Here is a 112104-nt window from a genome sequence, read left to right on the forward strand (position 1 = left end):
ACCGAGCCGGGCCATCCACACGCTGTCGGTGCTGGACCAGGCGGTGGCCACCTCGGGTGGCTACGGCACCCGGCTGGACGACGCAGGCCGCTACACCCACCTGATCAACGCCCGTACCGGTCGCACCGCCCCCGCTTATGAAAGCGTCACGGTGGTGGCTCCCACGGCCACCCAGGGTGATGCCTTGTCCACCGCACTGGCGCTGATTCCCAGCACCGATGTGTCAGCGCGGCTGGCCCTGTTGCGCACCCAACCGGGCTGCCGTGCCATCTGCATCAATGACGCTGGCCAGGTCAGTGAGTTGTCATGAACACGCGCACCCAAGCCGATGAAGCCTTGATCAAGGGCCTGGCCCGTGTGGTCGGGGTGCAGGGTGACCAGGTCTGGCTGGCCACCGAGGCGCCAGCGGCCTGTGGCAGCTGCGCCACCCAAAGTGCCTGTGGCAGCGGCAAGGCCAAACGCGGCGCCAGCTGGTGTGTGCCGCGCGACCTGGGGCCAGGCCAGCCCCTGCTGGCCTTGGGTGAGCAGGTGTTGGTAGGCGTGGATCGCGCTGCGTTGACTCGCGCCTCCCTCACCGCCTATGCCCTGCCTCTGGTCACGATGCTGGTCGCCGCCAGCGCCCTGCAGACGGCAGGCGACGCGGTAGCGGCGGTCGCCGCGCTGGCAGGTTTGTTGGCGGGGGCGGCAGCAGCCCGCGTACTGGCGCGACGTTGGCGTGAGGCGCTGGTGCCGGTGGTGCTGGGGCGCGCCAGCAATGCATCGGGTTCCTCATGCCCATCGTCCAGCGCCGAGCCCCTGCGCCAGGTGGCCATTCCCGTGATTGAGCGGCGGAGCCTGTGATGCATGACTTTTTACTCGTGTTGCTGAGCACCGCCATTGTCAACAACGTGGTGCTGGCCAAGTTTTTGGGCCTGTGCCCGTTCATGGGCACGTCCTCACGCATTGACACCGCGATTGGCATGGGGCTGGCCACCACCTTTGTGCTGACCTTGTCGACCGGTTTTGTCTGGGTGGCCGAGGCGATGCTGCTGGCGCCGCTGGACTTGCCCTTTCTGCGCACCATGACCTTCATCCTGGTGATTGCGGCGGTGGTGCAGTTCACCGAGATGGTGATCCGGCGCATCTCACCGCCGCTGTACGAGGCGCTGGGCGTCTACCTGCCGCTGATCACCACCAACTGCGCGGTGCTGGGCATTGCGCTGCTGACGATCCAGGCCGGTCACGGCTTTGTCGCCAGTCTGCTGCGTGGTTTTGGTGCGGCCTCGGGTTTTGGTCTGGTGCTGGTGATTTTTGCCGGCCTGCGTGAACGCCTGGCCCTGGCCGAGGTGCCCAAGGCTTTTGAGGGGGCGCCGATTGGTTTCATCACCGCCGGGGTTTTGTCGCTGGCGTTCATGGGTTTTGCCGGACTGGGAGGCCACTGATGGACGCGACCGCACTCAGCCATGCCGCGCAGGCGGTGGGCGCCATCGGTGTGCTCGGCACGGTTCTGGGCGTGATTCTGGGCGTGGCCTCACGTTATTTGTCGACACCGGTGGATGACCGCGCCGAGGCGGTGGCCGCGCTGCTGCCAGGCTCCAACTGTGCCCAATGTGGTTTTGCCGGGTGCAAACAGGCCGCCGCTGCCATGGTGGACGGCCGCGCCGCCCCCAGTGCTTGCCCACCCGGTGGCGCCTCCACCGCACAACGTGTGGCCGACCTGCTGGGTGTGCGGCTGGTGATGGATGGCTCAGAAGAGGCCTTGCCCACAGTCGCCTGGGTGGAAGAAGCGCGTTGTATTGGTTGCACCCGCTGCATCCGCAAGTGTGGTTCTGACGCGATTGTGGGGGCTGCCAAACAGATGCACACGGTGCTGCCCGAGGCCTGCTACGCCTGCGGCCTGTGTGTGGCCGAGTGCCCGACCCAGGCGATTGTGATGAAACCGGTGCTGCCCACCCTGGCCACCTGGCATTGGCCCAAACCCAAGCCAAAAACGGCCGTAGCCACCCCTTTGACAACCGAATAACGAGGACGTTTCAGCATGTGGTCTTTTCGTGTTCGTGGCGGAGTCAAGCTGCAGTACCACAAGGAACTGTCCAGCGAAAAAGCGGTGGTGCCCATGCCGCTGCCGCGCAGGCTCTACCTACCGCTGCAGCAACACATTGGCGCCCCTGCCCTGCCCGTGGTGGTCGTGGGTGACACCGTGCTCAAGGGCCAGTTGATAGCCAAGGCGGCGCCGGGTTTGTCGGCGCCGGTGCATGCCTCCAGCTCCGGCACGGTGGTCGCCATTGAAGAGTATGTGGCACCGCACCCGTCGGGTTTGCGGCAAAAGACCATCATCATTGCCACCGACGGGCAAGACCGCTGGGCCGAACTGCCCAAACCCATCACCGACGATTTTCCGCTGGGTGTGACACCCAGCGAACTCAACAGCCGCGTGGCAGCCGCTGGTATTGTGGGCATGGGTGGTGCGGCTTTCCCGTCTGCAGTGAAGCTTGACTTGAAGAGTCGTTACCAGCTCGACACCCTGCTGATCAACGGGGCCGAGTGTGAACCCTACCTGACCTGTGATGACCGCCTGATGCGCGAAGAGGCTGCCGCTGTGATCGACGGTGTGCGTATCCTGGCCTATGCGCTGGAGGTGCAGTCGGTGGTGTTTGCGATTGAGCGCAACAAACCACAGGCCTTGGCCGCCATCCGCGAGGCAGCCCGGGTAGAGCCCTGGATCAAGGTGATGGCCCTGCCGACACGTTTCCCGATGGGCTCCGAGCGCCACCTGGTGCTGGCCTGCACCGGGCGCGAAACACCCTCACGCAAACTCACCGCCGACATTGGTGTGGTGGTGCACAACGTGGCCACCGCACGCGCCGTGGCGCGCACCGTGCGCAGCGGTGAACCCCTGATCAGCCGGGTGGTGACGGTGTCTGGGCGCGGCATCCGCGAGCCGGCCAACATCAATGTGCCCTTGGGGACACTGGTGGAAGACCTGCTGGTGTTCTGTGGCGGCCTGCACCCAGTACCTCACAAACTCATTGGGGGTGGCCCGATGATGGGTGCGTCCCTGCCCTCGGTGCAGGTGCCGGTGGTCAAGGGCACCAGCGGTGTGCTGGCGCTCACCGCCGACGAGGTCAACGACGGGGCCGAGTCGCCCTGCATCCGCTGTGGCAGTTGTGTCTCGGCTTGCCCCTGCGGGCTGGTGCCACTGGAGATGGCGCAGTTGGTGCGCCGTGGCGACCTGCAAGGGGCACAAGCCATCGGCCTGCAGGACTGTGTGAGCTGCGGATCCTGCTCCTTCATCTGCCCCTCCCACATCCCGCTGTCGCATTACTTCAACTTCGCCAAAGGTCAGTTGGGTGCGCTGGACCGCGACTCAAGGCGGCAGGACCGCATCCGATCCCTGATCCAGGCGCGCAACGAACGCGCGACACGCGAGGCCGAAGCCAAAAAGGCCGCAGCCGCTGCCCGCAAAGCCGCGAAAGCTGCCGCCGCAGCCGCCAGCGCCGCCGCGCCGGTCGACACACCTGCCAGCCAGCTGGAGGAATCCACATGATCACCATGGCCACACGGGCTGGGCCCTTCACCCACACCGTCAACAGCATCAGCCGCACCATGCTGTGGGTGATGGCGGCACTGCTGCCAGCCACCGCCTACGGCTTGTGGCTGTTTGGCTGGCCTGCCATTTTTTTGTTTGTCATCACCCTGGCCACGGCCTTGGCGGCAGAGGCGCTGATGTTGAAGCTGCTGGGCCAGCCGGTGCGCGCCCGGCTGGCGGACGGCTCGGCCCTGCTGACCGGCTGGTTGCTGGCCCTGAGTTTGCCGCCCTGGGCGCCGTGGTGGATCGGGTTTCTGGGCGCGCTGGTGGCGATAGTGCTGGGCAAACACCTGTTTGGCGGTTTGGGCCAAAACATGTTCAACCCCGCGATGGTGGCGCGCATCGTGTTATTGATTTCATTCCCGGTGCAGCTCACGGTGTGGGTGGCACCGGCCCCCTTGGGCAGCGCCAACGCGCCCTCCTTCAGCCAGGCCCTGACCTATGTGGCAGGCCACAGCACTCTGCCGGAGCACATGAGTGCAGCCACCTCGCTGGGTGTTCTCAAAACCGAACATTCACGCGGCATCTCTGTGGCCAAGACCACTGAGCAGCTGCCGCCCCCTGAGCAGCTGGCCATTGGCCGCGAACCGGGGTCGATGGGCGAAACCTCGGCTGGCCTGCTGCTGGCAGGCGGGCTGTTGCTGCTGGCCTTACGCATCATCTCCTGGCATATCCCGCTGGCGATGCTGGGCACCCTGGCCACGCTGGCGCTGGTCTCCAACGCGCTGGACCCCAGCCGCTTTGCTGCGATGCCGATCCACCTGCTGTCGGGGGCCACTTTGCTGGGCGCCTTTTTCATCGCCACCGACTACGTGACATCGCCGGTGTCACGCAGCGGGCAGCTGTTGTTTGGTGCGGGCATTGGTGCCCTGACCTGGGTGATCCGCTCACTCGGGGCGTATCCGGAAGGGGTGGCCTTTGCGGTGGTGCTGATGAATGCGATGGTGCCGCTGATTGACCGAGGCTTTCGCCCGCGCGTGTTTGGCCGCAGTCGGCGTGGCCAGTCGCTGGACACCAAAAAACCCAAGATACCCCTATGAATGCCACCGATCACACCGCTTCACCGGCTCTGCCGGGCTCCTTGTCTGAGCGTGTGGCTAGGCTCCTGGAGCTTGGCGGCGCCAAACACGCCGTCGTGCTGGGGGGCTTCTCGCTGGCAGCGACCCTGCTGCTGACGGTGGCCTACAGCCTGACCAAGGCACCCATCGAACAAAGTGCGCTGGAAGACCTGCGCCACTCGCTGGAGCAGGTGATTCCGGCCAGCATCCACGACAACAACCCGGCAGGCGACACCTTGGAGCTGCTGGTGGATGGTGCACCGATCCTGGTGTACCGGGCGCGCCAAGCCCAACAGATCGCAGGGGTCGCGTTCGAGACCCGCACCACCGGATACAGCGGCGAGATCCGCTTGCTGCTGGGCATTGACAAAAACGGCCAACTGCTGGGTGTGCGGGTGCTGCACCACACGGAGACGCCCGGTCTGGGTGACAAGATTGAAGTGACCCGCACCGACTGGATCACCCGCTTCACCGGGCGCTCCTTGAGCGACCCGCCCGAAGAAAAATGGGCCGTGAAAAAAGACGGCGGCCCGTTTGACCAGTTTGCCGGGGCCACCATCACCCCGCGTGCGGTGGTCAACGGTGTGCGCGACGGGCTGCGGCTGTTTGCTGCGCACCGTGACGAGTTGCTTCAGGAGGCCCAACCATGAGTCAAGTTCGTGACATCATCTCTGACGGTGTGTGGCGCAACAATGTGGTGTTCAGCCAGATGTTGTCGCTGTGCCCCACGCTGGCGGTGACCTCGGCCGCCACCCAGGGGCTGGGCATGGGGGTGGCCACCATGGCGGTGCTGATCGCCTCCAACGCGCTGGTGGCCCTGTTACGCGGCCTGATCACCGAAGAGGTGCGTATCCCCGCCTTTGTGCTGATCATTGCCACCCTGGTGACGATTGTGGACCTGGTCATGAACGCCTGGCTGCATGAGTTGCACAAGGTGCTGGGCCTGTTCATCCCGCTGATTGTGGTGAACTGCCTGATCCTGGGGCGCGCCGAATCCTTTGCCAGCAAAAACAGCGTGGCCTTGTCGGCATTGGATGGGCTGGCCATGGGCGCGGGTTTTACCTTGGCGCTGACCATGATGGGTGCAATACGCGAGATCGGTGGCAGCGGCACGGTGTTCTCAGGTGCCGCCAACTTGTTGGGGCCAGCCATGGGGGTGTTGGAGACTCGCCTGTACCCGGGCGACGGCGCGCTGGTGATGATCCTGCCTGCTGGCGGCTTCATTGTGCTGGGGCTGATGATTGCCGCCAAACGCACACTGGACGCACGCAAAAAGGCGCCACGACCACTGCCCGCGCCGTTGGATGACACCACCAGCCTGGCTGCCGCATCATGAAGGTCAGTGTGACCTACGCCTTGCCGGACCGGCAAACCTGGCTGGAGATCGAGGTGCCCGAACACGCTACCGTGCGCGAGGCCATTGAACTCAGCGGCATCACCCGCAGCTTTCCATCGCTGGACCTCAGCACCCAGAAAGTGGGCATCTTCAGCAAAACCGTGTCGCTCGAGGCGCGGCTGGAGCCCGGCCAGCGCGTGGAGATCTACCGCCCGATCACCGCCGACCCAGCAGCTTTGCGGGGCAACGCCGAGGATGACGAGTAAGCCCCTGTCGACACAACAACCGTTGCCGCAAGTTTTAAGTCAAATTGGCCTGTAGCCCTTATATCAAAAGGTCTAACAGCTATTTAATTCAAAGCATCCTGAGCGAACCCAGCGGCGCCAGGACTGCGCCCACCCACCGGGTTGGCGGACCACACCACCCACGACAAACCAAACCTGGCCCCGGTCAGCGCTAACATACAAGCCCGCTGTCCCAGCCCTCCCGCCAGCTGACAGCCACGGGGTGGCGGCCATTTTCTAGACCATTCAAAGAGAGTTTGTATGCAATACCGTCCCCTTGGCCGCACCGGCTGGAACATCTCGACTGTGAGCTTCGGCGCCTGGGCCATTGGTGGCACCTGGGGTGATGTGGATGACGACGAGTCCATGGACGCGCTGCACTCTGCGCTGGACCTGGGGGTGAACTTCTTTGACAGTGCCGACGTGTACGGTGATGGCCGCAGCGAGCGCCTGCTGGCGCAATTACGACGCGAACGCAGCGAGCCCTTTTATGTGGCGACCAAAGCCGGGCGACGCCTGGACCCGCATGTGGCCTCCGGCTACAACCGGGCCAATCTGAACGCGTTTGTCGAGCGCAGCCTGGTCAACCTCAACACCGAAGCGATTGACCTGCTGCAACTGCACTGCCCGCCCACCGAGGTGTTTTACATGCCCGAGGTCTTCGGCGTGCTGGATGACCTGGTCAAGGCGGGCAAACTGCGCCACTACGGCGTGAGTGTCGAGAAGGTGGAGGAGGCGCTCAAGGCCATCGAGTTCCCTGGCGTGCAAAGTGTGCAGATCATCTACAACCTGTTTCGCCAGCGCCCAGCCGAACTGCTGTTTGAACAGACGCAGAAACGCGGCGTGGGCATCCTGGCGCGGCTGCCCCTGTCGTCGGGCCTGCTCAGCGGCAAGATGAGTGCACAAACCAGCTTTGCGTCCGATGACCACCGCCTGTTCAACCGCGAAGGTGCCGCGTTTGACCGAGGTGAGACCTTTTCCGGGCTGGATTTCAATGTGGGCCTGCAGGCAGTCGAGGCCATGCGGCCACTGGTGCCAGAGGGTCAGAGCATGGCCCAGATGGCCTTGCGCTGGATCCAGATGAACCCGGCGGTGACGTGTTCGATTCCCGGTGGCAAACGCGCCAGCCAGGTGGGCGACAACGTGGCAGCAGCCGACCTGCCGCCCTTGACGGAGGCCACAATGAAGGCTCTGGCCGACATCTACAGCCACTACGCCAAGCCGCTGGTGCACCAGCGCTGGTAAACCGGCGGATACCCGCCTGAGGGGGCCTGAGCCACCCTCATCTGGCCACACCCCCCTGGGTGAAGGGCCGATCTGCTGCTGCGCGATGTTCACAGCAACATCCGTCAAAAATCGCCCATCTGCACGCTTCAGCCACAAGCGGGTTTACCCCAATGCGAATTTACATATTGATATTGGCCAAATCTCTATCACTTGATATCCCCCCCAGACGGGCTGCGCGGACGTACCATGAGAACCCCAAAATGAGGGACAGCATGGGTCACCGAGTACGGGCGGTGCCTCAAGTTCTATTTCCCGTTCAATCCAATTGTTATGGAGAAACCATGAAAAATAATCGGCGTTCCCTGCTTGCCACCCTGGTAGCAGCCAGCTTTGTGGTGATGGCCCCCATGAGCGCATTTGCTGAAAAGAAGATTGTGCTGGGCTTCAGCCAGATTGGTGCGGAAAGTGAATGGCGTACCGCCAACACCAACTCCATCAAGGAAACAGCGGCCAAAGAAGGCATTGACCTGAAATTCTCTGACGCACAGCAAAAGCAGGAAAACCAGATCAAGGCCCTGCGCTCCTTCATCGCCCAAAAAGTGGACGTGATCGCCTTTGCACCCGTGGTGGAATCGGGCTGGGACACCGTGCTCAAAGAAATCAAGGCAGCCAAGATTCCCGTCATCTTGACCGACCGCTCGGTCGACTCCAAAGACACCTCTTTGTATGTGACCTTCATGGGTTCTGACTTCACCGAAGAAGGTCGCAAAGCTGGCCGCTGGCTGGTGGAAAAAGTGAAGAACACCAAGGGTGATGTCAACGTGGTTGAGTTGCAAGGCACCGTGGGTTCGGGCCCGGCCATCGACCGCAAGAAAGGTTTTGAAGAAATCATCAAGGCCGAGCCTCGCATCAAGATCATCCGCTCACAAACCGGTGACTTCACCCGCGCCAAGGGCAAGGAAGTCATGGAAGCATTCCTGAAAGCAGAAGGCAAGAAGATCAATGTGCTCTACGCGCACAACGATGACATGGCCATTGGCGCCATCCAGGCGATTGAAGAAGCCGGTCTGAAACCGTCCAAAGACATCACCATCATCTCGGTGGATGCGGTCAAGGGCGCTTTTGAAGCCATGATGGCAGGCAAACTCGACGTGACGGTGGAATGCAGCCCCTTGCTCGGGCCACAGCTGATGTCGGCGGTCAAAGACCTGATGGCTGGCAAGACCCTGCCACGTCGCATCGTGACGGTGGAAGGCATCTTCCCGATGGAAGTGGCAGCCAAAGAGTTCCCGAATCGGAAATACTGATTGGTCGTTGTGATCACAGCGGTGCGCAGCAGGTGCTGCGCATCCGTTTGTAGACGAGCCGCCCAGGCGATTTGTCTGGCATGAGGTAACGGGATGAGCAACACAAACAGCACCAAGCCAACTTCGGGTCGAGGCAGTTCTGCTCCGGTACTGGAGCTCAATGGAATCAACAAACAATTTGGCGCGGTCCAGGCACTACAGAATGTCAAACTGAGGCTTTATGCGGGCGAGATCCATGCGCTGATGGGGCAAAACGGCGCCGGCAAATCCACCCTGATCAAGGTGCTGACCGGGGTCTACCCGGCCGACAGCGGCGAGATCCGTTTGCGCGGCCAGCCCATTCGCCCCACGTCCACGCTGCACGCGCAGCACTTGGGCATCAGCACGGTTTACCAGGAAGTCAACCTCTGCACCAACCTCTCGGTGGCGGAGAATATTTTTGCCGGACGTTATCCGCGTCGCGGCGCTTTAGGGGGTTGGTCCATCGACTGGGCACGTATGCAGCAAGAAGCCACAGCGCTGCTGCAGCGGCTCAATCTGGACATTGATGTGACCCAGCCGCTGTCGAGTTTTTCGGTGGCGGTGCAGCAGATGGTGGCAATTGCCCGGGGCCTGAGCATTTCGGCCCAGGTGTTGGTCCTCGATGAACCCACCTCCAGCCTGGACGACGACGAGGTGGAGCGCCTGTTTGTGGTGCTGCGCCAGCTGCGTGACCAGGGCATGGCGATTGTGTTCGTCACCCATTTTCTGGGGCAGATGTACGCGTTGTGTGACCACATCACGGTGTTGCGCAACGGTGAACTGGTGGGGGAATACGCTGCCGAAGAACTGGGACAGGGCGCGCTGATTGCCGCCATGATCGGACACGAGCTCGACGCCAGCCTGGGCGCCACACCCGCCGACCAGGCTGGCACAGCGCCTGCCGCAGACTGGCTCACCACACGCGGGCTGGCACGCGCTGGCAGTGTCAAACCCATGGATTTGAGTGTGCGCCCGGGTGAGGTGGTGGGCATCGGCGGCTTGCTGGGCTCCGGGCGTACCGAGCTGGCGCGCCTGTTGTTCGGGCTGGATCGCAGCGACGCAGGAGAGATCACGCTCAGTGGTCAGACGGTGCACATGGACTCACCGTCGACCGCCATCAAGCTCGGTTTGGGCCTGTGCCCGGAAGACCGCAAGGCCGAGGGCATCATCGCCGAACTCTCGGTGCGTGAAAACATTGCGCTGGCGCTGCAGGCCCGTCAAGGCCTGTGGCCGTTCATCAGCCGTGCCCGCCAGACCGAGATGGCGCAGCACTATGTCAAAGCGCTGGGCATCAAGACCTCGGACGTTGACACCCCGATTGGCCAGCTCTCTGGCGGCAACCAGCAAAAAGCCGTGTTGGCGCGCTGGCTGGCCACGCAGCCCAAGCTGCTGATTCTGGACGAACCCACACGCGGCATTGACATTGCCGCCAAACAAGAAATCATGAACGAGATATTGACCTTGGCCAAACAGGGTATGGCGGTGTTGTTTATTTCCTCGGAAATGTCCGAGGTGGTGCGGGTGGCAGACCGCATTGTGGTCATGCGTGACCACGCCAAGGTCGGTGAGTTGCCCGCAGGCAGCAGCGACCATGCGGTCTACGCCCTAATTGCGGAGCACGCATGAGCACCTCTTCTTCTGAACCCCTCTTCAAGCGCCTGCTGTCGCATTCCCTGTTCTGGCCGCTGGTCACACTGGCCCTGATCCTGGTGGTCAACGCCAGTCTGAACCAGGGTTTTTGGGTGTTGCAGTGGCGTGACGGCCACCTCTACGGCAGCCTGATCGACATCCTGAACCGCTCTGCCCCGCTGATGCTGGTGGCGCTGGGCATGACGCTGGTGATTGCCACACGTGGCATCGACATCTCGGTCGGTGCGGTGGTGGCTATCAGTGCCTCCGTCGCCGCCCTCATGATTGGCGGCACCCTGGTCATCAACAACGGTGTGCCCACCCATGTGAGCCGTTTCCCGATGCCGCTGGCGATTGTGTGTGCTTTGCTGGTGGCGCTGTTTTGTGGGCTGTGGAACGGTGTACTGGTGGCCAAGATTGGCCTGCAGCCGATCATTGCCACACTGATCCTGATGGTGGCCGGGCGTGGTATTGCGCAGCTGGCCACCGGCGGGCAAATCGTCACCGTGTATTACGCGCCGTATTTCTACATTGGCAACGGTTTCCTGTGGGGGCTGCCGTTTGCCTTGTTCATTGCCGGGGGCACCTTTCTGGCAGTGCATCTGCTGGTGACCCGCACCGCCCTGGGCCTATTCATCCAGGCCATTGGCATCAACCCGGCGGCAGCGCGGCTGGCGGGTGTGCGTGAGCGGCTCATCACCGTTTGTGTCTACGCCTTTTGCGGGCTGACCGCCGGCATTGCCGGGCTGATCATCAGCTCCAACGTCAAGAGTGCCGACGGCAACAATGCGGGCAACCTGATGGAACTCGACGCCATTCTGGCGGTGACGCTGGGCGGCACCCTGCTCAGCGGGGGCCGTTTCAACCTGGCGGGCACGATGGTTGGTGCGCTGATCATCCAGACATTGACCTCGACCATTTATTCGATAGGTGTGCCCCCCGAGATCAATCTGGTGGTCAAAGCGGTGGTGGTGTTTGTGGTGATGCTGTTGCAGTCCGCAGATTTCCGGCGAACGGTACATGGCTGGGTGGTGCGACCCGCAGCGACCGGGGGTGCCGTATGAAGCTCAACGCCAAATACCTGCCACTGGTGGCGACCGTGTCCCTGTTTGTGGCGATGGCCACCTTTGGCTCGGTGTCCTACAACGGATTTTTCTCGGCCCAGGTGTTTCTGAACCTGCTGATCGACAACGCGTTTCTGGTGATTGTGGCGGTGGGCATGACCTTTGTCATCCTGACCGGCGGCATTGACCTGTCGGTAGGCTCGGTGGTGGCCCTGAGCACCATGGTGCTGGCCGAGCTGGTGGAGCACCAGCACTGGAACCTAGGGCTGGCCATTCCGCTGGTCTTGCTGATGGGCACCGGTCTGGGGGCGTTCATGGGCTGGCTGATCCAGCGTTTCAGGCTACAGCCGTTCATCGTGACCCTGGCGGGCATGTTTCTGGCACGTGGCCTGTGTTACGTGATCAGCATCGACTCGATCAGCATCACCGACGAGACCTACACCGCGCTGGCGCAAACACGGGTGCCTCTGTGGCCGGACGCGGCGGTGTCGCTGAGCGCCATTTTGGCGGTGCTGGTGCTGCTGGCGGCCATCTTTATGGCGCATGCGACCGAGTTTGGCCGCACCGTCTACGCCATTGGTGGCAGTGAGCAGTCGGCCATGCTGATGGGCTTGCCGGTGGCACGCACCACGGTGCTGGTCTACAGCTTGAGCGGTTTTTGCTCGGCCCTCGGTGGAGTGGTGTTCACTTTCTACATGCTGTCGGGTTATGGCCTGCACGCAATTGGCCTGGAGCTGGATGCGATTGCGGCGGTGGTGATTGGTGGCACGCTGCTCAGCGGGGGTGTGGGATATGTGGTGGGCACCCTGTTTGGGGTGCTCGCGCTGGGCCTGATCCAGACCCTGATCATGTTTGACGGCTCACTGAGCTCCTGGTGGACCCGCATCGTGATTGGCGCCTTGCTGCTGGTGTTCTGTGTGCTGCAGCGGGTGTTTGAGGTCAGAAAAAAATAGCACGCCCAAGTGCCAAAAGTGCCTCATACCCTTATGAAATGAGGGCGAGGAGCTATGACTATTGAATCCAAAAGATGGCTGGATGTTGGTTTGCCAAAACGCAGCCCTGTGGGTGACTTGCACTGAGCTTGGGCGCCCGGGGTTGTTGTGGCGTCCGCTTGACAATGGTGATGCCGTGTTGATGTCCTTGAACGCTCCCACGCCTCATTGCCCGCCTTGAGGGCGGCGTTGTTGTGGCCCAGGCTGGCGGGTTTTGGCGCAGGCTTGTCCGTCAACTTTTTGCTGGGTACCAAGGCCTTGGGTGCGCTGACGAACGGACTTGGTCGACTGGATCAACGTCAATCCAGGTATGTCACCCACCCAACCCAAATGGCCAAAGGCCAAGAACGCTGCGACAAAGCGGCCGCTGAGTCTTGCGGTAGCGAACATGTTTAGGCCCCCGGAACCGCTCTGTGTGCCTGCGCTTGATGTGTTGACAACCACGACACCCGTGCCTGACGCCTCAGACTTTCCCGAAGGCCAGGAGGACCCGGCGCAGTCTGCCGAGTTGGAGCGACAACAAGACGCCTAGCCACGACACACCCCGCCCACGCCCCAAGGAGAACCCATGCCCAAGAATCCCTGGAGCGCCAAGCGCCAGCGCCAGTACACCCAGATCAAGGACAGCCTGCTGGCACATGGCCGCAGCGAGTCATTGGCTGAGGAAATTGCCGCGCGCACCGTCAACAAAGAGCGGGCCCAACACGGCGAGTCCACCGAGGCCAGCGCCTCGTCGATCAAAGACATGTCGGCCAGCCGACGCGGTGGGCTGCGTTCACACCAAGGGCCGGGTGGCCGCACGCTGCTGCAGCTTCGCAACGAGGCGCGCCAACGTGGCCTTGTCGGACGCTCCAAAATGAACAAGGCCCAACTGGAAGCCGCGTTGTCTTGAGGCGGGCGATGTGCCTTGGGGTATGCCCCGATCGATCTAGGGGTTTGGGCATAAAAATAGCTTCAAGCCCTTATCCATAAAGGGCTGATAGCTATCATTATCAAAACACGCCCACAAGACTCAGGATGGCGGGCGGGGGCGCCTCCCCCTCCCCCGCCCCCTCCCCCTTACCTACACCGTCAAACCGTCGACGCTGTCTCGGTGAAGCGCCATTCCAGGTGCAGCGTCAGGCTCTCACCCTTGTGCAACACCTTCAAACCCGGCAGCCCAGGCATGTGAAAGGCGTCAATCGGGTGGGTGACTGGCTCAAAACAGAACGCCGATATGACGGGTGAGCGGTACAACAAACACATGCCGTCATTTTGGCCCCGGCCCAGGATGCTGGGCTCGCGCATGGTCAGCGCCAGCTGCTGCTCTGGCCAATTTATGCGGGCTTCACCCGACCAGCCGGTGTAGGCGTTGTCGATCAACGAGCCATGGACATCCATGCCTGCACGCGGGTCCCAGCTTGGCGGAAATTGGGTGGTGTGTTGGGTTGGCAGGCAATCAGGCCTGCTAAGCCAAACCCCTTGCACCTGCGTCGTCAGCCGGGTACCGACCGGGCGCGGAAAAAACGGGTGTTGACCCAGGCCGTACGGCAAGGGTGTTTCGCCGGTGTGGGTGACCGTCAGCGTCTGGTCCATGCCACCGTCGATCAGCACAAAACGCTGCAGCGCCCGGTAGTTGTAGGGGTTGCCGTCAAACGCCTGTGACTCCAGTGTCATCTCCAGCATGTTGTCTTTTGGCTGGTGCAACGCCCAGGGCTGCAACCAGCCGTCGCCATGGATCGGATAGGGCTCGCCAGCCCGGTTGGGGGCCATCGGGTGATGCACACCGTCAAACTCGAAACCACCCGCGCTGATGCGGTTGGACCAAGGCACCAGCGGAAATGAGGCCAGGGTGTAACCAGTGGATGGGGTGTTCGGTGGTGTGCATGGTGGATCACGATCTCAAAAAGGACAGCCCGACCCAAGCCACCAGGGCCGAGTCAGGCACAGGGTCTGTTCATTTTCTTTTCATTCAAGATGCTAACAATTGATCAATCACACCTGGGATCAATTATTTAGTGTCTAACATACACAAATTGCAATACTTGCCTGTTGATACAGGAACCGACATGTCGACTAAGAAGAGAGCTTTGGCCGTTTACCCCAGTCTTCAAGGGCAGCGTGTGTTTGTCACGGGTGGGGCGACATCGGTTGGTGCCGCCATCGTGGGTGCTTTTGCCGAACAAGGTGCACAGGTGGCGTTTGTGGACATCGCCGACGCCCAAAGTGCCGAACTGGCGGCCAACATCGAGGCCCAGGGCTGGGGGCGCGTCTGGTGGCGCAGTTGTGATGTCAGCGATGTGGTGGCCTTACAGGCAACCTTGGCCCAGGCCCAGCAAGAACTGGGCGACTTTTCCATCCTGGTCAACAACGTCGCCAGTGACGACCGCCACACGCTTGAATCGGTCACACCCGACTACTGGGACGAGCGCATGGCGGTGAACCAGCGCCCGGCGTTTTTTGCCATCCAGGCGCTGGTGCCCGGCATGCGCCGCCTGGGCGGCGGTTCGATCATCAACCTGGGCTCCACTGGCTGGCAGGAAAAAAGTGGTGTCTATCCCTGTTATGCCGTTGCCAAATCGTCGATGAATGGGCTGACCCGGGGTTTGGCTGAGACCTTGGGTGCGGATCGCATCCGCATCAATACGCTGTCGCCGGGCTGGGTCATGACCCAGCGCCAGCTGTCCAAATGGCTCAATGAGGAAGACATCAACACCATCCGCCGAAGCCAATGCCTGCCTGACATGATTCAGGCCAGCGATGTGGCACGTATGGCGCTGTTTCTGGCCTCGGACGACGCGGCGATGTGCACCGCACAGGAGTTCAAGGTGGACGCGGGCTGGAACTAGTCGGCCACCGGCGCAAACTGTTTGCCATACACCGCCTGCGCCGAGGTTTTCAAGGCGGACAACAGCACCTGCGCCGCCGGTGACAAGGGTTTGTCGCGCCGGGTGATGAAACCAAAGGGCTCCAGCTCACACGGCAAATCCACCGGCAGGATGCGCAGCAAACCGTGGTCGGCGTAATAGCGCGCCACATCGGTCGCCATGATGCTGACCATGTCGCTGTCTTGCATCATTTTGGTCAAAAACAGCAAGGAGCTGGTTTCGATCCGGTTGCTCAGCTGCTGCAGGTCCAGCTCCTGAAACATCAGGTCAAATTTGTGGCGCATGACGCTGCCAACCGGTGGCACGATCCAGCCATAAGCCAACAAGTCGGGAAACAGCAACGGTGTTGTGCCAAACAGCGGATGACCAGGTCGGGCCACCGCGCAGACCGGCTCATCGGCAATCGATTCGTAACGCAGGTCGTCGGTGTCATGCTCTTCGGACAAGCGGCCAATCATCACATCCAGCGTGCCACGGTACAGCTGCTCCAGCAGCACATTGCTCGACTCAATCTGGATCGTGATACGCAGGTGGGGATGGGCTTGCTTCACGGCGGCAATCGTCGGGGGCAGCAATACCACTCCCGGCGCGGTGATGGCCCCGAGGTTGACTTGCCCAAACTGGCCATGTTTGGCGGCCTGCAACTCGTCGTTGGCCTGGTTCAGGCTGTTCAGGGCCGCTCGGGCATGGCGGATCATGGTCTCGCCATACCAGGTCGGGCGCATGCCGCGTGGCAGGCGCTCAAACAACTGCACCCCCAGCACATCCTCCAGGTCCTTGAGCAGTTTGGAGGCCGCCGGCTGAGTCATGCTGAGCACCTGTGAGGCACGGTGGATATTGCCTTCTTCGGCCAGCGCCACGATCAGCAGCAGCTGCCGGGTTTTCAAGCGTGCACGGATCAGCCAATGGGTGTAATTTGTCATATCAGGGTTTCTACCAATCCGCTTTTAGATATCGGAATAAGCACAAAATATATTGGAATATATCCAGCATTGTCCCTATGATCCGAGCCATCCGAGCCGTCTGGCGAGGACATGACAACAAATAGTCGATCACCCTACAGGAGTCTTATTTTGAAAGCTCGCAGAACAACTTTAAAAGCACTGGCCATCGCTTTGGCACTGGGTTTGGGCGTTGCAGCACCGCTGGCACAAGCCCAGGACAAGGGAACCGTTGGTATCGCCATGCCGACAAAGAGCTCAACTCGATGGATCAACGACGGCAACAGCATGGTGGCCGCCTTGCAAGCCAAGGGGTACAAGACTGACTTGCAATACGGTGACGACGACATCCCGAACCAGTTGGCACAGATCGAAAACATGATCACCAAAGGGGTGAAGGTGCTGGTGATTGCTGCGATTGACGGCACCACCTTGTCCAATGCGCTGCAAAAAGCGGCCGACAAAGGCGTCAAGGTCCTGTCCTATGACCGTCTGATTGTGGGTAGCAAGAACGTGGATTACTACGCCACCTTCGACAACTTCCAAGTCGGTGTCCTGCAAGCTCAGTCATTGGAAAAAGCTTTGGGGTTGAAAGAAGGCAAGGGCCCGTTCAACATCGAGCTGTTCGGCGGCTCGGCTGACGACAACAACGCCTACTTCTTCTATGACGGCGCCATGTCCGTGCTGCAACCGTACATCGACAAAGGCAAGCTGGTGGTGCAGAGCAAACAAGCCGGCATGAACAAGGTCTCAACGCTACGCTGGGACGGTGCCACTGCCCAGGCACGCATGGAAAACCTGCTGAGCGCCTATTACGGCAAGGCCAAACTGCATGCGGTGTTGTCACCTTATGACGGTATCAGCATCGGGATTTTGTCGGCACTCAAAGGTGTGGGTTATGGCAGTGGCGGTCAAGCCATGCCTTTTGTCAGCGGCCAGGATGCTGAAGTGCCGTCCGTCAAGTCCATCATCCGTGGTGAACAGTACTCCACCGTGTTCAAGGACACCCGTGAGTTGGCCAAGGTTGCGGCAGGCATGGTCGATTCCATGCTGAGTGGCAAAAAGGTCGAGATCAACGATACCAAGACCTACAACAACAAGGTCAAGGTGGTGCCTTCTTACCTGTTGAAACCAGTCAGTGTTGACAAGTCCAATTACAAGGAAGTTTTGGTCGGCAGTGGTTACATCAAAGAAGAACAACTCAAGTAGTTGACTTGGCTAGGGTAGAAGGCCCTGTGCAGACAAGCGCAGGGCCTTTTTCATTTTCAGAGGCAATATGGCTGATCCGATTCTTGAAATGCGCGGGATCCACAAAGCGTTCCGCGGCGTACGTGCGTTAAGTGATGTGAATTTAACGGTCCAAGCTGGCCAGATCCACGCCATCGTGGGTGAAAACGGGGCTGGTAAATCAACACTGATGAAGGTTCTCAGTGGGGTGTACCCATACGGCGAATACGAAGGCAACATCCGGTTCCAGAACCAGGACTGCCAGTTCCGCGGCATTGCCGACAGTGAGCACCGCGGCATCATCATCATTCACCAGGAGTTGGCACTGGTGCCGCTGCTGTCGATTGCTGAAAACATCTTTCTGGGCAACGAGCCAGCGCGCCACGGCATCATTGACTGGAACCAGGCCTATGTCAAAACACAGGCCTTGTTGGCCAAGGTCGGGCTCAAAGAGTCGCCCAATACCTTGATCACTAACATTGGTGTGGGCAAACAACAGCTGGTTGAAATCGCCAAGGCTTTGTCCAAAGAAGTCAAACTGCTGATACTGGACGAACCCACAGCGAGCTTGAACGAGACCGACAGTGACGCGCTGCTGGAACTGTTGCTGGAACTCAAACGCCAGGGCATCGCCTGCATCCTGATCTCACACAAACTCAACGAAGTGTCCAAGGTGGCCGACGCCATCACCATCCTGCGTGATGGCACCACGGTGGCATCACTGGACGCCCAAGGCACCAAGATCAGTGAAGACCTGGTGATCAAACACATGGTGGGTCGCGAGATGGCGGACCGTTATCCCAAACGTGTGCCACATATCGGTGACACCGTGTTTGAGATCAAAAACTGGCACGTCCACCATGAAGAACATGCCGACCGCGAAGTCATCAAGGGTGTCGACCTGCATGTGCGCAAAGGCGAAATTGTTGGCATTGCGGGCCTGATGGGTGCCGGGCGCACCGAGCTGGCGATGAGTGTGTTTGGCCGCACCTACGGTCGCAACATCACTGGCGAAGTGTTGATGCATGGCAAGCCGATTGACACCAGCACCGTGCAAAAAGCCATCAACTCTGGGCTGGCCTACGTCACCGAAGACCGCAAGGGTTACGGACTGGTGCTGGAAGAAACCATCGCCTGGAACACCACACTGGCCAATCTCGACGCGGTATCCAAACACTCGGTCATCGACGAGGGCGAGGAATACAGTGTGGCCGAGGACTACCGGAAAAAGCTCAACATCCGCAGCCCCAATGTGTTTGCCAACACCGTCAACCTGTCGGGTGGCAACCAGCAAAAGGTGGTGCTGAGCAAATGGCTGTTTTCAGACCCGCAAGTGCTGATTCTGGATGAGCCCACGCGTGGCATCGATGTGGGTGCTAAATATGAGATTTACACCATCATTGCGCAGTTAGCCGAGCAAGGAAAATGCGTTCTGATGATCTCATCGGAAATGCCCGAGTTGTTGGGCATGTGTGACCGAATCTGTGTGCTAAACGAGGGCGCTTTTGTGGCGGAATTCACCGCCGCCGAAGCGTCTCAGGAAAAAATTATGCGTTCTATTGTGACCTCAGGAGCAAATTGACATGGCGACCGTCTCTTCAAAAGCCACCCCACCCGCAGCGGCCTCCCCAGGCTTGGGTTTCTTGAAAAACAACCTGCGCGAGTATGGTCTGCTGATGTCGTTGGTGGCCATCATGGGGTTCTTCCAGGTGATGACCAATGGCACCCTGTTCCAGCCCCTGAATCTGACCAACCTGATTCTGCAAAACAGCTACATCATCGTGATGGCCCTGGGCATGTTGCTGGTCATTGTGGCTGGCCACATCGACCTGTCGGTGGGCTCAGTCTGCGGTTTTGTCGGTGCTGTCGCCGCCGTTTTGATGGTGGAATACAACCTCAACTTTGCGCTGACCGCCCTAATCTGCCTGGTGCTTGGTGGCGTGATTGGTGCCGCGCAAGGTTACTGGGTGGCTTTTTACAAGATACCCGCCTTCATCGTGACGCTGGCGGGCATGCTGGTGTTTCGGGGTCTCACCTTGGTGGTCCTGGGTGGCTCGTCAGTCGGTCCTTTTCCACCCGAGTTCCAGTTGCTCAGCACCGGTTTTATTCCAGACCCGTTTGGGGGTGAAAGCCTGAAAGTCCTGTCGCTGGTGCTCGGCTTGGCCATGGCCTTGATCTTGTTGTTGGCCAAAGTGAAAGACCGTGCCGCCCGTGCCAAACACGGCATGGACAACGAACCCTATGTCTTTTTCCTGTTCAAAAATCTGGCGTTTGCCGCCATGATTGCCGCGTTCAGCTACCTGCTGTCGTCTTACCGTGGTTTGCCCAATGTGCTGATCGTGATGCTGGTACTGATGCTGGTGTATGACTTTGTCACCTCCAAGACCACCGTGGGCCGTCGCGTTTATGCTCTCGGTGGCAATGAAAAGGCAGCGCGTCTGTCCGGCATCAACACCGAGCGCCTGACCTTCTACACCTTCATCAACATGGGCGTGCTGGCGGCCTTGGCCGGTTTGATCTTTGCCGCTCGGCTCAACACCGCCACACCCAAAGCAGGCCTCGGCTTTGAGCTGGATGTGATTGCCGCTTGCTTTATCGGTGGCGCCTCCGCGTCGGGTGGTGTTGGCAAGGTATTGGGTGCGGTGATTGGTGCGTTCATCATGGGTGTCATGAACAACGGCATGTCCATCATGGGGATTGGCATCGACTGGCAACAGGTCATCAAAGGCTTGGTCTTGCTGGCAGCGGTGTGTGTCGACGTTTACAACAAGAAAAAATAACCTGATGGCGGACAACACGGTATTGCAACTGCTAGGGCGTCGGCTGCGGCTGGCCGTGATCGGTGGCGGACCGGGCTCTTTTATCGGAGCCATGCACCGCCAGGCAGCGCGGCTGGATGACCGTTTTGAGCTGGTCGCCTGCGCCCTGTCCTCTGACCCTGAGCGCGCCCGCAGCGCCGGGCTGTCCATCGGCATGGCGCCCGAGCGCAGTTACCCCAGTGGCCAGGCCCTGATCGAGTCCGAGGCACAGCGCCCTGATGGTGCCGAGGTGGTGGCCATCATGACCCCCAACGACAGCCACTTTGTGTTGGCCATGTTGGCGTTGGACCACGGCATGGATGTGATCTGCGACAAACCCATGACCAACACGCAGGCAGAGGCACAGGCGCTTCACCAGAAGGTCCAAGACACCGGACTGGTGTTTTGTCTGACCCACAACTACACCGGTTATCCGATGGTGCGCCAGGCCCGGGCCATGGTGCAGGACGGCCAGTTGGGCGAGATCCGGCTGGTGCAGGTCGAGTACGTCCAAGGGGGTCGCGCCAAGGCAGGACCAGGCCGACGCGCCTGGAAAGACGACCCAACGCGAGGTGGCCCCTCTCTGGTGCTGGCCGACATCGGCACCCACGCCCACAACCTGCTGCGATTCATGACCCTGCTGGAGGTAGCGCAGGTGGCGGCCGAGGTCGGCAGCATCGTGCCGGATCGCCTGACCCACGACTACGCGGGCGCGATGCTGCGTCTGAGCAACGGGGCACGCGGCAGTTTTTGGGTGACCCAGGCGGCGGCAGGTGTGGAAAACGGTCTGCGTATCCGTATCAGCGGCGCTTTGGGTAGCCTGGAGTGGCAACAAGAGCACCCACAAGTGCTGCACTTCAAACCACTGGATGCGCCAGCACAGATACGTACACCCAATGGCCCTGGCACCCTGCCGCTGGCCGCGCGAGCCTCACGCATCGTGGCCGGGCATCCCGAAGGTTTTCACGAAGCCTTTGCCAACCTGTACACCGACGCGGCCGATACGATCGCCGCGCGCCGCTGTCATCAGGCGGTGGACCCGCTGTCCACACATTTCCCCAACGCCAGTGACGGTCTGCAAGGTCTGCGCTTTGTCACCGCCGCGCTGGTCTCCAGCCAGCAACAAGGTACCTGGACAGCCGTTGAAGGTACAACTGACCATGTTTGACCCCAGTGACCATTCCCATCGTCGTTACAACCCCCTGACCGGTCAATGGGTGCTCGTCTCGCCACACCGTGCCAAGCGCCCCTGGCAAGGCCAGCAGGAATCACCGGATCGCAGTGAACGACCCAGCCATGACCCGCAGTGTTATTTGTGTGCCGGCAACCTGCGGGTGACCGGTGAGCGCAACCCTGACTACCAGCACACCTTCGTCTTCACCAACGATTTTGCGGCCATGATGGCGGACACGCCCGAGGCTGAAGCTTCGAAAGACGAGCTGTTCCAGATCAAAAGTGCCCGGGGCACCAGCCGGGTGATCTGTTTCTCGCCCGACCACAGCCTGTCCTTGCCAGAGTTGGCTTTGCCCGCCATCGGTCAGGTCATCCAAACATGGATCTCCGAGACCACGGAGCTAGGGCAAACCTACCCAGGCATCCAGATCTTCGAGAACAAGGGTGCCATGATGGGCTGCTCCAACCCGCACCCACATGGTCAGATCTGGGCCACCAGTTACATCCCCAGCGAAGTGCATCAGGAAGACCTGCACCAGCGAGCCTACTTCAGCGAACACCAGCGCCCCCTGCTGCTCGACTATGCCGAACGCGAGGCGGCCAGTGGCCAGCGTGTGGTCGTCCAGACGGCGCATTGGCTGGCGGTGGTGCCGTTCTGGGCCACCTGGCCTTTCGAGATTTTGCTGTTGCCACGCTTTGCCGTGCAGCGCATCACCCAACTTGACGCTATACAGCAGGCTGATCTGGCGCTGGCATTAAAAAAACTGACCAGCCGTTATGACAACCTGTTCCAGTGTTCCTTCCCCTACTCGATGGGCTGGCATGGCGCCCCGTTTGACGGTCGCAGCACCGAAGGCTGGCAGTTGCACGCCCATTTTTACCCCCCTCTGCTGCGCTCAGCCAGTGTGCGCAAGTTCATGGTGGGGTTTGAGATGCTGGCCGAAGCGCAGCGTGACCTCACGCCAGAACAGGCCGCTGATCGCTTACGCGCGGTCTCTGACCTGCATTACCGCGAATCATCCACATGTCCCAAGCTTTGAAACACGTCGCCACTGAGGCTTTTGAAGCCGCGTTTGGCAGCCCACCGCAACACTGGGTGCAAGCCCCCGGGCGGGTCAACCTGATTGGTGAACACACCGACTACAACGACGGTTTTGTCCTGCCCTGCGCCATCAACTTTGGCACGCTGATCGCCGCCAGCGCACGCGCTGACGCCGTCGTGCGGGTGGTGGCGGCCGACTACGGCGGCGAAGTCGACAGCTTCCGCCTTGACCAGCCCATCCTGCCTTTGGCTGAGGGCGCTTGGCCCAATTACGTACGCGGGGTGGTCAAGTACCTGCTTGAAACTGACTTGCCGCTGAAAGGTGCCGATTTGGCACTCGCTGGCAATGTGCCGCAGGGTGCTGGCTTGTCGTCCTCCGCATCGCTGGAAGTGGCGGTGGCTCAGGCTTTCAAAACCCTGCAGGGGCTCAGTGAGCTCAGTCCTACCGACATGGCCTTGATTGCCCAACGCGCCGAAAACCGGTTTGTTGGCTGCAACTGCGGCATCATGGACCAACTGGTATCAGCACGCGGGGAAGCCGGTAGCGCCCTGCTGATCGACTGCCGCTCCCTTGCCACACAGGCGGTGCCGATGCCTGCTGATGTGGCGGTGATGATTGTGCATTCCCGGGTGCGCCGCGGGCTGGTTGGCAGTGAGTACAACACCCGGCGCCTGCAGTGTGAAGCGGCGGCCAAACACTACGGCGTCAAGGCCTTGCGTGATCTGGACCTGGCCCGGCTGGAGACTGAGGCGAGGGATTTGGATGCCATCGTGCTGCGCCGTGCCCGGCACATCGTCACCGAAAACCAGCGCACGCTCGACGCCGCAGTGGCTTTGGCAGTGGGTGATTTACGTCAGATGGGGCAACTCATGGCGGCCTCCCATGTCTCGATGCGTGACGACTTCGAAATCACTGCGCCCGCGGTCGACCAGTTGGTGGACATCCTTCAGACCGCCATTGGCCCGGTGGGTGGCGCCCGCATGACCGGCGGCGGCTTTGGCGGCTGTGCGGTGGCACTGATGCCATCAAGCCATGTCGAAGCGGTCCGCCAAGCCGTGGCAGAGCAGTACCGATCACCCACTGGCGAAGCGGGTACCGTCTACGTCTGCCAGGCCTCACAAGGCGCCGGCTCACTGAGCTGAGCCCATCCAACGACTCGCTCCCTGCGGGTTTGCGGCATGTGTTTATTGGTATCAATAGTCTCCTAATCTCTATTGGATCAATATACCCCCCATGGCTATCATGCCCTCACTCTTTGGCCTTTGATCGGTTGCATGTGCCGCTGATCCCAGGCCAAAGAGCTGTTTTTCTGTGATCGGACACCCTGGCCTGCGCACCGCTTGGCCAGGTCTGTTGTCCCCTCACGGTTCATGCTTGTTTCAATTCCTGGATGTTTTATGAGCTCTTATGCATTGGGTCTGGATTACGGCAGTGATTCGGTCAGGGCGCTGTTGGTGAATGCGCAAACCGGCGAAGAAGTGGCGAGTGCCGTGGTGTACTACCCACGCTGGAGCCAAGGCCTGTTTTGCGCGCCCGCCAAAGACCAGTTTCGCCAGCACCCGCTGGACTACACCGACAGCTTGGTGGAAGCCGTGCAGGCCCTGTGGCAAAAAGCCCCGGCGGGTGCTGCCCAGCAGGTGGTGGGCCTGAGTTTTGACACCACCGGCTCGACCCCAATTGCCTTGAACCGCGACGGTGTGGCACTGGCCTTGCTGCCTGAATTCGCCACCAATCCCAACGCGATGTTTGTCCTGTGGAAAGACCACACCGCCGTCAAAGAGGCGCAGCAAATCACCGCAGCCGCTCACCAGGCACCGGAAAACTACCTGAAGTTTGAGGGTGGCATTTATTCCTCGGAGTGGTACTGGGCCAAAGCCTTGCACGTGATGCGCGCTGACCCGGCGGTGGCCAAAGCTGCTTATATGTGGGTCGAACACTGCGACTGGATATCGGCTGTGCTGACCGGCACCACCCACCCCGACACACTGCGCATGGGCCGCTGCGCCACCGGGCACAAGCTGATGTGGCATGCCAGTTGGGGGGGTTACCCACCCGATGCCTTCTTTGCCGGTATCGACCCGCTGCTGAGCGGTCTGCGTGACCGGCTACCGGTCGAGACCTTCACCGCTGACCAATTGTGCGGCCGACTCACCGCAGAATGGGCTGAGAAACTGGGCCTGCCCGTGGGCACAGCGGTCGGTTTTGGCGCTTTTGATTGCCACATGGGCGCAGTGGCCGCCAACGTCAAACCGGGCGTGTTGACCAAAATCATGGGCACCTCCACTTGCGACATCACCGTGGCCAGCTACGCCGACATCGGTAACAAAACAGTGCGTGGTATCTGTGGCCAGGTGGACGGCTCGGTGATGCCCGGCCTGGTGGGGCTGGAGGCGGGGCAATCCGCCTTTGGCGATTTGTATGCCTGGTTTCGCAACCTGGTCAACTGGCCCACGGCCAACCTGCTGCAGCGTAGCACCCTGATCGACGAGGCCACCAAGCACAAGCTGATCCAGGAGATTGAGGACCACACCTTGGCGGCACTGGGAGTTGAAGCGGCCAAACTCGCGGTCGGAGAAACTGGTATCACCGCGTTGGACTGGGTCAATGGCCGCCGCACGCCCGATGCCGACCAGACCGTGGCCATGGCCCTCACCGGCCTGAAGATGGGCAGCCAGGCACCGCAGGTGTTTCGCGCACTGGTGGAAGCCACCGCCTTTGGGGCTCGCGCGATCATCGAACGCTTCAAAGACGAAGGCATTGCGATCAACGCCGTGGTGGTGATTGGCGGCATTTCCAAGAAGTCAGACTTTGTCATGCAGGTCTGCGCCGACGTCTGGAACTGCCCGATCGACGTGTTGGAGAGTGAACAGAGCTGCGCCCTGGGTGCCGCCATTTTTGCCGCCACCGTCGGTGGGGTACACGCCAATGTGGCCAGCGCCCAGGCGGTGATGGCATCACCGGTCTGCAAAACCTACGTACCCAATGCCGAAGCCGCTTTGGCCTATGAACCGCTCTACGCCCAGTACCAACAACTGGGCGCTTATGTGAACGAAGGAAAGCCATGAGTTACACCGAACTCAAACGCGCGGCCTATGAGGCCAATATGGAGTTGGACCGGCGCAAGCTGGTGGTCTACAACTTTGGCAATGTGTCGGAAATCGACCGTGCCAAAGGTGTCATTGCCATCAAACCCAGCGGTGTGCCGTATGCCGAGCTGACACCGGATGACATGGTGATTGTGGACCTCGACAACACCGTGGTGGAGGGCAAACTCAAACCCTCGTCCGACACCCGCACCCATACTTATTTGTACCGGCACTTTGCCAGCATTGGCGGTGTGACCCACACCCACTCCACCTTTGCCACGGCCTGGGCGCAGACCCAGCGGCCCATCCCTTGCTTTGGCACCACCCATGCCGACTTTGTTTACGGCGACATCCCCTGCACCGCATTGATTACAGACGCCCAGATCGCGCGCGACTACGAAGAAGAAACCGGTGTGCAGATCACCGACTGCTTCGCTGGTCGCAGCCCGGACGACGCACCCATGGTCATCGTCGCTGGTCACGGCCCTTTCACCTGGGGCAAAGACGCCGCCAAAGCGGTGTACAACGCGGTGATTCTGGAAGAAGTGGCGCACATGGCCTACCTGACCCAGACCCTGCGCCCGGACATCAGGTCCTTGAAGCAAACCATCATCGACAAACACTTCTTGCGCAAACACGGCAAGAACGCTTATTACGGTCAAGCCCAGTAAATAACTGGTCTATTAGCTATTTTTTGAGGAGCATTCCATGAAAGTTTTCGATACCAAAGAAGTCTGGCTGATCACCGGCTCACAACATTTGTACGGCCCTGGCGTGTTGGCCCAGGTGGCTGAGAACAGCCAGACCATTGCCAGCAGCCTGAGTGCCTCTGAGGCCATCTCGATCAAGGTCGTGGCCAAAGACACGGTGGTGTCCCCCTCCGACATCCTGGCGGTCTGCCAGGCCGCCAACAGCGCACCCAACTGCGTCGGTGTGATCCTGTGGATGCACACCTTCTCTCCCGCCAAGATGTGGATTGCGGGCCTGAAGGCGTTGCGCAAACCCTATATGCATCTGCACACCCAGTTCAACGCCGAACTGCCGTTTGCCGATATCAACATGCATTTCATGAACCTGAACCAGAGTGCCCACGGTGACCGCGAGTTCGGCCACATCAGCACCCGCCTGCGCCAAGACCGCAAGGTGGTGGTGGGGCATTGGGCCGACCCACGTGTGCAGGCCGACATCGACAGCTGGTGCCGCGTGGCCATGGGCTGGTTTGAGAGCCAGAACCTGAAGGTCGCGCGTTTTGGCGACAACATGCGCCAGGTCGCGGTGACCGAAGGTGACAAGGTCTCGGCGCAAATCCAGTTTGGTTACGAAGTCCACGCCTTTGGCCTGGGTGACTTGCAAGAAGCCGTGGCCACCGTCACCGATGCCCAAGTGGCCAGCCAGATTGAGCTCTACAAGGCGGACTACGAGGTGTCACCCGCCCTGCTGGCCGATGCCCACCAGTTTGAGATGTTGCAAAACGAAGCTCGCCTGGAACTGGGCCTGCACAAGTTCCTGACAGAGGGCGGCTTTGGTGCCTTCACCAACTGTTTCGAGAACCTGACCGGCACCACCAACCTGCCCGGCCTGGCGACTCAACGCCTCATGAGCCAAGGTTTTGGCTACGGTGGTGAAGGTGACTGGAAAACAGCCGCCATGGTGCGTATCGCCAAGGTGATGTCCAAGGGCCGCCCTGGTGGCACCTCGTTCATGGAGGACTACACCTACAACTTTGGCGCTGTCGGCCAAGTGCTGGGCGCACACATGCTTGAAGTCTGTCCGTCGATTGCCGCCGCGAAACCGAAGCTGGAAGTGCATTTGCACACCATCGGCTGCCGAAAAGACATCGCACGCCTGCTGTTTACCGGCAAAGCGGGCTCGGCCATCAACATCTCGGTGATCGACATGGGAACGCGTTTTCGCATGATCATCAACGAGGTCGATACCGTGACCCCGGCACAAGAGTTGCCGAACTTGCCGGTGGCCAAAGCCCTGTGGCAACCCCGCCCGAACTTGGCGGTGGCAGCAGCAGCCTGGATCCATGCCGGTGGCGCCCACCACAGCGCCTACACCCAAGGCATCACCGCCGACGAGGCGGTGGATCTGGCCGAGATGGCGGGCATTGAAGCGGTGGTGATCGGCGCCGACACCACGGTGCGCGGCATCAAAACCGAGCTGCGCCACAATGGGGCTTATTACCACTTGAACCAGGGACTCTGATAACAAGGGTTTCTGCCTATAACCCTTATGTATGATGATTATGTAGCTCTCATTTTTGATATGGATGGCACACTGGTCGACAGCGGCCAGTTGCACGAGTTCAGCTGGAGAGCCACACTCAACAAGTACCACATTCCCATTGACGGACCGCTGATGCGCTCCTTGGCCGGTGTTCCGACCAAGGAGACATTGGTTTTTCTGATCGAAAAGTTTGACTGCACAGTGTCGGCCAGCCTGGACGAGATGAACGAGTTCAAGGAACAGTGTGTGCGTGACAACGTGCGCCGTTTTGTCAAACCCACCGCCTTGTTCGACCTAGTCAAACACTACCACGGCAAAAAACCCATGGCCATTGGCACCGGCGCCAACACCGCCGAGGCGCTGCTGGTGTTGCAGCAATGTGGCATGGACACCTATCTGGACGCCGTGGTGGGTGCAGACCAGGTCGACCACCCCAAACCGGCACCCGACACCTTTTTGCGCTGCGCCGAACTGCTGGGAGTGGACCCCCGCCAATGTGTGGTCTTCGAAGACGCCCAACTGGGCCTACAAGCCGCCACCAGCGCCGGTATGGCCGCTGTGGACGTGTACCTGACCCACCACATCTACAACGACTATTTTTGAACTGGCGGACGCGCCTGGCCGCCCGCAGAGACCATTGGCCTCGACCGGTTGCGGCATGCCACAACTCTTGTCACAAACATAAAAAAACCCGCCGGGTTGCCCAGGCGGGTTTTTTGGTTTCTAAACCTCAGCTGGCTTACGCCAGCCTGGGATTAGAAGCGGTGTTGCACGCCGACAGCGAACACGTCGGTCTTGGTGTCAGCCAAGGTGACGTTGTCGGTCTTGGCATGACGGTAACCACCGTACACGAAGGTGCGCTTGGACAGATCATACTTTGCGCCCAGGCCATAACCAGTGCGCTCTGCGTCACCCGCTTTTGCGTTGTCGTCCGACTTGGCAATATTGCCAGACAATGTCAGAGCAGCAGAGACGGGGAAGTCCACACCAATTTGGTATTCAGAAGTGTCTGCACCACTGACGTTGCCAAGATTGTCAACGGCACCGTAAGAAGCCTTGAGGGTGGCGACGCCAAAGTTATAGGAAGCACCCAGACGAGTGAACTTCTTGTCAGCATTCAAAGCGACCGTGTTGGTGATGTCTTCAACTTGGTAACCAAATTGCACAGCCAAAGGACCAGCCGCATAGGTCAGGTTCATGCTGGTGGTAGAGGTAGCGCTGGTGGCCGCTGTCTTGTCTTCGCCCAAGCTGTAGCTGATAGCACCGCTGAAGCCACTGAAATTAGGTGCTTGGTAGAACAACGAGTTGTCAGGACGAACGGTGTAGCCACCACTGAGGAAAACATCATTGGTTGCCGACAATTTGGAATCAAAAACGGCATTCGAAGCTCCGTTCACATCATCCAAGGCGGTAGGCATGCGACCCAGCTTGACGGCACCAAAACCACCAGACAAACCAACCCAGGATTGACGAGAGAACGCAGCAGCTGTTTTAGCATTTGTCTCGCCACCCTTACCGTCATCGATGTTGAAACCTTGTTCCAACTGGAAGTTGGCCTTCAGACCACCGCCCAGGTCTTCGGAACCCTTGATGCCCCAACGTGAACCATTCACGCCACCACTTTCCAATTTGGTCTGTGTCAGGCTGGAAGTACCGTTGTTGGTCTTGACAGTACCAAACCAGACGTCAGCAATACCGTACATAGTCACAGAAGATTGGGCCATGGCGGCGCCAGATGCTGCCAGAACGGCCAGCGCGATCAACGATTTTTTCATTTCAGATTTCTCCAAGGTTAAACGGAGGATCCCAGACAGAAGGTCTCAGAACCCAGGGCCAACCTCCTTGTTAAGGAAGTTAAAGCCGATTGAAACAGAGGAAAGTGACAGTTGCAGCTACAGACACCGCAAAAGCGCGCAAATTTGGTGCATCCGTTGCTCCTTTGCAACACATCGAAGCACCCGGTGGTGCACCTAGCCTGTGCCCGTCCCTATACAGCTCCGAGTCACTGACAGACTTGGCTAGAGCAAGCACCGCTGTAACACAGGTCAGAACTACATCCTATGCACTCGAGGGTCCTTCTAAACAAAGCCTGCTGCATCAGCACAGACATTAAAAAACCCCACCCGGTTGCCCAAGTGGGGTTGATCGTTTTAAGCTTTAACTGACTTACGTCAGCATCAGATTAGAACGTGTGCTTGACGCCCACAGCCAACAAGCTGTGTTTTGCGTCAGCAGCATTTTGAACCGTTGCCTTGTCAGACTCATAACCACCGTACACGGTTGTGCGTTTGGACAAGGAGTAAGCAGCACCAACACCGTAACCCTTGCGAGTGGCTTCGTAGACACCGGCGGGGTTGCTGTCATCCGACTTGGCGTAACCGGCAGACAGTGTCAAAGCAGAGCTCACAGGGAAATCGACACCAATTTGGTACTCTTTGGCATCCCGATCAACCGCATTACCAATGTTGCTGACCTTGCCGTAATTGGCATAGAGCTTGGCAACGCCAAAGTCATAAGTGCCGCCCAAACGGGTGAACTTCTTATCGTTGGCAAACGCATTGCTGTCTTCAACTTGGTATCCAAATTGCACAGCCAGGGGGCCAGCGGCGTAAGTCACGTTGTAGCTGGCGATGGAAGAAGCGCTGACAGCAGCGGTCTTGTCTTCACCCAAGCTGTAGCTGACGGCACCTGCAAAACCGCCAAAAGATGGAGTTGCATAGTACAAGCTGTTGCCTGGGTTAGAGTTGTAGTCGGTGCTCTTGAACACTTTGCCCATGGGCGACAGAGCAGAGTCAAACACCGCATTTGCTGCACCACTCACATCGTCATAAGCCGTCCACATTTTGCCCAGTTTGACTTCACCAAAGCCACCTGAGAAACCAACATAGGATTGGCGAGAGAAGGCTTGACCAGGAGTAGCCTGTGCGCCGGTGTCAATCTTGAAGCCTTGTTCCAACAGGAAGTTGGCTTTCAAGCCACCACCCAGGTCTTCAGTACCCTTGATGCCCCAACGGCTACCGCTCACGCCACCAGAGTCGAGCTTGGTGTCACGGACATTGGCAGTCTTTTCAGAACCAAGCCACACGTCAGCAATACCGTAAAGGGTCACGGCAGATTGAGCCATAGCGGCGCCGGAAGCAGCGAGAACTGCCAAAGCAATCAGACTTTTTTTCATGAGTAAAACTCCAAAAAATTAACAAAACATTTGAAAGCAGCCATTGAGCTTGTTCAAACGGGCGGATGAAACATCCCGTGTTTGATTTGACCACTGTCTCTGCAAAAAACACCAGCACAACCATGTTTCATTTTTGTTTCGCAGGTAAAGAGGGGTAGTTTGTCGCGTGATAGCAACACGCACCACATCGGGGATTTCCCTACAAGACAATGACGGGCAAGTGAGCGTTTTGCTGTCTTGCACCACAGGCATCCCCTCAGAAGGAGCTGACAACCTTGCAGAGGTGACAGGGAAAACCCCTGCCATGGGGATTGCCAAAAACATGCAATATTCGGCCAAACAGCACGACCGTTCTTTTTTACTCTAGACAGCACACACGACAACTTGTGGCGTGACATCTGGGCTCGAATGAAACACGGCACCCCACGAGGGTGTACCAATGGTGGTGTTGTTTTGATAAGTGCTTTTTTAGAACCCATTACAGAGGAAACAACATGACCATCCCCACCCCAATGAAACTGATCCCGGCGCTGATCCTGAGCCTGTTTGCTGGCCATGCGTCGGCCTCCGGCTTTCAGCTGATTGAACAAAATGCGAGCGGCCTGGGCAACGCCTATGCGGGCTCAGCGGCAATTGCCGACAACGCCAGCACCATTTTTTACAACCCGGCGGGCATGACGCAACTGCAGGACCGCGAGTTCTCGACAGGTTTGTCAGCGGTGGGGACCAGTTTTAAGTTCACAGACAGGGGCTCCAGTGTTGGACAGTTCAATGGCACAGGCAATGGCGGGGATGGTGGCGGCTGGGGTTTTATTCCCAATGCCTACATGTCCTGGGCCTTGAACAAGGATCTGTATGTGGGCGTGGGCATGGGTGCCCCGTTTGGTCTGAAGACCGAGTACTCCACCCCCTGGATTGGCGCTGCACAGGCCACCATGTTTGATGTCAAAACTTACAACATCAACCCATCCATCGCTTACCGGGTGAATGACAAGGTGTCGGTGGGTGCAGGTTTGAGCTGGCAGCGGCTGACGGCGGACTACCACCGGCAGGTGGGGGTGGCAGGACCCGTGGTTGGAGGCGTTGTGACCACCGTGCTAGCCAACTCACCTCTGAAACTGGATCTGCAAGATGACTCATGGGGTTGGAATGTGGGCGCGCTGTTCACTGTGTCGCCAGACACCAAAATCGGTGTCTCTTACCGATCAACGGTCAGTTACGACCTCACTGGCGCCATCAATGTGACTGGTCCCAACGCGACTGTCAACGCCGGAGCTTCCAGCGGTGCAAAAACCACCCTGAAACTGCCTGACATGTTTATCCTGAGTGCCACGCATCAGCTCAACAACAAATGGCAGTTGCTCGGTGATGTGTCTTGGACGGGCTGGAGCACCATTCCAAAGATTGACATCATTCGCACCTCTGGCGCGTTGTCTGGCCAAAACGCTCAAACGCTGGATACTGAGTTCCGCGACGCTTGGCGTGTGGCGGTGGGGGCCAATTACCAGTACAGCAGCGATGTCAAGCTGAAGTTCGGCGTGGCTTATGACCAGACGCCGGTCAAGTCTGCCGCTTACCGCCTGGTGTCTTTGCCAGACAACAACCGCCTTTGGCTGTCGACCGGTGCCCAATGGACACCCAGCAAAGGCTCGGTGTTTGATTTTGGTGTGACCTATTTGTACCTGAAGGACTCGCAAATCAACAACAACCAGTCCGGTGCATTGAACCGTGGCACCGTCACCGGCGACTACGCGGCCAGCGCCTGGATTCTGGGTGTGCAGTATTCACACGCATTCTGATCTGCATTGCAGCCTTAATCAAAAGAAGCCCCTTCGGGGGGCTTTTTTCTTGGCTGGGGGGACGCAGTTCGCGCAGAGAAGAAGCACATTGAGGGTGTGCGGCAACGCCCAGCGACCATCACCCTACAATTTGCCACCCGCCAAACCCGCCCCACCCCCACATTGGACAGCCCACCATGATTGACCGTTTTCTCATTGCCGCTGACTCCGCTTTGCGCACAGTGTTTGCGTCCCATGCGGCGGCGCAGCCCTGCCCCACTCTGCCGGGTGAAGTGACCCAGCTGTCAGAGCAGGAGAAGAAAGAGGCCGGCGCGCTGATGCGGGTCAACCATGTCGGCGAGGTCTGTGCCCAGGCGCTCTACACGGCGCAGGCTTTTGCTACCAAAGATGCAGCATTACGCGCCCATTTCATCGAGGCTGGTGCCGAGGAAACCAACCATCTGGCGTGGACCGAACAGCGTCTGAAAGAGCTGGGCGAACACACCTCGCTATTGAATCCGCTCTGGTACGCCGGGGCTTTTGGCATCGGGCTGATCGCGGGCAAGCTCGGTGACGCGGTGAGCCTGGGCTTTGTGGTGGAGACCGAAAACCAGGTCGAAGCCCACCTGGAAGGCCATATGAGCCGTCTGCCTGCTGGCGACCACGCCTCACGCGCCATCGTCGCGCAGATGATCGACGACGAGGCACGCCACGCCTACAACGCGATGGAACTGGGCGCCATGACGCTGCCCGCGCCGGTCAAAGGGCTGATGAAAGCCGCCGCCAAGGTGATGACCACGGTGGCGCACCGGGTTTAGTCCGCCCCAAGGGCTGAATCAGACCTCCAGCACCTCAAAACTGGTGCTGATCTGCGCGGTTTTGCCCAGCATCACGCTGGCTGAACAATATTTTTCGTGGCTCAGGGCAATGGCCCGCTCCACCGCAGCGGCGGGCAGACCCTTGCCCGTCACGGTGAAATGCATGTTGATGCGGGTGAACACCTTGGGCTCGGTCTCGGCGCGCTCGGCAGACAACTTGACGCTGCAACCACTCACCTCGTGGCGACCACGTTTCAAGATCAGCACCACGTCATAAGCGGTACAGCCACCGGTACCGGCCAGCAGCAGCTCCATCGGGCGCGCGGCCAGGTTCTGGCCACCGTTCTCAGGTTTGGCCGCGTCGGGCGCGCCGTCCATCATCAGCGTGTGGCCGCTGCCGGTTTCGGCCACAAAACCCATGTTGGAGCGGGTGTTTAACGCGCCGGTCCAGCTGACTGTACATTCCATGTTTGATCCTATCTATATGCTCCGCGCGGGGTGAAAATTCATGCCGCTACAATAGCCAAAAACACCCCGCGCGGAGTAAATTTTTTGCGTTCATTCACTTTGAAAGTGTAGCCCGATGCCCACCTCTTCTGCCACACCGTCCCTGAGCCCACAAGACTATCTGCAAAAAATCCTCACCGCCCGTGTGTACGACGTGGCCATCGAGACCGCGCTGGAGCCCGCCCGCAACCTGAGCCGACGCTTGCACAACACGGTGTTGCTCAAACGCGAAGACCAGCAACCCGTGCGCAGCTTCAAGCTGCGCGGCGCCTACAACAAGATGGCGCACCTGACAGCGGAGCAACTCGACAAGGGGGTGATCTGCGCCTCCGCAGGCAACCATGCCCAGGGTGTGGCCTTGAGCGCCAGCAAACTTGGCACCCGTGCGGTCATCGTCATGCCCACCACCACACCGCAGGTCAAGGTGGATGCGGTGCGTGGTTTTGGTGGCGAGGTGGTGTTGTTTGGCGAGAGTTATTCAGACGCCTACAAGCACTCGCTGGAGCTACAGATAGAAGAGGGGCTCACCTTTGTCCACCCCTTTGACGACCCCGATGTGATTGCCGGCCAAGGCACGGTGGCCATGGAGATGCTGCGCCAGGTTCAGACGCTGGTGGCCGACAAGGCCGCCAAATCGGGCCAAAAGTCCAGCCACATCGCCGGGCCCCGGCTGGACGCGGTGTTTGTCGCCATTGGCGGCGGTGGGCTGGTGTCGGGCGTGGCCAATTACATCAAGGCGGTGGACCCGCGTATCAAGGTCATCGGCGTGCAAATGAACGACTCGGACGCCATGATCCAGTCGGTGGCCGCCAAGCAGCGTGTGACACTGCCCGATGTCGGCCTGTTCTCAGACGGCACGGCGGTCAAGCTGGTGGGGGAAGAAACCTTTCGCATCGCCAGCAACCTGGTTGACGACTTCGTCACCGTGGACACCGACGCGGTGTGTGCCGCCATCAAGGACATTTTTGTCGACACCCGCAGCATCGTCGAACCGGCCGGGGCGCTGGCGGTGGCCGCCATCAAGCAGTACGTGGCCCAGCACAAGACAAAAGGTGAAACCTACGCGGCCATCCTGTGTGGCGCCAACATGAACTTTGACCGGCTGCGTTTTGTCGCCGAACGCGCCGAAGTGGGTGAAGAGCGCGAAGCCCTGTTTGCGGTGACCATCCCCGAAGAGCGCGGCAGTTTCCGACGCTTTTGTGAACTCATTGGTGACCTGCCCGCTTTTGGTGGCACCAAAACCACGCGCAATGTGACCGAGTTCAACTACCGCATCAGCGATGCCAACAAGGCCCATGTGTTTGTCGGCCTGACCACCACCAGCAAAGGTGAATCCGCCAAGATCACCGCCCATCTGGGCAAACACCATTTCACCGCGCTCGACCTGACCCATGACGAGCTGGCCAAGGAGCACATCCGCTACATGGTGGGCGGGCACTCGGCACTGGCGCAAAACGAACGGCTGCTGCGTTTTGTGATTCCCGAGCGCCCCGGCGCGCTGCTGAAGTTTTTGAGCCAGATGCGCCCGGGCTGGAACATCAGCCTGTTCCACTACCGCAACCAGGGCGCGGACTATGGCCGTATTCTGGTCGGCCTGCAGGTGCCCGCAGCAGATGATGCCGAGTTCGCGGCCTTCCTGAGCACACTGGGTTACCCCTGTGTGGAAGAAACCGGCAACCCGGCGTACCAGATGTTCCTGCAACAATAAGCCCATACCAGCCCTCACCCAGACCCTTGCCCAAGGGTGGCAGGGCGGGCACAACTCAGACTGGGGGGGTCTCATGCCAATGACACTGGACGGCAAGTTGGTGGTGGCCATCAGCAGCCGCGCGTTGTTTGACTTTGAGGAAGAAAACCTGGTCTTTGAGCAAAGTGATGACCGGGCCTACATGGACTTGCAGTTGCAGCGGCTTGACCTACCCGCCAAGCCGGGTGTGGCGTTTTCGCTGGTCAAAAAGTTGCTGGCGTTCAACCATGTTGCCGTATCCGCTTCCCTGACTGATCCTCTCCTGGTCGAGCCGACTGAACCACCCATCACCCCACCCAACCGACCGGTCGAGGTGGTGATACTCTCGCGCAACGACCCGGTCTCTGGCATGCGGGTGTTTCGTTCGGCCCAGCACTATGGCTTGACGATTGAGCGCGGCAGCTTCACGCGTGGCCAGGCGCCCTGGCGTTACCTGAAGCCGCTACACGCCAACCTGTTCCTGAGTACCCACCTGAGCGACGTGCGCGCCGCACTGGCTGCCGGTGTGCCCGCGGCCCAGGTCTACCCCAACTCGGTCCACGCCAGTGACGCACATCCGTCGGAAGTGCGTATTGCCTTTGATGGCGATGCGGTGTTGTTCAGCGACGAGGCCGAGCGTGTTTACCAAGCGCAGGGCTTACAAGCCTTTCAGCGCCATGAACTTGAAAAGGTTGGACAACCTTTACCCGACGGCCCCTTTAAACCTCTGCTTGTTGCGCTACAAAACCTGCAGCGCTCTGGTACCCCGCAGATGCGCGTCCGCACCGCGCTGGTGACCGCGCGCAGCGCCCCGGCGCACGAACGCGCGATCCGCACCCTGATGAACTGGAACATCGAGGTGGACGAGGCCATGTTTCTGGGCGGGCTGGCCAAGGGCGAGTTCCTGCGCGAGTTTGAGCCTGACTTTTTCTTTGACGACCAGACCGGCCACATCGAATCCGCCGCGCAGCATGTGCCGTCCGGCCATGTGGCCAGCGGCGTGGCCAATTAGCCGACAGTTCACCCAGCGGGGAGGCTACGGGTAGCATCGCGGCCTGCACCGCTGGAACTGCCCCATGACACTCGCTGACAAACTCGCTGCTTTCAAAACCTTCACGACCCAAGCCTGGGCACTGACCCGGCCGTACTTTGCCTCCGACCAGAAGTGGAAAGCGCGCGCACTGCTGGCGGCCATCGTGCTGCTGAACCTGTCCCTGGTCTACATGGCCGTCCTGTTCAACGACTGGTACAAGGTGTTTTACGACGCCTTGCAAGAGAAAAACGCCAGCGTGTTCTGGGCGCAGATGACACGTTTTGCCTGGCTGGCCTTTGCCTTCATCATCCTGGCGGTTTACAAGTTTTACCTGACGCAGTTGCTGGTGCTGCGCTGGCGCGCCTGGATGACCAGCCACTACCTGACACGCTGGTTGTCCAACCAGGCCTTCTACAAGATGGAGCTGCTGCGTTTTGCCACAGCGTCCAACGCCGCCGGCCACAACCCGGACAACCCCGACCAGCGTATCCAGGACGACATCAACCAGTTCACCAATGACAGCATCGCTCTGAGCATGGGCCTGCTCAATGCGGTGGTCACACTGGCCAGTTTTGTCGGCATCCTGTGGGGGCTGTCGGGCAACTTCGCCTTCACCCTGGGCGGCCAGACCTTTGACATCCCTGGTTTCATGGTCTGGATGGCGCTGCTGTACTGCCTGGTCGGCAGTGTCATCACGCACTACCTGGGCCGCCCACAGATCCAGCTGAACTTTGAGCAGCAGCGCCGTGAGGCCGACTTCCGCCACCACATGGTGCGCGTGCGTGAGTACAGCGAGGCGATTGCGCTGGACCGTGGCGAAGGGGTGGAACGCAGCCAACTCGAGCGGCGCTTTGGCCTGGTGCTGGGCAACTACCTGAATCTGATCCGGGCGCAAAAACGGCTGGTCTGGTTCACCAGTTTTTTTGGTCAAGCGGCGGTGGTGTTCCCGTTTGTGGTGGCGGCGCCGCGTTTTTTCAGCGGGGCCATTCAATTGGGCGAACTGGTGCAGATCTCCAGCGCCTTTGGGCAGGTGCAAAACGCGTTGAGCTGGTTTGTGGACAACTACAGCAGCTTGGCGGCGTGGCGCGCCACCACCAACCGTCTGACCAGTTTTGAAGCCTCTTTTCAGGCTCTAGCCCTTTCTGATAAAGGGCTGACAGCTACAGATTCAGAAGTATTGAGCAGCGCCGATCTGCATCTGGCACTGCCCAACGGCAGCGTGTTGCTGGACCAGGCCCAACTGCAGGCGCAGCCAGGCGACAGCATCCTGCTCAGCGGGCCCTCGGGCGCGGGCAAGTCCACGCTGTTTCGGGCCTTGGCGGGCATCTGGCCGTTTGCCACCGGCACCCTGAACAGACCAACCGACAGCATGTTCCTGCCACAACGGCCTTATTTCCCGAACGGCCCGCTGCGCGAGGCACTAGCCTACCCACAAGAGGCCAGCCTGTTCACTGATGACGAACTGGCCAGCGCCTTGCACCGCGCACTGTTGCCCGAGCTCAGTACCCGGCTGAACGAGGTCGGCGCCTGGAGTCAAACTCTCTCGGGTGGAGAGCAGCAGCGCCTGGCCGTGGCCCGGGTGCTGCTCAAAAAACCGCGCTGGATTTTTGCCGACGAAGCCACCAGTGCACTCGACGAGGCCAGCGAGAGTTTGATCTATAAGACGCTTCTAGCCCAAATACAAAAAGGGCACGGAGCTATTATTTCAATAGCTCACAAACCCACAGTGGGGGCATTTCATACAAGCCGTTGGGTATTGGAGAAATTGCCAGAAGCTGAGGTGGCCAGCCACCGCTTGCGCGCTGAAGCAGCGCCAGCTTGAACGCAGGCTTGGGGCGGGTAGGTTGGCTGCCTGCCCGCGCACGCTCAGGTCTGGGTTTTGTCGGTTTTGTTGATCTTGGTCGGTGAGTAGGTGTAGACCTCGGACGAGATCACACCCGGGGCCACGGTGGCAGCGGCTTTGGCCGGGTCTATCTGGTTTTTGACCTGCTCTTGCACCTGCACCGCACTGGCACTGGCCTGCCACAGTGATTTGATCTGGTCCAGCAGCACCTTGGACAGCGGTTCGGGAGGCGGCTCCTGCGTTTTTTCTGGCACAGGGCGCTTGATGGTCCAGTCCTTGGGCACCGCGTCATCCAGTTTTTGCCGCGCCGGGTCGGACACGCTGCTGTAGACGCCCTCGCCCGAATTGGGCTTGTCACCGGTGTTGATTTTGTTGATCACACTGGGCTGCACCTCGGTAGGGGCTTCCACCTTCTGCGGCGGGTTCACCGGCACCACGGGCACCACCCGCCCGGTTGCCAATGCAGCGGCTTCAGCGGCAACAGGCCGCACGCTCTGGATTCGGTCAATGGGTGCTTGGCTCATGATGTGTCAGCCTACAAATGGGTTGGAGGGTCTTTCTCTGCTCGTAGTCCTGTTAACGGCAGAAATGAGGGGTAATTTAGGTCTATTTCTCACGCATCTAACGTTATTCGCGGTTTTTCCTCGCAAAAGAACATAAATCCTGTGGTCTGGCGCACGTGCCCCCGTAGAAACCCGGGGGTAAGATGGCCGCACTTTCACGCTTTGCCCTCGCAACATGACCTCCCCTTTGCCCCCTGCCCTGGATGCTGCCGTCCATACGCTCCCCCACACCACCAGCAAAGTGGTGCTGTACACCGCAGGTTCGGGTGCGCCCCTGCTGCTGATCCACAGCATCAACGCGGTGGCCTCGGCCGCCGAGGTGCGTCCCTTGTTTGAGCACTACCAAGGTAGCCGTTGTGTTTATGCGCTGGATTTGCCGGGTTATGGCCTGTCTGAGCGCAAGGACCAGGCTTACACGGTGCGAGTGATGACCGACGCCATCGTTGCCGCGGCCCAGTGGATACAGGCCCGCCATGGGGGTGTCGCCCTGGATGCTGTGGCGGTGTCACTCTCGTCCGAGTTCCTGGCGCGTGCGGCGGTTGAACACCCGTCGCTGTTCAGAAGTTTGACCCTGGTGAGCCCGACCGGTTTTCAAGGTGGGCAAGAATTGCGCGAGGCGCCGGGACAAACCCGTTACAAACCGGGTCTGGACAAGTTTTTGCGCGGCCCAGGCTGGGGCGGCTTTTTGTTCAAACAGTTAACACGCCCGGCGGTCATCCGTTATTTTCTGGAGCGCACCTGGGGTGGCAAAGAGATTGATGAGGCACTGTGGGCCTACAACTGCATCAGCGCGCGCCAGCCCAACGCAGAATGTGCACCGCTGGCTTTTCTGAGCGGCATCCTGTTCAGCACCGACATCCACAGCGTGTATGGGCAACTCACCCTGTCGGTCCTGGTGGTGCACGGCACGCGCGGGGATTTCACCAACTACAAAAATCTCAGCATCGTCAGCAGCCAACCCAACTGGCAGGTGCAGGTGCTGCAAACCGGGGCCATGCCTTATTTTGAGGTGCCGCAAGCCTATGTGGCCTTCCAGGATGCTTTCTGGCAGGCCATTCCTGGCTGACAGTCGGCCCAATTTACACAGACAGTCTTTGTGCGTCTGCCTCAGCGTGAACTTCTTCAGGCGCCGGGGTCAACCCATAAGGCTTGACCAGCGCCCACACATGCTTGGGCACCATTGACTTGAGGCGGCGGGGTTCTTCGCGGCGCAGGTGGATCACCGTCTCCACCGCCTTCATCTCCAGCCGCGCCCGCGCAAACTCCAGCCCCCGGGGGCCCACTTTGGGCATCAGCCAGCCCACCACCGGGCGCATCCACTGCGGCATGCGGCGCAACGGCAGGCCACCCGCCGCGCGCTCGGTGTTGGCCAGGAAGCCTTTGACCGGCCCCTGGCGTTTGCCCGCGCTGCCGGGCGCAGTCAGTTTGACCTCGTCACCCAGCAGTTTGAGCAATTCTTCACCACGCTCGTTGCGCACCAGCAGCCACTGCTGGCCCTCACCGCCCATGTAGCCCACGGTGATGTCCGCCAGCGCATTGGTGTAGTCCACACAGGTGCGGCAGGTCAGCGGGAAAAAGTCGCGCGGCAAATCGGACAGCGGCAGCATCAGAAACGGCACCTTGCGCTGGCGGCCATCGGCATAACGCAACTCCACGTGGTAGTCGGCCAGAAACTCCAAGTAAACGATGTCTTCGGGCTTGTCGTTCGTCTGGGCCGCCACCAGCGCCAGAAATTCATGAAACCGCTCGGTGGTCGTGTTGTCCGAACACGGGGTGCCAATCACATACAAGCGCTCCAGCCCGAGCTGCGCCTCCAGCGCACGTAAGGCGTAGACCTGGCACGGGATGCCAATCACCGCCAAGCGCTTGTAGCCTTGCTGCAAAGCGGGCTCCAGCAGCGCCAGCAAGGGCGCGTAACCCATGCGCATGCCGCGACACTGGACCATGCCTTCGGCCTGGGTCACGAGCACCGGCACCGGGCGCCAGCGGTCATTCGGGTCAGGCGCCATGGTCAGCACCGCGTCCACCGCGCCGGTTTCCAGCAGGCGTTGCGCCAGTCGCGTGGTGATGCCAGTCCACTGTGCACCAGGGCTTGCTGGCTGCAAAGCGGCGCGCCACATGCGCTGGTGCACCCCAAAAAACATCTCGTCGCCTTTGTGCGGATCACGCACCCGGCCGTGGATCTTGGCCTCCAGGCGTGGGTAATCGGGTTGGATGAACTGGCAGGCCTGGCCGCACCGTTTGGGCTCGCTGGAGCGTGAGATGCCGCAGTCGGTGCACAGATCGCGGTGCGGTGCGGGGCCAAGCACCGGGCGCCAGACGGTTGGGGGCGCTGTGGAAGGGTCAGGCATCTGCATCAGTGGGTCACTCCAGGTGCATGATGATAGCTGTGGCCCGGCGTTCTTTTGCCTCAAAATAGCTCAATGCAGCATCTCAACATCACCGCAGACGACGGCGAAACGCTCCATCTGCACTGTAGTGGTGAAGGCCCGCCGGTTTTGTTGCTGCATGGGTGGACTTCCAGCCACATGGCCTTTTCGCCATTGGTTGAGCAGCTATCAAAAACATACCAGGTGTTGCGCCCGGATGCACGCGGCCACGGTGGCCATGCTCTGAGTGCCAACCCGGCGCCGGATGTGAAACGGCTCGCCCGTGACATCATCAACCTGCTCGACCACCAGAAGCTGGACTGTGTGGCGGCGGTCGGGCATTCGATGGGGGCGCTGACACTGTGGCAGTGTTTGCGCGACTTTGGCTCGGCGCGTTTTTCACACCTGGTTTTCATCGACCAGTCCCCCAAGCTGGTGACCGACGCAAGCTGGAGTGGTGGTATTTACGGTGACTTTGACAGCGCCCGCTCACAGCAACTGATTGAAGACCTGGAGCGCGACTTTGTCGAAGCAGTGCTGCGCCTGGTGGCTTTTGGGCTCAACAACAAAGCGCGAGCCAGCTACTTGCGCAACTCCTCGGGCTGGCGCTTGATGCGCGAATCCTTGCAAACGATACACCCGGCCAGCGCCATCGCCATCTGGAAAAGCCTGGTGGCCGCAGACTACCGCGATGTGCTGCCAAAGATCGATGTGCCTACGCTTTTAACTTATGGCACCTGCAGCAACTTCTACACAACAGAAACTGCACGTTTTGTGAGCTCGCAGATACCGCAGGCACGGCTAAGCTTCTACGAAGGTGCAGACCACGGCCCGCATCTGGCGCAGCCCGAGCGGTTTGTGAGCGAGCTGCGAGCGCTGATCGAATCAGGCCAAACTGAGCCTATTTCTCCATGACGTAGCTGCCCGGCGCATCGGCCAGCGCTGGGTATTTGCGGTTGGTGGAGGCATAGGCTGGCACCATGTCGCCGGTGCGCTGGTTCAGCCAGGTGGTCCAGTCGTCCCACCAGCTACCGGGCTTTTTGTCGGCATGCGCCAGCCAGTGCTCGGCATCGTCTTTGGATGTTGGCTCTGCCACCCAATAGGCACGTTTGGGTGGATTCACCGGCGGGTTGACGATGCCCAGGATATGGCCAGAAGTGGAGCGCACAAAACGCACCGGCGCCTGCGGGTGGACAACTTTGCGGATCTGGTAACAAGACGCCCAGGGCGCAATATGGTCCTCCTCGGCCGTCACCGCATACAGCGACTGTTGGATGCGACCTAGGTCAATTGACTCGCCGCCAATGGTCAGAGCATCAGGCTGGACCAATTTGTTGTGCAGGTACATCTGGCGCAGGTAGTAGGAATGCATGGCCTGCGGCATGCGGGTGGCGTCCACGTTCCAGAACAAGACGTCAAACGGCGGCAGCTTTTCGCCCAGCAGGTAACTTTGCACCCAGTAGTTCCAGATCAGGCTGTTGGAGCGCAGTAGCCGAAACGACGCTGCCATCTCCGTGCCATCCAGGTAACCCTTCTTGGCCATCAACTCATCGAGTCCATCCAGGCAGGCCTCGTCAATGAAGATACCAATCTCGCCGGGCTGAGCAAAGTCCGTCAGGCTCGTGAACAACGTCCAGTGCGCCACCGGCATCTTGTCCGCGCCAAAACGTTTGTTGGCCCAGGCCATGTAGGTGGCTACCAGCGTGCCGCCAATACAGTAACCCACCAGATGCACCTGGGGCACTTTGCAGAACTCGGTGGTCACCCGCACCAGTTCGCTGACACCTTCTTGCAGATAGTCATCAAAACGCACGTCGTGCATCTCGGGGGTCGGGTTTTTCCAACTCGAAATAAAGACTGAGAAGCCCTGATCGGTCAGGTATTTCACCAAGCTCTTTTTCTCGGTCAAGTCAAGGATGTAGAACTTGTTGATCCACGGTGTGACGATCAGGATGGGCATGCTGCGCACCTGGTCGGTGGTGGGCGCGTAGTGGATCAGCTCCACCAACCGGTTGCGGAAAATCACCTTGCCCGGGGTGGTGCCCAGATCTTTGCCAACCACAAAAGCATCGGACTCAACCATCTGGATATTTTTGGCTTCCACATCGCGAGCGAAGTTCTTCAGCCCCTGGCGGACACTCTCCCCGTCCGTTTTGGCGTATTGCGCCACAGCCTGCGGGTTGAGCCAGAAGTAGTTGGTGGGCGACAGCATGTTGAGGGTGTTGCGCTGCCAGAAAGCCGCACGGTGGCGCTCATGCTCGGACAGGCCGGGCGCTTCGAGCGACAGCTTTTGCATCCGGCTGCTCAGCGTCAGGTACCACTCTTTCAGAATGTCCAATGGGGCGGACTCGGTCCAAATCGGGTCGGCAAAGCGGGCGTCAGCCGGGTTCGGGACATACACCTCATCGGCGGGCAGGCCCATCGAGCGGCGTATTGCGTGCCCGGACAAGGCCACGATGTCGGCAGCAAACTCGTCTGCCGCCCGCCAGAAGGCCTGCGGATGCTGCAGCCACGCCAGCTGGGCGTCCAGCTGCGAGGTCATCATGCTGTAGGGGTCTATCGACCTCCTGAAGGTCTGGATGGCCGCACCCAGAGGTGTCAGAGGGCTTGGTGTGGACTCAGAACGACCCGGCGTTGAAGAATCAGACATGGTGAGCAACCTCGCTTCCTTTTCACGTTTTGACAAACCGTGCACTTGGACGATGTGGCAGGCCAGACAGTGCCTGCTGGTCAAGAACAGCAATCTACACCTCTTTTTTCAGCTGTCAACGCACCGATAATTGACTGTTTTTTACAACTCTGGACATTCACATGAACAAACGTGCTTTTTGGATGATGGCCGGTCTGATGGCGGCATTGGTGGTGACCGGCTGTGGCAAAAAGGAAGAGCCCGTGGCCGCAGCACCTGCACCCGCACCAGTGGCGGCCAAGGCCATCGTCATTGGCCTGGACGACAACTTTCCGCCCATGGGTTTTCGCGATGACAAAAACGAGCTGATCGGTTTTGACATCGACTTGGCCAAGGAAGCCGGCAAACGCCTCGGGGTGGAAGTGAGCTTCAAACCCATCGACTGGAGCGCCAAGGAAGCCGAACTCAACGGCAACCGCATCGACGTGTTGTGGAACGGTCTGACGATCACCGAAGAGCGCAAAGCCAACATCTTGTTCACCAAGCCGTACCTGGAAAACCGCCAGATCGTGGTGGTGACCGACAAATCATCAATCACCAACAAGGCGCAGCTCAAAGGCAAGGTTGTTGGTGTTCAAGACGGCAGCAGCGCTGTAGAAGCCGTGCAAAAGGACGAAGCCACCGCCAAATCGCTCAAGGAACTCAAGAAATTCGGCGACAACGTGACGGCACTGATGGACCTGTCCGCAGGACGTCTGGACGCCCTGGTGGTGGATGAAATTGTGGGGCGCTACTACGCTGGCAAGAAGCCGGGTGAGTACCGCGTGCTGGAAGACAACTTTGGCACCGAAGACTACGGCGTGGGCACGCGCAAGGGCGACACAGAACTGGCCGCCAAGCTTGACAAGGCACTGGACGACATGAAGGCCGACGGCACCGCCGCCAAGATTTCGACCCAGTGGTTTGGCAAAGACATTATCAAGAAATAAGCTGCTGCGGGCTCTGGCCCAACATCCGGTCGTAAGACAGGCTGCTGCGTTGACGCGCTGCCACTGCTACGACCGGATTTTTTTCGGGCACTGACACTCATCCATGGACTACATCACCACCATCTTGCCGCCCCTGTTGCAGGGCAGCGCTGTCACGCTCCAGGTGTTCCTGATCACCCTGGTACTGGCTGTGCCGCTGGGTCTGGGCCTGGCGCTGCTGCGGATTTCCCGTTTTGGCATCCTCAGTGGCCTGGTCAACGGCTACATCTGGCTGATGCGCGGCACACCGCTGATGCTGCAGATGTTGTTCATCTACTTCGCCCTGCCCTTCATCCCGATCATTGGTGTGCGGCTGCCAGATTTTCCGTCTGCGATTTTGGCCTTTGTGCTGAACTACGCGGCTTACTTTGCCGAGATCTTCCGCGCTGGTATCCAGTCGATTGATCGGGGTCAGTACGAGGGCGCCAAGGTGCTGGGTTTGAGCTACCCGCAAACCATGCGGCGCATTGTGCTGCCACAGGTGCTCAAACGCATCCTGCCGCCGATGAGCAACGAGACCATCACCCTGGTCAAAGACACCTCGCTGATTTACGTGCTGGCCATGAACGACCTGCTGCGCGCCGCGCGTGGCATTGTGCAGCGTGATTTCACCACCTCGCCGTTTGTGGTGGCTGCTGCTTTTTACCTGATCATGACCCTGGTGCTGACCTACGGTTTCCAGCGCCTGGAAAAGAAATACGCTGTTTATGATGAATAGTCCGATGATCCGTGCCACCGACGTGCACAAGCGTTTCGGCGCGGTCGAGGTGCTCAAGGGCGTCTCGCTGGACGTCGACAAGGGCGAGGTGATCGCCGTCATCGGCCCCTCTGGTTCGGGCAAAAGCACCTTCCTGCGCTGCCTGATTCACCTGGAAACCATCCACCGCGGCAACATCGAGATCGAGGGTGAGCCGCTGGTGACCACCAACGCCCAGGGGCTCTGCCACTACGTGCCGCCGACTGACATCAACCGCGTCTGCCGCAAGATGGGCATGGTGTTCCAGCACTTCAACCTGTTCCCGCACCTGACGGTGTTGCAGAACCTGATCGAGGCACCACTCACGGTCAAGGGTGCCCGCCTGGAGGAGATCGTGCCCAAGGCCGAGGCCTTGCTGCGCAAGGTCGGCTTGTTTGACAAACGCGACAGCTACCCGTCGCGCCTGTCGGGTGGGCAAAAGCAGCGTGTGGCCATTGCCCGCGCGCTGGCGATGGAGCCCGACATCATGCTGTTTGACGAACCGACCTCGGCGCTCGACCCCGAGCTGACCGGCGAGGTGCTGAGCACCATGCGCGAGCTGGCCGAGGAACACATGACCATGATTGTGGTCACCCACGAGATGGCCTTTGCCCGAGAGGTGGCCGGGCGCGTGGTTTTTATGGACGGTGGTGTGGTGGTCGAAGCGCGCCCAGCGCGAGAACTGTTTGCCGCCCCCGAACACCCCCGTACCCGGGCGTTTCTGGAAAAGATGCTGTGATGGCACAGGGCGGTCGCGGTGTAGAACCATGCGCCACGACAATTTTCTAGTGCCAAAACAGGCTGCAGCCCTTATAGATCAAGGACCAACAGCTATCTTTAGTACAGCAACCACACAAGATACGGCTGCCTAAGGTCGACTCAGCCAAGCGGGCAAAGCCGTAGACAACAGCGGCAAGCAGGAGATGACCAGCGTGCCCAGAAAAATCGCCAGTACCGCAGGCAAAACCGAGCGCGCCACGTAGCGCAGGGGTTTGCCAAACATCGCCGAGGCAAAGTACAGGTTCATGCCTGCTGGTGGTGCCAGGAAACCCATCTCCATGTTCGCCAAAAAGATGATGCCAAAGTGCACCGGGTCAATGCCATAACTCAACGCCACCGGCAGCAGCAAAGGCACCAGAAACACGATGGCGGCGTAGATCTCCATCAGGGACCCAGCAGCCAGCAAAAACACATTGAGCGCCAGCAAGAACAGGTACTTGTTGGGCAGCCAAGCCTGCACCCAGTCAACCACCTCGTTGGGCAGGCCACTGTCCACCAGATAGTTTGTCAGACCAAGGGCCATGCCCAGGATCAGCATCACCCCGCCGATGATTTGGGCGCAGTCGCTCAAAGCCTGTCCCAGCAGGCGCCAGCTCAGCTCCCGATGGGCCAAAGTCTGGGTGGCCACCGCGTAGGCGGCGGTCAGCGCGGCGCTCTCCATCGGTGTGGCCAAACCACTCACCAGTGAACCCATGGCGATCACGGGCGCCAGAATCTCCCATTTGGCGGCCCACACCGCGGGCAGAACATGCCGGGCGCTAGGTTTGTGTGGGGTACTTGCCCTGGTGTCGGCCACCAGAGCTGGGACCGGCAACAAGCCGCCGCGGCGCAGGTAGCCCCCCAACAACACCAGGCAAGCCACCATGACCAAGGCCGGTACCAGTCCGGCCAGAAACATGGTGTTGATGGGGACCCGGGCAATCACGGCGTACAAAATCAAGGGCACAGATGGCGCCAGCAGCACCCCGAGCGCGCTGGCGCTGGTGACCAGGCTGATGCCACGCTGCTCGGGCAGCCCGGCGTTGCGCAGCAGTGGTAACAACAAACCTCCCAGCGCCAGAATCGTGACGCCACTGCCACCAGTGAAAGCTGTAAAACATGAGCACAACAACGCCGCAGCCACCACCGTGCCGGTGACACCTCCCCCAAACAGCGCCATGAACACCGCCCCCAGACGCGCCGCCGCACCGGTGCGCGCAAACACCAGCCCCGCCAATGTGAACAGTGGCAAAGCAGGCAAAGAGGCGTTCACCGTGATCTGGTAATGCGACAGCGCCACCGAGGCCAGCGGTTGCCCCTCGTGCCAGAACAGGGCCAGCGCCAGCCCACCCAGCACGGCAAAAATCGGCGCACCACCCAGCAAGGCTGCCAGCAGCCACACCACGGCCGGCCAGAGTGGTGGTTCAAGACCTTCGTAGCTGCTGCCCAGCCAAAAACCCAGGCCCGGCAACAACAAGGCAAACACGCCCTTGAGCCAATGCACCTCAGCACAACGGGCACCTAATTTGGCCCCCAGCAAGGCAAAACCAACAGGCATCAGCATCTGCACCCACCAGGTCGGCAGCCCATACGCCAGGTTATGGGCCACCTCGATCTCAGTGGCCACCAAGCGCCAGCTGGCCAGCGTCAGCACACCACACACCAGCGCCGCACTGCCCTGGGCTAAAACTTTGATGCCGATCTGAAGGCGCTCACCACCCAGCTTGGAAAACGCATTACCCAAGCTGCTCAGGTGGCCGTGGCGCTCTGCAGCCACCGCGCCCAACATGGCCAGCACCAGGCCCAGGTGTTGCACCAGCACCGGTGCGTTGTCCACGCCACGCCCCATCATCGGGCGCAGAGCCATTTCCAGCAGCGGAATCAGCACCATCAGCATCAGGGCCAATGAAGCCAACAGCTCGTCACATCGTTGCAGGCGCGGCCAGCGAGCCCAGTTTGGCGCTGTCACAACTAGCGCCCTTGACTGGCCCGATAGGCTTTGAGGTGAAAGAACACCTCATCAAAGGTGTCAGCCGGGACCATGCGCCCACGAATGCGCGGGTAAAGTTTGTCGGCCAGGGCGGACCACTCTTTCATCTGCTCAGGCTTCGGTTTGTTGACCACCAGACCCCGTTGTTTCATCGCGGTCACGGCGTCTTCCACTTCCTGGCGAGCCTGGGTGCGCATGATCTGCCCGGCCTTGTCACCCGCACTGCGTAGCGTTTGCTGGGCCTCCGGGCTCATGTCGTCCCAGGCTTTTTGGGTGAGCACCAAAGCACCCACAATCGGCGCCCAGTTGATCTCCAACATGTTGGGCGCGGTGTTATAGATCTGACTGGCCAAAGCAAAGTACGGGGTGGAGGGCACCACCGAGATCATGCCGGTCTGGATCGCCGGGAGAATGTCGCTGGTTTCCAGCGGCACCGGGGTGTAACCCAGGCTTTTCATGATCTCTTGCTGCTCTGACTCGGCACCCCAGGCAAAGAACTTCATTTTGAGGAAGTCAGCAGGGCTGAACGCGGGCTCTTTGGAGAAGAAGCGTACCCAGCCCGAATCACCCCAGGCCAGCACCACAAAACCTTTGTCCAGAAATTTCTTTTCCATAGCGGCGCGCATCTTCTCGCGCACGTAGTCCACTTCCTCCCAGTTTTTGAACAGCAAGGGCAGGTTTTGTAGGGCTGCAATGGAGGGTTCAATCTCACGCAGCCCCACCACCGACATCAACGCAGCTTGCAGTTGGCCAATACGCATGCGTCGCGCCAGTTCAGCTTCACCACCTTGGCTGCCGTCCGTGTAGATCAGGTATTTGGCATCACTCCCCTGGGCTGTGCGCCAGGCCTCACCGATGGCTTGCAACTGGCGGTGGTAGAGCGAATTTTTGGGTGCCAAAGTGCCAATGCGCAGCTGCTTGGTGGCAGCGTGTGCGGGCAAACTGCTCAAGGCGGCCAAAACGGCAAAGGCCGTACCGAGAAGCTGGCGCCTCATTGTTGAAAAATACATCATGCAAACACTTAAAAAAGATCGTCTGTGTTGTCCAGTAACCAAATCGCTCGTTCACGCATCACACTGTTTGACAAGTCGGGGTTGGTGGCGCTGGTGACCAAGGCCTGCTTCAGCAAAGACTCAAACGCTGGCCGATCGCCCGCAGGCAAGGCAATCGCCTCGGCCTTGGCAACATACGCCGCCGCGCTGACGCGACCATCCAGTCCAATCGCCTCATCAAAATAGTCCACCGCGCGCTGTCCTGAGCCACCGGGCCGAGCCGCCTCAAACGTGCCCATCAGGCTGGCCAATGCACCCCGGCTTGCTTGCGGCGCTGCCGCATAAGCCAATTGAGCCAAGCGCATGGCCAATGGCAGATCGGCAACCACATGGGGCTGGTCTTTAGACAAGGCAATTTGCCCGCCCCAGGATGCGGCAGCCCAGTACGCCAAGTCCACCTGATCTGGCACCAAACTCGGCCATTGCTGTGGCGTTGGACTGGCCAGGGCTTTGGTAAAACCAGGGATGTGAAGCTCAAGCGTGGTCATGGCATGACGCCGAGCGCGCTGGTACAGCTTAGCCGCACGTTCACGCAGTTTTTGTGCCGCCCGGGCGTCTTTGACATCAAGGCGATCGGCGTCGAACTGCACAAAGGCGTAAGCGTATTGGGTGAATCCAGAGGCGACAGCCACCGCCAAGGGCACATTGCTCGGTATTTCGCGCAGCACGGATTCAGACAACTTGAGGTAGAACGCGCTGGCTTCGCGCGCCAGCACCAGGTCGTCCTCTGGCGCCTGACCCTGGGTGGCCAGTGCGGTGGCGGCTTCTTGGAGAATCAGCTGGCGCGGTGAACAGGCGGCCAGCGCCAACAACAGCGCCAACAAGCCCAGACGAAGCGCTGGTTTCAGAGGCCGCTCTCAATCACGTCTTCGGCGCTTTCACTGTCCATGACAGCAATTTCAGCGTATTGCACCCCATTGAGGCGTTGACGGTAGGCCAGAAACGAATGGCGATCGGCGGTCTCGGTATCACCTTCGTCATCTGCCGCGGCCGCAGCCAAATGGTGCCGCGCCGCAGCGGCAAAATGGTGAGCCGCCGCACGGTGGTGATCACCCACCGACTCAAAATCAACGTCCGTATCCTGCGGCAAAAATGCATCGTCGGCGCCGAATGCGGTGTCGGTGTGTTGGTTCATGCTGTTTTCTCCACGGGTTCGCTGAATCTGGCAGGATGCCGATGGCAGTATGCAGAGACAACATGAAGAATTCGTGACACGGCAAAGACTGCGCACGCGTCGAAATAACGGACGTCGTAGCTGAATCACAGCGACGTTCAGACCAGGCTCCACAGGCTAACAATGGCATACGCCTGCGATGAGCAACACAAAACCAGCGTCGAATGCGCAATCAACGAGGCTGTGCCAACACAAAGCAAAAAGCCCGCATAAAGCGGGCCTTTGATACAAGCTAAGTGCTTGATTTGATTGGTTGCGCGAGAAGGATTTGAACCTCCGACCTTTGGGTTATGAGCCCAACGAGCTACCAGACTGCTCCATCGCGCGGTAGCTTTAAATTATAACCTATTCTGCGGCTTCAATCGGCTCAACAGCTGCAGGACGATCAACCAATTCAACCAAAGCCATAGGCGCGTTGTCACCGACGCGATAACCCATCTTCAAGATGCGGGTGTAGCCGCCCGGACGCGCCTTGAAGCGTGGGCCGAGCTCGTTGAAGAGCTTCACAACGCTGTCACGATCGCGCAAACGATCAAAAGCCAAACGACGGTTGGCAACCGTGGCTTCTTTGGCCAATGTGATCATCGGCTCAACAACACGACGAAGTTCCTTGGCTTTAGGCACAGTGGTCTTGATGACTTCATGCTCGATAAGCGAGTTCATCATGTTGCGCAACATAGCCAAACGATGAGAAGAGGTGCGATTTAGTTTACGAAGTCCGAGTCCGTGACGCATGGTAATTTCCTTAGTTTATTTAACAAGCAGCCGTATCAGGTACTGCCCGAGGCGTTTTAAATCAACGCTTTTCAAGTGCGGCCGGAGGCCAGCTTTCAAGTTTCATTCCCAGGGTCAAGCCACGAGACGCCAAAACTTCCTTGATTTCATTCAGAGACTTACGTCCCAGGTTAGGTGTCTTCAACAACTCGTTTTCAGTGCGTTGGATCAGATCACCAATGTAGTAAATATTCTCTGCTTTGAGGCAGTTGGCTGAACGAACCGTCAACTCCAACTCATCAACCGGGCGCAACAACACCGGGTCAAACTGGGCATTACCCCGAGAAGATGGAGAAACGATGGCATCAATGTCGCCACCTTCCAGCTGTGCGAACACGGCCAATTGCTCAACAAGAATTTTTGCTGACGCTCGCACGGCATCTTCAGCTGAAATTGCGCCGTTGGTTTCAATGTCAAGAATCAACTTGTCAAGATCGGTACGCTGCTCAACACGAGCGCTTTCCACGGTGTAACTCACGCGACGAACCGGGGAGAAGGACGCGTCCAAGACAATACGCCCGATGGACTTGGAAGACTCATCACCGTGACGGCGCAAAGTGCCAGGCACATAACCGCGACCTTTTTCAACCTTGATCTGCATATCCAGCTTGCCACCGGCTGCCAAATTGGCAATCACATGCTCAGGGTTCACAATTTCAACGTCGTGCGGCGTCTGAATGTCTCCTGCAGAGACAACACCTTCACTGTCTTTGCGCAAACTGAGTGTCACCTCATCACGGTTATGCAACTTGAATACAACACCCTTCAGGTTCAAAAGGATGTTGACAACGTCCTCATGTACACCATCGATAGAAGAGTATTCGTGCAACACACCGGCAATCGTCACTTCAGTTGGCGCATAACCAGGCATGGAGGACAACAGCACCCGACGCAACGCATTTCCCAAAGTATGGCCGTAGCCGCGCTCAAAAGGTTCAAGCACCACTTTTGCCCGGTGCGCTGACAGTTGTTCAACTTGAACTGCTTTTGGCTTTAACAAACTACTTTGCATGAATTTTCCTCTCAATACCCCCGACTCGTTACATCGGTAAGGCTGACTAGACGACCAAAGGCCTGTACAGGCCTGTATCTCAAACCCGTAACTGACTCGGCTTAGCGTGAATACAGTTCAACGATCAAGGATTCATTCACATCTGCCGCAAACTGGTCACGGTCAGGGATAGCCTTGAAAACGCCTTGCACCTTCTCTGCATTGACATCAACCCAGGCGGGCATGCCAACCTGTTGAGCCAACTGCAACGCCTCAACAACGCGATTCTGCTTAGCTGACTTTTCACGCACAGACAACACATCACCAACCTTCACCATGTAAGACGGGATGTTGACTGACTTGCCGTTGACGAGAACAGCTTTGTGCGACACCAATTGACGCGCTTCAGCACGTGTAGAACCAAAGCCCATGCGATAGACCACATTGTCCAAACGCGTTTCCAACAAGAACAACAGGTTAGAACCTGTATTGCCCTTGCGACGATCAGCTTCTTCAAAATAACGGCGGAACTGTTTTTCCAACACACCGTACATGCGTTTGACTTTTTGCTTCTCCCGCAGCTGCAGACCGAAGTCGGAAGTACGAGCACCAGAAGTCCGGCCGTGCTGACCAGGCTTGGAGTCAAATTTTGCTTTGTCCCCAATAGAGCGACGTGCGCTCTTCAAGAACAAATCGGTGCCTTCACGGCGAGAGAGTTTGGCCTTTGGGCCTAGGTAACGTGCCACTTGAAATCCTTTAAATCAGCTACCGCAAAAAAGCGGGAGCCACGGTAGAACCGTGGCGGTGGGCTTGGTTGAAAAATTAGATACGACGACGCTTTTGAGGACGGCAACCGTTGTGCGGCACCGGCGTCACGTCTGCAATCATATTGATGCGAATACCGAGCGCGGCAAGTGCACGAACAGAAGACTCGCGTCCTGGACCAGGACCTTTGATTTCAACATCAAGGTTCTTAATGCCCTGCTCAATAGCAGCCCTGCCAGCAACTTCAGAAGCAACTTGAGCCGCAAATGGTGTCGACTTGCGTGAACCTTTAAAACCTTGACCACCAGATGATGCCCAAGACAACGAATTGCCTTGTCTGTCAGTGATAGTGATGATGGTGTTGTTGAATGACGCATGGACGTGGGCGATACCATCAGCAACATTCTTGCGGATTTTCTTGCGGACACGTTGTGCTGCGTTATTGGCGGGTGCTTTTGCCATAGTTATCTTTCAGTCAATGTCATTTTTTGAGGGACGCTGCGGCCTTACGCGGCCCTTTACGCGTACGCGCGTTGGTACGGGTGCGTTGACCACGCAACGGCAGCCCGCGGCGGTGGCGAAACCCCCTGTAGCAACCAATGTCCATCAAGCGCTTGATGTTCATGGTTGTTTCGCGACGCAAGTCGCCTTCAATCGTGAACTTGCCAACTTCATCACGCAGTTTTTCGAGCTCTGCGTCCGTCAGATCTTTGATCTTCTTAGAGAAGTCGATCCCACAGGCCTCACAGATCTTGCGTGCGCGACTACGACCAACACCAAAAATGGCAGTCAAACCAATTTCAGAGTGCTTTTGCGGCGGAATATTAATACCAGCGATACGTGCCATTTTGTTCCTCTATAACTCTTGCAATTAACCCTGACGCTGTTTGTGGCGAGGATCTGTACAGATCACGCGAACAACACCTTTGCGCCGAATAATCTTGCAGTTACGGCAAATTTTCTTAACCGAAGCCGAAACCTTCATTTCATTCTCCTAAACAATTCCAAACAATAACTTGTTACTTGGCTCTAAAGACAATTCTTGCTCTGGTCAAATCATAGGGTGTTAACTCAACCGTGACTTTATCCCCAGGCAATATCCTGATGTAGTGCATCCTCATTTTCCCGGAGATATGACCCAGCACAACATGGCCATTTTCCAATTTCACTCTGAAGGTTGCATTAGGGAGATTTTCAACTATCTCACCTTGCATTTGAATAACATCGTCTTTTGCCATAATCAACATTTCAAGAAGACTTGAAATTAGCCTTCTTTAATAAAGATTCATATTGCTGGGACATCAAATAGTTTTGAACTTGTGCCATGAAATCCATAGTCACAACAACAATAATCAACAGTGAAGTACCACCAAAATAGAATGGAACGTTGTATTTCAAAATCAAAAATTCAGGCAACAAGCAAACCAACGTGATATAGATCGCGCCAACAAATGTCAAACGCAGCAAAATCTTATCAATGTACTTAGCGGTATTTTCACCAGGGCGAATACCAGGAACAAAGGCACCGCTCTTTTTCAAGTTATCTGCAGTTTCTTTGCTGTTAAACACAAGCGCGGTGTAGAAAAAGCAGAAAAATATAATCGCTGCTGCATAAAACATCACGTAGACAGGCTGCCCCGGTGACAAAGAGCCAGCAATATCTTTCAGCCAACGCATTGACTCACCGGAACTGAACCAACCTGCGATAGTAGCCGGCAACAGAATAATCGACGACGCAAAGATCGGAGGGATAACACCTGCCATGTTCAGCTTCAAGGGCAAATGAGAAGACTGACCACCGTAAACCTTGTTACCGACCTGCCGCCTGGCGTAATTCACAAGAATTTTTCTCTGTCCTCGCTCAACAAATACCACAAAGTAAGTCACCAAGGCAACAAGAACAATGATGAACAAAGAAACAATGATACTCATCGCGCCAGTTCTAACCAGCTCCAGCAATCCACCGATGGCGTTAGGCAAACCTGCAGCAATACCACCAAAAATCAAAATCGATATACCATTACCCAAGCCACGTTCAGTAATTTGCTCGCCAAGCCACATCAAAAACATCGTACCCGCAGTCAGGGTCACAACCGCTGTCACACGAAAACCAAAGCCAGGAGAAATCACCAAACCAGCTGAACTTTCCAAGGCTACTGCAATCCCCAGAGACTGGAACAAAGCCAAACCGAGCGTTCCATACCGCGTATATTGAGTGATTTTGCGACGACCAGCTTCACCTTCTTTTTTCAACTGTTCAAAGGCTGGCAATACATACCCCATCAACTGCATGATGATCGATGCAGAGATATAGGGCATGATGCCCAATGCGAAGATAGTAAACCTGGACAATGCGCCACCTGAGAACATGTTGAACATGCCCAGAATGCCGCCCTGTTGGCCGTTGAAGAATTGTTGCAACTGCGCAGCATCAATGCCAGGCACAGGGATATGTGCACCAACACGGTAAACCACCAATGCCAGCAACAAAAATATAAGACGACGACGCAAATCGCCGTACTTATCTGTCTTAGCTACGGATGCCGAACTCGTTGCCACGTGCAATTATCTCGAATACGAATTAAGCCAAGGAGCCGCCAGCGGCCTCGATAGCCACTTTTGCTGCTGCAGTAGCACCAATACCGGTCAGTTTGACTGCTTTTGTCAATTCGCCAGTTTTGATGATTTTGACCACTTTGGCAAGTTCGCCCACCAAACCAGCTTGCTTGAGAACAACCAAATTCACTTCAGCAACATCAAGCAGGTTCAGAGCAGACAACGTGACTTCAGCGTTGAATTTGAGCAAAGCAGATTTGAATCCACGCTTGGGCAAACGGCGTTGCATAGGCATTTGACCGCCTTCGAAACCCACCTTGTGGTAGCCACCAGCACGAGATTTTTGACCCTTGTGTCCACGACCAGCTGTTTTACCTAGACCGGACCCGATACCACGGCCAACTCGCCGCTTGTAATGTTTAGCGCCATCAGCAGGCTTAATGCCATTCAATTCCATCATGAACCTCTTAGAGCACCTTGACCAGATAACTGATCTTGTTAATCATGCCACGCACTTCAGGCGTATCAACCAACTCGCTGGTGCTACGCATCTTGCGCAGGCCCAGACCACGAACGGTTGCTCGGTGGGACGCTGCACAGCCAATCGGGCTACGCACCAGTTGAACTGTTACTTTTTTTTCGATCGTCATCTAGATTCTCCAATCAAGCAAACAGGTCTTCGATGGTCTTGCCGCGTTTGGCTGCAACCACCGACGGGGTTGTTGCATGCGACAGGGCATCGAGCGTTGCACGAACCATGTTGTAAGGATTGCTGGAGCCATGGCTCTTGGCAACGATGTCAGTGATACCAACCACTTCAAACACCGCACGCATAGGACCACCAGCAATGATGCCGGTACCTTTAGGAGCAGGCGCCATCATCACAGATGCTGCACCGTGTTGACCCATCACCTTGTGATGTATCGAACCGTTCTTCAACGAGACTTTCGTCATGTTGCGGCGGGCCTCTTCCATTGCCTTCTGGACAGCTGCAGGCACTTCTTTCGATTTGCCTTTGCCCATGCCAACAGTGCCATCACCATCACCAACAACAGTCAGTGCTGCAAAGCCAAGAATACGACCACCCTTGACGACTTTGGTCACACGGTTGATCGCGATCATTTTTTCGCGCAAACCGTCCTCAGGACCCTCAGCCTTACCCTGCATCTTCGCTTGTACTTTAGCCATCTTAATTTCCGATCTGCTTAGAACTGCAAGCCAGCTTCACGTGCTGCATCTGCCAGCGCTTTGACGCGGCCATGGTACGCAAATCCCGCCCGATCAAATGCCACCTTCTCAACACCAGCTGCCTTGGCTTTTTCTGCCACACGCTTGCCGATAATTTGAGCTGCAGCCACGTTGCCACCTTTGCCCGATGCGCCCAAAGACTGACGCACTTCTGCTTCGGCTGTTGAGGCAGTGGCCAATACTTTGGAGCCGTCGCCAGAAATCACGCTGGCATAAATGTGCAAATTGGTGCGATTCACTGTCAAGCGCGCTACACCCTGGTTCGCGATCCTGATACGGGTCTGACGAGCTCTGCGAAGACGCTGTTCTTTTTTGGTCAACATAGTGCGGCTCCTTATTTCTTCTTCGTTTCTTTGATCGCGACTTTTTCATCCGCATAACGGATGCCTTTGCCCTTGTAAGGCTCAGGCGGCCGAATGGCGCGAATTTCAGCAGCAACTTGACCAACGCGCTGGCGATCAGCACCCTTGATCACGATTTCAGTAGGTGTCGGTGTTGCCACAGTAATGCCCTGAGGCATATCTTTGTTGACAGGGTGTGAATAACCGACCACCAAATTGAGCTTGCTACCTTGGGCTTGCGCCTTGTAACCGACGCCCAACAAGGTCAGCTTCTTCTCAAAACCTTTGCTGACACCAATCACCATGTTGTTGACCAACTGGCGATAGGTACCGGACATGGCATCCGCTTCACGAGAGTCGTTAGCAGCTGTAAAGCTCACCTTACCGCCTTCGCTAACCACTTTGACCAGGCTGTTTTGAGCCAACGACAACAAACCACCTGCACCCTTGACGCTCACTTGCGTCTCAGACAAAACCACTTCCACCCCAGCAGGAATGGCAACCGGCATTTTTCCAATACGAGACATGTTCTGTTACTCCTAAATGTCACGCATCAGGCGACGTAGCAAAGCACTTCGCCACCGACACCGGTAGCGCGGGCTTTGCGATCAGTCATCACACCCTTGGGCGTTGTGACAATCGCGACGCCCAGGCCGTTTTGCACTTGCGGAATCGCATCGCTACCGCGGTAGACACGCAAACCAGGGCGGCTAACGCGCTCAATACGCTCAATAACCGGGCGACCAGCGTAATACTTCAAAGCAATTTCAAGCTCTTGTTTACCGTCTACGGTATTGACTTTGAAGTCATCGATATAACCTTCGTCCTTCAGAACTTGGGCAATTGCGACTTTCACCTTGGAAGAAGGCACGCGAACAGAAGTCTTGGCAACCATCTGCGCATTGCGAATGCGCGTCAACAGGTCGGCAATAGGATCACTCATACTCATATCTATGTCTCCTGCCGCTTACCAGCTGGCCTTGACCATGCCGGGGATTTCTCCAGCAAAAGCCATTTCACGAATTTTGGCCCGAGCCAAACCAAACTGCGCAAAGGTGCCACGCGGGCGACCAGTGATTGCACAACGGTTACGCTGACGAGTCGGGTTGGCATTACGAGGCAACATTTGCAGACCCAAGCGGGCAGCAGCACGCTCTTCATCGGTGCGCTTGGCATCGTTGGAAATCGCCTTCAATTCCGCATGTTTTTTTGCGTACTTGGCAACCAGTTTGTCTCTTTTGAGCTCACGCTCGATTAAAGCCATCTTAGCCACAGATCACCTCAGTTCTTGAAGGGGAAACGGAAACCTGCGAGCAGCGCCTTGCACTCATCATCGGTTTTGGCCGTTGTTGTGATACTGATATTGAGACCGCGCAGGGCATCCACCTTGTCGTACTCAATTTCAGGAAAAATGATTTGCTCTTTCACGCCGATGTTGTAGTTACCACGGCCATCAAAAGAACGACCCGAGATACCACGGAAATCGCGCACCCGAGGCAAAGCCACAGTAACAAAACGATCCAGGAACTCATACATCTGAGCGCCACGCAAGGTCACCATGCAACCAATAGCTTGGTTTTCACGAATCTTGAAACCAGCGATCGCCTTCTTGGACATCGTCACCACAGGCTTCTGACCAGCAATCTTGGTCAAATCGCCCACAGCGTGATCCATCACCTTCTTATCAGCAACCGCCTCACTCACACCCATATTCAAGGTGATCTTGGTGAGGCGAGGCACTTCCATTGGTGACTTGTAGCCATATTTGGCCATCAACTCAGGAGCCAGCTTTTCCCGATAGAGTTCTTGCAAACGAGCCATGTTCATGCCACCTTGATTTCTTCGCCGCTTGACTTGTAAACACGAACATGTTTGCCGTCAGCCTGCAACTTGATACCAACCCGATCAGCCTTGCCAGTTGTCGCATTAAAAATGGCAACATTGGACTGGTGAATCGGCATGGTCTTTTCAACAATACCACCAGCCTCACCCTTCATAGGATTGGGCTTGGCATGCTTTTTAACCACATTGACACCCTCAACCACCAGATGAGAGTCATCACTGCGCAGCGCAACCTTGCCGCGCTTACCCTTGTCACGACCCGTCAACACGATGACATCGTCGCCTTTGCGAATTTTGTTCATGAGGAGTCCTTACAAAACTTCAGGAGCCAAGGACACGATCTTCATGAACTTCTCAGTACGCAGTTCACGGGTTACCGGCCCAAAGATGCGGGTGCCAATAGGCTCCAGCTTGGCATTCAGCAGCACCGCTGCATTGCCATCAAATTTCACCAAAGAGCCATCACTACGACGGATACCCTTGGCAGTGCGCACCACAACAGCACTGTAGACATCGCCCTTCTTGACGCGCCCACGTGGAGCAGCTTCTTTGATGCTCACTTTGATAATGTCGCCAACACTGGCGTAGCGACGCTTGGATCCGCCCAGCACCTTAATGCACAGAACGGACTTCGCGCCGGTGTTGTCGGCGACTTCGAGTCGAGATTCGGTTTGGATCATTTGTTTATTCCCAACTTGCACCAGAAACCTAAGCCTGCACAACGCAAACCGCTTTCCGATCAGTCTTGGGCCCGTTGCACTCGGCGTGAACCACTCACACCGTCAGCTTTGGGCAGACACTTCATGCTTTTTCAAGCGAAGCCACGTATTATGCATTGAAAAGTTCAGTCAGTCAAAACTTTTTTGCAAGTTACAACAAAAAGCCTTGGCAAAGTCATCCACAACATCTCACGACATCCCGCACGCGGTGGCTCTTTTGCACATAACCCGGGCTTCTGGATGCGACGAAGTCAAGTCGCCCCCCAAGCAGCGACAGATCAGCACAGGGGCACGCGGGAGACAACTTGCATTCAACCTCGCAGATGAGCTACGGTCTTCTTCCGACTTGACGGCTGGCCCAAAACCGATCCGTTTTCAAGCGTCTTGCCCACCCCAACTCCGAAGGAAATGTGTAAGCCCAATTGATTAGACTCGTTGTTTTCCACAATCAAGCAGCGGTCCTGTCACCGCCTATATTTATGAGCGAGCGCATTGCATTTATCGGTGGCGGCAACATGGCCAGCGCCATCATCGGCGGACTGATCAAACAGGGCGTTTCACCGCAAAACATCGACGTGGTTGAGCCGTCAGAGGAAGCGCGTCAGCAACTCAGCGACAGTTTTGGCATCACCGCCCAGGCTCAGGCCAACCCGAGTCTGGCCACAGCTTCCCTCGTGGTGTGGGCGATCAAACCCCAGGCGTTCAAGGACGCCGCCGTGGCGGCTGGCCCTTTCACCGGCAACGCCTTGCATCTGAGCGTGGCTGCGGGCATCCCCACGGACAGCATGGCCGCCTGGCTGGGTACCCAGCGCGTGGTGCGTGCCATGCCCAATACACCCGCGCTGATTGGCAAAGGCATCAGCGGGCTGTTTGCCCGCGCGGGCGCCAGCGCGGAAGACCGTGCCCAAGTGGAACGGGTGATGGCAAACACAGGTGAGTTTCTCTGGCTGGATACCGAAGACAAACTCGACGTGGTCACCGCCCTGTCCGGTTCCGGTCCGGCCTATGTGTTCTATTTCATGGAAGCCATGACCATGGCGGGCACCGAGATGGGGCTGAGCCGGGAACAGGCCGAGCACCTGGCAGTCGCCACGTTTGCCGGTGCCAGCGATCTGGCCCAAACCTCGGCAGACAGCCCCCAGGTGCTGCGCCAACGTGTCACCTCCAAGGGGGGCACCACGTTTGCAGCCATTTCCAGCATGGAAGACAACGACGTGCGCGCCCTGTTCATTGATGCCATGTACGCCGCCCGCGAACGCGCCAAAAAACTGGGCGCCGAATTCGGCACCGCATAAAACGGGGCTCGCACTGACTAGGCGCCCGAAATCACAGTGCCTCGGCTGCCGAAGGACTACGGCAAGCGCAAGCTGTTTGTGGCTGAAACAGCTTGCGCTGCCCTCTCCACCCTGCGCCGCCGCCGCACCCAGCCGTTTGGGGCTCACCCCAGCAGCACAATCAGCCAGATGGCCGCCATGTTGAGCAGGCTGACCAGCTGGGCGGCGCTGCCCAAGTCCTTGGCGCGCTTGGCCATCGGGTGAACTTTGAGCGAGGTGTGATCCACAGCAGCTTCGATGGCCGAATTGATGAGCTCCACCACGATACTGAACACATGGGCAAACACAATCAAGACCCGGTCATGGGCTGACAGGGGCAGCCAGGCCATCAGCACCAAGCCGACCAGCGCCAACAGGCACACCTGCCGAAAGGCTGCCTCGTCGGCCCAGGCGGCTTGTAGCCCTTGGAGGGAATAGGTCGCGGCGTTCACGATACGGCTCAAGCCCGTTTTGCCCTTGAATGGGCTCTTTTCACTGTCTGACATAGACACTCCAGAAGCTTGTGATGTGGTTTTGAATCAGGCCAACAACTTGGACCTGAACCGCCAGGTGAGACCCGGCGACGTGGGGAGCATGCGGCGTCATGACACGGCGTAGCCAGCCGCAATACCAGCAAACACCGCAAACCCCAGCCAATGGTTGAGCCGAAAAGCCTTGAAACACCCCTCACGGCTTCGGTGGCGGATCAGGCTGTAATGCCAGGCAACTTGCACCAGGGCCACACCCATTGCCACCAAATAAATAGCACCCAGCCCTTTATGCATAAGGGCTACATGCCAAATTCCTATGAATAACAGGTAAAACAGCAGCACCGCCGGCACATCCAGGCGCCCCAGGGTGATGGCCGAGGTTTTGATGCCAATCTTCAAGTCATCGTCGCGGTCGACCATGGCGTATTCGGTGTCATAAGCCAACACCCAGAACAGGTTGCCCAGCATCAACCACCAGGCCAGCGGCGGCACCGCACCCTGCACTGCGGCAAAGGCCATCGGAATGCCCATGCTGAACGCCAGCCCCAGCACGGCCTGTGGCATCGACACCCAACGCTTGGCAAAGGGGTAGATCAGCGTCACCGCCAGCGCCGCAAATGACAGCAGCACCGTGATGCGGTTGGTGGTCAACACCAGAGCAAACGACAGCAGCGCCAGCACCGCCCCCACGCCCAGTGCCTCTTTGACCGAGAGCACCCCACTGGTCACCGGGCGCTGCGCCGTGCGTTTGACGTGGCGGTCAAACTCGCGGTCGGCCACGTCGTTGACACAACAACCCGCGCTGCGCATCAGCACCGTGCCCAGCACAAACACGGCCAGCAAATGCCAGCCCGGAAAACCGCCCGCCGCCACCCACAAGGCCCCCAGTGTGGGCCACAGCAGCAGCAGCCAGCCGGCCGGGCGGCTCCAGCGGATCAGATCCAGATACAAGCCCAATTTCTTCTGCCAGACACTCACGCTGCGCCCCTCACAAACCCACTTGCCGCAAATCCAGACGGCCACCCAACATCGGCGGACACCAGAAATGGGCGCCGGTAACGGGACGTGAAATAACAAACATGGCATCCACCAGACCATCATCCAGCCCCGCCATGCGCCGCATCTGAACCTCAAACGCATCAAACGAACGGCCAAACGCCACAAACACCAGCCCAGCCTGCTCACCCTGCACCCAGGGCATGGAGCGGCGCAACACGAAAGCCTCGGGGGTGAAACTCTCTTGCGCCGTGCGTTTGACGTGGGCAGATTCGGGGGCGTCATCCAGCTCCTCACTGTCGCTGCGACGGCGGCCCACGGTGTGGTCCTGCTGCTCGGGGCTCATCGCCTCAAAGGCATCCAGGTTGTGCCGCCATTGCTGCACCACCATAAAACTGCTGCCATCGAGCCCTGGCCCAGCGCCCTGTACCAATGCCGCCTCTAGTGCTGCATCGTCCACCGGGTTTTCCAGGCCGTCTTCATAACCCGTCAGATCCAGCCCGTGGCCTTGTGGCCCCCGCCCGTGGCGAAAACCATCGATCACCTGATCAAGCGTCAAACCCGGTGCCAGCGCCTGCTGCAGACGGCGGGTCAGGTGCATCAGGTCGCCCAAGTCGTCACCACGCAGCCAGCAACACAGGGCGCTGGGCGTGGCTGGCACAAACACGCCCGGGCCGGACAAAGCGGTGAACCCGCGCAGCCCCGGCACCTCGGCGCCCAACAACTGCACCAGCTCCGGCCCCAGACCGACCAGCACCTGCGTACCGTTGGCCAGCGCGGCCAGCCGGGTCAGGGCACTGCGCACCAGATCGACCGACACCGACGCCACCGAAAAAAACACATACCGCCCCAACTTGGGAACCTCTGCCAGCACCGCTGGTTGACACTCGACCATGAACTCCACTCCAGATTGATTCAATATTGATAGCTATTAGCTCAGGAAAGACGGCGAACACCGGGCAATTCGCACGCATAGATGGCGTTGCGCAGTGCGGCAATTGCCTCGTAGCGGGTGAAACTGCGGCGCCAAGCCAGCACCACCCGGCGGGTGGGCGGGTCACCGGCAAAGGGCAGGTATTTAATGAACGGCTCCTCATCGCGTTTGCGTTTGGAGCTGGGCTCCAGCGCCTCCTTGGGAACACTCAAGCGTGGCACCAGGGTGACGCCCATGCCAGCGGCCACCATGTGTTTGATGGTTTCCAGCGACGAACCCTCAAAACTTTTGCGGATGCCCTCGGCATTGGCCGAAAACCGTGCGAACTCGGGGCACACCTCCAGCACATGGTCGCGGAAACAATGGCCCGCGCCCAGCAGCAGCATGGTCTCGTTTTTGAGCTGCTCACTGGTCACACTGGCCTGGCTGGCGAGCGGATGGTGGGTGGGCACCGCCGCCATGAACGGCTCGTCATACAGCGGCGCCAGCGCCAGCCCGGCGTCGGGAAAGGGCTCAGCCAGAATGGCACAGTCAATCTCGCCGGTGCGCAGCATCTCCAGCAGCTTGACGGTGAAATTCTCCTGCAGCATCAGCGGCATCTCGGGCGTGTGCTCGATCACCTGGCGCACCAGCGCAGGCAACAAATAGGGGCTGATGGTGTAGATCACCCCCAGGGTCAGCGCCCCGGCCAGCGGGTTTTTGCCACGTTTGGCGATCTCCTTGATGGCCGCAGCCTGCTCCAGCACACTTTGCGCCTGGCGCACGATGGCCTCACCCAGCGCGGTAACCGACACCTCGTTGGCGCTGCGCTCAAACAGCTTCACATCCAGTTCTTCTTCGAGCTTCTTCACTGCCACCGACAGGGTCGGCTGCGACACATAACAGGCCTCGGCGGCTTTGCCAAAATGCCGCTCACGCGCCACCGCCACGATGTATTTGAGTTCAGTCAGGGTCATGGGGCTATTGTCTTATCAGAATGGTGGCTTGCTTTGGGGCTGGATCAAGAGGCGGCAAGCACCCATCAAGCCTTCAGAAACTCGGCCTTGCCACCGAGCCAACGCAACACATGCTGCTGGGCCAGCGCCGGGTGCTGGTCCAGCATCAGGGGTGCCAGCTCGCGCGCCCAGGCCAACAGGCCCGCGTCAGCCACCACATCGGCAAATCGTAAGAGCGCCGCACCCGACTGGCGCGCACCCATGAATTCGCCCGGGCCACGGATCTCGAGGTCGCGCCGGGCGATCTCGAAGCCGTCGTTGCTCTCGGCCATGGCGCGCAGCCGCTCACGCGCGGTTTCACTCAGGCGCGGTGCATCCCCGGTGGAATACAGCAGCACACAGGCGGATGCTGCCGCACCGCGCCCGACCCGGCCGCGCAGCTGGTGCAATTGGCTCAGGCCGAAACGCTCGGCATGTTCGATCACCATCAGGCTGGCATTGGGCACATCCACCCCGACCTCGATCACCGTGGTGCTGACCAGCACACCCATCTGGCCACCGGTGAACAGGCTCATCACCGCCCGCTTCTCGGCCACCGGCATGCGCGAATGCAGCAGGCCCACCATCACCCCGGGCAGCGCGGCGCTGAGCTGGGCATGGGTCTCGGTGGCGTTGCGCAGGTCCAGCGCCTCACTTTCTTCGATCAGCGGGCAAACCCAGTAGATTTGCCGCCCCTCGGCAATCTGGGCCCGGATGCGTGCCACCACCTCATCGCGGCGGGCGTCGTTGACCACCTTGGTGATGATCGGTGTGCGTCCGGGCGGCAGCTCGTCAATCGTGGACACATCCAGATCGGCGTAATAACTCATGGCCAGCGTGCGCGGAATCGGCGTAGCCGTCATCATTAATAAATGAGGTTCCCCCCCCGTTGCTTGCTCACTACCCCGATATTGGCCGACGCCAATATCGCTTGTAGCCGCCTCCCCTCTCGAGGGGGCGACACCCTGTGGCCCGGCAAAGCCGGTTCCACGGTGTCCCTGGCTGAATACCGCAGCATCGCCGTCGTTGGTCATCTTGCCACGCAGGGCCAGGCGCTGGGCCACCCCAAAGCGGTGCTGCTCGTCGATGATGGCCAGCGCCAGCCGGTGGAATTGCACCTTGTCTTGGATGATCGCGTGGGTGCCCACCACCAGCTGCGCCTGGCCACTGGCAATCAGCGCCAGCATCTCGCGCCGCTCTTTGGCCTTCTGGCTGCCGGTGAGCCAGGCCACGGTGATGCCCAGCGGATGCAGCCAGCCGACCAGTTTGGCAAAGTGTTGTGTCGCCAAAATTTCGGTGGGCGCCATCAGCGCACACTGCCAACCGGCGTCGATACACACCGCGGCCGCCAATGCCGCCACCACGGTTTTGCCGGAACCCACGTCACCTTGCAACAGGCGGTGCATGGGCATGGTCTGGTGCAGGTCGTGGGTGATTTCTTCGCAGACGCGGCGCTGGGCGCCGGTCAGCGCAAACGGCAAGGTCGCCAGCAGGCGCTCATACAGCGGCTGGCGCGCGGGGTGGCCGCTGTCTTCGCCCTGCAGGAGCGATGACAAAGTAAGCGCATCGTCCGTTGTCAGCGCGGGTGCGCGCAAGACCGCGCGCTCGCGTTTAGCCTGCAATTGCGAGAGCTGCTGCGCCAGCAACTCCTCGGCCTTGAGCCTCTGCCAAGCCGGGTGGCTGTGGTCCTGCAGCGCGGCCAGCGTCACATCCGGCGTCGGATGGTGCAAAAATGAGAGCGATTGGCGCATATTCCACTTGGGCTGCAGGCCAATTTGACTCAAATACACCGGGGGAATGGTGTCGACCAACTCGGCACGCGCCAGCCCGGCGTCCACGGCCCGACGCAGGTAGGCCTGGGACAAACCGGCCACCGTCGGGTACACCGGCGTCAACGCGGTGGCCAGTGGCCCACCAGCGGGCTTGAACGTTGGGTGCATCATCGTCAGCCCGGCAAAACCACCCCGGATTTCACCACGCACCCGGATCTGGTTGCCCACCGCCAGGGCCTTTTGTTGCGAGGGGTAAAAGGTGAAAAAGCGCAGCAGACAGGTGCCGGTGCCGTCGTCCAGCGTGACCAGCAGCTGGCGGCTACCGGAGATCCGGACCTCGCAGTGGCGCACCGTGCCTTCCACCTGGGCCTGCTCACCCTCACGTACATCGCGCAGCTTGACCAGGCGGGTCTCGTCCTCGTAACGCAGCGGCAGATGCAGTGCCAGGTCAATCGGCCGATCCAAACCCAGCTTGCGCAGGGCTTTCTGCGGGCCGCTCAGCGGCTTGGTCGGCTGCGCGGCGGCAGAGGTGGCGGACGGCTTGGGCATGTGCCGATTTTGCACGCGCTGCAGGTGGCGCTGTGGCCTCGTCCTCTCACGGGGATACAGCCTGAGCGCGCAACCGACTCAGGCTGACAAAGTCTGCGGCGCTCTGGGCCGCCCCAGCCGACTGAGTTTTTGCTCCACCAGATGGTAAAAAGCCGCCCCCGCCAGATTACAGGCCAGCCAGGCCACCAGCACCCCCGCCGACTGCACCCAGACATCGTCCGAGCCATACCGTGTGAACCAGGCGTTGACCACCAGCGCCACCGGGAAATTCAGCAAAAACACCGAGTAAGAAATTTTGCCCAGGTAGGCCAGCACCGGGCTGCGTGGCCAGCTGTAGAGCCAACCCTTGCGCAAGGACCAAGCCAGCACCACGGCCACCGTGAGCGCCAAGGCAATACGTGTGCGGAAGTCAACCACCAGCGCCAGCAGCGTCAACAGCACCAGCGCCCACATGCGCCAGCGCCGCGCCCGCCCCGAGGGCAGTTGGCTGAACCAGTACGCCAAAGCCCCCAGACCATAGGCACCAAAAAAATAGACCGCCCAGTTGTCCCAATCGGCATCGCGGTTGAAATAGAACAAGGAGGCCAGCCCCAGCCCCCACACCAACGCCCGGGCCAAACGACGCCGCCGCGTGGACGGTCCGTCAGACCAGCGTCGGGCGGCCCAGAGTAACAACAACAACAGGGCAAACAACTGGAAATCAATCGCCACATACCAGACCCCGGCTGAGAGCGCATCCACGTCCAGCACACTCTGCAGCAGCAACACATGGCTGACAAACTGCCAGAGTGTGGGCGGGTCGGGCAAGGAGTCGTGCTGCATCCAGTGGCCGGCCAGTTGGGTGCAGGCGATGGCCACCAGCAGCGCGGCGATGTAGGGCAAGGCCACCCGCACATAACGCTGCCATAGCTGGGTCAAGGGCTTGGCAGTGACCAGCACCGCCTCGGGCGCCAAGCTGCGCGCTGCCAGAAAACCGGCAATCACCAGGAACACCTGCACCGCCATACGGGCGTCCTGGCTGAACCAGGCCACCAGATCGGGGGCCAGCAGATAGGCGCCATCGGACAGCGGGCCATAAAAGGCCAGGTGATGCAGGACGATCAACTGTGAGGCGACCGCTTTGAACGCGTCCACCAAGGGCAGACGCTGGCGCGGCGCCGGGCGGGCGAGGGTAAGAAGTGAAGACATGTGATGGGGAAAGAGGCTGCTTGCGAACGGTGCGCATGGCCAAAGCAGCGTGGCCGACCTGGACCAAACTGAGCCGCGAGCCACCAAGCACAACGGCGCGCACAACACCACTCAACACTGGCAGCACGTCCTCTGACCCATGGCCGACCCAAGCTCGGCAAGCACCTTCGCAAAAGGGTCTACTTTACTTGATGAACAACCTGGCCTGGACCAGGCAGCCCCCTCAGCCTCGACCTGCTGAGCCCCTCCTGTGACGGCATTCAAGCAACCGGATGAGACGCCACTTCCGCAACAGCGGGCAACCCCAGCGGCAAGATGGCCTTGATGGTGGTCCCGTGGCCAACGGCAGAGTTGAGTTCCAGCCGACCTTGCAGCGCATGCATGCGCTGGCGCATGCCCGACAAACCATGGCTCGCGTTTTTGGTTTGCCCTGCGTCAAAACCGACACCATCGTCGCTCACCACCACCTCAATATGGTTCCAGTAGTTTTTGACCAACACCTGCACCCGCGTGGCTTGGGCATGTTTGGCAATGTTGGTGAAGGCCTCTTGCACCAGACGGTACACCCCCAGTTGTTGCCCCTCGTCCAACTCAACCTCATCCACACTGGTTTCCACCGTCAACTGCGTGTTGGCTCTGAACTCCTGCGCCAAAATCTCCAGCGCAGCGGACAAGCCCAGGTTGGACAAAGACGAGGGGCGCAAATCCTCGATGATTTTTCGCTTGATGGCGATGCCGGCATTGAGTGTGCTTGTCAGGTGGCTCAGTCGCTCGTGCAGGTCGGGTGGGTCAGCTGGCAACCTGGATTTGACACGCGCCACATCGAACTTGGCCGCCGTGAGCAAGGAGCCCAGCTCGTCATGTAGTTCCCGTGCCAGTCGCTCGCGCTCACGTTCCTGCACATTGATCAGATGGTTGGCCAGCCGCTCCAGCTCAGCGGTACGCAGTGCCACCAAGCCTTGCAGTTTGGCTTTTTCATGCTGCAGATCTTGGGCACGCTTTTGCGAGGCCTCGTGCAACTTGGTCGAGCCGCGTAAATACAGGCCAAACGCCAGCAAACAAAAAAGCGCCGAGATCAAGAAGCTCAGGCGCGATGCCTGCAAACTTTGCTGGAGCTTGCTGGTTTGCCGTGTCAAATCTTGGGAAGCCGACTTCAGCAACGCATCCGAGGCCGCACGCACGGCGTTCATATACTGCCGCCCCAGTCCGGTTTCCATCACGGTCTGCCAGGGTTCGTGTTCAGCGCCGGACTGGCGCAGCTGGATCGTGAGCTCCAGTTCTGCCAATTTGCGCGAAATGGCGCGCGACAACACAGCGAACTCAGCCATCATTCGGCCATTCGTCATGACCAGCGCGCGCAGGTTGTTGAGCGATGCCTCGACCGCAGTCACGGCTTGGGTATACGGCTGCAAATAACTCGGGTCGCCGGTGAGCATGTAACCCCGTTGCCCGGTTTCGGCATCCAGCAACAGGCGCTGCACATCGTAGATCCTGGTCTGTCGCTCAGCGACAACAGCATTGTTGTGAGAGGCTTCACTGGCGGCATCAAAATTGAGTTCATTCGCTACGATCAACAATACAGCGACCATCACCGCCAAGCCCAGAATCACGGGTTGCTTGGACAACCACTTGCGGGCCACTTTAGTCCAACCGTGTTGGCGGACACTGTCAATCACACTGAACCAATTCCCGTATGTACGCATCATTCGTCTCACTGCCAGCCCTGATGCAAATTGCGCTTGACCGCAGGGCGCTACGGACTTGAGCTGCGCCGCCATCATAATTGGCCCCCTACCGCATCATGACAAACATCAAAATTGCCATCATCGACGACCATGCTTTGGTGCGCAGCGGTCTGCGAGGTTTCTTCACGGACCAGCCCGACATTGAAGTTGTCGCCGAAGCCAGTGATGGCGCACAGGCGCTGGACGTGGTGCGTCAACACCAGCTCGATGTCTTGATCCTGGACATCTCCATGCCCAAACAGTCGGGCATGGACGTGTTGGCCCGGATCCAAGCGCACGCGCCCGATTTGGGTATCCTGATCTTGAGCGGTTACCCCGAGGAACACTACGCCGTGTCCTTGTTACGCCGTGGCGTCAGTGGGTACCTCAACAAACAATGCGAACCCGAAGACGTCTTGACGGCGGTACGCCGTATTGCGGGTGGCAACCGCTACATCACGCCCCAGATTGCTGATCTGCTGGCAGGCCAGCTGAACCGGCCAAACGACGCAGCAGCGCATGAGCAACTGTCCGCGCGCGAGCTGCAGGTGTTGTTGCGCCTGGCCAAAGGTGAAACCGTGGGGGATATTGCCCAGTCCTTGTTCCTGAGCGCCAAGACCGTCAGCACCTACCGCACCCGCATCCTGGAGAAAATGGGCTTGGCCTCGAACAGTGATCTGACCTACTACGCCCTGAAAAACGGGCTGCTGGATTGAGGGCGGCTCAGGGCAGCTTCACATCTTGACCCACTTGACGGCAGTAGTCGATCAGCGCATCGACGTCTTGCGACTTGTCAAACACACGATCCACCCCCAAACGCAAAGCCTGTGCACGCATCTCAGACGTGGCGTAGTTGGACAACACCAGCACCCGCTGTTTGGGTGAGCGCCCAGCGCAGGCACTGAGTACAGGCAGACCTGATCCACGCTTGAGAAAAATGTCCACGATAGCCACGTCCCATCCGTCAGGGTGTTCGCTCAGCCACTGAGTCGCATCGGCCTGTTGCTCCGCAACACCCACCAGACAGGCATCCGCAAGGTCCGTCAGCATGTCCATCAAACTGACACGGATCGTCAAGCTGTCTTCAACGAGAAAAATGCGCAAGCTCACAAAAAAACGACCTCTCGTTTGACAAAACAACCGGCCAACGGGCTGGTTTGTGACATTCAGGATATCGGAAAACCAGCCCGAAAGCTGTAGGACAGAGCCGCAATTTGTGCGAATGAGGTCGTTGCAAGAAGGGGCCGGTCCAGTCACTTTGTAGGACAAGGCCCACAGCGCTTGGGGGTGGTGGCTGATAGCCCGGAAACAGGTCGGTGGGCATCATCCAAACCGACACCAACCACCAGGAGAGCACGATGCACATCCCCTCACGCCCCACTGGCGATCCACAGCAAAACCACTTCTTGGCTGCGTTGCCCGAGTCGGTGTGGACTCGCTGGCGTAACCAACTCGAGTTCGTCGACCTGCCTCTGGACAAATCCTTGTACACATCTGGCACCACCCCGGCGTACGTGTACTTTCCGACCACGGCCATCGTGTCCTTGCTGTACATCACACGCGACGGCGCATCCACCGAGATTGGCGCGCTGGGCAACGACGGTGTCATTGGCATCGATGCACTGATGGGCGCAAGCACCACGGCCACCCAAGCTGTGGTGCAAAGTACCGGGCACGGTTACCGCTTGAACGCACATGCGGTGCGACACGAGTTATCGCAAGGCGGCCCGGCCTTGCCTCTTCTGCTGCGCTACGCCCATGCCCAGGTGGCACAAATGGCGCAAATGGCGGTGTGTAACCACTTCCATTCGGTCGAACAGAAGTTCTGCCGACGCCTGCTGATTGGTCTGGACCGGTCAACCCAACGCGAGTTGACCATGACCCATGAACAATTCTCCAACCTGCTGGGGGTGCGGCGTGAAAGCATCACCGCTGCGGCGCACAAACTGCAGCTCAGTGGTGTGATCCGTTACCGCCGAGGTCACGTCATGGTGCTGGATCGGCAACGGTTGGAACGTGGGGCCTGCGAGTGTTATGCCGCAGCCAAGAAACAATACCAAAGCACGATGCCTCTGTCCTTGCCACTGGCAGCATAAAAAAAAGCGCGGGCCACAGCGGCCCGCGCTTTTGTCAGATTCGTCCTTAACGTGCAGCGGTCGCGCGTTCGGCCAGGAAGATCTCGATACGGCGGTTTTTGGCACGGCCCGCCTCGGAGTTGTTGTCCGCAATCGGTTCACGCGAACCCCGGCCATCGATCTGGATGCGGCGCGCATCCACACCACGCGATGCCAAGTACTCACGTGCGCTGACCGCACGGTTGATCGACAGCGGGTTGTTGATGGCGTCCGAGCCGGTGCTGTCGGTGTGACCAATGATGCGGATCTCGGTGTTGGGCTGACTCGACAGGCCCTGTGCAAACTGGTCCAGGATAGGCTGCAGATTGGACTTGATGTTGGCGCGCCCGGTGTCAAACGAGATATCGCTAGGGATGTTGAGTTTGAGCTGGTTGTCGTCCGTTTGGGTCACTGCCACACCTGTACCGGCGGTGGCCTGCTCCATGGCGGCTTTTTTCTTCGCCATCTGGTTCGACCAGATGTAACCACCCAAAGCGCCCAGGCCGGCACCAATGGCTGCGGACTTTTTGCTGTCACCAACGGCGGCGCCTGCCAACACGCCCACACCGGCGCCAATGGCCGTGCCACGTTGTGTATCAGACATGTTGGCGCAGCCACTGGCCAGCAAAGCAAAGGCGCACAGACCGGTGGTGGCCAGACGGGCAGGAGATGTAAATGAGGTCATGGTGATTCCTTGTGAGTTCGAAAACAAAACTTATATCACCCACAGGTGGCAACTTGCCGTGCGCCAGCGCACACAGCGCCAGCAAATCCCCGATATACAGACAGCGCGGAGCCTGGTGACAGCGGGCCTGCGAGAATGGCGGGTTGATCTACTTGGCACGGGGCCTGTCCGCCCCTCAAGCACCATGAACACACCCTCCCCAAGCGCCCCGCGCAGCTTCACCCTCAGTGACTTTGATTTCCAGCTGCCGCCCGAGCTGATTGCCCAACATCCGGCGCCCGAGCGCAGCGGCTCGCGCCTGCTGGACGGCCGCGGCGCCAGCCCGGTAGACCGTGTTTTCAGGGATTTACCGGCGTTGCTGCAACCCGGCGACCTGATGGTCTTCAACGACACCCAGGTCATGAACGCCCGCCTGTTTGGCGAAAAACCCACTGGCGGCAAGCTCGAACTGCTGGTGGAGCGGGTGTTGGGTGGCAACCAGGTGGCCGCCCACATGCGGGTCAGCAAAAAACCCGAGGTGGGCACCACCGTGGCCCTGGTGAGTGCACCCGGCAGCCAGGACCACCTGAGCGCCACGCTGCTGGGCCGCTGGCCAGATGAACAAGGCGCGCTGTTCCGCTTTGTGTTGTCCAACGACGCGGGTGACGACCCCTACACCCTGATGAGCCGCCATGGTCATGTGCCTTTGCCGCCCTACATCACCCACACCGACTCGGAAGAGGACGCCCGGCGTTACCAGACGGTGTTCGCCAAAAACCCGGGGGCGGTGGCCGCACCCACGGCGGCCCTGCATTTTGACGAGGCCTTGCTGGCGCAGATTGACGCCATGGGTGTGCAACGCGCCCAGGTCACGCTGCATGTGGGCGCCGGCACGTTTCAACCGGTCAAGACCGAGAACCTGTCCGAACACCAGATGCACAGCGAGTGGTACGAGGTGCCTGCGGCCACCCAGCAGGCGATCACCGATTGCCGGGCCCGTGGTGGTCGCATCGTGGCGGTGGGCACCACCACCGTGCGCACGCTGGAGTCCTGGGCGCAGTCGGGCACCAGCACTGGCGACACCCGCATCTTCATCACCCCGGGTTTTGAGTTCAAGCTGGTCGACGCACTGGTCACCAACTTCCACCTGCCCAAGTCCAGCCTGATGATGTTGGTGAGCGCCTTTGCGGGTTATGAGCACATCATGGCGCTGTACGCCCACGCCATCCAGGAAAAGTACCGCTTTTTCAGTTATGGCGACGCCATGCTGCTGACCCGCCAGCCTTAACGCAAACCAGGCAACTGGCCCAAACGCAGGAACTGCGTTTCACCACTGGCGCCACCCTCCACACCGTCGTTGTCGGTCACGGCAAACGCCTGACCGGTTACGTCCACCGCAAAACTCTCGACCTTGTCGAGCACATGGCCGTGCTGCTTTTGCAAATCGGGCACCAGATCACGCACCAGGCGCTTGTGCACCACCGGCACCTTGCTGTCGCCAGGCGCAGCAGGTTGCAACCCGGTCACCGAGAAGGCTTTGAGTGTTTTGAGGGACTGGTCGCCAAACTGGTTGTCACGCTCGATCACCACAAAGGTGTCGTTCCCCACGGCCGTGATCTCCGACAACCCGACCCAGCCACCGGCCACCGCCGTGTTATCGAGCGGGTAATGCAGTACACCCCAGGTCTGGGTGGCCGGGGTGTAGCGCAGAATCTTCACCATCCCCTTGGGGTCGTCCTTCCACTCCCGCTGTACCGCCAGCCACACCTGCTCCTGTGCACCTTCACCGGTGGTGGTGACCCCTTCCAAGCCAAACCGCACGGCGTGGCGGCTCAGGCTCTCGGGCAAGCTGATTTCTTCCTGCACTTCACCCTTGGCATTGACCCGGACCAGCATGTCTTTGAGAGGACCTGACTTCTTGTCAGGGTCACCCTCGGAGGCGATCCAGAAACCGCCGTCGGCACGCCGCGCGATGCCTTCACCGTCAAAACCCACCGGTTTGCCATCCTTGGTCACGCTGATCGCAGCGGTGACCAGTGCCGGGCTGAAACTGGCGTCGATCTGCAGGATGCGTGTTGTGGCATAAGCACTGTCGGTCACCGCCCACAAACGCCCTGCTTTCTGGCGATCGGCTGAGAAGCCAGACAGCGCACCCCAAGGAATCGGTGTGCCGCTGGCGCTGTCGCTCGACATCAGCGTGGGATAGGCAGGCAGCTCGGCGCCACGCTGGTAAATCATCACACTGGCACGGGCCGCACCGTCGTTTTCACTGGCCACCACCAGCAGATTGCGTTGCGGGATGGCCAGCACACCTTCGGGGCCACTGCCAGCGGGCAAGGCCTGCAGGTACTGCGGTGACTGGCCAGCGCCCCGATCACGCCACACCGTGACCAGTGAGGATCGTTCCGAACCCACAAAAATCAGACGCTCCTTGCCAAACATACCCACCTCCACACTCTCGGGCTCATTGCCCTTGGCGCCAGAGCGTGCCTCCGGATAGTGGCCCAGGCGGATCGCCTCATGGTCCAGGAAGTTGCCGCTGTCCCAGGCCAGTGTGCCGTCGGTGTTAAAGATGGAAAAGCTGCGCGAGCCACCCTTGTAATCCCCTTCGTTGGCGGTGACAAAACGTTTGTCATCCAACCACGCCACCGCATCGGGTTCACGCAGCACACCGGTCAGGGAGTCAGTTGGTTGGATGTTGCCATCACGCTTGGTGTCGACCTCTTTGAGGTTCACCGTGCCCGCAGAGAAATGTTTAAGCACCGCCCGTTTGGCCACGTCCACCAGCACCAGGTGGTTGTTCTCTTGCAAGGACACCACAGCCACCCCCTGGCGATTGACCTTGACAAATTCGGGCTCCGGGTCCGTCGGCGCAATCTCGGCCAGGCCTGCCAGCGACACCGGGTGCAGCCGTGTGCAATCCGGCAAACCTTTGGCATCCAAGGGCACGATGCTCAGGTTGCCACCGGGCAGCTGGGGAATGGCGCCCTTGTTGCGCTTTTCATCACGTTCGTTCTCGATCACGATCACCGCATGTTTGGCCCCAGCATCCAGGGCAATCGAATCGGGCTGGCCGCGCAGCGGGCATTGGGCCACCAGCTTGCGGCTGGCAAAGTCCAACACCGCCAGATGACCTTCGGGCTGGTCAAACTGGCGCGTACTGCTCACCACAGCCAGGACCTTGCCGTGGGCAAATACCACCGAGGTCGGCTCACCCTCCACCGGCACAAAACCTGCTGGTTTGGGCTGAGACGGCTTGCTGATGTCAATAAAACCAATCCCCTGCTGTTCGGCATCGGTGTAGGCCAGCCAACGGCCATCGGCACTGGCGGCCACAATTTCAGCCACCGATTTTTTGCTGACGGCGCGGCCTTCGGGCACATTGCGGTAGGCCTCGAAAGTGGCCACGCGGTTGAAATAGCTACCCGTCGTGGCGGCGGGTTGTGCCAGAACGGGCATCAGGGCTTGTGCGCAAGCCAGCACCAGGGCAACCTGGATCAGGGAACGTGAACGTGGCATGGGGTTTTCCTAAAGTAGAAGGCAGGTGAGACAGCGCCTGCTGCCACCTGCTCAAGAGAAAATCCTATGTCGATCACGTGACGATTTGGTGACACTGGCCCGCGAACCTGCACCCGGCACGCGACGATGCCACGATCAAAGACAATAGCCCCATGCTCACATTCGACCTGCTCCATACCGACCCCGCCAACGCTGAAACTGGCTACGCGGGCTCCCACGCGCGCCGTGGCACCCTGACCCTCAACCACGGCGTGGTGCAAACGCCGATCTTCATGCCCGTGGGCACCTACGGCACCGTCAAAGGTGTGATGCCATCCAGCCTGGAAGACATGGGCGCACAAATCATCCTGGGCAACACCTTCCACCTGTGGATGCGCCCGGGCCAAGACGTGATGAAGAGTTTCGGCGGCCTACACGGTTTTGAGCGCTGGAACAAACCGATCCTGACCGACTCGGGCGGTTTCCAGGTCTGGAGCCTGGGCGCCATGCGCAAGATCACCGAACAAGGGGTGCACTTCTCCAGCCCGGTCAACGGCGACAAACTGTTCATGTCGCCCGAAGTGTCGATGCAGATCCAGACCACGCTGAACTCCGACATCGTGATGCAGCTTGACGAATGCACCCCATATCTGTCGGTGGAGCCCAAAACCAAGGGCCAGATCACCACTGAGCGCGAAGCCCGCACCAGCATGGAAATGAGCCTGCGCTGGGCCAAACGCAGCCAGGACGAATTTGCCCGGCTGGAGAACCCCAACGCTTTATTTGGCATTGTGCAGGGCGGCATGTTCGAGCACCTGCGCCAGGAGTCACTGGAAGCCCTGGTGGCAATGAACTTCCCAGGTTACGCCGTGGGCGGTGTCAGCGTGGGCGAACCCAAGGACGAGATGCTGCGCATCATGGCACACAGCCCACACCGCCTGCCGACCAACAAACCGCGTTACCTGATGGGTGTTGGCACACCGGAAGACCTGGTCGAAGGTGTGGCCCAAGGCGTGGACATGTTCGACTGCGTCATGCCGACCCGCAACGCGCGCAACGGCACGTTATTCACGCGTTATGGCGACCTCAAAATCCGCAACGCCCGCCACAAAACCGACCACGGCCCGCTGGACGCCACCTGCACCTGTTACGCCTGCAAGGGCCAGACCCGACCCGACGGCACAGTGAGCGGTGGCTTCAGCCGCGCCTACCTGCACCACCTGGACCGCTGCGCCGAAATGCTCAGCCCAATGCTCTCGAGCATCCACAACCTGCACTACTACCTGAACCTGATGAGCGAGATCCGCGCATCGCTGGAGAGTGGCACCTTTGGCGCCTTCCGCGCCCAATTCAAGGCAGACCGAGCGCGCGGGGTGTGAGGTTCAGGATGTGTGTGCTTGTGTTTATTTCCCGACCTTGAGCACACCGCCCTTGCCTAGGCCGCCCTTAACTTCTTGCGCCTTGTAGTTGCGCAACGAGATCACCATGCTGTTGTAGGCATCCACAAACGCAGCCACCGTGGCCTTGCCAGCCGGTGTGCGGGAGAAACCGCTCAGCCCGCCCGCCGCACCACCGCCAAACGCGCCCAGGGCCGCACCAAAGTTGGTGGCGGTGGCATTGCCTTGTGAAATGGCAATCTGCACACCCGAGCGGATGTCAAACATCGTCATCGTCACCACCGAAGCCTTGCTTTCCATCGAACCCGCAATGGCGCCGAAGGTTCCACCCAACATACCGCCCAGGGAGCCAGCCAGTTTGCCAGTGGAGTCGTTGTCGATGATGATGGCTGGCTCCAGGTAGTAGTCAGCCGCCACACGCTGACCTTTTTGCTGCTTCGAACCGGCACGGAACTCACCCGAGTTGCGCTGCTTGTCGGTGATCGACGAAATCTTGCTCTCAGTCTTGTTGTTGCCAATGGAGGTGATCACAAAACAGTTCGACTGCTGCACAGCCAGGCGCAGCAGCGGCTCAATGGTGGTGACCTGGGTGGCTGCGCCAAAGCTGGCGAACCACTCCTTGCCGCGACCATCGTCCACCGCCAAGGTGCCCAGCGGCGCATCGCAGCGCTCCAGACTGGGATCGGCCCCCACGCTGGTGCCGCCAGCTGCTGCGCCTTTGACGGCCGTGGTGCTGGATGAGGCTTCGGCACCCGTGGTCACGGTACCACCGGGTGTGACACAGCCGGCCAAAGCCAGCAAAGCAGCCAATGCGGTCAAACGCAGGGAGGACGAGGACTTGTTCATATGGATCGACTTTCTCTCAAGGTAGTTGGATAAAGGGCGCTTCGGATTATCGGTGGCTCAACGGTAATACCAGCCATTCGGGGACCAGAACCAGTGGTAGGTGTAAGCGCTGCCCCACCAGCCAGACCATGCTTTGCGGTCAGCTTCACGTTGCTGATACGCCTCCTGTTCGGACTTTTGGGCGGTACGCGCTTGTGACAGCAACTTGCGGGCTTCTTTGTTACCCCGCTCGGCGGCAAGTGACAGCCATTTTTCGGCCTCGGCCGGGTCAGAGCCCATCTCCTCCAGCCCCATCAGATACAAACGACCCAGTGCCAACCAGGCCGCAGGCACACCCCGCTCACCCGCGTCACGCATCCACTGCAGCCCCTGATAGCTGTCTCGTCGCACACCGTCACCGCGAAAGTAGCGCAGCGCCAAGTCATAAGCGGCGCGTGGGTCTTTGCTGGCGATGTCGGTCAGCGCTGCCAGGCGGCGCGTTTCCTCCGGGTTGTCGTCGCGCAAAGGGTCAAAGGTGGCGCTATCGCGCGGTCGGTCCGAGCATCCGGTGTTGTCACAAATGCGAATCGTCGATTCAGGCGTTTGTGCGCTGGCGGCGCCAACCATCAGCAACAAACCAAACAACAAAAACCTCATCAAGCAGTCTCCCTTCAATCAAACGTATGGGGCTGGCTAAGCCAGCAAAGATTCAACCACATGCAATCCAAAATTGGCACAAACCCGGCCACTTTTGCGACTGACTGTTGGTCTTGACCGACAGCTGAGCTGTTGTCAAAGCCGTGCCATCGGCGTCAGCATGACATCGTCTCCACAACCCAGAACCACTGTGGGCACATACCCGCCCAGGGGTTGCCACTTCTCTTTCCAGGTACAAAGTGGCCATGCGCACAACACCGCCCTCACCCTCCCGCCTCGCTTCGTTGCTGTCTCGCCTGCTCAAAACGCTGTTGGGTGGCCTGCTGGCGCTGCTGATCCTGTTTGAGGAATGGGGTTGGGAGCCGCTGCAGCGGGCGCTGGCCTGGGTTGGCCAGTTGCCGGGCTTGCGCTGGCTGGAGCGGCGCATCACCACGCTGCCGCCCTACGCGGCTCTGGCGCTGTTTCTGGTGCCCACCCTGATGCTGCTGCCGGTGAAACTGCTGGCGCTGTGGACGATCAGCCGGGGCAAGCTGGTGCTGGGCACCCTGGTCATCCTGGGCGCCAAAGTGCTGGGCACCGCCATCGTGGCCCGGCTGTTCACGCTGACCCAGCCTGCGCTGATGCAACTGCCCTGGTTTGCCCGGAGCTTCACGCGCTGGACGGTCTGGAAAAATGCGTTGCTGGCAAAGGTAAGGCTGAGCTGGCTCTGGCGGCTGGGCCGGGTGATCAAGCGCCACGTCCAGCGGCGCTGGCAACATCTCAAAAGAGGATGGGCGCCGGACTGAACATAGGTTTTCTGCAAGCGTCAGAAAACTACTAAATACATAGCTATACGCCCTTTACACAAAAGGGTCAGAGGCCAATTTTATGTAAATACCGTGAGCACCCCGGTGTAACCATACAAATGGTTGCGGGCGATTTCGCCACCGGCAAAAAAGCCGACCAGCGGCACGTCGCCCAACGCGTGGCGGATGATCTGCAACTCCGCACTCGGGCCGCCAAAATGTTCGCCGCCGCGCCCGGAGCAACTCACATAAATCGCCCCGGCGATGCCACGTGCAGGATGTGGTGCTGCCTCGGCCTCACTCGCGGCCAGCGCGGTGGCGGACTCCAGCGCCAGCTCCTGCGGCTCCAGCTCCTCACGGATCTCGGCACACACCCGGCGCAGGTCGGCGCGGGCGGCCTGCACATTACGCTGGCAAAACGCCAGCTCCATGCCTTCCTTGACCGGGGACGCCAGCGCAATGCCCAGACGCGCCGGATCCAGGCCAATGATGTGACGCACAAGCACGTCGCTGCCAAAGTTGCCGGTCCGGGTGATGGTAGGTGCATCACCCGCCAAGCCAGTCTGTGCACCCCGTTCGGTCAGGCCGGCCAGCGTGGCACGCACCGCGTGCAGGGCCTCACGGGGTTGGTCGAGCGACACATCCAGCTCACGCAGCAGCACCTCCAACGCAGGTTCGCCGTCGAGCCCCAGCACCACGTTGTGCTGCGCGGCGGTGATCTGGTGCGCCCCCGCCAGCGGCAGGCAGCCCTGGGTCACACGCGACACCAGGTTGATTCCCGGCCCGAAAGCCACACCACTCAGGCCACCACTGAACACCCCGCTGGCAGCCCCCTGGCCTTTGACGTTGCCGTCTCCCGCCACCGCAAACTGCACCGTCTTGCCGCGACTGCTGGACAAACCACCAAACAGGTAACCCGAATCGGTGCGGGCCGCCATCTCGTCCACCAGTTCGGTCATGTCCACCGTGTGCGGATCGGCATGCACCAGGGCGGTGTGCGCCTCAAACGCCATGCCCAGCGGCGCCACCCCCGAAAACACCCGGTATTGATCACTGGGCAGCTCACACAACATGACCGCCATCGCGGGCTCGTCAAAGTACTCGACGTTGTTGGAGGCAATGCCCACCCCCACGGTGCCGGACCAGTCAGTCACCTCCGGCAACTCAGCACTCAGGTAGGCCAGGATCTCCTGCGCCTGCGACACATAGGGGTCGGTGATGTAGAGCAGCGCCAGTGTCGGGTTGGCGGCGTAGCCATGCAAGCTCATCTGGGCGCGCAACTGCGCCAGCACCAGACCGGCGGCCATGTCCCAGCGCGGGTGGGTGGCGTGTGCGTAAGGGAAAAGTTTCATGTCAGGGCCCGCAGGCTTAAAAAGGTAGGTTAGGGTGAAGTCTCACCGTCTGCGCGCACCACGGGCGCTGGCCTCAGCTGTTTTCTTGGCGGCTGCCTTGGCAGGGGCCTTGGCCGCAACCCGTTTGGCCGCTGCCTTTTTGGCGGGTGGGCTCACCGCCGAAGCTTTGCTGACCTGTTTGGCCACGCCCTTGGCCGCGCCCTTGACCAGGTTTTTGCCGACATCCTTGGCGCTGGCTTTGCCGACCTCGGCCATGGCGCTGGCGGCAATCGCCTGGAACTGGTGAGTCAGCGAGTTCCACAACTGCATCGGGTCAACCAGACCAGCCACCGCAGCGGCCGCAGCAGGTTTGGCGGCCTCGCCGACTTTTTTGGCCATGTCTTCGGTTTTGCCGGCCACATCACTCACGGTTTGCACGGTCGCGGCAGCGGTGTGGCTGACTTTCTGCAGGCCCGAGGCCACGGTGTCGGCGGCCTTGAGCTTGAAGGCGTTGGCGACATCGGTCATGTTGAAATTCATGCCCTTGAGGGTGGCAAGTGTCATTTTTTGCACTTCAAGTGCCTGCACGGTGGCGGCCAGCGCCTTGGAGTTCTGGTCCAGCCAGAAGTGCACCGCCTTGAGTTCGGAGATGCGTTTGTCGAGCTCTTCCACGCTGAGGGTGGGCGCAATCCAGTTGGCCATGTTGGGCATTTGCGGAATGGCCTGCGAGGTGCTTTTGGCCAAGTTCTGCAAAAAGTCAAAGCCCGGAACAAACTGGCCAAATCCGGTGCTGGATGTGTCGCTCATGAAAGTCTCCTTGTTGGGTGCTGGGGTGGCCACAGCTTACCCCAATGCGCTGCGCCCCAGCGGCCAATCAGGGCACCTGGTTTTAGACGCCCGGTGCCAGCACCGTGGACAGACCCGACATCTCCTCCAGCCCACCCAGCACCTGGCTGCGCAACCGCGCCTTTTGCGGGCGCCGGGCGGCCAGAAAGTCGCCAGAACGCATGCTGGCAAAAGCACGCGACGCGGTTTCGGGGGCGATGTCCAGAATGTCGCTCAGGTCGGCCAGATGCGGCACCGCAAAGTCCTGTGTGGCCAAGCCCTGATCCACCCCTTCGGCGACACCACGCTGGGCAAACATCAACAGCAGCGCCTGGATGCGCCGCGCCGCCGGACCGGTGCGCAGGCTGACCACCTCGCGGCAACGCTGGTGCGCCACCACCACGGTCTCCATCAGGATCTGCATCATCGCGTCGCCACTGGCGTCCACCGGTGTCAGCCGGGCGGCGATCACCGCGCGCAGGCGCAGGCTGTCGTTGCTACCAACCCAACGCTCCACCCCCACCACATCACCAGGCAGCGCCAGGCGCACAAAACGCGCAGGCTCCCCCTTGGGCGCGCTGTCGACCCGAAGCACCCCCGAGACCACACGCCAGGGCAGGCGCAGCTCATCAGGCACCAGCGCCTCGCGCGCTGTCAAGTTGCGGGTGGGTGTGTCGGGAAGCTGCTTGTTCATGCCGTCCTCCATGGATTAAATCGACCTCTATCCCTTACTCATAAAGCACACATAGCTATATTATCCATAGCATTCATGTGCTTCGGCACAGCCCGCTTGGGCACCAGCACACCGGTGCCATCCGCACAGCGCAGCGCCTCGGTCTCCACCCCAAAAGCCTGCGCCACGTTGGCCACCGTCAGCACCTGGGCCGGGCTGCCACAGGCAAGCAGTTGGCCACCCTTGAGCAGAGCCACGTCGTCACAGAAGCGGGCGGCGGCATTGAGATCGTGCAACACCAGCAGCGTGGTCAGACCCTGCTGGCGGGTGGTCTGGTGCACCACCTCCAGCACCTCCAGCTGGTGGCAGATATCAAGCGCGCTGATCGGCTCATCAAGCAACAGCACCTTGGGCTGAGACACCAGCGCCTGGGCCAGAAACACCATTTGCCGCTGGCCACCGCTGAGTTCGCGCACATCGCGCCCGGCCAGGTCCTCGATACCCAGGCGCTGCAGAACCCGGCGCACCGCGGCCAGGTCGTCAGGCTGCACCTTCAGGCGCAGCTGCTGCAAACGCCCGAGCAGCACCACCTCCAGCACACTGAGCGCAGCCAAGCTCAGCTGGTCCTGCGGCATGTAAGCAATGGATGCCGGCCGCTGTGCGCTGCCGTTGAACAGCAGCTGGCCGCTGGCCTTGACCTGTCCGGCGACCGCCTTGACCAGGGTGGACTTGCCCGACCCATTCGGCCCGACGATGCCCAGCACCCGGCCCGGCTGCGCGCACAAATCAATCGGGTGCAACACCACACGTGAGCCATACGCAACGCTGAGAGATTGAAGAGAAATGTTCATGGTCTCACCAGTAACTCTTGCGGTTGCGCAAGACCATCCAGATAAAAAATGGCACCCCGATCAAGGAAGTGACGATGCCAATCGGGAAAATCGCGCCAGGTGAAATGGTCTTGCTGGCCACCGAGGCCAGCGACAACAGCACAGCACCAAGCAAGCCCGAAGCGGGTAAAAAACCACGCTGGTCTTCGCCAATGAGCATGCGCGCCAGATGCGGCGCCACCAGGCCGACAAAACCGATGGTGCCGACAAAGGCCACCGCGACACCGGTCAAGGCCGAGATCAGCACAAAGGAACGGATGCGCAAGGCACTGACGTTGACGCCCAGCGCAGCTGCCCTGGCATCACCCAGTTTGAGCGCGGTCAGGCCCCAGACATCCCGCGCCAGCCAGGGCACGCACACTGCCAGCACCGTGAGCATGGCCCAGAGTTTGGGCCAGGTGGACTTTTGCAGGCTGCCAAACAACCAGAACACCACCTGCTGCAGCGACTCGGGTGAGGCCATCATCTGCAACAGGCTGGACAGCCCCTGAAACAAAAACAGCAGCGCAATCCCCGCCAGCACCAGACCTTCGGCAGACGCATTGCGAGCGCCACCAATCCAGTACACCCCGGCGCAGGCCACACCGGCGAACAACATCGCATTGGCGGCAATGGCGTAGTTGTCAGGCACCGGCAGACTGATCCCCAGCACAATCACCAGTGAAGCACCAAACCCGGCTCCAGCCGAGATGCCCAGCGTGTAACTTGAGGCCAGCGGGTTGTTCAAAATGGTCTGCATGATGGCACCCGACAGGCCCAGCGCGGCACCTACCGCGAGTGCCATCAGGGCCACCGGCAAACGGATCGACCAGACGATGGCCTGCACCGAGCTGTCGGCCGGGTAACCGAACACAGCGCGGGCCACTTCCCCCACGGGCAGCATGGCCGGCCCGGTGGCGGCGTCGAGCAGCACGCCCAGCAGCAACAGCCCCAGCGCCATCAGCAGCACCAGCGCACGGCGTGCCGTGCTGCGCCGGTATTCGGTGCTGACGGCATCAGCCGCCAGACAGGCAGACATCGCAGCACTCATGGCTTGAGCGGCAGCATCCAGGTGCCTGCATAAGCGACTGGCAGGTATTTGGCGTGGTAGGCCTTGAACGAGGCTTCGGGGTCCACATCCTTGAAGGCGTCGGGGTACAGGCGCTTGGCGATGTACTGCATAGCGACAAAGTCAAACAAGGTGCGGCACAGGCCGTGTTCAATCGCATGCACCTCACCGTTTTTGACCGCCTTGATGTTGGCCCAAGCCGGGCGCTGGGCGTAGGGCAACAGGGTCTGACGGGTCATCTCAGGCGTGGCTTCATAACCGGTTTTAACCGCCTTGGGTTTGTTGACCCAGCTGGAGCCCGCGATGAAGATCAGGTCCGGGTTGTCGGCAATCACCGCCTCGGGATTCACCGGGCCCCAGGGACCTGGCAACTTTCCATCGGCCACGTTGACCGCACCCAGGGTGGTCAACATCTTGCCCCACATGGTGCCGCTGTAGCTGTTGCCCACGGTGTCGGTGCCAGCCTGACCCAGCTCGACATAGACCTTTTTGTGCGATGGACCACCAGCCTTGGCAATACGTGAGAGCACACCGTTGAACTCACGCTCGTAGAGTTTGGTCAGTTCCTCGGCACGCGCCTCGGTGCCCATCACCTTGCCGATGGCGCGGGTGGAACTCAGGTGGCGCTCCAGCAGCTGGGCGTTGTAGTCAATCACCACAATCGGGATGCCAGCGGACTCGATCTGCTCACGTGCGGTCTGCAGTGACTTGTAGGTCCACTCGGCGATGAACAACACATCGGGCTTGAGCGCGATGACTTTCTCTGCGCTGAAAGTGCCGTCATCCGAATGGCCAATGTCGGGCATGGCCTGCAGGTTGGGAATGACCGCAGCGTAGCGGCTGAAGATCACCGGGCGCCAGCCCTCAAACGGCGCGCGTGAAATACCCACCACCTTGGCCCAGTTGTCCTTGCCCGCTACCGCGGTGAACTCCTCAAAGTTGAAATTCAGCGCAATCCGCTGTACCGGGCTATTGACCTTGACCTTGCGGCCCAGGGCATCGGTGACTTCCACCGTGGCAGACCAGGCACACAGGGCAAAAACGGCCAGCCAAAGCCCAAATAAGCGCCGCAACACAGACTTGGTGACAAAAAAACGCATGGATTCTCCAGATAAAAAAGTAGGTCACTACAACGGAAGCTTTGGCACTGCGCACCACTCGTGTGGCAACGCAGCCAACACCGGGGTTCAGAACTTGATGTTCAAACCCACATAGAGAGAACGACCCGGCCCCGGCACCGCGATGCCATAAGGAATGCCGTTGATGCTCATGGTGGTGCCCTGGCCGGTGTAGGCGCCCCCTGTGGGCAGGTAATAAAACTTGTCGAACAGGTTCTCCACACCAAAGTCCAACCGCATCGTTTTCCAGCTGTGGCTGGCACGCAGGTTGACCAGGCTATAGCCGGGGGTCTTGATCTCGTTGCGCACGCTGGAGACGCTGTCTTTGGCCTGCACCATCACCAGTTCGGCCCTGTTGTCCCAGCCACCCAATGTGTGGGTGAGTGCCAGCTTGGCGTTGAGCGGCATGGTGTTGTACAGCGTGTTGCCGGTGTCCAGGTTCGTGCCGTGGGTGTAGTTCAGCAACCCTTTGAGTCCGAACACACCCCAGGCTGTGCTGCCCAAAGGCAGGTGGCCGGAGAGATCCACACCATACAGCCGCGCTGACTGGTTGGTGTACTTGAGCACGCTGTAGCGGTTGGTCGCCAAGGTGGTGGCCGCCGTGTTGCTGGTGCCGTTCCACTGCACCGCATCGATGTAGTCGCTGACCCGGGTGTAGAACGGTGTGGCCTTGAAGCCCCAGTTGTTGTCTTCAGCATGCCAATCAAAGGTGGCCGACAGGGTGTTGGCCTTCTCTGGCTTGAGGTTGACGTCGCCCAGGTAACCGTTGCCATCGCCCACCGTGTTGTTCATGATGGCCATCATGCCCGCCGTCGACCAGGTGTAGCGTTCGTACAAGTTGGGGGAGCGGACCTTGTGGGCAAAACCGAATTCGATGTCGTAGTTCGCGTTGGCGGTGTACTTGGCCAGTGCGGTCAGATCGACGTTGTTGTCGGTCTTGTGGCGCTCGGAACTGTTGAAAAGCGCCGCATCACGCGCCTGGTTCATCATCGTGGTGTTGTAGCCTTGCACGGGGTCTGCATCGGTACTCACCTGCTCAAAACGCAGTCCCAACAGCGTCATCCAGCTCGGGTTGTGACGTTTTTCCAATTCTCCAAACAGGGCGACGCGGTCACGCTGGCCGTTGTTGATGTTGAGGAAGGTGTTGGGCGCCATGCCGCCAGTGCCTGAGGGTGGCCACCAATCGTTCAGACGGTATTGCTGGACTTCTCCACCCACACGCAACAGATCCTGGGGTGTCAGGCTGATGTCTGCCTTGACCCGCACACCGGTGGTTTTGCCCTCGGTGTTCATCGGCATGCCGGGGGCGGTGCCGTATTGGAACTGTTTGTCGGCACCAAAGTCCATGGTGTGGTCGACCGTCTCGTGATAAACCCGTGCCTCCAACGCACCCCAGTCATACTGGCCCAGGTAACGCAGATTCACACTGTTCTGGTCGTTCTTGAGCAGGTCCATACGCTGGTTCGGGTACAGCTGGTAGGGCATGTCCTGGACACCCAACTTGGCCTCGAACAGGTGGTTGTCGTTCTTAAAAGCCAGGCCCAGGGTCTGGTTGCGGGTGTCATAGGCGCTGGAGCCGACTTCGTCCAAAGGCAGTGTGTGCCCGGTGCGGCCGGTGGACGTGCTGGTCTTGAAGTCCCCGGCGGCCGTGTAGTTGTTGGCCTTGGCGGTGGCGGCGCTGTAGCTGATGTTGAAGGTGTCGGTGGCGTAGGTGGCCGACAGGTTCAAGCCGCGCGCGTTGTTGTTGCTGCGGTAGAAAGTGCCCACCTCGCCCTTGCCGATGGGCGCTTGCCCCGGCGCGGCAAATTCCGGCGCACGTGATTCAACCGAGATGCTGCCACCAATGCTGTCACCACCCACACTGACCGGGGTGATACCGGCATACACCTTGATGACTCCGACCTGGCTCGGATCGATGTAGGAAAGCGCCGGGTTCATGTGGTTGGGACAAGAGGCGATCAGGTCCATGCCATCCACCTGAATGCGCAGGCGGTCATCGGCCAGGCCATGGATGACCGGCAGGCTGGAGACACCACCCGCGCCATACAGGCTCAGGCCGGGAATATCGGTGAGCAGGCTGGCGGTATCACTGGTGGCGGCCGGTTTGGCGGCCAGGGTTGACTTGTCGACCGAGGTGGCGCCTGGGGCGGCAGTGACGTTGTCTGGTGTACCGGTGACGACGACCGTGGGCAGCGTGGCCACGACCTCGTTGGCAGCCTGGGCCTGGGTGCACAGCAGGCACAGGGTCGGCAAGGCCAGCGCCATGGCGTGATGGAGGGTTTGAAGTTTGGGGGATGACATGGGGATTTCCTGGGGTCAGAAATGGGGTGTGTTCAAGCTCAGTGTTCGGCATGGCTGGCCGGTGACGTGCGCGGGGTCTGCACCCACACCTGCACGGTCTGGCTGCCCGCGTGTTCAAAGTTCAGCGTGACGTCAAAGCGGTCGCCCTCTTTGAGCGGCGACTTGAGGTCGAGCAGCGTGAGTTGGTAGTCACCGGTGTGGCGCAGCCGGATGGTGGTTTTGGCAGGCAGGTTGATGGCCGACACCGCATCAGTGCGCAGGCCATGGGCCTCGGGAATCAGGCGCTCCAACACCACCCGGGCGGCCTGGGGTGTGCTGGCGCCCAACAGACGGTCAGCCTGCGCACCCTTGTTCTGAATGCCCCGAAGGTAGACCATGCCCTGCGTTGCGCCCGGCGCACTGGGCCCCGCATAGGGGTGATCGATCAGTAAGTCACCTTTGCTGACACCATGCGCTACTGCCAGCAGCGGCAGGGTGAAAAACAGCAAAGCCATCCACCAGCGCATCAACTGGCGGCGCAGGCCGACACACACCAGCGAAAAAACAGCACCCTGGGGGCGCGACAATGCACACATAACTCGCTCCTGAATTACTAACAAATATGCCTGCAGCCCTTATATAAACTGCACATAGCACTATGGAATTAGAAGTTCAGGTGAGCAGGTGGTCCGCGTGGTGGCGGCGCAAAAACAAACGATGACAGTGATACAAAACCCTGCCGACTCTGCGGCGGCACGGCCTGTCCGAGTAAAACAAAGAGAGGGAACTGCGTCGGTGGCAGGGTGCTGAAGCGCTCAGCCGACAGCAGACAAAACGGGCAGTGGTTCAGCCCTTGGGCAGAGGCAGGCTCACCCGGCGCATCGGCCGTGCGCCAAGCGCCATCGGCCTGCACGTGATCCAACACCACCCAGCGTTGCCCGGTGGTGGTGCAAATCTCCACCAGAGTTGCATCCCCGCGCGACCACACCAGCGCATGAGATACGGTTGGCACCAGCGCACCCAGCAGCGCGATCCACAGCGCCAGCCACACCACCAAGGGGCGGCGCAGCGCAGTCGTCAGCGGGCTGGGCATGGCGTTTTTGGTCAGTGTGGGTGGTGGTGCTCAGACAGAAGTCAGGGTTTGGCGGCTGGCATGCTGTGTTTGGAGTGGTCCATGCCAGCCATCGCGCCCGGTGCCGTGGTGGCCACCGGCAGTTTGAGTTCAAGCTTGCTCTCGACCCCTTTGGCGTCCTTGAAGGTGAGTGTCAGCGGCACCGTGCTGTCCTTGACCACCTGCTCTTTCAGGTCCATCAGCATGATGTGGTAACCACCGGGTTTGAGCGCAACGGCCTTGCCTGCGGGCAAGTCCAGGCCACCTTTGACCTCATTCATCTTCATCAAGCCACCCTCCATCTTCATCTCGTGCACCTGCGCCACACCGGCAACGGGAGAGGCCGCGCCAACCAATTTGGCACCGTCTTTGGCGGTGAGGGTCATAAACGCACCGGTGGCCATCTGGCCTTTGACGGTGGCACGTGCCCAGGCGTCCTGGACATCGATGGCGCCATCGGCAATAGCACTCAGGGCAACACAGGCCAGGGCGGCAGCCGTCATCAGAGATTTCAACTTCATGGGATTTCCTTCAGGTTAAGAATGGCACGCTGTGCCGGGAGACAAAGGCACTTAGGCCGACGCAAACCACACCGGAGCCAGCCTGTGGGGCTGGGGTGTTTTTGCGCCAATAGTAATGAAATCAGCCTCTAGCCCTTATGGATAAAGGGCCGATAGCTATAGATGGTGTAGCTTAGAGCAAGCTGGGCGGGCCACGCGAGGGTGGCGGTGGAGCGGTCAACGCTGCTATGCGCGCCGCAGGAATGCTTTGCAGCACCCGGCCCAGCGGCAACACCGGCTCAAACACCAGGCTGACAAAGCTGGTTGGCAAACCACCTGTCATACACAGCGGGCAGTGAGCCTGGTCTACCGAACTGGTGGTGACCGAGCCGTCGTCATGCAACACCACCTTGGCCATGCCGGTCGAGGTGCAGATCAGCAGCTCCTGCTGCGGGTCCACCAGGGGGGATGCCACCGCCACACCCAGCGTCAAGGCAAACCACAGCAGCGCCAGTTTGGCGAGCCAGGGGGTGTTGCGCAGGATGTGCAGAAGGGACATGGTGGCGGATGATAACTTGACCTCAGTCAAGCTTGGCCAGCCATGAGCGATACCTTGACCTCCGTCAAACCTGGGCGCCCGCGTGGTAACGCGCAAAAAACTGCTGGGTGGCGCTGTGCTGCGGGTTGTCGATCACCTCTTTAGCCGGGCCACTCTCCAACACCACACCGTCGCGCATAAAAACCACTTGGTCGGCCACCTCGCGGGCAAACGCCATTTCATGGGTCACCAGCACCATGGTCATGCCATCAAGCGCCAGTTCGCGGATCACACCCAGCACCTCCCCCACCAGTTCGGGGTCGAGCGCCGAGGTCACCTCGTCAAACAACATCACCTGGGGTTGCATGGCGAGGGCGCGGGCAATCGCCACGCGCTGTTTTTGGCCCCCAGAGAGTTGCTCGGGGCGCTGGTCCACCTTGTCTTGCAGGCCCACTTTGGCCAGCAACGTCTGCGCGCGTTCACGCGCCTGGGCCTTGGGCAGGCGCAGCACGGTCAGCGGACCTTCCATCACGTTCTGCAACACCGTCATGTGCGGAAAGAGGTTGAAATGCTGGAACACCATGCCGGTGTTGGCCCGAAAACGCGCCAGCGCCCGGTCGCCGGGCAGGCGGGTGGCATCACCCGAGTAATGCATCTCATGGCTGCCCACGCGGATGCTGCCCTGGTCGGGAATGGTCAGCAGGTTGATACAACGCAGCAGCGTGGATTTGCCCGAGCCCGAGGGGCCAAGCAGCGCCACCACCGCCCCTTTGTTGATGTGCATGTGGATGTCTTTGAGGACCATGTGGTCCCCAAAACTTTTCTGTAACCCGTGGATGTCGATCATGGCGTGGCGTCTGGCGTGTTTCATTGTCAGGTAGGTGGCTTACTTGGCGCGTTGTGACTCCAGCCGACGCACCAGCTTGCTCGCGGGCAACAAAATGGCGATGTACATCAGGGCAATCAGGGTGTAGGCCTCCAGCGGGCGATAGGTTTCGTGCGCCACGGCCTGACCCTGGTACACCAGATCGGGCAGCGCCAGCACAGAAAGCAGCGAGGTGTTTTTGAGCTGCATGATCGACTGGTTCATCAGCGGTGGGGTCATGCGCCGCAAGGCTTGTGGCAACACCACCCGGCGCATCACCTGAAACCGGGTCATGCCCAGCGCGCGTGCGGCGTCACTCTGGCCCGCGTCGATCGAGACAATACCGCCCCGGATGATCTCGGAATAAAACGCCCCGCCGTAGAGTGACAAAGCCAGGACCGCCGCCACCGAGGCCGTCATGGCCACCCCAATCAACACCGGCAGAGCGTAATAAAACCAGATGATCAGCACCAGCACCGGCGTGGCGCGAAACAGCTCCACATACCACTTCAAAGGCAGCGCAAGCAACCGGGTCTTGGCCAGGCCACCGATGCCCGCGATCAGTCCGACCGCCATGCCCAACACAATACACAGCAGGCTGTAGCCCACGGTGACCATCAGGCCATTGGCAAACAGCTGGCGGTATTGCCAGAGGTAGCCAAAGTTCCACTCGTACATGCCCACTCCTTGGTTCAGCGCTGTCTCAAACTTGCCATCAGGTTGCGCCTCAGAAGCTCACGATGGCCGGAATCTCTTCACGTTTGATGTTCATGAGTTTGTCCAGATTGCCCAACACGATGGGGTTGATGGCATCGGTGCGGCGCAGCTCGGCGATCCACTCGTCCACATAGGCGCGCCAGCGCTGGTCTGACTCCATACGCAGGCCCGCGTTGGTGGAGGTGCTTTTGATGGGCTCAGGCACCACCACCTGGCCAATACCCGGGTTCTTTTTGACAATACCGGCCGACAGCGTCACCACCAGCGGCTGCACATCGGCACGCCCGGTTTGCACTGCCAGCGTGGCATCGGCCGACTTCTCAAAACGCAGGATATTGGCCTTGGTGTACATCGTGGTCACCAGGTTGTCGTAGGACGAGCCCACATCCACCGCAATGGTCACCGCCGGTGTGTCCATCTCGGCCCAGGTTTTGGGACTGAAGCCCTTTTTGGCGATCAGGCTGTAGGCGTTGTTGAACAGCGGCTGCGAAAAAGCGATGACTTTTTCGCGCTGCGGCGTCGGGTTCAGGCCAAAAAAGATGTCGATCTTGTTGGACTGCAGGTCCAGCACCGCGTTGCCCCAGGTGGTCTCGGAAATCTCCAGCTTGGCCCCTAATTTGGTCGCCAGGTTTTTGGCCAGGTCGATCATGATGCCGCTCCACTCCCCGGTGGCCAGGTCTTTCTGGTAGTTGGGGGCACCACCCGCCACCGCCGCGATGCGCAGGGTTTTGCTGTTGCTGATGCGATCCCAGGTGGACAAATCGGCGCCCGCTTGCGCCCAGGCGGGGGCACTCAGTGCCGCCACAGTGAGTGCGGCGGCAGCCAGAACAAGTCGGCGGTGGGGGTGGGTTGTCATCACTTTTCTCCTTCAAAAAAAGGCAGCTCCGTGCCGGGGTTTAAACAGATTCGTTGTCGGTATAGGCCGCCAGTGCGGTCAAGGCCACCGGGCGCAGCGGCCAGCGTGGCACCTCACCGTTGAGCGCACCGGGCTCAAACAGCACACCGTGCTCCTGCGCCAAGGCGCTGACAGCGTGGGCGCAATACCGTCCCTGGCAGTTGCCCATGCCAAACCGCCCGACCAAACGCAGCTCATGCGCAGACCCTGCCAGCTGCAGGCGTTCAAAATCAGCACGGCGCAAGCCCTCACAACGGCACACCACGGTGTTGGCCGTGGGCACGCTGGGTGGTGTCTGAAACAGCTGGGCCAGGGCGTTTTGCGTTCGCCGGGCAGAGGCGATGGCTTGGTCGAGTTGGGCGTTTTCTGCGCCAGGTTGGCCCAGGGAAAGCAGCACCTGCCAGGCAGCGCGGCGACCATCGTCCACCGCCGCGGCCGCACCCAGCACCTCGCGGCAGTCCCCGGCGTGCACGATACAGCCCGACTCGTTGTGGCCCGCCTTGGGCAAGCCGGTGGTATTGGGGCGAAGACCGTCGTGTAGGGCCAGCTGCTGCACCTGAAACTGGCGTCGAATGCCGCTGTTGTGTTGCCCGGTGACCCACAGCTGATCACCCTCTGAGGTGACCGACACCACCTGCCAGCCCATCAGGTAGGGAACACGGGCGCGCCACAGTTCACGGGCGTACAGCGCAGCTTCTTGCACATGGGGCCAGCTGCGCAGCGCCTGAATCACCGCGCGGCCCTGCCACCACATCGCGGCCAGCGGCTGGGCATGTTCCAGTACCGCCAAAGGTGGGTTACCCGCCGCAGCCAGTTGGGCCGCCAGCGCCAGCAGCAGCGGGCCACTGCCCGCCAGCACCACCGAGCCAGTTGGCACACGGCCCGTTTCCTTGAACTGCACCTGCATGCCACCCACCGTGACCACCCCCGGCAGCTCCCAGCCTTCACGCGGGGTCACCTGCTCAACCGCGCCCACCGCCAGAATCACTGCCTTGGGCCGCACACTCTGCACCCGCCCCAGCGGCCGGTTGTCAATCAGAAACCGGCCATCGCGGTCTACACCGATCAGCACCGATTGCATCTGCTGGGTGATGTGTGCCCCCGCCTGCGCCACGGCTTGCATCAAGGCATCGCGTCGGCGGCGCTGGTGTTCTGGCATCACCCACTGGCTGAGGCCGGCACCCACATGGCGCCGAAAAATGGCCCCGCCAACCTGGTCGCGCTGCTCCACCAACAAACTGCTCACGCCGTGGCGCGCCAGTTCCGCGGCCGCAGACAGCCCCGCCGGGCCCGCCCCCACAATCAGGACATCGGGCAACTGGGTCATGACGTACCCCAAGGCGGGCTGCCCGCCTGCAAAGCGGGCGTCAGGCGCATACCCGGCTGCGCGGGCGTTAAACAAGCCTCCACCGGACTGCCACCGTCTACACACACCAAACAGGCCTGGCAGTTGCCAATACCGCAAAAATAACGCCCCTGCAGACCCCCCACAGCCGCGCCCAGCCGAAACACCTCGCTACGCAGCAAGGCAGCAGCAATGCTTTCACCCGGGTCAAACGATATGACCAACTGGTTCCAGAAAAACGTAGAGGGCTGCGTGTTTTGCATTTTCATTTGCACAAATGTATTTGCAAGGATAACAGCTTGTGCATGCCCGTCATCAGGCCAAACCCTTGGGTGGCGCCGGGGCGCCCGCTCAGCTCAGGTCGGCCAGGGGCAAATCACCAAAGCGACCAGGGTCCAAGGCCGAGACATCAAGCGCCCCCACGTCTTCTTCGAGCACCATCCTGGCCAACGCCGACCCCATCACCGGCGCCAGGCAGATACCGTCACCCTCCATGCCGGTGGCGATGAAGAGACCAGCCAGCGTGGGATGCCGCCCGACAATCGGCAGACCATCCTGGGTACCAATGCGAATGCCGGCAAAGGTGCGGATCACCCGTCTTTGAGCCAGCGCGGGCACCACCGCCAAAGCCTCTCGCAACAGGCTGGAGACAGTGTGGATGTCGGTCTGACGGTCGGCAAACCCGGTCTCGCGGCTGCTGCCAATCAGAAACTGGCCGGTCTGCAGCGGGTCAATCACCAGGCTGGCGCTGCGCTGGCCCAGCACCATGCGCCGTTTCGCCGCCAGGTACCCGGCAGACATCAAAGGCCCGGGCAAAGCCGGGCCCGACAAGGATGCGCGGTCGGTCACGATGAGTTGCCCCTTGCGCGGGATCAACACCTTGTCCAAGCCCACCAAGGCCCCCGTGCCCAGGCCTGCAGCGGCCACCACCATATCGGCTACCAACGTGCCATTGGGTGTCACAACACCCACCACACGCTCACCCGACAGGAGCAGGCGTTGCACCGGGGTAAAACGGTGAATGCTCGCGTTGGCCACTTGCAGCAAGCGATCCACCACGCGGTAACCCAGCGCATGCCCATCGTCAGGCACTTTCATGCCCGCCAGCACATGGCGCCCCAGGCCCGGCACCCGTTGCATCAGCTCGGCATGGGTCAGCGGCAAAATGCGTTCCCCCAGGTCCATCAAGTCGGCGCCCTGCTGGGCAATCACGGCCACTTCTTCGTCCGTTCGCGCAAACAAGTAGGTGGGACGGGTGTGGTAGATGTCGGTCAAGACACCCTGCTGCACCCACTGGTGATAGAGGGCACGCGACGCCTGAGCCAAGCTCATCATGGGGCCTGGGCGTTTGCTGGCCACCGACACCGCCCCATCCGACGCGCCCGAAGCCCCTGCTGCGGGGGTATGGGCATCCAGCACCGTGACCCATGCGCCAGAGCGGCTCAGGAAGAAGGCAATCGATGCGCCCACAATCCCCGCGCCGATGACGATGACATGCGGCGCACGCACAGAGCGGTGAACGTCAGCGTGAAACAAAGTGTTTGAAACCCTTGGCCATGACCAAGCTTAACCGCTGACGCCGCAGCCCGCGCCAGGAAACAGGCATGCCCTGATATCCTGTGGCCCATGAACAGCCTCTTTCACCTTGCCTTCAACGTCACCGACCTGGACCAGACGCGCGCCTTTTACGGTGGTGTGCTGGGTTGCCGCGAGGGCCGCAGCACAAACACCTGGGTCGATTTCGACTTCTTTGGTCACCAGCTCTCGATGCATCTGGGTGAGCCGTTCAAAACAGCGGCCACGGGACATGTGGGGGACCACCTGGTGCCGATGCCGCACTTTGGTGTGATCCTGGCCTTGCCAGACTGGCAGGCGTTGGCCGAGCGGCTGCAGGCTGCCCAACTCGATTTCATCCTGGCGCCACAGCTGCGTTTTGCTGGTCAACCGGGCGAGCAGTGGACCATGTTTTTCTGTGACCCGTTTGGCAACCCGATCGAGGTCAAGGGTTTTGCCGCGCTGGACACGGTCTACGCGGCATGAACTACACCTTTGTCTCGGCCACCATCCTGCTGATCCTGATCACCGATCCGATCGGCAACATCCCGATATTTGCCAATGCACTGAAAAACGTCGCGCCCGAGCGCCGCGCACGGGTCATCCTGCGCGAGATCCTGATCGCCTTTGTGCTGCTGCTGAGTTTCATGTTTGTCGGCGACAGTTTTCTGCGGGTGATGAACCTCAGCGAGCTGTCCCTGCAGATTGGCGGCGGCGTGATCCTGTTCCTGATCGCGCTGCGCATGATTTTTCCGCCGCCCAAGGTGGAGGGCGCCGAGCCGATGGGGGAACCGCTGATCGTGCCGCTGGCGATCCCCGCCATCGCCGGGCCGTCGGCGCTGGCCACGGTGCTGCTGCTGGTGTCGCAGGCCCCCGAAAAACGCCTGGAGTGGATTGCCGCACTGTGTGTCACCATGACCGTGAGCGCGGTGGTGCTGGTGCTGGCCGAGCGCATCCAGCGGGTGGCGGGAGACCGCTTTGTGGTGGCGCTTGAACGCTTGATGGGCCTGGTGCTGGTGGCAGTGTCGATCGAGATGATGCTGCGTGGTGTACGCACCTTCGCCAAACAGCTGGCAGGCGTCTGACGCCCCACACGGATAAGCTCAGCGCATCATGCCTGCCCGCTCTGCCATCCAACGCTGGTTGTTGCTGACAGCCGCTGTTGTGCTGGCCCATCTGGCGCTGATGGGTCTGGTCTCTGACACCCTGACACCACTGAACCAGGCAGCTCGCGCAGAAAGCACGTTTGTCACGCGCACGGTGACCGAGCCCCTATCCCTGCAGCCACTGGCCCCCACGCCAGTGGAGGCAAGCAAGGTCAAGCCCCAAGCCAAAGCCCGCGTGGCAGCCGTTCAACCCAAGCAACAGGTCGACACAAGCGCAGTCGTGTCGGACACCCGCAGCACTGACATATCGCCCGCCGAAGCGGTGGTGCCAGAGCCTCCGGTGGCAGCGGTTGAGCCCGAACCTCCTGCGTCAGTGCCTGAAGCGAAGCCAACACCCGATATCACGCAGGCCCCAGCCGTCAAACCCCTACATGTCGATCCAGAGCGGCTGAGCGGATCCAAACGGCTGACCTACACCCTGATGACCAGCAAATTCCCGTTCAGTCTGAATGCCGAGTTGCTGTGGCGCAACCTGGGCGACCACTACAGTGCGCGGCTGCGTTACAGCGCCTTTGGCCAGTCGCGCATGCAAACCAGCCAAGGGCAGATCACCAGCACCGGGCTGGCGCCAGACCGCTTTGCCGACAAATACCGCAGCGAACTCGCCACACATTTCAACAGGGCACAAGGCACGATCAGCTTCAGCGCCAACACGCCGGATGCACCTTTGCTGGCTGGCGCGCAAGACCGACTGAGTGTGCTGGTGCAACTTGGCGCCCTGGTGGCCAGTGACCCGGCGCACTTTGAACCCGGCACCACCCTGAGCCTGCAGACCGCCGGACCACGCAATGCCATCGTCTGGCTGTTCACGGTGATGCCAGCCGAGGCACTCGAGCTGCCTGGGGGCCCGCTACAGACGGTGAAACTGGAGCGCCAACCGCGTGAGCTCTATGAGCAAAAGATTGAGGTCTGGCTGGCACCCCAGCTGGACTACCTGCCCGCGCGTATCCGCGTCACCGACGCCAATGGCGAAAGCGCTGACCAGCAATGGCAGTCAACCGAGTTGGCGACTGAAGCCGACTGATCTGGTGCGAATGCCCTGGGGCTTGAAAATCCGGGTTTGGCACCCAACTGCAGCAACAACTTGAATCAAGCATAATTTGTCCATGCACACCCTATACGACTCTGACACCTTCTCTGTGACACACATGTTGGCCAATGCCGTGGCCGCTGACGTGCCAACAGACAGCTTGGGTGAAGGTGAGCAACTGCTGATCGTGCCAAGACTGGCGCGCCACGGTTTTGAGATCGTGGACAAACGCAACGGCAAAGAGGTGTACCTCGACGGCTCCTGGGCCGAGCTGTTTCAACAGCATATTTCAGCCTGGCAGCTCAAGACTCCGACCCAGGAAGAAGTCGAAGACACACTTGAGCAATACGCCGAGCTGGCACAAAACCCGGTCGTCTTACATTGAGACATCCCTTGCCCGGCGCCCCGGTGTGGTCGCTGCTGGCAAATCGGGGCTGGTGATAACTTGTGATGCAGCCTTGGGGTGACTGAGGCAAACCGTTGGGCAGTCACGTCTTGCTGGCCTGCGACAATATCGGCCCTATGAACCCTGTTTACATCCTCACCCTCTCCTGCCCGGACCGCTTGGGTCTGGTGCACGCGGTCTCCGGCTTTTTGCTGGAACGCAGCGGCAACATCGAAGAAGCCGCCCAGTACAACGACCAGAGCACCGGTCTGTTTTTTATGCGGGTGCAGTTCGCCTGCGCCAAACACAGTTTTGAAGAACTCAAGACCCAACTGACAGATTTTGCGGCACCATTTGAGATGCAATGGCGATTACACGCGCAGGCCGAGCCGATGCGCACAGTGATCATGGTCAGCAAAGAAGGCCATTGCCTCAACGACCTGCTGTTTCGCTGGAAGAGTGGTCTGCTGCCACTGGACATTCGCGCCATCGTCTCCAACCACCGCGAGTTCTACCAGCTGGCGGCCAGTTACAACGTGCCGTTCCACCACCTGCCAGTCACCGCAGCCACCAAGGCACAGGTCGAGGCCAAGCAGCTGGAGATCATCCAGAACGAAGACGCCGAACTGGTGGTGCTGGCGCGTTACATGCAGATCCTCAGCAACGATCTGTGCCGCGCTTTGTCGGGCCGCGCGATCAACATCCATCACTCGTTCCTGCCCAGTTTCAAAGGTGCCAAACCCTACTACCAGGCGCATGACCGCGGTGTGAAACTGATTGGCGCCACCGCCCACTACGTGACTGCGGACCTGGACGAAGGCCCGATCATCGAACAAGACGTGGCTCGTGTTGACCACAGCAAAACCGTGGAAGATTTGACAGCATTAGGCCGCGACACCGAAAGCCAGGTGCTGGCCCGCGCCGTCAAATGGCACAGCGAACACCGTGTGCTGCTCAACGGCCACAAAACGGTAATTTTCAAATAACAGTAGGCTGAGGTGAAGGCCTGCGCCTTGGCGCCAAGCCTGTTTCACGCAACTGTCATGGCGGGCCGCCATAGTGGTGTTTTCATCAACGATGTCAACATCACCTATGACACCCACTACCAAACTTGGTTTGAACCTGGCTGCTGCCGCACTGCTTTCACTCCCTGTCGCCAGCTGGGCACAACAGGCCTACCCGGCCACACTGGCAGGTCATGCGGTGCTGCCCGCGGCCAGTTTTGTCTCGGCCCCCAAGGACGCACCAGCCGACCTGCAAACCAGCGGCAAATTCACCACCGGCACCCGGGTGGACAAATTGGCCAGCGTTGAAGGCCTGTCAGCGGGTCGCCCCACCGACATCTCCCTGCCTTTCAAAGGCCAGCCGCTACAAGGGCATTCGGGCATCAAACACATGCCAGACGGCAGCTTCTGGGTCCTGACCGACAACGGCGCGGGTTCCAAAGCCAACTCACCCGACTTTGCGCTGTACCTGAACCACTACAAAGTGGACTTCAAAACAGGTCAATTCAAACGCCTCGACACCATCTTCCTGCACGACCCGGACAAAAAAGTACCGTTTCGCATCGTGCACGAAGGCTCCAAAGCGCGTTACCTGACCGGCTCGGATTTCGACACCGAAAGTTTCCAGTTTGCGGGCGGCGCCTTGTGGATTGGCGACGAGCTGGGCCCGTTCCTGATCAAGGCCGACCTGAAAGGCAAAGTGCTGGCAGTGTTTGAAACCCAGGTTGATGGCAAAGTGGTGCGCTCCCCCGACCACCCGGCCATCACCACACCCGGCGCGCCCAACCAGGAGGCCAAATTCCAGGTGCGCCGCTCCAAAGGCTTTGAAGGCATGGCAGCGTCCAAAGACGGCAGCAAGTTGTACGCGCTGCTCGAAGGCGCGCTGTGGGACGACGCCACCAAAGCGCCCGAAGTGCTGGACGGCAAACAGTATCTGCGCGTGCTCGAATTCGACGTGAAGTCCGAGCAATGGACCGGGCGCCACTGGAAATACATGCTCGAAGCCAACCACCACGCTATTGGTGACTTCAACATGGTCAACGACAGCACCGGCCTGATCATCGAACGCGACAACGGCGAAGGCACGGCTGACAAAGCCTGCCCTGAAGGCCAGAAGCGCAAGGACTGCTTCCACGACCTGGCCAAGTTCAAACGGGTCTACAAGATTGAGCTGAGCGAGACCAATGTGGGAGGCCCCCTGCGCAAGATCGGCTACATTGACCTGATGGCCATCGCCGACCCGCACAAGCTGGCGCGCAAACCCTTGAACGACGGTGTCTTGACCTTCCCCTTCTTCACGATTGAAAACGTGGATGTGGTGGACGCCACCCACATCGTGGTCGGCAATGACAACAACCTGCCGTTCTCCAGCAGCCGCGAGCCCAACAAAGCGGATGACAACGAACTGGTGCTGCTGGAAGTGGGCGAGTTCCTGCGCGCCAACTGAAACAAGGCCTCACAGCCGCATGGTGCTGAACAGCGGCAGCGGCTGACGCAGCAACAGGGAGTGATGCCGCGCCGGGCTGCGGTCAGATGTCAGGCAAAGGGGGTAGGCGGCGTGGTGCTGGCCATAACCTCACCCAGCCGGATGGCGCCGCCCGGCTGCCAGACCGGGTTGAAAGCCAGCGCCCCCTTGGGGAACAACATCACCACCGTGGAACCAAGCAAAAACCGGCCCATCTCCTCTCCCTGCTTGAGGGAAATGCTATTATTTTCATAATTCCACTGCGTCAGCTGACCACTGCGTCTGGCGTTCACCACCCCATGCCAGACGGTGGCCATGCTGCCCACAATGGTAGCCCCCACCAGCACCAGCACAAACTGCCCATGCGGGCCATCAAACACACACACAACCCGTTCGTTGCGCGCAAACAGGCCCGGCACACCACGCGCCGTCGCCGGGTTGACCGAAAACAGGTCGCCCGGCACGTAAATCATGCGGCGCAACACCCCGTCACACGGCATGTGGATGCGGTGGTAGTCGCGTGGACTGAGGTACAGCGTAGCAAAGTGGCCATCCGTGAACTGGGCGGCCAGGCTGGCATCGCCGCCCACCAGGGCGGTACAGCCGTAGCTGTGACCTTTGGCCTGAAAAATCTGCTGACCTTGGATCGGGCCAAACTGGCTGATGGCGCCGTCCACCGGACAAATCAGCTCGGCCTGCGCCAGCGGGCGTGCGCCGCTTTGTAATTCACGGGTGAAAAAGTCGTTGAAGCTGGCGTAACTGGCGATGTCCGGGTTCGCTGCCTCGGCCATGTTGACCCGGTAACGTTTGACAAACCAGGCGATCAGCGCGGTGGTCGCCGAGCCGCCCTGCCAACTGGCCACCTTGCCCGCCAGAGCCGTGAGGGCCTGCTTGGGCAACAGGTACTGCGAAAGCACGGCAAGACGTTCAGACATGGGGCAAGGTGGGGAGTGAATGGGGAAAGGCATTCTATCGGTCGGCCTGCCAGACAGATGGCAAGCCCAATGCCAAAATGCCAACAAGCCCGACGCACCTGCGTAACGCCCAACCAGAGCACGACCCCACCATGAACACCCCCGCCTACACCGCCCTGACCGACACCTTCACCCGCCTGTACCGCTTGGGCCACCTGGGCGCCTTGGCCGGCTGGGACCAGGCAGCGATGATGCCCACCAAAGGCAATGCGGCCCGGGGTGCGGCGCTGGCAGAGCTGCAGGTGGTCATGCACCAGATTTTGAGTGATGCCGCTTTGACCGGCCTGCTGCAGGCCGCCAGTACAGAATCCCTGGACGCCCTGCAGCAGGCCAACCTGCACGAAATGCGGCGCGACTGGACCTTGAGCACATTGCTGCCCGAGCGACTGGTACAAGCCCAGAGCCTGGCCACCTCGCGTTGTGAACACGCCTGGCGCAACCAGCGCCAGAACAACAACTGGCCGGGCTTTCTGGACAATTTCCGAGAGGTGGTGAGCAACGCACGGGAAGAAGCACAGATCCTGTCCCAGGCCCAAGGCATCAGCCCCTTTGATGCTCTGATGGACAAGTACGAGCCTGGCAGCCGCAGCGCCGACATCGACACATTGTTTGACGATGTCAAAACCTGGTTGCCCGATTTGGTGCAGCAGGTGTTGGCCAAACAAGCCAGCGAGCCCGTGTTGGCACCTGTTGGCCCCTTCCCCGTGGAACAACAGCGGGCGCTCGGGGTCGATCTCATGGGGCTGCTCGGCTTTGACTTTGAGGGTGGGCGGCTGGATGTGTCCGCCCACCCGTTTTGCGGCGGTGTGCCCGAGGATGTACGCATCACCACCCGCTACACCGAGGCCGATTTCATGCGCAGCATGATGGGCGTCGTGCACGAAACCGGCCACGCGCGTTACGAGCAAAATCTGCCCGCAGACACCCGCCATCTGCCGGTCGGTCGGGCGCGCTCGATGGGCATTCACGAGAGTCAGAGTTTGCTGTTCGAAATGCAACTGGGCCGCAGTGCCGCGTTTCTGCAACACATCGCACCACGCATTGCCCAGCACCTGGGCCACCAGGCCGCCTTCGAAGCCGACAACCTGGCTCGCCTCTATACGAGGGTGCAGCCAGGCTTGATCCGGGTGGACGCGGACGAACTGACCTATCCGGCCCATGTCATCCTGCGTTATGAGATTGAGCGGGATCTGATCAACGGTCTGATGGCGCCCGAGGACATTCCGGCACAGTGGGATCAGAAAATGGCGCAATACCTCGGCCTGGACACACGCGGCAATGTCAAAGACGGTTGCCTGCAGGACATCCACTGGCCCAGCGGCAGCTTTGGTTATTTCCCTAGCTACACGCTTGGTGCCATGTATGCCGCACAGTTTTTTGCGTGCATCCGACGCGCCCACCCCGACCTGGACACACGGGTAGCAACAGGCGATCTGTCTCCGATCTTTGACTGGCTGCAACAGCACATCTGGCAACAGGCCAGCCGCTGGCCCACCCAGGACCTGGTACAACAAGCCACCGGCGAAAAACTCAACCCACAGCACTTTCGCTCGCATCTGGAACAGCGTTATCTGTAGCGCGCAAGGCCCGTCCTGCCGCCCTCAAACGGGGGTGGAACGGCAAAACAACCCAGCAGCATCCAGAACGGGTGAGCGATACACTTCCATCGACAAACTTCGATAGGGATGGCCATGAGTCTCTTGCGGATCTTCAAACAATTCACCCGTTCCATTGCGACTGTGTTGGGACTGATGTGTCTGATGGTGGATCTGTCCGGAGCCCAGGCACTTGAGAAACCGGGTGACAAGGTGGTGCTGACCCTTTCCGGTCAGATCAACCGGGTGAACGAGGGCAAAACAGCGACGTTCAGCCTGCCGATGCTGAGCCGATTGCCGCAACACACCGTGTTCACCAAGTCGCCGTGGTACCCGGCGGGCGCCGAATTCACCGGCCCGCTGCTGCGCGATGTGGTACGTGCTGCGGGCGGCCAAGGCAAAACCATCACAGCGTATGCACTGAACGACTACAAGACCGAGATACCCTTGGAGGACGCCCTCAAGTACGACGTGATCCTGGCCCGTCTGATGAATGGCCAAGCCATGGCCGTGCGCGACAAAGGACCCTTGTTTGTGGTTTACCCGTTTGATGCCGTCGCCGAGCTGCGAACCCAGGTGTATTACAACCGCTCGGCGTGGCAAGTGAACCGCCTGCACATCCACTGACGCAGCACAAGCACCATGGGCAGCGCACGGATGAAACGCAACAAGCTGCTGCTGCTCCTGGTGGCGGGCCTGGCGACGCTGTATGTCGCGATCGCGGTCTTGCAGGTGCGCCAGACCGACAGCCTGCAGCGTGTCATGCTGCGCAACGACCGTGAAGCCCTGTGGACCTTCCTGCAACTCGAAAGTGAATACCTGCGCTTCAGCAACGCCCTGGACCTGCGCCTGCTGGACCCGCAAAACCTGCCCGCCGACACCTTGCAGCTGCGTTTTGACATCTTCGTCAGCCGGGTCAATGCGCTGGAGGGCACCGGCATGCGTGAACTGATCGGAGATGCGGCCTCCTTCGACGAGGCCAAGACCCTGATCCAGCAATTTGTCCAACATGCCGACGCTATGTTGTCGGCCTCATCTGCCAACACACCCAAAGTGCTGCCCGCCCTGCGACGTGAGCTCGACACCCTCAAAACACCGATCCGGGAGTTGTCGATCCGTGCCGGCCAGACCTCGGCCTTGTTGGTGGATGCCCGCACCAAGGAGATCAAGACACAGCTGCAGGTGTCTGCGGCCTTGACGGCTTTTTTGTGTGTGCTCACGTTGTTGTTTGCGCTGGCGATGCTGCGCCAGCACCGTCGCCGTATCGCGGCACAGGCGCTGAACCTGCAGGGTCAGATGGCACTGGCCAGTCTGACTGCACGCCAGGAGAAAGACGCAGCACTTCGGGTGGTCCAGGACGAGTTGCACGAAATCACCGAGGCCCTGCCCCTGGCCATTTTCAGGGCGCGCCGCGACCCGGCGGGCCACCTGGTTTTGACCTACCTGAGCCATCAGATTGAGGCACTGTGGGGTGAGACCGCACAGGCCATGCTCGACGACGTCAGCGTGTTCATCCGCCGGGGTCACCCAGAGGACATGCGTGCACTCAAGCGCTGCATTGACGCCTCGGCCGACACCTTGGCACCCTGCAGCCAGGATCTGCGCATCCAGCACGCACCCGATCAGTGGCACTGGGTCAACTTGGCGGCCTCCCCCAAGCGACAGGACGATGGCAGCATCCTCTGGACCGGCTTCATCCAGAGCATTGATGCCCTCAAACAACGTGACGACAAAGTGCAGGAGGTGCTGGCACAGCAAACTGTCCTGTTTGACAACATCCCCTCGGGCCTGGTGTTTTCTGCCGACGGTCTGATCCGGCAAATCAACACCGGTTTTGCGGGCATGGTTGGTGCCCCGCCCGTCGACCTGATCAACCACAGTGCGGCCTTCCTGTTTGGCAGCCGCGAGGCACAAGATGCTTTTAACGCCCGCGCAGTGCCACAACTCAATGCGGGCCATCGTGTGGTCGAAGAAGGTGTTTACCACCGCTTTGACGGCACGCCGTTCCATGCCCGGCTGGCTGGTCGCCGGGTGACTGTCCGCGGCTTTGACCGCGCCACGATCTGGGTGGTGGAGGACATCAGCGAGCGCCAACAGATGGCGTCCCAGCTGGCCAACCAGGCCAGGTTCCAGAGTGCACTGATCGACACCATCCCCTACCCGGTGTTTTACAAAGGGGCCGACACCCGCTTTTTGGGGGTCAACCGTGCCTATGAGGAATACATGGGCATCCAGCGCGACAGCCTGCTGGGTAAACGCGTGTTGGATCTGGACTACCTGCCGCAAGCAGACCGCGCCACCTACCAGGCCGAAGATGAAGCCACCATTGCCCAATGCAGCCGGGTGCAGCGCGAAATGTTGATCCCGTTTGCCGATGGCCGCCTGCACGAGACCCTGTATTTTGTGGCCGGTTTTGCAGATGCAGACGGCACACCGGCCGGATTGGTGGGCACCTTTGTCGACATGGCCGAGCAAAAGGCAGCCGAACGTGCCATCACCGAAGCCGCCCAGGAACAGAAGGTGATTTTTGAGGCCGTCAGCCTGGGTGTGCTGCTCACAATCCAACGCCAGATCAAACGCTGCAACAGCGCCATGGAGACCATGTTTGGTTATGCCCCGGGCGCCCTGTTGGGGCAATCTACCGAAGTTCTCTACAGCGACTCCAGCGCCTTTGAGCAGATCGGCCAGTTGGCCTATGCCGCGATTGAACAGGGTGAGCTGGCGTTTTATGAGGCGCAGTACCGGCACCGTGATGGCAGCCTGTTCTGGGCCAGCGTCCATGGTCGGGCCCTGGACATGGCACACCCGGACTGGGGTTGCGTCTGGGTTTTTGAAGACATCACCCCCAAGAAACTAGCGGCCCAGGAATTACAACGCGCCAAAGAGGCGGCCGACGCCGCCAGTCTGGCCAAGGGCAACTTCCTGGCCAACATGAGCCACGAAATCCGCACCCCGATGAACGCCATCATCGGCATGTCGCACCTGGCCCTGAAAACCGAGCTGACACCACGCCAGCACGACTACGTCAGCAAAATCCAGCAAGCGGGCCAGCAACTGCTGGGCATCATCAACGACATCCTGGACTTCTCCAAGGTCGAGGCTGGCATGCTGACGGTGGAACAGATCCCGTTCGAGCTGGACAAGGTCTTGCAGAACGTGGCCACCGTCATCGTGGATCGGGCCAGTGCCAAAGGTCTGGAAATCATTTGCGAGGTCGCGCCCGACGTGCCCCAGAACCTGATCGGTGACCCGCTGCGCCTGGGGCAGGTGCTAATCAACTACGCCAACAACGCGATCAAATTCACCGAGCAAGGCGACATCAGCATCGTGGTGCGTCTGGCAGACGGGGCATCCACGCCCGGCTTGCTGCGCTTTGAGGTGCGAGACACCGGCATAGGCCTGACCCAGGAGCAGATCGGTCGCCTGTTCCAAAGCTTCCAGCAGGCCGACAGCTCCACCACCCGCAAATATGGCGGCACCGGCCTGGGCCTGGCCATCAGCAAAAACCTGGCCGAGCTGATGGGTGGCACCGTGGGGGTGGACAGCACACCTGGCGTGGGCTCCACCTTCTGGTTCACCGCCCGTCTGGGTCTGGGAGAGGCCAAGCCGCGCCTGCATTTGTCGCGGCTGGACCTGCAGCGCCGACGCATCCTGGTGGTGGACGACAACGAACACGCAGCCCATGTGCTGAGTGATCTGCTGGGCTCATTTGGTTTTGTGGTCGAGACCGTCCTGAGTGGTGCTGCCGCCATCGAATACATCACACAAGAGGCCAGCCATCAACAAGGCTTTGACTTTGTTTTGCTCGACTGGCAGATGCCCGGCATGGACGGGGTGGAAACCGCCCGCCGCATCCAGAACCTGGGTTTGGCCACCCTGCCACACTTGGTGATCGTGACAGCGTATGGCCGCGAAGAAGTCATCCGCAGCGCCCACGACGTTGGCATTGATGACATCCTGGTCAAACCGGTGGGTGCCTCGCTGTTGTTTGACACCATGCTGCGTCTGTTGGGTCACAACACCAACCAAGCCGGGTTGACGCCTGCGGCCCACGACAGTGCCGCCCTGGATGCCCAACTCGCTCCACTGCGCGGCGCACGCCTCCTGGTGGTGGAGGACAACGAACTGAACCAGCAGATTGCCTTGGAGTTGCTCGGTGATGCCGGTTTTGCGGTGGACCTGGCCGGCGACGGCCAGATCGCCCTGACCATGCTGGCCCAGATGCAGCAAGTCGGCAGCCCGTATGACCTGGTCCTGATGGACATGCAGATGCCGGTGATGGACGGCCTGCAGGCCACCCTCGAGATCCGAAAAAACCCTAGCCACGCCGATCTGCCCGTGGTGGCGATGACGGCCAATGCCATGGAAGACGACCGCCAGCGCTGCCTGGCTGCGGGCATGAACGACTTTGTCACCAAGCCGATTGAGCCACTGGATCTGTGGCGGGCGCTGCTGCGCTGGATTCGCCCACGCGAGGGCCTGGGCCAGTCGGTGACCCAGCAGCGCCAGACCTGGACACCCACCACGCAGGACGAAGAGATGCCGCCACAGATTCCCGGTCTGGACCTGCGCCTGGGGCTGCGCCATACCATGGGCAAAAAACCTTTGTACCTGAGCCTGCTGCGCCGCTTTGTGCGTGGCCAGCAAGCTGGCCTGCTGCCGATTGAGCAGGCGCTTGAGGCCGGTGACACCACCGCCGCCGAACGGCTGGCGCACACCCTCAAAGGACTGGCTGGCAACATTGGCGCCAGCGCCCTGCAGGTCGCCATGGAGAAGGTGGAAACCGCTGTTCGCGACAAAGCGCCGCAGACCACCGTGCACAGCCTGCTGGCCCCTGCAGCAAACCTATTGACAGAACTTCTGAGCCAGATCCATGCCCACCTGCCTGAGCCAGCCGCCCTGCCCGCGAGCATCGTGGTGGACCCGGCACAAGGCCAGGTGATTTGCCAACAGCTGCAAGCCCTTCTGGCTTACGATGACCCGCAAGCGATGGAGCTGCTGCGGGACCACGCCCCTTTGCTCCAAGCGACATTGGGGGCCAGTTATCACACCATCAGAACCGCCGTGGAAGATTTCGACTTTGAAGAAGCCCTGCGAGTCCTGACATCTGCCACTCAGGCCAAACTCTCTCTTTGACAACAACCGATGACCATGAACAAATCTGTCCACACGGGAAAATCCACCATTCTGGTGGTGGATGACACCCCCGAAAACCTGACGCTGATGTCCACCCTGTTGAAAGACAGCTACCAGGTGCGGGCCGCCAACCATGGTGAGCGGGCGCTCAAGATTGCGTTCTCAGACCAGCCGCCAGACCTGATCCTGCTCGACATCATGATGCCCGACATCGACGGCTACGAAGTCTGCCGCCAGCTCAAGGCCCAGACGGCCACCCGCGACATCCCGATCATCTTCCTGACCGCCCGCTCGGACATGGAGGACGAACAAAAGGGCCTAGCCCTCGGCGCGGTCGACTACATCACCAAACCCATCAACCCGCCCATCGTGCTGGCGCGGGTGGCGGCGCAACTCTCGCTCAAGGCACGCACCGATTTCCTGCGTGAAAGAAACGACTTTTTGCTGGAGAAAAACGACTACCTGAGGGAAAAAAACGACTTCCTGCACGACAAGAATGCGTTTCTGGAGCACGAGGTGGCCCGACGCACCGAAGAAGTCACCGCGATTCAAGACGTGACCATTCTGGCCATGGCCTCACTCGCCGAAACCCGTGACTCCGAGACCGGCAACCACATCCGGCGCACCCAGAACTATGTCAAGGCCCTGGCTGAAAACCTCAAAACCCACCCGCGTTTTGCCCACTTTCTGACCGACCACAACATCCAGATGTTGTTCAAGTCGGCCCCCTTGCACGACATTGGCAAGGTCGGCATCCCGGACCGCATCCTGCTCAAACCCGGCCGTTTCACGCCCGAAGAGTTCGAAATCATGAAAACCCATACCACCCTGGGGCGGGATGCCATCGCCCACGCCGAGGCCTCGCTCGGCACCCGGGTCGAGTTCCTCACCATGGCCAAGGACATCGCCCTGTTCCACCAGGAAAAATGGGACGGCAGCGGTTACCCGGCCGGTTTGCAGGGGGACGCCATTCCGATCTCGGCGCGCCTGATGGCCGTGGCCGATGTGTATGACGCCTTGATCAGCCGCCGCGTGTACAAGGAAGGTATGCCGCATGAGCGCGCGGTCGAGATCATCGAGCAAGGGCGGGGCAAACACTTCGACCCTGACCTGGTGGACTGCTTTCTGAGCATCCAGGGCGAATTCCAGGCCATTGCCTTGCGGTTTGCCGATTCCGACATCGACATGCACAAGAAGTCGATCTACCTCAGCTTGGCCTCTGCCAGCGCATCGAGCTGACCGCAGCTCTGTGGCGCAGCCTGGCTAACGCGGCGCCTGCCACAATGCTGGCATGTCTGCCGCCCGCATTCCCCCTGTCCAATGCCTGCTGACCTTTGAGGCGCTGGCGCGCCTGCGCAGTGTGACCCAGACCGCCGAGGAGCTGTGTGTCACCCCCAGTGCGGTGAGCCACCGTGTCAAACAGCTCGAGCAGATCATTGGCACCAAGCTGTTTGGCCGCGCCGATTTTTCGCTGACCATCGAAGGCGTGGAGTACCTGGCGCATGTGCGCGAAGGGCTGGCGATGCTGCAGCGTTTTCCAAGCTCGGCCATGGCACCGGGCAAACGCAAGCTGCGCCTGGCGGTGACGCCCACTTTTGCCCGCTCAATCCTGATCCCGCGCCTGCGCCAGTTCACCGAGGCCTACCCCGAGATTGACCTGACGCTGCAGGTCTCGATCCCGCTGCTAGACGTGGTGGCCGAAGACGCCGACCTGACAATTCGTTTTGGCGCTGGCCGGTATGCCGACATGGAATACACCTGCCTGACCAAGGACGATGTCACCCCGCTGGCGTCCCCGGCCTATGTGCGTGAACACGGGCCGTTCGAGGTGGCGCAAGACCTGGCAGGTGAAACCCTGCTGCGCAGCCCGCTGGAGCCCTGGCGCACCTGGTTTGCAGCGAATGGCCTGGACTGGCCTGAGCCGGTGGACGGCTCGCAGTTCAACGACATCGGCCTGATGTGTGACGGCGCCGCCGCTGGCATGGGCATCGGCCTGATCCGCCTGAAACTGGCGCAACCCTGGCTCGACAACGGCTCCTTGGTGCGCCTGGGCCACAGCAGCGTGTTCAGCGCCAACGTGCCCAGCCCCCACGCGCATTACTTGTGCTGGCGCACCGGCATGATGGACCGTTGGGAATGCGCCGCCTTTGCCGAATGGTTAAAAACCAGCCCGGCCTGAGTTGGATGCAAAAAGTGCCTCCAGCCCTTATATATAAAGGGGTAACAGCTATGTTTGTCAGAGTGTTTTTATTTCAAGCGCTGTTGCAAAAATCATCACACCCCAGGCGCGCACAAGGGTTTAGAGTCACACCCTGACCACACAGCTCCGCCAAAGCACCGCCATGAACAGTCCCGTTGCTGCCATCAACACCACACCACTACAAAGATCAGAGCAACAAGCCCAGGTTGTCAAAGGGCTACAAGCTGATTTGCCACCACACGCCTTGCTCTGGCAGGTCGAAGACACCACCCCCTACGAATGTGATGGCCTGACCGCCTACCGCCAGCGCCCGCTGGTGGTCGCCCTGCCCGAGAACGAGGCTCAGGTGCAAGCCGTGCTGCGCACCTGCCACCGCCTGGGCGTGCCGGTGGTGGCGCGTGGTGCGGGCACGGGTCTGTCCGGCGGCGCCTTGCCCCATGCGCTGGGCGTGACGCTGTCGCTGGCCAAGTTCAACAAGATCCTCAAGATCGACCCCAAGGCCCGCACCGCCACCGTGCAGTGCGGTGTGCGCAACCTGGCCATCAGCGAAGCGGTGGCGGGGCTGGGCCTGTATTACGCGCCCGACCCGTCGAGCCAGATCGCCTGCACCATCGGTGGCAATGTGGCGGAAAACTCGGGCGGTGTGCACTGCCTGAAATACGGTCTGACGCTGCACAACGTGCTCAAAGTCAAGGGTTTCACCGTCGCTGGCGAAGAACTCACCCTGGGTTCCGACGCGCTGGACAACCCCGGTCTGGACCTGCTCAGTGTGGTGATTGGCTCCGAGGGCATGCTCGCGGTGGTGACCGAAGTCACCGTCAAACTCATCCCCAAACCGCAGTTGGCGCGCTGCATCATGGCCAGTTTTGACGACATGCGCAAAGCCGGTGACGCGGTCGCTAGCCTGATTGGCGCAGGCATCATCCCGGCCGGGTTGGAGATGATGGACAAACCCATGACCGCTGCGGTCGAAGACTTTGTGCACGCCGGTTATGACCTGACAGCCGAGGCGATTTTGCTGTGTGAGAGCGACGGCACCCCCGAAGAAGTTGAGGAAGACATTGGCCGCATGAGTGATGTGTTGCGCGGCTGCGGCGCCACCGCGATTGCGGTCAGCCGTGACGAGGCGGAGCGCCTGCGCTTTTGGAGCGGGCGCAAAAACGCCTTTCCGGCCAGCGGGCGCATCAGCCCCGACTACATGTGTATGGACAGCACCATCCCGCGCAAACGACTGGCCGATCTGCTGCTGGCGATCCAGGAGATGGAAAAGCGCTACGGCCTGCGCTGTGCCAACGTCTTCCATGCCGGT

The 112104-nt window shown here is 60.0% G+C and carries 114 protein-coding genes and 1 tRNA gene (2 of these 115 cut by a window edge); 54 read left to right on the top strand and 61 right to left on the bottom strand.

Annotated features, from left to right (window positions below; translation table 11 throughout):
- The 15 genes from FDG13_RS01655 to FDG13_RS01725 all read left to right on the top strand — a co-directional run.
- Positions 1–310 carry the 3' portion of an FAD:protein FMN transferase gene (locus FDG13_RS01655; protein WP_218942572.1) on the top strand. It extends 743 nt beyond the left edge of the window, so the window shows 310 of its 1053 coding nt (coding positions 744–1053); the start codon falls outside the window, past its left edge; the stop codon is at positions 308–310.
- Positions 307–840, top strand: coding sequence for a SoxR reducing system RseC family protein (locus FDG13_RS01660; RefSeq protein WP_180125073.1), 534 nt, complete (start codon positions 307–309; stop codon positions 838–840). Before FDG13_RS01655 ends, FDG13_RS01660 begins: the two co-directional genes overlap by 4 nt.
- On the top strand, positions 840–1421 hold the full coding sequence (rsxA, locus tag FDG13_RS01665; protein ID WP_180125074.1) for an electron transport complex subunit RsxA: 582 nt from the start codon (positions 840–842) through the stop codon (positions 1419–1421). Before FDG13_RS01660 ends, rsxA begins: the two co-directional genes overlap by 1 nt.
- Positions 1421–2002, top strand: coding sequence for an RnfABCDGE type electron transport complex subunit B (locus FDG13_RS01670; RefSeq protein ID WP_180125075.1), 582 nt, complete (start codon positions 1421–1423; stop codon positions 2000–2002). Before rsxA ends, FDG13_RS01670 begins: the two co-directional genes overlap by 1 nt.
- Positions 2003–2017: 15 nt before the next feature.
- Positions 2018–3526: an electron transport complex subunit RsxC gene (gene rsxC / locus FDG13_RS01675; RefSeq protein WP_180125076.1), complete on the top strand. Its 1509-nt coding sequence runs from the start codon at positions 2018–2020 to the stop codon at positions 3524–3526.
- Positions 3523–4608: an RnfABCDGE type electron transport complex subunit D gene (locus tag FDG13_RS01680; RefSeq protein ID WP_180125077.1), complete on the top strand. Its 1086-nt coding sequence runs from the start codon at positions 3523–3525 to the stop codon at positions 4606–4608. Before rsxC ends, FDG13_RS01680 begins: the two co-directional genes overlap by 4 nt.
- A complete protein-coding gene (rsxG, locus tag FDG13_RS01685; RefSeq protein ID WP_180125078.1) occupies positions 4605–5276 on the top strand; it encodes an electron transport complex subunit RsxG in 672 nt (223 codons plus the stop codon). Before FDG13_RS01680 ends, rsxG begins: the two co-directional genes overlap by 4 nt.
- The gene (locus FDG13_RS01690; protein ID WP_180125079.1) at positions 5273–5962 is read left to right on the top strand and encodes an electron transport complex subunit E; all 690 of its coding nucleotides are present in this window, start codon (positions 5273–5275) and stop codon (positions 5960–5962) included. Before rsxG ends, FDG13_RS01690 begins: the two co-directional genes overlap by 4 nt.
- Positions 5959–6228 carry an RnfH family protein gene (locus FDG13_RS01695; RefSeq protein WP_180125080.1) on the top strand — a complete coding sequence of 90 codons (270 nt, stop codon included), beginning with the start codon at positions 5959–5961 and terminating at the stop codon, positions 6226–6228. Before FDG13_RS01690 ends, FDG13_RS01695 begins: the two co-directional genes overlap by 4 nt.
- Positions 6229–6507: 279 nt before the next feature.
- A complete protein-coding gene (locus FDG13_RS01700; protein WP_180125081.1) occupies positions 6508–7491 on the top strand; it encodes an aldo/keto reductase in 984 nt (327 codons plus the stop codon).
- A gap of 323 nt (positions 7492–7814) precedes the next feature.
- Positions 7815–8780: an ABC transporter substrate-binding protein gene (locus FDG13_RS01705; protein ID WP_180125082.1), complete on the top strand. Its 966-nt coding sequence runs from the start codon at positions 7815–7817 to the stop codon at positions 8778–8780.
- A gap of 93 nt (positions 8781–8873) precedes the next feature.
- A complete protein-coding gene (locus tag FDG13_RS01710; protein ID WP_180125083.1) occupies positions 8874–10427 on the top strand; it encodes a sugar ABC transporter ATP-binding protein in 1554 nt (517 codons plus the stop codon).
- Entirely contained in the window at positions 10424–11494 is a 1071-nt protein-coding gene (locus FDG13_RS01715; RefSeq protein ID WP_180125084.1) for an ABC transporter permease, read from the top strand. Before FDG13_RS01710 ends, FDG13_RS01715 begins: the two co-directional genes overlap by 4 nt.
- Positions 11491–12447 (top strand): galactofuranose ABC transporter, permease protein YjfF, encoded by a 957-nt coding sequence (yjfF, locus tag FDG13_RS01720; protein ID WP_180125085.1) that lies wholly within the window; start codon positions 11491–11493, stop codon positions 12445–12447. The genes FDG13_RS01715 and yjfF overlap by 4 nt, the downstream gene beginning before the upstream one ends.
- A 607-nt stretch (positions 12448–13054) precedes the next feature.
- Positions 13055–13378: a plasmid stabilization protein gene (locus FDG13_RS01725; RefSeq protein ID WP_180125086.1), complete on the top strand. Its 324-nt coding sequence runs from the start codon at positions 13055–13057 to the stop codon at positions 13376–13378.
- 179 nt (positions 13379–13557) lie between these two features.
- On the opposite strand, the gene FDG13_RS01730 is transcribed toward FDG13_RS01725, so the two are convergent.
- On the bottom strand, positions 13558–14316 hold the full coding sequence (locus FDG13_RS01730; RefSeq protein ID WP_180125349.1) for an aldose 1-epimerase: 759 nt from the start codon (positions 14314–14316) through the stop codon (positions 13558–13560).
- A gap of 218 nt (positions 14317–14534) precedes the next feature.
- Here FDG13_RS01730 and FDG13_RS01735 point away from each other — a divergent pair, with 218 nt between their 5' ends.
- Positions 14535–15314, top strand: a complete 780-nt coding sequence (locus tag FDG13_RS01735; protein WP_180125087.1) for an SDR family NAD(P)-dependent oxidoreductase — start codon at positions 14535–14537, stop codon at positions 15312–15314.
- Here the strand turns inward: FDG13_RS01735 and FDG13_RS01740 are convergent.
- Entirely contained in the window at positions 15311–16276 is a 966-nt protein-coding gene (locus tag FDG13_RS01740; protein WP_180125088.1) for a LysR family transcriptional regulator, read from the bottom strand. The two genes, FDG13_RS01735 and FDG13_RS01740, sit on opposite strands and share 4 nt — an antisense overlap.
- A 150-nt stretch (positions 16277–16426) precedes the next feature.
- Between FDG13_RS01740 and chvE the strand changes: the two genes are divergently transcribed.
- The 10 genes from chvE (at position 16427) to FDG13_RS01790 (ending at position 28456) form a co-directional block, all read left to right on the top strand.
- Entirely contained in the window at positions 16427–17503 is a 1077-nt protein-coding gene (chvE, locus tag FDG13_RS01745) for a multiple monosaccharide ABC transporter substrate-binding protein (RefSeq protein ID WP_370528135.1), read from the top strand.
- Positions 17504–17570: 67 nt separating this feature from the next.
- Positions 17571–19103, top strand: coding sequence for a multiple monosaccharide ABC transporter ATP-binding protein (gene mmsA, locus FDG13_RS01750; protein WP_180125090.1), 1533 nt, complete (start codon positions 17571–17573; stop codon positions 19101–19103).
- A gap of 1 nt (position 19104) precedes the next feature.
- Entirely contained in the window at positions 19105–20301 is a 1197-nt protein-coding gene (mmsB, locus tag FDG13_RS01755; protein ID WP_180125091.1) for a multiple monosaccharide ABC transporter permease, read from the top strand.
- A 4-nt stretch (positions 20302–20305) separates the two neighbouring features.
- Positions 20306–21487, top strand: a complete 1182-nt coding sequence (locus FDG13_RS01760) for a Gfo/Idh/MocA family protein (protein ID WP_180125092.1) — start codon at positions 20306–20308, stop codon at positions 21485–21487.
- Entirely contained in the window at positions 21480–22532 is a 1053-nt protein-coding gene (locus tag FDG13_RS01765; RefSeq protein WP_218942573.1) for a UDP-glucose--hexose-1-phosphate uridylyltransferase, read from the top strand. The genes FDG13_RS01760 and FDG13_RS01765 overlap by 8 nt, the downstream gene beginning before the upstream one ends.
- A complete protein-coding gene (gene galK / locus FDG13_RS01770; protein WP_180125093.1) occupies positions 22517–23677 on the top strand; it encodes a galactokinase in 1161 nt (386 codons plus the stop codon). The genes FDG13_RS01765 and galK overlap by 16 nt, the downstream gene beginning before the upstream one ends.
- A gap of 255 nt (positions 23678–23932) precedes the next feature.
- A complete protein-coding gene (locus FDG13_RS01775) occupies positions 23933–25600 on the top strand; it encodes a ribulokinase (protein WP_180125094.1) in 1668 nt (555 codons plus the stop codon).
- A complete protein-coding gene (locus FDG13_RS01780; protein ID WP_078365318.1) occupies positions 25597–26292 on the top strand; it encodes an L-ribulose-5-phosphate 4-epimerase in 696 nt (231 codons plus the stop codon). Before FDG13_RS01775 ends, FDG13_RS01780 begins: the two co-directional genes overlap by 4 nt.
- A gap of 37 nt (positions 26293–26329) precedes the next feature.
- Complete coding sequence (gene araA, locus FDG13_RS01785) at positions 26330–27832, top strand: L-arabinose isomerase (protein ID WP_180125095.1); 1503 nt, start codon at positions 26330–26332, stop codon at positions 27830–27832.
- Between the two features lie 27 nt (positions 27833–27859).
- Positions 27860–28456, top strand: coding sequence for a beta-phosphoglucomutase family hydrolase (locus tag FDG13_RS01790; protein WP_180125096.1), 597 nt, complete (start codon positions 27860–27862; stop codon positions 28454–28456).
- Positions 28457–28608: 152 nt separating this feature from the next.
- Here FDG13_RS01790 and FDG13_RS01795 read toward each other — a convergent pair whose 3' ends face one another.
- Both FDG13_RS01795 and FDG13_RS01800 read right to left on the bottom strand, forming a co-directional pair.
- Entirely contained in the window at positions 28609–29628 is a 1020-nt protein-coding gene (locus tag FDG13_RS01795; RefSeq protein WP_180125097.1) for a porin, read from the bottom strand.
- Positions 29629–30035: 407 nt separating this feature from the next.
- Positions 30036–31028 (bottom strand): porin, encoded by a 993-nt coding sequence (locus tag FDG13_RS01800; RefSeq protein WP_180125098.1) that lies wholly within the window; start codon positions 31026–31028, stop codon positions 30036–30038.
- Between the two features lie 494 nt (positions 31029–31522).
- Here FDG13_RS01800 and FDG13_RS01805 point away from each other — a divergent pair, with 494 nt between their 5' ends.
- Entirely contained in the window at positions 31523–32827 is a 1305-nt protein-coding gene (locus FDG13_RS01805; RefSeq protein ID WP_180125099.1) for an OmpP1/FadL family transporter, read from the top strand.
- 176 nt (positions 32828–33003) lie between these two features.
- Positions 33004–33624 carry a 2-polyprenyl-3-methyl-6-methoxy-1,4-benzoquinone monooxygenase gene (gene coq7, locus FDG13_RS01810; protein ID WP_180125100.1) on the top strand — a complete coding sequence of 207 codons (621 nt, stop codon included), beginning with the start codon at positions 33004–33006 and terminating at the stop codon, positions 33622–33624.
- Between the two features lie 18 nt (positions 33625–33642).
- Here the strand turns inward: coq7 and FDG13_RS01815 are convergent, their stop codons facing one another.
- The gene (locus FDG13_RS01815; protein WP_078365311.1) at positions 33643–34092 is read right to left on the bottom strand and encodes an OsmC family protein; all 450 of its coding nucleotides are present in this window, start codon (positions 34090–34092) and stop codon (positions 33643–33645) included.
- A 115-nt stretch (positions 34093–34207) separates the two neighbouring features.
- On the opposite strand from FDG13_RS01815, the gene ilvA reads away from it, so the two are divergent.
- The 3 genes from ilvA (at position 34208) to FDG13_RS01830 (ending at position 38712) form a co-directional block, all read left to right on the top strand.
- On the top strand, positions 34208–35839 hold the full coding sequence (gene ilvA, locus FDG13_RS01820; protein WP_180125101.1) for a threonine ammonia-lyase, biosynthetic: 1632 nt from the start codon (positions 34208–34210) through the stop codon (positions 35837–35839).
- Positions 35840–35912: 73 nt separating this feature from the next.
- Entirely contained in the window at positions 35913–36869 is a 957-nt protein-coding gene (locus FDG13_RS01825; protein ID WP_180125102.1) for a 5'-nucleotidase, read from the top strand.
- A 64-nt stretch (positions 36870–36933) separates the two neighbouring features.
- The gene (locus FDG13_RS01830) at positions 36934–38712 is read left to right on the top strand and encodes an ABC transporter ATP-binding protein/permease (protein WP_180125103.1); all 1779 of its coding nucleotides are present in this window, start codon (positions 36934–36936) and stop codon (positions 38710–38712) included.
- Between the two features lie 44 nt (positions 38713–38756).
- Here FDG13_RS01830 and FDG13_RS01835 read toward each other — a convergent pair whose 3' ends face one another.
- Positions 38757–39257 carry a hypothetical protein gene (locus FDG13_RS01835; protein WP_180125104.1) on the bottom strand — a complete coding sequence of 167 codons (501 nt, stop codon included), beginning with the start codon at positions 39255–39257 and terminating at the stop codon, positions 38757–38759.
- A 214-nt stretch (positions 39258–39471) separates the two neighbouring features.
- Between FDG13_RS01835 and FDG13_RS01840 the strand changes: the two genes are divergently transcribed.
- A complete protein-coding gene (locus FDG13_RS01840) occupies positions 39472–40362 on the top strand; it encodes an alpha/beta fold hydrolase (protein WP_180125105.1) in 891 nt (296 codons plus the stop codon).
- 13 nt (positions 40363–40375) lie between these two features.
- Here the strand turns inward: FDG13_RS01840 and FDG13_RS01845 are convergent, their stop codons facing one another.
- Complete coding sequence (locus FDG13_RS01845) at positions 40376–41653, bottom strand: Coenzyme F420 hydrogenase/dehydrogenase, beta subunit C-terminal domain (protein ID WP_218942575.1); 1278 nt, start codon at positions 41651–41653, stop codon at positions 40376–40378.
- Positions 41654–41824: 171 nt separating this feature from the next.
- Here FDG13_RS01845 and FDG13_RS01850 point away from each other — a divergent pair, with 171 nt between their 5' ends.
- Positions 41825–42580 carry an alpha/beta fold hydrolase gene (locus FDG13_RS01850; protein ID WP_218942576.1) on the top strand — a complete coding sequence of 252 codons (756 nt, stop codon included), beginning with the start codon at positions 41825–41827 and terminating at the stop codon, positions 42578–42580.
- Here FDG13_RS01850 and FDG13_RS01855 read toward each other — a convergent pair.
- Positions 42567–44315 carry an alpha/beta hydrolase gene (locus FDG13_RS01855; RefSeq protein ID WP_180125107.1) on the bottom strand — a complete coding sequence of 583 codons (1749 nt, stop codon included), beginning with the start codon at positions 44313–44315 and terminating at the stop codon, positions 42567–42569. The two genes, FDG13_RS01850 and FDG13_RS01855, sit on opposite strands and share 14 nt — an antisense overlap.
- A 197-nt stretch (positions 44316–44512) precedes the next feature.
- On the opposite strand from FDG13_RS01855, the gene FDG13_RS01860 reads away from it, so the two are divergent.
- The 3 genes from FDG13_RS01860 to FDG13_RS01870 all read left to right on the top strand — a co-directional run bounded on the left by FDG13_RS01860 (position 44513) and on the right by FDG13_RS01870 (position 46797).
- Positions 44513–45283: an amino acid ABC transporter substrate-binding protein gene (locus tag FDG13_RS01860; protein ID WP_370528149.1), complete on the top strand. Its 771-nt coding sequence runs from the start codon at positions 44513–44515 to the stop codon at positions 45281–45283.
- Between the two features lie 103 nt (positions 45284–45386).
- Positions 45387–46040, top strand: a complete 654-nt coding sequence (locus FDG13_RS01865; protein ID WP_180125109.1) for an amino acid ABC transporter permease — start codon at positions 45387–45389, stop codon at positions 46038–46040.
- Positions 46030–46797, top strand: a complete 768-nt coding sequence (locus FDG13_RS01870) for an amino acid ABC transporter ATP-binding protein (RefSeq protein WP_370528136.1) — start codon at positions 46030–46032, stop codon at positions 46795–46797. The genes FDG13_RS01865 and FDG13_RS01870 overlap by 11 nt, the downstream gene beginning before the upstream one ends.
- 129 nt (positions 46798–46926) lie before the next feature.
- Here the strand turns inward: FDG13_RS01870 and FDG13_RS01875 are convergent, their stop codons facing one another.
- The 23 genes from FDG13_RS01875 to rplN all read right to left on the bottom strand — a co-directional run bounded on the left by FDG13_RS01875 (position 46927) and on the right by rplN (position 60230).
- A complete protein-coding gene (locus FDG13_RS01875) occupies positions 46927–48732 on the bottom strand; it encodes a TRAP transporter large permease subunit (RefSeq protein ID WP_255435026.1) in 1806 nt (601 codons plus the stop codon).
- Between the two features lie 56 nt (positions 48733–48788).
- Positions 48789–49802, bottom strand: a complete 1014-nt coding sequence (gene dctP / locus FDG13_RS01880; protein ID WP_180125110.1) for a TRAP transporter substrate-binding protein DctP — start codon at positions 49800–49802, stop codon at positions 48789–48791.
- Between the two features lie 26 nt (positions 49803–49828).
- A complete protein-coding gene (locus tag FDG13_RS01885) occupies positions 49829–50683 on the bottom strand; it encodes a TRAP transporter TatT component family protein (RefSeq protein WP_255435027.1) in 855 nt (284 codons plus the stop codon).
- A 20-nt stretch (positions 50684–50703) separates the two neighbouring features.
- Positions 50704–50994: a hypothetical protein gene (locus tag FDG13_RS01890; RefSeq protein ID WP_180125111.1), complete on the bottom strand. Its 291-nt coding sequence runs from the start codon at positions 50992–50994 to the stop codon at positions 50704–50706.
- 289 nt (positions 50995–51283) lie between these two features.
- Positions 51284–51360 (bottom strand) — tRNA-Met (locus FDG13_RS01895).
- An 18-nt stretch (positions 51361–51378) separates the two neighbouring features.
- Positions 51379–51768, bottom strand: coding sequence for a 50S ribosomal protein L17 (gene rplQ / locus FDG13_RS01900; protein WP_180125112.1), 390 nt, complete (start codon positions 51766–51768; stop codon positions 51379–51381).
- A 61-nt stretch (positions 51769–51829) separates the two neighbouring features.
- Complete coding sequence (rpoA, locus tag FDG13_RS01905; RefSeq protein WP_078365259.1) at positions 51830–52819, bottom strand: DNA-directed RNA polymerase subunit alpha; 990 nt, start codon at positions 52817–52819, stop codon at positions 51830–51832.
- Between the two features lie 101 nt (positions 52820–52920).
- The gene (gene rpsD / locus FDG13_RS01910) at positions 52921–53544 is read right to left on the bottom strand and encodes a 30S ribosomal protein S4 (protein ID WP_180125113.1); all 624 of its coding nucleotides are present in this window, start codon (positions 53542–53544) and stop codon (positions 52921–52923) included.
- Positions 53545–53620: 76 nt separating this feature from the next.
- Positions 53621–54025 (bottom strand): 30S ribosomal protein S11, encoded by a 405-nt coding sequence (gene rpsK, locus FDG13_RS01915; protein ID WP_078365257.1) that lies wholly within the window; start codon positions 54023–54025, stop codon positions 53621–53623.
- Between the two features lie 19 nt (positions 54026–54044).
- The gene (gene rpsM / locus FDG13_RS01920) at positions 54045–54410 is read right to left on the bottom strand and encodes a 30S ribosomal protein S13 (protein ID WP_180125114.1); all 366 of its coding nucleotides are present in this window, start codon (positions 54408–54410) and stop codon (positions 54045–54047) included.
- 24 nt (positions 54411–54434) lie between these two features.
- Complete coding sequence (gene rpmJ, locus FDG13_RS01925; protein WP_012348927.1) at positions 54435–54548, bottom strand: 50S ribosomal protein L36; 114 nt, start codon at positions 54546–54548, stop codon at positions 54435–54437.
- Positions 54549–54582: 34 nt separating this feature from the next.
- Positions 54583–54801, bottom strand: coding sequence for a translation initiation factor IF-1 (gene infA, locus FDG13_RS01930; RefSeq protein ID WP_078365256.1), 219 nt, complete (start codon positions 54799–54801; stop codon positions 54583–54585).
- Between the two features lie 10 nt (positions 54802–54811).
- A complete protein-coding gene (gene secY, locus FDG13_RS01935) occupies positions 54812–56122 on the bottom strand; it encodes a preprotein translocase subunit SecY (RefSeq protein WP_180125115.1) in 1311 nt (436 codons plus the stop codon).
- A 22-nt stretch (positions 56123–56144) separates the two neighbouring features.
- Positions 56145–56576: a 50S ribosomal protein L15 gene (gene rplO, locus FDG13_RS01940; protein WP_180125116.1), complete on the bottom strand. Its 432-nt coding sequence runs from the start codon at positions 56574–56576 to the stop codon at positions 56145–56147.
- A 10-nt stretch (positions 56577–56586) separates the two neighbouring features.
- Entirely contained in the window at positions 56587–56769 is a 183-nt protein-coding gene (rpmD, locus tag FDG13_RS01945; RefSeq protein WP_180125117.1) for a 50S ribosomal protein L30, read from the bottom strand.
- Between the two features lie 13 nt (positions 56770–56782).
- A complete protein-coding gene (gene rpsE / locus FDG13_RS01950) occupies positions 56783–57307 on the bottom strand; it encodes a 30S ribosomal protein S5 (protein ID WP_180125118.1) in 525 nt (174 codons plus the stop codon).
- Positions 57308–57324: 17 nt separating this feature from the next.
- Positions 57325–57690, bottom strand: coding sequence for a 50S ribosomal protein L18 (gene rplR / locus FDG13_RS01955; protein WP_180125119.1), 366 nt, complete (start codon positions 57688–57690; stop codon positions 57325–57327).
- A gap of 11 nt (positions 57691–57701) precedes the next feature.
- Entirely contained in the window at positions 57702–58235 is a 534-nt protein-coding gene (gene rplF, locus FDG13_RS01960) for a 50S ribosomal protein L6 (RefSeq protein WP_180125120.1), read from the bottom strand.
- Positions 58236–58261: 26 nt separating this feature from the next.
- Positions 58262–58657 carry a 30S ribosomal protein S8 gene (gene rpsH, locus FDG13_RS01965; protein ID WP_180125121.1) on the bottom strand — a complete coding sequence of 132 codons (396 nt, stop codon included), beginning with the start codon at positions 58655–58657 and terminating at the stop codon, positions 58262–58264.
- Positions 58658–58675: 18 nt separating this feature from the next.
- Entirely contained in the window at positions 58676–58981 is a 306-nt protein-coding gene (rpsN, locus tag FDG13_RS01970) for a 30S ribosomal protein S14 (RefSeq protein ID WP_078365249.1), read from the bottom strand.
- An 8-nt stretch (positions 58982–58989) separates the two neighbouring features.
- Positions 58990–59529 (bottom strand): 50S ribosomal protein L5, encoded by a 540-nt coding sequence (gene rplE, locus FDG13_RS01975; RefSeq protein WP_078366923.1) that lies wholly within the window; start codon positions 59527–59529, stop codon positions 58990–58992.
- Positions 59530–59531: 2 nt separating this feature from the next.
- Complete coding sequence (rplX, locus tag FDG13_RS01980) at positions 59532–59852, bottom strand: 50S ribosomal protein L24 (RefSeq protein WP_180125122.1); 321 nt, start codon at positions 59850–59852, stop codon at positions 59532–59534.
- A 9-nt stretch (positions 59853–59861) separates the two neighbouring features.
- Entirely contained in the window at positions 59862–60230 is a 369-nt protein-coding gene (gene rplN / locus FDG13_RS01985; protein WP_075585457.1) for a 50S ribosomal protein L14, read from the bottom strand.
- Between the two features lie 518 nt (positions 60231–60748).
- On the opposite strand from rplN, the gene proC reads away from it, so the two are divergent.
- The gene (proC, locus tag FDG13_RS01990) at positions 60749–61564 is read left to right on the top strand and encodes a pyrroline-5-carboxylate reductase (protein ID WP_180125123.1); all 816 of its coding nucleotides are present in this window, start codon (positions 60749–60751) and stop codon (positions 61562–61564) included.
- 143 nt (positions 61565–61707) lie between these two features.
- On the opposite strand, the gene FDG13_RS01995 is transcribed toward proC, so the two are convergent.
- From FDG13_RS01995 to FDG13_RS02025, 7 genes are all read right to left on the bottom strand, one after another.
- On the bottom strand, positions 61708–62088 hold the full coding sequence (locus tag FDG13_RS01995) for a diacylglycerol kinase (RefSeq protein WP_180125124.1): 381 nt from the start codon (positions 62086–62088) through the stop codon (positions 61708–61710).
- A 96-nt stretch (positions 62089–62184) separates the two neighbouring features.
- Entirely contained in the window at positions 62185–63051 is an 867-nt protein-coding gene (ubiA, locus tag FDG13_RS02000; RefSeq protein WP_370528137.1) for a 4-hydroxybenzoate octaprenyltransferase, read from the bottom strand.
- Positions 63052–63061: 10 nt separating this feature from the next.
- On the bottom strand, positions 63062–63964 hold the full coding sequence (locus FDG13_RS02005) for a Dyp-type peroxidase (protein ID WP_180125126.1): 903 nt from the start codon (positions 63962–63964) through the stop codon (positions 63062–63064).
- A 41-nt stretch (positions 63965–64005) separates the two neighbouring features.
- The gene (locus tag FDG13_RS02010; protein ID WP_180125127.1) at positions 64006–64959 is read right to left on the bottom strand and encodes a LysR substrate-binding domain-containing protein; all 954 of its coding nucleotides are present in this window, start codon (positions 64957–64959) and stop codon (positions 64006–64008) included.
- A 65-nt stretch (positions 64960–65024) separates the two neighbouring features.
- The gene (gene recG, locus FDG13_RS02015; protein ID WP_180125128.1) at positions 65025–67298 is read right to left on the bottom strand and encodes an ATP-dependent DNA helicase RecG; all 2274 of its coding nucleotides are present in this window, start codon (positions 67296–67298) and stop codon (positions 65025–65027) included.
- Positions 67299–67376: 78 nt separating this feature from the next.
- Entirely contained in the window at positions 67377–68486 is a 1110-nt protein-coding gene (locus FDG13_RS02020; RefSeq protein WP_180125129.1) for an acyltransferase, read from the bottom strand.
- A 260-nt stretch (positions 68487–68746) separates the two neighbouring features.
- Complete coding sequence (locus FDG13_RS02025; protein ID WP_180125130.1) at positions 68747–70162, bottom strand: CHASE3 domain-containing protein; 1416 nt, start codon at positions 70160–70162, stop codon at positions 68747–68749.
- A 125-nt stretch (positions 70163–70287) separates the two neighbouring features.
- Here FDG13_RS02025 and FDG13_RS02030 point away from each other — a divergent pair, with 125 nt between their 5' ends.
- The gene (locus FDG13_RS02030) at positions 70288–70926 is read left to right on the top strand and encodes a response regulator transcription factor (RefSeq protein WP_180125131.1); all 639 of its coding nucleotides are present in this window, start codon (positions 70288–70290) and stop codon (positions 70924–70926) included.
- 7 nt (positions 70927–70933) lie between these two features.
- Here FDG13_RS02030 and FDG13_RS02035 read toward each other — a convergent pair whose 3' ends face one another.
- On the bottom strand, positions 70934–71320 hold the full coding sequence (locus FDG13_RS02035) for a response regulator (RefSeq protein WP_180125132.1): 387 nt from the start codon (positions 71318–71320) through the stop codon (positions 70934–70936).
- A 248-nt stretch (positions 71321–71568) separates the two neighbouring features.
- On the opposite strand from FDG13_RS02035, the gene FDG13_RS02040 reads away from it, so the two are divergent.
- Complete coding sequence (locus tag FDG13_RS02040; protein WP_180125133.1) at positions 71569–72306, top strand: Crp/Fnr family transcriptional regulator; 738 nt, start codon at positions 71569–71571, stop codon at positions 72304–72306.
- A 46-nt stretch (positions 72307–72352) separates the two neighbouring features.
- Here FDG13_RS02040 and FDG13_RS02045 read toward each other — a convergent pair whose 3' ends face one another.
- A complete protein-coding gene (locus FDG13_RS02045; RefSeq protein WP_180125134.1) occupies positions 72353–73009 on the bottom strand; it encodes an OmpA family protein in 657 nt (218 codons plus the stop codon).
- A gap of 184 nt (positions 73010–73193) precedes the next feature.
- On the opposite strand from FDG13_RS02045, the gene queA reads away from it, so the two are divergent.
- Positions 73194–74276, top strand: a complete 1083-nt coding sequence (queA, locus tag FDG13_RS02050) for a tRNA preQ1(34) S-adenosylmethionine ribosyltransferase-isomerase QueA (protein WP_180125135.1) — start codon at positions 73194–73196, stop codon at positions 74274–74276.
- Here queA and FDG13_RS02055 read toward each other — a convergent pair.
- The gene (locus tag FDG13_RS02055; RefSeq protein ID WP_180125136.1) at positions 74273–76507 is read right to left on the bottom strand and encodes an esterase-like activity of phytase family protein; all 2235 of its coding nucleotides are present in this window, start codon (positions 76505–76507) and stop codon (positions 74273–74275) included. The two genes, queA and FDG13_RS02055, sit on opposite strands and share 4 nt — an antisense overlap.
- A 152-nt stretch (positions 76508–76659) precedes the next feature.
- Here FDG13_RS02055 and tgt point away from each other — a divergent pair, with 152 nt between their 5' ends.
- Entirely contained in the window at positions 76660–77865 is a 1206-nt protein-coding gene (gene tgt, locus FDG13_RS02060; RefSeq protein WP_180125137.1) for a tRNA guanosine(34) transglycosylase Tgt, read from the top strand.
- Positions 77866–77889: 24 nt separating this feature from the next.
- Here tgt and FDG13_RS02065 read toward each other — a convergent pair whose 3' ends face one another.
- Both FDG13_RS02065 and FDG13_RS02070 read right to left on the bottom strand, forming a co-directional pair.
- The gene (locus FDG13_RS02065) at positions 77890–78729 is read right to left on the bottom strand and encodes a hypothetical protein (RefSeq protein WP_078365234.1); all 840 of its coding nucleotides are present in this window, start codon (positions 78727–78729) and stop codon (positions 77890–77892) included.
- 57 nt (positions 78730–78786) lie between these two features.
- Positions 78787–79368, bottom strand: coding sequence for a tetratricopeptide repeat protein (locus tag FDG13_RS02070; protein ID WP_370528138.1), 582 nt, complete (start codon positions 79366–79368; stop codon positions 78787–78789).
- A gap of 242 nt (positions 79369–79610) precedes the next feature.
- Here FDG13_RS02070 and FDG13_RS02075 point away from each other — a divergent pair, with 242 nt between their 5' ends.
- Complete coding sequence (locus FDG13_RS02075) at positions 79611–80150, top strand: hypothetical protein (protein ID WP_180125138.1); 540 nt, start codon at positions 79611–79613, stop codon at positions 80148–80150.
- An 80-nt stretch (positions 80151–80230) separates the two neighbouring features.
- On the opposite strand, the gene FDG13_RS02080 is transcribed toward FDG13_RS02075, so the two are convergent.
- The 17 genes from FDG13_RS02080 to FDG13_RS02160 all read right to left on the bottom strand — a co-directional run bounded on the left by FDG13_RS02080 (position 80231) and on the right by FDG13_RS02160 (position 95822).
- Entirely contained in the window at positions 80231–81502 is a 1272-nt protein-coding gene (locus tag FDG13_RS02080) for an FIST C-terminal domain-containing protein (RefSeq protein ID WP_180125139.1), read from the bottom strand.
- Positions 81503–81544: 42 nt separating this feature from the next.
- Positions 81545–82288, bottom strand: a complete 744-nt coding sequence (locus FDG13_RS02085; protein WP_180125140.1) for a PhaM family polyhydroxyalkanoate granule multifunctional regulatory protein — start codon at positions 82286–82288, stop codon at positions 81545–81547.
- An 82-nt stretch (positions 82289–82370) separates the two neighbouring features.
- Positions 82371–83000 (bottom strand): hypothetical protein, encoded by a 630-nt coding sequence (locus FDG13_RS02090; RefSeq protein ID WP_180125141.1) that lies wholly within the window; start codon positions 82998–83000, stop codon positions 82371–82373.
- 38 nt (positions 83001–83038) lie between these two features.
- Entirely contained in the window at positions 83039–83830 is a 792-nt protein-coding gene (locus tag FDG13_RS02095; RefSeq protein WP_180125142.1) for an ABC transporter ATP-binding protein, read from the bottom strand.
- A gap of 4 nt (positions 83831–83834) precedes the next feature.
- Entirely contained in the window at positions 83835–84887 is a 1053-nt protein-coding gene (locus FDG13_RS02100; protein WP_180125143.1) for an iron ABC transporter permease, read from the bottom strand.
- An 8-nt stretch (positions 84888–84895) separates the two neighbouring features.
- Entirely contained in the window at positions 84896–86017 is a 1122-nt protein-coding gene (locus FDG13_RS02105; protein ID WP_180125144.1) for an ABC transporter substrate-binding protein, read from the bottom strand.
- An 87-nt stretch (positions 86018–86104) separates the two neighbouring features.
- Positions 86105–88336 carry a TonB-dependent receptor gene (locus FDG13_RS02110; RefSeq protein WP_180125145.1) on the bottom strand — a complete coding sequence of 744 codons (2232 nt, stop codon included), beginning with the start codon at positions 88334–88336 and terminating at the stop codon, positions 86105–86107.
- A gap of 38 nt (positions 88337–88374) precedes the next feature.
- A complete protein-coding gene (locus tag FDG13_RS02115; RefSeq protein ID WP_255435030.1) occupies positions 88375–88911 on the bottom strand; it encodes a copper chaperone PCu(A)C in 537 nt (178 codons plus the stop codon).
- Positions 88912–88979: 68 nt separating this feature from the next.
- Positions 88980–89408: a DUF2946 domain-containing protein gene (locus tag FDG13_RS02120; protein WP_180125146.1), complete on the bottom strand. Its 429-nt coding sequence runs from the start codon at positions 89406–89408 to the stop codon at positions 88980–88982.
- 41 nt (positions 89409–89449) lie between these two features.
- Complete coding sequence (locus tag FDG13_RS02125; protein WP_180125147.1) at positions 89450–89947, bottom strand: copper chaperone PCu(A)C; 498 nt, start codon at positions 89945–89947, stop codon at positions 89450–89452.
- A gap of 172 nt (positions 89948–90119) precedes the next feature.
- Positions 90120–90485: a DUF2946 family protein gene (locus tag FDG13_RS02130; protein WP_255435031.1), complete on the bottom strand. Its 366-nt coding sequence runs from the start codon at positions 90483–90485 to the stop codon at positions 90120–90122.
- A 64-nt stretch (positions 90486–90549) separates the two neighbouring features.
- Complete coding sequence (locus FDG13_RS02135; protein ID WP_304621505.1) at positions 90550–91335, bottom strand: amino acid ABC transporter ATP-binding protein; 786 nt, start codon at positions 91333–91335, stop codon at positions 90550–90552.
- Positions 91336–91350: 15 nt separating this feature from the next.
- On the bottom strand, positions 91351–92007 hold the full coding sequence (locus FDG13_RS02140) for an amino acid ABC transporter permease (protein WP_180125148.1): 657 nt from the start codon (positions 92005–92007) through the stop codon (positions 91351–91353).
- 49 nt (positions 92008–92056) lie between these two features.
- Complete coding sequence (locus FDG13_RS02145) at positions 92057–92902, bottom strand: transporter substrate-binding domain-containing protein (RefSeq protein WP_180125149.1); 846 nt, start codon at positions 92900–92902, stop codon at positions 92057–92059.
- Positions 92903–92942: 40 nt separating this feature from the next.
- The gene (locus tag FDG13_RS02150; protein ID WP_180125150.1) at positions 92943–94268 is read right to left on the bottom strand and encodes an FAD/NAD(P)-binding oxidoreductase; all 1326 of its coding nucleotides are present in this window, start codon (positions 94266–94268) and stop codon (positions 92943–92945) included.
- Complete coding sequence (locus FDG13_RS02155) at positions 94265–94549, bottom strand: 2Fe-2S iron-sulfur cluster-binding protein (RefSeq protein ID WP_180125151.1); 285 nt, start codon at positions 94547–94549, stop codon at positions 94265–94267. Before FDG13_RS02155 ends, FDG13_RS02150 begins: the two co-directional genes overlap by 4 nt.
- An 88-nt stretch (positions 94550–94637) precedes the next feature.
- Positions 94638–95822, bottom strand: a complete 1185-nt coding sequence (locus FDG13_RS02160) for an FAD-binding oxidoreductase (RefSeq protein ID WP_180125152.1) — start codon at positions 95820–95822, stop codon at positions 94638–94640.
- Between the two features lie 90 nt (positions 95823–95912).
- Here FDG13_RS02160 and FDG13_RS02165 point away from each other — a divergent pair, with 90 nt between their 5' ends.
- The 6 genes from FDG13_RS02165 to FDG13_RS02190 all read left to right on the top strand — a co-directional run bounded on the left by FDG13_RS02165 (position 95913) and on the right by FDG13_RS02190 (position 100872).
- Positions 95913–96326 carry a VOC family protein gene (locus FDG13_RS02165; RefSeq protein ID WP_180125153.1) on the top strand — a complete coding sequence of 138 codons (414 nt, stop codon included), beginning with the start codon at positions 95913–95915 and terminating at the stop codon, positions 96324–96326.
- Entirely contained in the window at positions 96323–96925 is a 603-nt protein-coding gene (locus FDG13_RS02170; protein ID WP_180125154.1) for a MarC family protein, read from the top strand. The genes FDG13_RS02165 and FDG13_RS02170 overlap by 4 nt, the downstream gene beginning before the upstream one ends.
- 28 nt (positions 96926–96953) lie before the next feature.
- Complete coding sequence (locus FDG13_RS02175; protein ID WP_180125155.1) at positions 96954–98030, top strand: DUF3108 domain-containing protein; 1077 nt, start codon at positions 96954–96956, stop codon at positions 98028–98030.
- Between the two features lie 82 nt (positions 98031–98112).
- Positions 98113–98421, top strand: coding sequence for a DUF3567 domain-containing protein (locus FDG13_RS02180; protein ID WP_180125156.1), 309 nt, complete (start codon positions 98113–98115; stop codon positions 98419–98421).
- Positions 98422–98558: 137 nt separating this feature from the next.
- On the top strand, positions 98559–99407 hold the full coding sequence (purU, locus tag FDG13_RS02185; RefSeq protein ID WP_180125157.1) for a formyltetrahydrofolate deformylase: 849 nt from the start codon (positions 98559–98561) through the stop codon (positions 99405–99407).
- 106 nt (positions 99408–99513) lie between these two features.
- Positions 99514–100872 carry an esterase-like activity of phytase family protein gene (locus FDG13_RS02190; RefSeq protein ID WP_180125158.1) on the top strand — a complete coding sequence of 453 codons (1359 nt, stop codon included), beginning with the start codon at positions 99514–99516 and terminating at the stop codon, positions 100870–100872.
- A gap of 89 nt (positions 100873–100961) precedes the next feature.
- On the opposite strand, the gene asd is transcribed toward FDG13_RS02190, so the two are convergent.
- Positions 100962–101825 carry an archaetidylserine decarboxylase gene (gene asd, locus FDG13_RS02195; protein ID WP_180125159.1) on the bottom strand — a complete coding sequence of 288 codons (864 nt, stop codon included), beginning with the start codon at positions 101823–101825 and terminating at the stop codon, positions 100962–100964.
- Between the two features lie 131 nt (positions 101826–101956).
- Between asd and FDG13_RS02200 the strand changes: the two genes are divergently transcribed.
- The 6 genes from FDG13_RS02200 to FDG13_RS02225 form a co-directional block, all read left to right on the top strand.
- Positions 101957–103441, top strand: coding sequence for a carboxypeptidase M32 (locus tag FDG13_RS02200; protein ID WP_180125160.1), 1485 nt, complete (start codon positions 101957–101959; stop codon positions 103439–103441).
- A gap of 114 nt (positions 103442–103555) precedes the next feature.
- Positions 103556–104086, top strand: coding sequence for a molybdopterin-dependent oxidoreductase (locus FDG13_RS02205; protein ID WP_255435032.1), 531 nt, complete (start codon positions 103556–103558; stop codon positions 104084–104086).
- Positions 104087–104116: 30 nt separating this feature from the next.
- Positions 104117–108595: a response regulator gene (locus FDG13_RS02210; protein ID WP_180125161.1), complete on the top strand. Its 4479-nt coding sequence runs from the start codon at positions 104117–104119 to the stop codon at positions 108593–108595.
- A gap of 15 nt (positions 108596–108610) precedes the next feature.
- Positions 108611–109834 carry a two-component system response regulator gene (locus FDG13_RS02215; protein WP_180125162.1) on the top strand — a complete coding sequence of 408 codons (1224 nt, stop codon included), beginning with the start codon at positions 108611–108613 and terminating at the stop codon, positions 109832–109834.
- A gap of 52 nt (positions 109835–109886) precedes the next feature.
- Positions 109887–110774 carry a LysR substrate-binding domain-containing protein gene (locus FDG13_RS02220; RefSeq protein WP_180125163.1) on the top strand — a complete coding sequence of 296 codons (888 nt, stop codon included), beginning with the start codon at positions 109887–109889 and terminating at the stop codon, positions 110772–110774.
- Positions 110775–110937: 163 nt separating this feature from the next.
- Positions 110938–112104: the 5' portion of an FAD-linked oxidase C-terminal domain-containing protein gene (locus tag FDG13_RS02225; protein ID WP_180125164.1), read on the top strand. The gene runs 336 nt beyond the window's last position; only the first 1167 of its 1503 coding nucleotides appear in the window; it begins with the start codon at positions 110938–110940; the stop codon falls past the right edge of the window.

The sequence above is a fragment of the Rhodoferax sp. BLA1 genome (genome assembly GCF_013416775.1).
Classification (GTDB): domain Bacteria; phylum Pseudomonadota; class Gammaproteobacteria; order Burkholderiales; family Burkholderiaceae_C; genus Rhodoferax.

Excerpts from the sequence above, each read along its gene's own strand:
- FDG13_RS01660 (WP_180125073.1), top strand. The coding sequence starts at position 307 with ATGAACACGCGCACCCAAGCCGATGAAGCCTTGATCAAGGGCCTGGCC.
- rsxA (WP_180125074.1), top strand. The coding sequence starts at position 840 with ATGCATGACTTTTTACTCGTGTTGCTGAGCACCGCCATTGTCAACAAC.
- FDG13_RS01670 (WP_180125075.1), top strand. The coding sequence starts at position 1,421 with ATGGACGCGACCGCACTCAGCCATGCCGCGCAGGCGGTGGGCGCCATC.
- rsxC (WP_180125076.1), top strand. The coding sequence starts at position 2,018 with ATGTGGTCTTTTCGTGTTCGTGGCGGAGTCAAGCTGCAGTACCACAAG.
- FDG13_RS01680 (WP_180125077.1), top strand. The coding sequence starts at position 3,523 with ATGATCACCATGGCCACACGGGCTGGGCCCTTCACCCACACCGTCAAC.
- rsxG (WP_180125078.1), top strand. The coding sequence starts at position 4,605 with ATGAATGCCACCGATCACACCGCTTCACCGGCTCTGCCGGGCTCCTTG.
- FDG13_RS01690 (WP_180125079.1), top strand. The coding sequence starts at position 5,273 with ATGAGTCAAGTTCGTGACATCATCTCTGACGGTGTGTGGCGCAACAAT.
- FDG13_RS01695 (WP_180125080.1), top strand. The coding sequence starts at position 5,959 with ATGAAGGTCAGTGTGACCTACGCCTTGCCGGACCGGCAAACCTGGCTG.
- FDG13_RS01700 (WP_180125081.1), top strand. The coding sequence starts at position 6,508 with ATGCAATACCGTCCCCTTGGCCGCACCGGCTGGAACATCTCGACTGTG.
- FDG13_RS01705 (WP_180125082.1), top strand. The coding sequence starts at position 7,815 with ATGAAAAATAATCGGCGTTCCCTGCTTGCCACCCTGGTAGCAGCCAGC.
- FDG13_RS01710 (WP_180125083.1), top strand. The coding sequence starts at position 8,874 with ATGAGCAACACAAACAGCACCAAGCCAACTTCGGGTCGAGGCAGTTCT.
- FDG13_RS01715 (WP_180125084.1), top strand. The coding sequence starts at position 10,424 with ATGAGCACCTCTTCTTCTGAACCCCTCTTCAAGCGCCTGCTGTCGCAT.
- yjfF (WP_180125085.1), top strand. The coding sequence starts at position 11,491 with ATGAAGCTCAACGCCAAATACCTGCCACTGGTGGCGACCGTGTCCCTG.
- FDG13_RS01725 (WP_180125086.1), top strand. The coding sequence starts at position 13,055 with ATGCCCAAGAATCCCTGGAGCGCCAAGCGCCAGCGCCAGTACACCCAG.
- FDG13_RS01735 (WP_180125087.1), top strand. The coding sequence starts at position 14,535 with ATGTCGACTAAGAAGAGAGCTTTGGCCGTTTACCCCAGTCTTCAAGGG.
- FDG13_RS01740 (WP_180125088.1), bottom strand. The coding sequence starts at position 16,276 with ATGACAAATTACACCCATTGGCTGATCCGTGCACGCTTGAAAACCCGG.
- mmsA (WP_180125090.1), top strand. The coding sequence starts at position 17,571 with ATGGCTGATCCGATTCTTGAAATGCGCGGGATCCACAAAGCGTTCCGC.
- mmsB (WP_180125091.1), top strand. The coding sequence starts at position 19,105 with ATGGCGACCGTCTCTTCAAAAGCCACCCCACCCGCAGCGGCCTCCCCA.
- FDG13_RS01760 (WP_180125092.1), top strand. The coding sequence starts at position 20,306 with ATGGCGGACAACACGGTATTGCAACTGCTAGGGCGTCGGCTGCGGCTG.
- FDG13_RS01765 (WP_218942573.1), top strand. The coding sequence starts at position 21,480 with ATGTTTGACCCCAGTGACCATTCCCATCGTCGTTACAACCCCCTGACC.
- galK (WP_180125093.1), top strand. The coding sequence starts at position 22,517 with ATGTCCCAAGCTTTGAAACACGTCGCCACTGAGGCTTTTGAAGCCGCG.
- FDG13_RS01775 (WP_180125094.1), top strand. The coding sequence starts at position 23,933 with ATGAGCTCTTATGCATTGGGTCTGGATTACGGCAGTGATTCGGTCAGG.
- FDG13_RS01780 (WP_078365318.1), top strand. The coding sequence starts at position 25,597 with ATGAGTTACACCGAACTCAAACGCGCGGCCTATGAGGCCAATATGGAG.
- araA (WP_180125095.1), top strand. The coding sequence starts at position 26,330 with ATGAAAGTTTTCGATACCAAAGAAGTCTGGCTGATCACCGGCTCACAA.
- FDG13_RS01790 (WP_180125096.1), top strand. The coding sequence starts at position 27,860 with ATGTATGATGATTATGTAGCTCTCATTTTTGATATGGATGGCACACTG.
- FDG13_RS01795 (WP_180125097.1), bottom strand. The coding sequence starts at position 29,628 with ATGAAAAAATCGTTGATCGCGCTGGCCGTTCTGGCAGCATCTGGCGCC.
- FDG13_RS01800 (WP_180125098.1), bottom strand. The coding sequence starts at position 31,028 with ATGAAAAAAAGTCTGATTGCTTTGGCAGTTCTCGCTGCTTCCGGCGCC.
- FDG13_RS01805 (WP_180125099.1), top strand. The coding sequence starts at position 31,523 with ATGACCATCCCCACCCCAATGAAACTGATCCCGGCGCTGATCCTGAGC.
- coq7 (WP_180125100.1), top strand. The coding sequence starts at position 33,004 with ATGATTGACCGTTTTCTCATTGCCGCTGACTCCGCTTTGCGCACAGTG.
- FDG13_RS01815 (WP_078365311.1), bottom strand. The coding sequence starts at position 34,092 with ATGGAATGTACAGTCAGCTGGACCGGCGCGTTAAACACCCGCTCCAAC.
- ilvA (WP_180125101.1), top strand. The coding sequence starts at position 34,208 with ATGCCCACCTCTTCTGCCACACCGTCCCTGAGCCCACAAGACTATCTG.
- FDG13_RS01825 (WP_180125102.1), top strand. The coding sequence starts at position 35,913 with ATGCCAATGACACTGGACGGCAAGTTGGTGGTGGCCATCAGCAGCCGC.
- FDG13_RS01830 (WP_180125103.1), top strand. The coding sequence starts at position 36,934 with ATGACACTCGCTGACAAACTCGCTGCTTTCAAAACCTTCACGACCCAA.
- FDG13_RS01835 (WP_180125104.1), bottom strand. The coding sequence starts at position 39,257 with ATGAGCCAAGCACCCATTGACCGAATCCAGAGCGTGCGGCCTGTTGCC.
- FDG13_RS01840 (WP_180125105.1), top strand. The coding sequence starts at position 39,472 with ATGACCTCCCCTTTGCCCCCTGCCCTGGATGCTGCCGTCCATACGCTC.
- FDG13_RS01845 (WP_218942575.1), bottom strand. The coding sequence starts at position 41,653 with ATGCAGATGCCTGACCCTTCCACAGCGCCCCCAACCGTCTGGCGCCCG.
- FDG13_RS01850 (WP_218942576.1), top strand. The coding sequence starts at position 41,825 with ATGGCCTTTTCGCCATTGGTTGAGCAGCTATCAAAAACATACCAGGTG.
- FDG13_RS01855 (WP_180125107.1), bottom strand. The coding sequence starts at position 44,315 with ATGTCTGATTCTTCAACGCCGGGTCGTTCTGAGTCCACACCAAGCCCT.
- FDG13_RS01860 (WP_370528149.1), top strand. The coding sequence starts at position 44,513 with ATGGCGGCATTGGTGGTGACCGGCTGTGGCAAAAAGGAAGAGCCCGTG.
- FDG13_RS01865 (WP_180125109.1), top strand. The coding sequence starts at position 45,387 with ATGGACTACATCACCACCATCTTGCCGCCCCTGTTGCAGGGCAGCGCT.
- FDG13_RS01870 (WP_370528136.1), top strand. The coding sequence starts at position 46,030 with ATGATGAATAGTCCGATGATCCGTGCCACCGACGTGCACAAGCGTTTC.
- dctP (WP_180125110.1), bottom strand. The coding sequence starts at position 49,802 with ATGAGGCGCCAGCTTCTCGGTACGGCCTTTGCCGTTTTGGCCGCCTTG.
- FDG13_RS01890 (WP_180125111.1), bottom strand. The coding sequence starts at position 50,994 with ATGAACCAACACACCGACACCGCATTCGGCGCCGACGATGCATTTTTG.
- rplQ (WP_180125112.1), bottom strand. The coding sequence starts at position 51,768 with ATGCGTCACGGACTCGGACTTCGTAAACTAAATCGCACCTCTTCTCAT.
- rpoA (WP_078365259.1), bottom strand. The coding sequence starts at position 52,819 with ATGCAAAGTAGTTTGTTAAAGCCAAAAGCAGTTCAAGTTGAACAACTG.
- rpsK (WP_078365257.1), bottom strand. The coding sequence starts at position 54,025 with ATGGCAAAAGCACCCGCCAATAACGCAGCACAACGTGTCCGCAAGAAA.
- rpsM (WP_180125114.1), bottom strand. The coding sequence starts at position 54,410 with ATGGCACGTATCGCTGGTATTAATATTCCGCCGCAAAAGCACTCTGAA.
- rpmJ (WP_012348927.1), bottom strand. The coding sequence starts at position 54,548 with ATGAAGGTTTCGGCTTCGGTTAAGAAAATTTGCCGTAACTGCAAGATT.
- infA (WP_078365256.1), bottom strand. The coding sequence starts at position 54,801 with ATGGCAAAAGACGATGTTATTCAAATGCAAGGTGAGATAGTTGAAAAT.
- rplO (WP_180125116.1), bottom strand. The coding sequence starts at position 56,576 with ATGGAATTGAATGGCATTAAGCCTGCTGATGGCGCTAAACATTACAAG.
- rpmD (WP_180125117.1), bottom strand. The coding sequence starts at position 56,769 with ATGACGATCGAAAAAAAAGTAACAGTTCAACTGGTGCGTAGCCCGATT.
- rpsE (WP_180125118.1), bottom strand. The coding sequence starts at position 57,307 with ATGGCTAAAGTACAAGCGAAGATGCAGGGTAAGGCTGAGGGTCCTGAG.
- rplR (WP_180125119.1), bottom strand. The coding sequence starts at position 57,690 with ATGTTGACCAAAAAAGAACAGCGTCTTCGCAGAGCTCGTCAGACCCGT.
- rplF (WP_180125120.1), bottom strand. The coding sequence starts at position 58,235 with ATGTCTCGTATTGGAAAAATGCCGGTTGCCATTCCTGCTGGGGTGGAA.
- rpsH (WP_180125121.1), bottom strand. The coding sequence starts at position 58,657 with ATGAGTATGAGTGATCCTATTGCCGACCTGTTGACGCGCATTCGCAAT.
- rplE (WP_078366923.1), bottom strand. The coding sequence starts at position 59,529 with ATGGCTCGTTTGCAAGAACTCTATCGGGAAAAGCTGGCTCCTGAGTTG.
- rplX (WP_180125122.1), bottom strand. The coding sequence starts at position 59,852 with ATGAACAAAATTCGCAAAGGCGACGATGTCATCGTGTTGACGGGTCGT.
- rplN (WP_075585457.1), bottom strand. The coding sequence starts at position 60,230 with ATGATCCAAACCGAATCTCGACTCGAAGTCGCCGACAACACCGGCGCG.
- proC (WP_180125123.1), top strand. The coding sequence starts at position 60,749 with ATGAGCGAGCGCATTGCATTTATCGGTGGCGGCAACATGGCCAGCGCC.
- FDG13_RS01995 (WP_180125124.1), bottom strand. The coding sequence starts at position 62,088 with ATGTCAGACAGTGAAAAGAGCCCATTCAAGGGCAAAACGGGCTTGAGC.
- FDG13_RS02005 (WP_180125126.1), bottom strand. The coding sequence starts at position 63,964 with ATGGTCGAGTGTCAACCAGCGGTGCTGGCAGAGGTTCCCAAGTTGGGG.
- FDG13_RS02010 (WP_180125127.1), bottom strand. The coding sequence starts at position 64,959 with ATGACCCTGACTGAACTCAAATACATCGTGGCGGTGGCGCGTGAGCGG.
- recG (WP_180125128.1), bottom strand. The coding sequence starts at position 67,298 with ATGCCCAAGCCGTCCGCCACCTCTGCCGCCGCGCAGCCGACCAAGCCG.
- FDG13_RS02020 (WP_180125129.1), bottom strand. The coding sequence starts at position 68,486 with ATGTCTTCACTTCTTACCCTCGCCCGCCCGGCGCCGCGCCAGCGTCTG.
- FDG13_RS02030 (WP_180125131.1), top strand. The coding sequence starts at position 70,288 with ATGACAAACATCAAAATTGCCATCATCGACGACCATGCTTTGGTGCGC.
- FDG13_RS02040 (WP_180125133.1), top strand. The coding sequence starts at position 71,569 with ATGCACATCCCCTCACGCCCCACTGGCGATCCACAGCAAAACCACTTC.
- FDG13_RS02045 (WP_180125134.1), bottom strand. The coding sequence starts at position 73,009 with ATGACCTCATTTACATCTCCTGCCCGTCTGGCCACCACCGGTCTGTGC.
- queA (WP_180125135.1), top strand. The coding sequence starts at position 73,194 with ATGAACACACCCTCCCCAAGCGCCCCGCGCAGCTTCACCCTCAGTGAC.
- FDG13_RS02055 (WP_180125136.1), bottom strand. The coding sequence starts at position 76,507 with ATGCCACGTTCACGTTCCCTGATCCAGGTTGCCCTGGTGCTGGCTTGC.
- tgt (WP_180125137.1), top strand. The coding sequence starts at position 76,660 with ATGCTCACATTCGACCTGCTCCATACCGACCCCGCCAACGCTGAAACT.
- FDG13_RS02065 (WP_078365234.1), bottom strand. The coding sequence starts at position 78,729 with ATGAACAAGTCCTCGTCCTCCCTGCGTTTGACCGCATTGGCTGCTTTG.
- FDG13_RS02075 (WP_180125138.1), top strand. The coding sequence starts at position 79,611 with ATGCGCACAACACCGCCCTCACCCTCCCGCCTCGCTTCGTTGCTGTCT.
- FDG13_RS02080 (WP_180125139.1), bottom strand. The coding sequence starts at position 81,502 with ATGAAACTTTTCCCTTACGCACACGCCACCCACCCGCGCTGGGACATG.
- FDG13_RS02085 (WP_180125140.1), bottom strand. The coding sequence starts at position 82,288 with ATGAGCGACACATCCAGCACCGGATTTGGCCAGTTTGTTCCGGGCTTT.
- FDG13_RS02090 (WP_180125141.1), bottom strand. The coding sequence starts at position 83,000 with ATGAACAAGCAGCTTCCCGACACACCCACCCGCAACTTGACAGCGCGC.
- FDG13_RS02095 (WP_180125142.1), bottom strand. The coding sequence starts at position 83,830 with ATGAACATTTCTCTTCAATCTCTCAGCGTTGCGTATGGCTCACGTGTG.
- FDG13_RS02100 (WP_180125143.1), bottom strand. The coding sequence starts at position 84,887 with ATGTCTGCCTGTCTGGCGGCTGATGCCGTCAGCACCGAATACCGGCGC.
- FDG13_RS02105 (WP_180125144.1), bottom strand. The coding sequence starts at position 86,017 with ATGCGTTTTTTTGTCACCAAGTCTGTGTTGCGGCGCTTATTTGGGCTT.
- FDG13_RS02110 (WP_180125145.1), bottom strand. The coding sequence starts at position 88,336 with ATGTCATCCCCCAAACTTCAAACCCTCCATCACGCCATGGCGCTGGCC.
- FDG13_RS02115 (WP_255435030.1), bottom strand. The coding sequence starts at position 88,911 with ATGTGTGCATTGTCGCGCCCCCAGGGTGCTGTTTTTTCGCTGGTGTGT.
- FDG13_RS02120 (WP_180125146.1), bottom strand. The coding sequence starts at position 89,408 with ATGCCCAGCCCGCTGACGACTGCGCTGCGCCGCCCCTTGGTGGTGTGG.
- FDG13_RS02125 (WP_180125147.1), bottom strand. The coding sequence starts at position 89,947 with ATGAAGTTGAAATCTCTGATGACGGCTGCCGCCCTGGCCTGTGTTGCC.
- FDG13_RS02130 (WP_255435031.1), bottom strand. The coding sequence starts at position 90,485 with ATGTCCCTTCTGCACATCCTGCGCAACACCCCCTGGCTCGCCAAACTG.
- FDG13_RS02135 (WP_304621505.1), bottom strand. The coding sequence starts at position 91,335 with ATGAAACACGCCAGACGCCACGCCATGATCGACATCCACGGGTTACAG.
- FDG13_RS02140 (WP_180125148.1), bottom strand. The coding sequence starts at position 92,007 with ATGTACGAGTGGAACTTTGGCTACCTCTGGCAATACCGCCAGCTGTTT.
- FDG13_RS02145 (WP_180125149.1), bottom strand. The coding sequence starts at position 92,902 with ATGACAACCCACCCCCACCGCCGACTTGTTCTGGCTGCCGCCGCACTC.
- FDG13_RS02150 (WP_180125150.1), bottom strand. The coding sequence starts at position 94,268 with ATGACCCAGTTGCCCGATGTCCTGATTGTGGGGGCGGGCCCGGCGGGG.
- FDG13_RS02155 (WP_180125151.1), bottom strand. The coding sequence starts at position 94,549 with ATGCAAAACACGCAGCCCTCTACGTTTTTCTGGAACCAGTTGGTCATA.
- FDG13_RS02165 (WP_180125153.1), top strand. The coding sequence starts at position 95,913 with ATGAACAGCCTCTTTCACCTTGCCTTCAACGTCACCGACCTGGACCAG.
- FDG13_RS02170 (WP_180125154.1), top strand. The coding sequence starts at position 96,323 with ATGAACTACACCTTTGTCTCGGCCACCATCCTGCTGATCCTGATCACC.
- FDG13_RS02175 (WP_180125155.1), top strand. The coding sequence starts at position 96,954 with ATGCCTGCCCGCTCTGCCATCCAACGCTGGTTGTTGCTGACAGCCGCT.
- FDG13_RS02180 (WP_180125156.1), top strand. The coding sequence starts at position 98,113 with ATGCACACCCTATACGACTCTGACACCTTCTCTGTGACACACATGTTG.
- purU (WP_180125157.1), top strand. The coding sequence starts at position 98,559 with ATGAACCCTGTTTACATCCTCACCCTCTCCTGCCCGGACCGCTTGGGT.
- FDG13_RS02190 (WP_180125158.1), top strand. The coding sequence starts at position 99,514 with ATGACACCCACTACCAAACTTGGTTTGAACCTGGCTGCTGCCGCACTG.
- asd (WP_180125159.1), bottom strand. The coding sequence starts at position 101,825 with ATGTCTGAACGTCTTGCCGTGCTTTCGCAGTACCTGTTGCCCAAGCAG.
- FDG13_RS02200 (WP_180125160.1), top strand. The coding sequence starts at position 101,957 with ATGAACACCCCCGCCTACACCGCCCTGACCGACACCTTCACCCGCCTG.
- FDG13_RS02205 (WP_255435032.1), top strand. The coding sequence starts at position 103,556 with ATGAGTCTCTTGCGGATCTTCAAACAATTCACCCGTTCCATTGCGACT.
- FDG13_RS02210 (WP_180125161.1), top strand. The coding sequence starts at position 104,117 with ATGAAACGCAACAAGCTGCTGCTGCTCCTGGTGGCGGGCCTGGCGACG.
- FDG13_RS02215 (WP_180125162.1), top strand. The coding sequence starts at position 108,611 with ATGAACAAATCTGTCCACACGGGAAAATCCACCATTCTGGTGGTGGAT.
- FDG13_RS02220 (WP_180125163.1), top strand. The coding sequence starts at position 109,887 with ATGTCTGCCGCCCGCATTCCCCCTGTCCAATGCCTGCTGACCTTTGAG.